We start from the raw sequence: 115,343 nt of genomic DNA, 5'->3' as shown, positions 1-115,343 counted from the left end.
TGGATTCTTCGAGAATGCAGCACTGAAAACAGGCAATGCCCTGGATGACTCAGGTAACTATGGTCTGCTCGATGCATTCCGTGCACTAGAGTGGGTACAGGATAATATCGAAGGATTTGGCGGAGATACAGGCAATGTTACATTAGCCGGACAATCTGCTGGTGCACGTGATGTTCTGGCAACTCTGATCTCGCCACTTAGCAAAGGATTGTATCAAAAAGCAGTTGCTTTCAGCGGAGGATTGACGACAGCATCACCGGAAGAAGGCGAGCAAAAATCCGAGGATGTACTTGTGAAGCTACTCGTGCAAGAGGGGAAAGCGGCTAATGCAGAAGAAGCAAAAGCATGGATTGGCAAGCAATCTCAGGCACAGCTGGAGAGTTACTTGCGTGCACTGCCTGCGGACAAGTTGGTCACAGCGTTTGGTGCAACGGCAATCCGGATGGACCCATTCCCGCATCTGTTCCGTGATGGCACAGTGATTCCAAAAGAAGGATTTGACGCCATCAATAATGGCAATTACACGAAAGTCCCTGTATTGCTCGGCAGCCTGGAAACGGAGTTCTCTGGTTTTGCCTTCGGTGATCCAAACTTCTCTCCATCCATCACGGATGAGACTCTGTTTACTGATAAAACCAAGGCGGAACAATATGCTGCTGCGTTGAAATACGGTAGCGAAGCTTATGCAGGCTTTAATGCAGAGCGTGTAGCGGAGCAATTGACCAGTGAAGCAGGTCAGCCACCGGTATATGCGTATCGTTTTGCATGGGGCACACAACCTGGGGTCATCTCTGAGCGTTTGCTCACGTTACTGGGCGCACCACATGGTGCGGATATGGACTTCTATACAGGACACGCAGACGGAATTGCTGCCTATTTCCCTGATGGGTACTTTAGCGATACAAACAAACCAGGACGTGATCAGTTGTCTGCCGCGATGGCAGCATATCTGAAGCAGTTCCTGTACACAGGCAATCCAGGCACGGGTGGATCACCTGATCTAGCGGCATGGACATCTTGGACGAAAGATGCTCAAGCCCCAATCATGCGTCTGGATGCTAGCAATACAACGGCAGAGATTGGCATGTCCACACAATATAATCAAGGCAAAGACGCCGTTATGGCAAAGATGAAAAAAGAATTGCCTGAAGAAACGTATAAACTGTTGACGGAAAAAGTGTTCGCAGGTCGTTTCTTCTGGGAATAAGGATCACCGGATAGGAAGGTATATATAGATAAATTGAAGCCAAGGGAGCATGCTCTCTTGGCTTTTTATACTGTTCGTTATGCTTAATTATGGTATTGTTGTAAATATAAATTAATAGAATGTCGGAAGGGGAAACGTAAAGTTATGATTAGCTCTATAGGTATTGCAGGTATTATAACGCTATTAATTTTCTTTATTATGATTGGTCTTGTATTATATCTGGTTTTCTATCTTGGGATGAAGAGGTCTGGCGTCAAAGAGGAAGTATCCGCATTAAGGATGGAAGTACGAGTGTTGCAAGAGGAAGTCGAGCGGAACAGGCGGGAATTGGAAAATATGAAGCGTCGATAACCTTTGCAGCATTACATGTGGGTACGTGGAATAGCGCGTACAATAGTATGAGAGGATAGGGGCTTTTCGCCCCTACCTACTCAATACAACGTGAAACCGCTCATTTCAGCCTTTACATACCAATAATACTCGGATCTATTTCTTGGCAAAAAAACTAAGCGTTCCGGTGCTTTCATCTGCACTCACAAACAGGCTACGTCCGTTAACACGATGAATTCCCTCTGGTGATTCTCCGGCTGTAGGAATCAGACCCAGGTAGTCCGGATTGACCGGATCAGCAAGATCAAAGAACAAAATGGCATCTGCCCTTTCGGAAGCTACGGCTGCATACGTAGTGCCGTCTACAGTAGCAACGGTCAGGTTCTCCACTTCACTTCCCTTGTTGGGACTGCGATCATCCGGATACAAGCCGACCATAGCGGTTGCCTCGTCAATGAGGTTCTGGCTATCGTACATCCGCTGTCCTTGCAGATTCCAGACAGCGATATTACGTCCGCCTGCTTTTACACCATCCTCAAATTCATTCTTGCCCAAATCCCCTTCATTGGCTGTCAGCAGGTATTTGCCATCTGCCGAGAAAGCAATCCCATCCGGTTCATAACGAGCGGTCAACGTCTCTTTAAACTGAACGATACCATCATCTTTCAGATCCGCTTGATGTGAAGTGGTACCCAGAGCGAAGATTGAGCTGATTTTTTTTGTCTCCAGATCTACGATGGCAACGACATTGTTTTCCTGTAGCGTGATGGCTGCTGTTTTACTATCTGGACTAATGGCAACATACTCTGGTTGTGGATCATGCGGATAGATGGCACCTTCTACATTTTCGAGAGATACCGGTAAGTTGGTGATTTCGCCCTCTAATACATTCCCATCAGCAAAAGATACAACCATAATGCTACCCGGACGTTTGGTGTTGGCATAGTCAATTTCATCCGCAGCTTTATTCAGCTCTTCATCCTCTATCGCGATCACTGCATGCAGACCGTCAGGTGACAGTGCAATCGAATCAGGACCAATGCCCAGTTCATACGTTTTGACGGTTTTGTAGGTTGTCAGATCCACAATGGCAAGTAACCCTTTGTTTGCTTCGCTGTCTGTATCCCCTGTACGAATAACAGCAAGACCGTATTTACCATCTTTGGACACGGTTACGCTTGTAACTTCAGCTTTGGCGGAGAGGTCATGGAAGCTTACCGTCTTTAATACGTTGATGTTTTTCAAGTCAGCAATGTCCAGCACGGAAATGCTGCCATTGTCTGCTTCGGTTACGAGCAGGCGCTGCCCATCTGGCGTAGATGCTGATATTTCTGCTTTTCCTCCAAGCATCTGAAACGATGCGGTCTGTTCAAAACCGGTTTTATTTTGTTTCAGGATCAGTTGATCCGTAATTAATTTTAGCGTTTGTGGAGATACATACGTTGTACCTTTGGTGATGTAGCTTTTACTGTCCAAAGGAGTTTTCACACCGTTGATGGTGGCTGATGACGTTCCTATAGGAAGTTGTACTTTAGTATCTGCGATCTGGATATCAACACTGCGACTGCTTCCGTTCCATGTGACCGTACCCTGCATATTTTGGATGGCTGTACGCAGTACGACATGATCGTTGGCGGGTTTAGTTGCGTCAGCGGCATGAATCATTGATGTGTAGCTGGTTGCTCCTGCGGTAAGAATGGCAGTCATCGACAGAACGGCGAGCCATTGATTTCTCTTTTTCAATGTTCCAGATCCCCTTTATCGTTTCGTGTGTAATGAGTTGTACAATTGTTTTAGTATAGGGAGCTTATGTTAAGGTGAGGTAAGAGAAGTCTGCGATTTGTGTAAAAGGTTAGATAAGAGATATTTCTCCAAATTGGATATGTAAGTTAGCGTATAAAATGATGTTGCCACATGAAGAAAAAAGCAGACCTGAACCTTCATATATATAGGACTGGTCGAACGGGAGAAAATACGCTAGAATCATAATTGAGAATCATTATCAATTAATTCGGACTTTCTTTACTGACAAGTCTGATCAAGATATAGGCGAGGTGAATACCCATGCGCACGGATGATGCATTAGGCGTAGTATATCAGCATTACCTGACCCAAGAACCTTACAGTCAGCAAGATGAACACACGTATCTGCTCTCTCCCAAGGCGGGTAGCGGTAAGGTCAAAAGAGTGACAACATACAGTGGCATTGAGATTTTATATTCCCAGGTTGAATATCATCAGCCTTATCCTACGTATTTTGCGTCAGAGACACCCATTGTGGAATTGCAATTTGCCTTATCAGGAGAGCGACATGTGGATATATCAGGTCAGGATTATTCATTATCGATAGGGCAAGGGGCCCTTATTTTTATGCATGATTTCGAAGCGTGGTTTCATCCTCCGGCAAGGGAGCTGTATACGTCCTTTTCGCTGGGGATTCCGGTTTCTCTATTCAATTATGCCGCGGCGCAACTGGGCAGTTTTAAGCCAATTGCGTTTAATCAGGTGTTAGGACGAAAAGTGTTCAAGCCAATTGTATTTCAATTGGATAACCGGATACGAACAATGATCGACAGTTTGATTGTGGAATTAAACAATAGTTATCGATCATCCTTAATGATGGAAGCGACAGCCTTGGAAATCTTGAATCGATTTATGATCCAATTGTTTGATCTGGCGCCAATTCCCGCGGGATTCTCCAGAGAGGACATCCGGAAGTTACATACGGCACGGGAGATTATGGAGGCCTGTATGGTAGATCCTCCATCTTTGCTAGCATTGTCCAGACAAGTAGGTCTTAACGATTTTAAATTAAAAAAAGGATTCAAGGCACTTTTCGGAAGCACGGTGTTCGAATATTTGCGTCAGGTTCGTCTCGACAACGCCATGAAGTTGCTGCGCAATCAGAATAACAACGTCACCGAGGCCGCCATTGCGGTCGGTTACAGCAATGTCAGTGCCTTTTCGCAGCAATTTTATCGCAAATTCGGCGTGAAGCCTTCCGAGATGAAAAAGATTTATTAATAAATCCGTCTTGCCGTGAATTGTTCCGTATAGAGGCAGTGGGAATTCTCTCAGCCTTGTATACTCCAGGTACAGTGGGTACTGTACTGAAATATAGAGGAGTGTACAAATATGAATAGAATCAGAGGAAGTATTTTTTTTAGCGTATTTGCAGCCATGTTGGGTCTGATGCTAATTGCACCCATTATGCCACCACTTATTCGCGAGTTGGGCATGAAAGAAAGTCATTCCGGTCTTATTATCTCGCTTGGGTCCATTATGATGGCTGTCATGGCTCCGGTATGGGGCAGATGGAGTGATCTGAAGGGTAGAAAACCCATCATATTGATTGGGTTCATAGGCATGTCTGTGAGCTGTGCATTATTTGCTCTGGCATTGTACGGGGGATTAAATGCATGGATCGGAGGAGGGCTCCTGTTAACCCTTCTGATTGTGACGCGCAGTCTGATTGGCATGTTTATTCCTGCCGTACTTTCTTCTGCCCAGGCCTATATGGGTGATGTGACAGAAGGGGAGGAGCGGGGAAGTGGGATGGCGATTATCAGCGCTGCGAATGGACTTGGCCTTGTATTTGGACCTGCGATTGCAGGAGCATTTACCCTCATCGGTCTGCTCTGGCCGCTTTATTTCGGCATTTTTATAGCGATAGCTGCGTTTATTATTGCCTTGCTGTTAATCCCGTCAGCCAAACCGGTCATTCAGGCAAAACCGCCTAAAGTAAACCCGTTCCAACGTGGTTTACGAATGTACCTTGCTGCCGGCTTGGTCACGATGATGGGTATCATGACATTGCAGGTTGTCGGGGGATTTTATTTTCAGGATCAACTGGCTCTATCCTCAGCGGCGACGGCCCGAATGGTTTCGTTTGGACTCATGTTCTCTGGAGCAGCGATGTTGATCATGCAGGTCATTCAGATGAAGTGGTTGAAATGGCAGCCCCGCCCGATGATTTTGCTCGGGTCCCTTTTCCTGATCGCAAGCATGATCCTGTTTTTAGTCTTCAATGTGTTATCCATGTATTATTTCTCGTTTTTCCTGTTTGGCATGGGTTCGGGTCTGATGATGCCGGGGTTCATGGCAGGTGCTTCGCTGGCAGTTAGCAAAGAACAGCAGGGAGGTGCAGCGGGATTGGTAGCAGCGATTCAGGGGATATCCGCCGTCATTACGCCTTTACTTACAACGACACTTTATCAGGTGGACAAACATGTTCCATTTATGCTCGTAGCTGTTCTGGTTGTCTTGCTGGCAATCATGATGCTGGGAATGAGGAAAAATGAATCCAATACTGTAACGGACCCCATTCATTCGTTATAGTCAGACAAAGTCAGAAGATCAAATAAGGTCAAAATAAAAGAAAAAAGGATCTATTTTAAAATAGTGAACCATGATGAAAGAAAATCGGTTTTTTTCGTCTTTTACGGACTTTGAGCCTTATTTGCAAGGGTATTATAATAATCAATGTAAGCAACACCAATAAACCAACCACACAAAAGGAGCTGATTTTCATGTTTGATCTGATTCCGTTTCGTAAACGAAATGAAGACCCGTTCGGACACATGTTGAAATCCTTCAATGACATGGTTGAGAACTCATTCCTCTCCCCTTTTGGAACTGGCTCCCAGCCTTTCCGGACCGACATTCGTGAGGAAGAAGACAAATATTCGGTAGAAGCCGAGCTTCCGGGCATTGCCAAAGAGGACATCGACATACAGGTTCAAGGTAATGAATTGATTATTCGTGCCAAACGCAATGATGTGGTGGAGCAGAAGGATGACTCCAATCGAATCATACGGCAGGAGCGCCGTTCCGGCGAATTTATCCGGCGATTCTATGTTGATCATATTGATGAGGAGCACATTAAGGCCAAATTGGAAGAAGGTGTGCTGAAGCTCGAGATTCCGAAACGACCTGGTGATGATCAATCTCGCAGACGCATTCAAATTGACTAAACCAGATGCAAAATATGTAGCTGAAGAAGTTGAGCTATCCCTTTGTGGTAATAAGCATGGAAGAACATCTGTAAAGATGTTCCTCCATGTTGTCCCATGAAGGGATTTTTTACATAACCGGGTTAATGGAATTGAATATGAATTGTGCTGCATAGGAATGTAGCGGAGAAGCCGGATACGGCATCCAAGTTAACACGAATCTGATCGGCTGCATAAGTGAAACTTAGCTGTAAACAAACGTTAGATGCCTCCACAGGGGAGAACATCTCTTGCTGAATATGTTCAAAATAAAAGTGCACCTGCTGTTCCCATTCCTGATCAGTATTATGCGATAGCACAAGAGAGAGGGATTGTATATTTTGGACTGTTTCCAGCTGCACATCCGTAATTTCGTCATAATGGAAAGGAGGGAAATAGCCCAGAGTTTCGATTACATGTTGCGCTCCGAGAATGGAAGCCAAGGGAGAAAATTCACGTTCCAACCTCCGAATATCCATTAACTGTGCCTCGTACTGAGGACTTGTATAGAGCAGGAGAGAGTCTGGTTCGCATTCCACGACTGTTCCGATAAAAGCAGCCCAGTTCGCGGTACCTTCCTCACCAACGGTAACAAGCAGTCGATCTTGAGCAAGCAAGTCGATTGCCCTATTGGTATGGAATTTCACTCGAAAACCTTGTCCCAGTATCTGCCAGGGAGTCTGGGGTGCATACCAGAAAGGTTCCCGTTCTACGGATCGGACGCTGACGTTTAATGTCCATGCTCTGTTCATTAGACTACCTCCAATTGCGACAAGCTGCGTGACATCATCTCCACCTGTCTGTATTATTTGTCTGCTGCTGCTTGCATCAGGGCATAGATCTTACGTGTGGTATTCACATTTCTAACCGTCATATAAGCATAGACTTTGGATCCCACAAGCTTGTTCATGCCACTTTTGGATGCATCTTCTCTGCTGACTGAGTATAAAATCGCTCCGGGAACATAGATCAGTGTACCGATTTCCGGTTTGATGGGCAGTTGGTCCAGCACGGAGGGATCATTGATCTCATCCCATAGGAACATCACATCACTTTTGGCTGTGTCATCATTAACCCATTCTTCTGGCAGCGCCTGAATAACGGATTGAATTTCATCCATATTCCGCACCATTACCCTGATCTGTAAGCCAAAATCGGCGGCGATGGCCTGTTCTAACATATGGGATATCTCCACATTCGCATTGGCACGTTCCTGATGATCGGCAAAAATAATATTGCCAGAGTTGATATAGGTAACGACATCCAGCATGCCTGCTTGTTCAAATGTTTCTTTCAGCTGCTTCATATTGATTTTATTATTTCCGCCTACATTAATGCCTCGTAGCAAAGCCACATAGATCATATGGGCGCCCCTCCAATTCCTTCAATTCACTGTTTTAACAAAAGGACAGATACTCGAAAAGATGAGAGGTATACTCTTCTCCCAACAGATCTTGCAATAAAGGTTCCATATGCTCCAGATACTCGGGCTTGGTTTCATAGGTTTCTTCATCTTTTACTTCTCCGGCATAGGTGCGCGCCGCCTCAATCAGGATGGCTAGTGCACTGAAAAAGTCTGACAGCGAATCAGCAACACGGTTTGGTTCTCCACCTGTAAAAGCGGCATATACGGGAGAGTTTGGTGCTTCCACATCTACAATTAACGGATCATCGTTAAAGTTTGCGATGACGACGTGATTTTTTGGCCAAGTGGAGGACTCCTCATAAGGTTCATTCATGCCAATCCAGCGGAACCCCAGTTGCTGACGAAGCAGATGTTCAGGTGCGACAAAGGAAATCAGTGCGGCATCACCGATTTCGATGGCGGCATTTTTCATTTTGAGTGTACCTTCCGCATCCGCATCCATCATTTCATAATGACTGTACAGATACTGAAGTTCTGGAGAAAGAGGTATTCGTGTATCCACTTCCGGCTGGTGATGTTGTTCGCGGGGACGCAGATCATGATTTTTGAAAAGTCCATAAGCTTCATTATATAAATCCTGCTGTTCCACCAAACGGCTCAAGGCCGCATCCAGTTGTTGCATGATGTCAGAGTCCTCCTAATAACATTGATATAATAACAGGCCGATTCGTTTGATTCTTGGCTATAAGCATTATACTATATCAAAGATAAATTCAAAAAAATATTTGAATACGTTTACATTCATGAGTGGACATGATATACTTTCACTCAAATAAGGATTGTTACTGCTTCGGGCAGGCAAAACCTGAACATCACTATGCGTGGACTTTGTTCCATTCATAATGTTGTTCGGGTTTTTTTGCATTCTACGGTCCATATTAAGGATAGAAAAACAGAGGACGTACTTATTCCAACCCAACAATAACATCATGCTACAGAAGAAAGGGGAGCATTATGAACAAGAGAAAATGGTTAAACGGTTTTGCCGCAGGTTGTCTCAGTATAATCCTGGTGATTAGTGGGTGTGCATCCAAAGCGCCACAAACCGCGAGTGACACACCGAATCAGGCGACAGAGCAGACAGAGAATGAAACCCAGGAACCTGCAAACAACCAAACTGCCAAAGGCAGAACAGTGATTACAACCGACGGTGAAGTGGATGATATGAACTCCGTCATTCGTTTCCTCTTATATTCGAATGAGATGGACCTTGCCGGAATTGTACTAACCAGCTCGGTGTATCATTATGCTGGAGACGAGGAAGCAGGGATCAAGCCGTTCCGCTGGACAGGCACACAGTGGGTGTACGATATGATCGATGCCTATGGCGAGATCTACCCGAACTTGTCCAAACATGCGGAAGGTTATCCGGAGCCGGAACAGCTTCGAGCGATGACGAAGATCGGTAATATATCCGATAAAGGGGAGATGGAGAAGGAAACCGAAGGTTCCGAATTCCTCGAAACTCTTTTCCTCGACGATGATTCCCGAGACCTGATTGTTCAGACATGGGGTGGCACCAATACCACGGCCAGAGCGCTAAAATCTATTGAGGAACAGTACAAAGACACAGCTGAGTGGGAGACGATCCGCAAAAAAGTCAGCGACAAACTGGTCCTGTATATCATTCTGGATCAGGATGACAGTTACAACGAATACATTGCGAAGAATTGGCCGGATATCCGCATTCTTAACGACCAATCGAACTTCTGGCATTTTGCCTATGCATGGAAGATGCATGCCGAAGAAGTGAACAGCAAGCTTCATGGCGACTGGATGGTCAAGAATATTCTGAACGGACATGGCAAGCTGATGGATATGTATGCATCGATGGGTGACGGTAAAATGATCGAAGGCGAACTGGCTGAAGAACAGCGGGGAAGTGCTGAATATCTCAAGAACAATCCGCAATATGACAAATACGATTTTATATCCGAGGGTGATTCTCCATCCTTCTTTTATCTGATTGATAATGGGCTGCGCAGTATGGAAGACCCTTCCTACGGCGGTTGGGGTGGACGCTTTGGAGTTGTGAACGACAAGCTGTTTAGAAACAATGTGCTTGATTACGATCCGTACACCAAACGCTATGAAGCCGAATACTCTCTGATGAGATGGTTTGACGATGTGCAGGATGATTTTGCAGCACGTTCAGACTGGGCAGTTGCAGACACTTACGAAGGTGCCAACCATAATCCGTCTTTAACGATTAAGGAAGGGCTGGATCTGAGTGTAAGTCCTGGGGAGGAAGTTACTCTTCACGCGGAGGGTAAAGACCCGGATGGAGATCAACTGACCTATACGTGGTGGAGATATTTCGAAGCGGACACTTATGAGGATTCCAAAGTAACACCGAACAAAGTTCAGCCTGAAATGGCGGGTGACCTGCAGCTTGGATTACATCGTGAACTTGCCAAGGATGAGCAGGTGGATACGATAAAATTGCAGGGCAGTGACACTGAAGCGGTGACATTTACCGTTCCTGACGATGCCAAATCGGGTGATACTCTTCATATCGTTGCCGAAGTACAGGATGATGGAGAGCATCAGTTGAAGCATTATCAACGTGTGATCCTAACTGTGAAATAGAGGAATAGAGGGGTTGTCCCAAAAGTCATCAACATGGCTGGCGGGACGCCCCTCTTATTTGTGTAGTCTGATCGTAATTGATCCGTTAACGCTGGATGCCTGACCAGAAGACATTCCAGGTGATCGCCAAAGCTTGTTCATAGGATTGCCGTGTCTCATACACGAGCTGTACATCCAATCCATCCATCACGGTGACAAAAGCTACGGTGGCTTCTTCCGGACTCAGGCGTATATCGGAATGTCTGGTAAATACGGCTGCCAGCTCTTCCTTCAGTGTCCCGAGGTACGTTCGATACTGGGCCAGCACAAAATCATGCACCTCCAGCGGTGTGATAAAGGACAATATATACATAAAAGCAACGTTTGGGTGAGTCAGAAAGCGATTTTTGTGTTCATGCAAAAAGGCATATAACTGCTGATCCAGAGTTTGGGTAACAGACTCACTGAAAAATTGGCGTACAAACTGCTGTTCCTCCTGCACAACTTCCTCATATAACTCCAGCAATAACGCTTTTTTGGATGAATAGTGATAAGCCAGGGATTGTTTGCGAATGCCTGCCTCTTCGGCAATCTGCGCCATCTTGGTCCCCTCGTAACCCAGACGATTAAAATGTTGAATGGCAATTTCTTTGATTCTTTTTTTACTCAATGTCTACCTCCAGTTGGCGAGCTGTATACCTCTGCTGTTTTTGGGAGTATACCAAATATAACAAGATATATACCACAAAAATGCCTATAGAGATAGCATACACCACCGTATAGGAAAGTGCAGAAGCCACCACGCCTAGAATCAACGAGCCACCACCAATCCCGAGGTCAAAAAAATTAAAGAAGGAAGCCATCGCACTTTCGTGCTCATGTTCTTCTACAAGATTCACACACCAGGTCTGAATCGCCGGGAATATGGCACCAAAACCAAAGCCGTATAAAGCACCGGCGATCAGGAATTGCACATCACTCTGGGCGATAATCAGAACCAGTAGCCCCGCGATTGCAAACACGGCAGAAGGTAACAACACGGAACCTGGTCCCCATCGATCAAACATTTTCCCCGAGAACAGTCGAACGGCGAAGCTTGCGATGGCGACTATGAAGAAAAACCAGGCTATATTCTCGAACCCTCTTTCGGCGGCGAATAAAGCCACAAAGGACATGATTGAACCCGCTGCAATACCAACGAGCATAATGAGAAGGGAAGGGAAGAGTACCTTCTTTTCAATCAGTTTCACCGAAGGGACATGAGTTTGCATAGACTCGCTACTACCTTCTGTTTTCGGCTTTCTGGATACAAACACTGTCATCAGGAGAGCTAACAGCAAAATGCACATACCTCCCATAAACAGGCTCTGGTAGTCGTACCTAAACAACAGGCTTGTTCCAATCAAAGGACCGATGGATATAGCGACCGTCTCCCCTACGCCGAAATACCCCATACCTTCTCCCCGGCGATCTCTTGGTATGTTTTCAGTGGCAATCGTTGCAAAATATGTCGTTGCCAAACCAAATCCGAATCCGTGGATCACTCGAAATACAAGAATCATCCAAATACCTGACGATAGGTAGTATGCGCCTGTCATTAATGCACAGATAGTGATGCCGATAATTAACAGATACTTCTTATCTATTCGAGCTGCTAAAACAGATGTGAAGGGTCGAATCAAGATGGCGGAAAACATAAATACGCCGGTAACAAGCCCAATTTGGGAGGCTTCGCCACCAAGACTTGAGACAAACAAAGGCAAGGTGGGAAGCAACATTTCAAAGGCCATAAACAATAATGCGTTGGCTAACATGATAAATAGGAATGATCTTCCCCAGAGTTGCTGAGGTGTAGAGCTATGTGTTGAAGTACTCATGGTTTTCCTCCGTAATGTTAATCTCTGTCGCGCGACATGTTGGACTGATTTTACCTGACGATGGTCAGATTGTAAAGCGCATATTCAGAGCAGGGGTTCATGATTTTTTGGTGGATGAGAGAAGTTATTAATAATTTTTAATTCATATCCCAACATTTTCCGGTATAATAATCAGATAAAATGATTCAAGTGAATACTACCTCGGAGAGGTGATATGCAATGACGGTTGATGTACTTGTAAGAAATAATGTTAAGGTACTTGGCTCGGGTAGCCAAACGATTGTATTTGCTCATGGTTTTGGATGTGATCAGGATATGTGGCGTTACATTGTTCCAGGTTTTATGGAGAACTACCGTGTGGTGTTGTTTGATTATGTTGGATCTGGCGAATCTCAAATTAACTATTATGATGCTATCAAATATAGCAATCTTCAAGGATACGCCCAGGATGTGCTGGAAGTTATGGAAGCGCTTGAGCTAAAGGACACCATATTTGTCGGGCATTCCGTCAGCAGTATGATTGGTATGCTGGCATCGATTCAGAACCCCAAATATTTCAAAAAAATTATAATGTTAGGGCCCTCCCCACGTTACGTGAATGATCTGCCGAATTATTATGGAGGTTTTGATCGGAATGATATCGATGAATTACTTGAGATGATGCAGATGAATTTTATTGGGTGGGCGAGTTATCTGGCACCCATTGTGATGAACAATCCGGAACGGAAAGAGCTGACGGAAGAGTTGGAGAAAAGCTTCTGCTCCAGAGATCCGCATATTGCGAGACAATTTGCTGAAGTGACGTTTTTATCTGACTGTCGTATTGATCTGGAGCAGGCAACTGTGCCAACATTGATTCTTCAGTGCTCGGATGACAGCATTGCTCCGGTTGAAGTAGGGGATTACTTGCACGCTCATCTGAAGAACAGCAGGTTGCAACAGATGACGGCCAAGGGACATTATCCGCATCTAAGTCAACCGGAAGAAACGATCCGCATGATTAAGGATTATTTAACGAGTGCATAAAACTCGGTAGAAAGGCGTTATTCCATGGATATACAATTAGATCTGGCTCCCTGTGGATACTTCTCTATCTCAGATTCAGGCATCGTACAATCGATTAATCAAACCTTGCTTACGATGCTTGGATATGAACGCGATGAGCTTGTGGGGCAACATATTGAGTCCACCATGTCGGTGAGCAACAAGGTGTTTTTCCATACGTATTTCTATCCCTACATCCAGTTATATGGACATGTGGACGAGATGTTCTTCACGTTTCGTACTCGTGATCAGCAGGCTGTTCCCGTGCTGCTTAACGGTGTTCGTCAGACCCGTAACGGGGAAAGTGTGGTAGATTGTGTCGTTGTAGTCATGCGTAAGCGAATCGAACATGAGAAGGATATTTTGCATACCAAAACCAAACTACAGGAGCTGTATCAAGCGACGCAAGAAGCGAACAAGGAGCTTGAACGACTGCATGAGGAATATAAAATTAAAGAGCAGGCGTTAATCAAAGTGAATGATCAGTTGGAGACACTGGCCTCCACCGACTTGTTGACAGGATTGAAGAACCGCAGGTTTTTCCAGGAAAAAATGCTTGAAAGTTTAATGATGTTCCAGGAGAAACAACGTTATTTCTCCCTTCTCGTTGTAGACATTGATCATTTCAAAAGCATTAATGATACGTACGGACATCCGATCGGAGATCTGGTGCTCGGCAATCTGGCAGGGCTGCTGCAAACGGTATCGAGAAGTACGGATGTGGTTGCACGTTACGGTGGAGAGGAATTTGTTGTCATTCTTCCAGATTGTGAAGAGGAGCAGGCGATCGGTATTGCAGAACGATATCGTTCACAGGTTGCTTCAGCCGACTGGGGTGAATATAACATTACTGTGAGTATCGGTGCGGCCACTGTAGTAGAGGAAGATACGGAAAAGTCCTTGTTCCAAAGAGCGGACAACGCCCTGTATGCCTCCAAAACCGGAGGACGAAACCGGGTGACACATGCAGCTCAGATGGTAAAGAGTTAAGAATTGGTTTGCATCAAAAGAAAGCAAAAAGGAGCCTGTGCATGATGAGGGAGATGATCCCACATGCACAGGCTCCTTTTATTTGCGTGACACAGATTGACTAAGTTGAGATGGGCAGACTCAGGGTTAATTTATCGCGGAGCAAGGTAACCATACGCCTTAGCCGGAGAATTCGCCTGAGGACGAAAATCTTCGCTCGGTTCATCCATAAATGCCGGGTTCACATATATGGAGTGTGCATCATTGCCAGATCCCTTGATGTAGGCAGCGACGCCGGAGTAGGCTTTACTTTTCCAAACCCACAGGGCATCTTCCTGCTCACCTGGTGTGTAATAGACATTATGGTCAAACACATTGCCGGTATTGCTAGTATATTCGTTGTATATCAGTACTTCCGAGCTGCCCGATACGAGAATGTTACGCATGAACGTATTGTTCTTTGTCCGTGACTGCATGAATAACTGTCCATTGCCTGCATTCAGGGTATCATTCCCCACAAGTGTATTGTACATAATCTTGCTATCCTCGGTAGCTCCTCGTTCCTCGTCGTAACCTCCCATGGCAATACCCGTCAATCTGTTGGAATAAATCAGGTTATCACGCACGGTAATGTTGCTGGTTGAACGTCCGGCATGCTCTGAGGCAATCTCAATTCCGATATCGCTCCGATATACCCGGTTCTGGTCGATGATATGATCCTTCCCGCCATCTACATAGATGCCGCCCGCCGAGTTGGTATCATTGGGCAGGTCTGTACCGTAGGAGGGATTATTATTGGACGTAATATCGTATACTTCGTTGCCTCGTACAATGCCGTTCCGAGCTTGATCGTATGTATCATCCTCGGACGTACCCTCGTACCCGATCAGATCAATACCAATATTATCGGAATCATGGATGATATTGTCCTGGATGGCAAAGGTATCAACATTACCGTTGACTGCGAGTGACTCGCTTGAACCAAGTGTAAGATCATACAATTCATTATCCTTGATGATGATATCGCGTAATGCTCGAGGGTGCTCTGTGCCATAAATGGCAATACCATGGGCATCCCTGCCCCGCAAATCGGGACCTTCAGGAGTTGCGTAACTAGCGATCGCGTGTATGGTGTTGCTCAACAGCTGAATATGCTCACCTGCTCCATGGACATAGATCCCGGTTGGAACTTGGCCCCCAAGTGTAGTTGTGAAATTACGAATTTCAAGATTTTGAATCGTGATATAACTGGCATTTTCAATTTCAATTAACCCTTCAATGCCCCGGACAGATAAACCTTTACCATCAATGATAACCTGCTCCTGAGGATAACTTGAAAATAGGGTTGGATTAGCGGAAGAATTACCGCTCCGGGTGATTTTGACTTTCTGATGATAAACACCTTCACGCAAATAAATCGTGCTTCCTGGCGAAGCATGGTCGGCTGCGTGCTGCAACGTTTTCCACGGAGATTGAATGGTTCCTTTATTCGAGTCGTTTCCTTGGGGTGATATGTAATGGATGACCTGGGGATCAGACTTTTGAACAGAAACGGGTTCCTTCATGGCAGATGTATGATTCTGACAACCGGATACGAGCACCATCAGAATCGGAATTATAAGTATAACTACGCGAATCAAATCGTTTCCCCCTTGAATTTAGCTTTGAAGATAGATTATAGCAGATTTGAACGGGTTAATAAGCCATGATATGCTCTTATAAAATCAGCGAGGAGACTGCTCATGAATACATTAACGATAGCTGAATTAGTAGATCGGGAGAATCACGCATGGGAAGAACTCAAGGAACTCCTGGATAGCGGGCAAAATACATATGTGTATGTTCCAGCAAAACAAGAGGCTGGAGAGGATACCCTCTATCGTCTGCAAATAAGCACCAAATCCTATTTGGGGGCTGTTGCTTATGAGACAGAAGGTATTGTACTGGACCATGGCTGGATCACGCTGCTTGGTGCTGGTGGTGACAGTACATCGGGGAGTCTCACCAGTTGGAATGGTGTGAGTGAGCAACCTTGGGTAGATGTACTGGAAGGCATGATGGTCGTTGCATACGATGCGGCAGGCGGTTTCTTCGGACTGGATACAGGCAAGTATGGCCGCACGGGTAACATTTATTATTTTGCACCGGATACACTCGAATGGGAATCGACAGAACTTGCATATTCAGGTTTCATCAACTGGCTGGCGAATGGCGATCTGGAGCAGTTCTATCAGACCTTTCGCTGGAAAGGCTGGCAAGAGGATATGTCTCAGCTACAGACAGGTCAAGTATTTGCGTATTACCCACCACTTTGGACGCAGGAAGGTGACGGCGAGAGCAGTAGTAAAGCCCCAATTAGCATAATGGAGGCCTGGAAGTTTGCACTGGACGGTAAATAGTTGGCATGCTGCTGTAGGACGAAATCAGGAAATTAACCGGTAAATTCAAGTTCATTGAGTGATCCACTTTTAAAAAAAACGGCATTTCTGTTCCAAACTAAAAAAGGCTCGCGCTTGGCGCGGGCCTTTTTGGTTCTGAACTTTAAACATCAATTATCAATTGTCCAATGTAACAGGTTTAATGCTTGAGCGTGAAGCTCTGCTATGCCAGATGGTCAGCCCGAGTGAAACAACACAGATGATCAACAGACAAGCATACACTACATGATAAGCTTCCTCGACCGAGACTCCCGGAATGCTGTGCAGCAGCAGCCCACACACGGCTACAGACACCGAACCACCGAAGAATTGGATCAATTGTAACATCCCCATGCCTGAACCAATCTGGGCTTTGGGAAGCACACGTGACGCTTCATTATTCAAGGAAGCCATAGATGCTGAGAGTGCCGGTGAGAAAAAGAGATAACCACTGGTAATGATCAAGGCGGACTGATCAAGTCCAAGCATGAATAGGGCAAGTACAGCGGCGAGCAGAATGTGTCCGATGATCATAAATCGCATATTGCCATAACGGTCGATCCACCGTCCAACGAAACGGGTGCAGAATGCTGCAACAATGGCTCCGGGAGCAATCAGCAAACCAATGGCGAGCGAAGAGCGCCCATATAGATCAGCAAGCACCAGTGGCATCAAAAACAGATTGCCCAGATTCACCACCAGCACGCAGAATCCGATAAGGATTAACCGGGTGTATCCTGGCGTTCGGAATACTTGTGGATTCACAAACGGCAGATTCGCTTTACGGATATACAAGAGGTGTGCAATAAGCGAGATAACGCCTATGGCGAACCATAACCAGGATTGCTGGGTGATCGCTACCAGAAGTGTAGTGGCATTAATGACGGTTAATATGGCACCAATAACATCGAACGGCTGATCTGTTTTGACGGATTCACGTGGGAGAAAATAGAGTAATACAGGCAGGGCGAGCAGGACAAGCACGGTTATGGCAAAAAGTCCGTTCCAGCCCCAGTACTCGCTAATGAGTCCGCCGACAATGGGGCCAAGTCCAAAAGCCATGGCGCTACCTGATGAGATGAGAGCGATGGCAGCTCCGCGTCGTTCCAGCGGGATGTAACGACTCGCAATGACGAGGCCCAGACCGGCCATCACCCCTGCACCCGCAGATTGCAGAATGCGTGTCAGCAACAAGATCGCGAAGTTATGCGCGAACAACCCCAGCAATGAAGATAACCCCAGGATCAGGAGCCCGACCGTTAGCAGTTTGCGTACCGGGATACGGTCTGACAATCGACTGTAAATCACCGTCGACAGAGCGTAACCAATCGAATAACTTGAGATGACCCAAGACCCCAGGTCCGAGGTAATCTGCAGATCATGAATAATGACTGGCAAAGAAACATTGAACATGGTGGTATTCATCACAACGATGAACAAACAGCACGTCCAGAGTGGCATGACAATTTTATCTTTCACGGTACCATTCCTGTCTTTGGTATGAATATGAATTCGGATTGAGCTTTGATGAAAATATGATGAAAAGCAATATATCATTTTACACTCAAATTTATCATATGGCAATAATGTCATACTGTATATTGCGCAGTATAAGTGAAATTTAAGAGACGTAGAATCGGAATTTATAGACTAGTTCCCTGAAATTGGGTAAAATGATGGTTGGAATACATCAGTTTGAATACATAACTGGATTTGATTATATTTTAAGGAGTTTACAGTATGAATTATTTATTATTAATGTCCCACAGCGTATTTCCGACTCTGGATATGAAGCGAACGGCGCAGTTTTATGAAGAAAAGATGGGCTTTCGGGTGGTCGAATATCTCGATGCCGCGGAACCTCATATCTGCCTGTATCGTGATCTTACCGAGATTATTTTAACCCAAAGCAATGGGCAGAAAGTTTACCCAACAGAGAATTATATGGCTATGGATATGATGCATACTTTATTACCAAGAACCAGGAAGAGCTTCAACAGGAATTGATCAACGCTGATGTGAAAATCGTACGTGTCCTTAATCACACAGACTATAATAACAAGGAGTTTGTGATCGAGGATGTTGATGGACGATGGATCGCTTTTGGCATTAAACAGGGATAATTAGATACAGTTAGAAAGCGGACTTATTAATTGCTAATGATGTTCAAATTAATAGCGTATTATGTGAGGGAGTTATCTACATGGTAGAAGGAATTTTGTTATTGTTTGCCCAGATCGGCTTAATTATTGGAGTGGCTCTGATAGCATCTGGATTAACAAATGGTTCAAAAGGAAAAGAAAAGTTCAACTGGTCGGCGACCATTCCCTCGGTATCCTGGGGATTATGTATCCTTATCTTGTCCATCTGTTGGTTGGTATATAGACACCAACTTAATGCTTAACCATTTTGCGAGGATGCCTTAGAAAACATCAGTATGCATGAGAAGTGTACTCTTTGTATGTGTGAAAAAATGTAAACAAACAGGCGCTCCGATAACGGGCGCCTGTTTGTGCATGTTATGACTGCAGATCTTACGCCGCAGTAACTTGTTTGCCGCGATTGCGAATCCACTTGATGACATCCATCAGAATGACGGCAGCAAGAGCAAGTCCGCCTGCAATCAGGAACTCATTCCAGCCGAAAGTATCCGGGATGGCGAAGACGCCGCGAACACCTGGAATCAGTGTAATTGCATAGAGACAGAGACATACCAGAATGGAGCCAAGCACGAATTTATTGGTCATAAAGCCCACCTGGAAGATGGTTTGTGTATTGGAACGTGCTGCAAAAGTTTGCAGACTGCGTGCCAGAATCAAGGTTGTGAAGGCCATAGCCACACTGATTTCCTCCGAAATACCAAGTCCAATATATTGGGATACGATAACAGCTGCACCAATCAGGACACCGCGTGTAATCACAGCTTGCAGGGTTCCGCCTGCGAAGATGCCTTCGTTGATATCGCGCGGTTTACGCCGCATGACATCTGGCTCGGGTTTCTCTGTACCCAAAGCAATGGCAGGCAGGGAGTCGTTCACCAGATTGATGAACAGCAGCTGAAGGGCCGTAAATGGATTAACCCAGCCGACGATCAAGGCAAACAAAATGGCGATAATGGCGCCGAGGTTACCGGCGAACAGGTATGCGATGGCTTTTTTGATGTTATCAAATACCATCCGTCCAACACTGACCGCATTCACAATGGAGACAAAGTTATCATCCGTCAGAATCATGGCAGCCGCATCCTTGGCGACATCTGTTCCGCTACCCATCGCTACACCGATGTCGGCTTGTTTCAGCGCAGGTGCGTCATTAACTCCATCTCCGGTCATGGCAGCCACTTTGCCTTTACGCTGCCAAGCACGAACAATCCGGATTTTGTTTTCAGGAGATACCCTTGCGTAAACCGAGATATGTTCGAGTTGTTGATCCAGCTCCTCATCGGACATTTTGTCCAGTTCAGCACCGGTAATGGCGAGATCATCCGGTTCGGCAAGGCCGATATCCACACCGATGGCCTGAGCCGTCGTTTTGTGATCTCCAGTGATCATGATGGTGCGAATGCCCGCTTTTTTGGACTCTTCAATAGAACCGTATACCGCTTCACGCGGTGGGTCAATCATCGCTGTCAGACCAACAAGTGTCAGATCATGCTCGTCATCAATGGTGACCTGGTTTTTATCATCGAATTTTTTGTACGCATAGGCCAGCACACGGAAGGCACGTTTGGAGAAGGCCTCATTTTTTTCTTCAAACTGTGTGCGAATCTCGGGTGTAAGGGGCTGAACCTCACCGTTGATAAATACATGACTACAGCGGCTGAACAGCACATCTGGTCCACCTTTGGTCAGCAAAGCCGTCTGTCCCTCGAAGGTATGCACCGTACTCATGAGCTTTCGATCCGAGTCAAAAGGAAGCTCAGCTTCACGCGGGAACTGGTCACGGATTTCATTGTAATCCTTGTTCACCCGGTTGCTGAAGGCAATGAGGGCCACTTCGGTTGGATCACCCAATTCCTTGCCTTCCTGGTTAATATTCGAATCATTGCAGAGCACTGCAATATGTAACAGACGTCGTTCCTCTTCCGACCACTGATCGGGATCATCGGGGAATTCGTCCTTGGTGCCATGGGGAATGTAATAATCCACGACAGTCATCTTGTTCTGAGTTAGTGTTCCTGTTTTATCGGTACAGATGATACTGGCAGAACCGAGAGCTTCCACGGCAGGCAGTCTGCGAATGATCGCATGTTGTTTGGCCATCTTATTTGTTCCGAGTGACAATACGATAGTCACAATGGAGGATAACGCCTCAGGAATGGCAGCAACCGCAACAGCTACGGCAAACATCAGTGCATTTACGATGGAAGGCCCGATATTCTCCGTACCTTCGGTCAACCATACACGACCGGCTTCAATGCCAAAGATGAGAATCGACAAGCCCAGGATGAAAAAGCCCAGTTTTTTGCTGAATGATTCCAACTTGCGCTGTAATGGGGTGTTCTTGGCTTCGGCATTTTCAATCAGTTCGGCAATTTTGCCGATTTCGGTTTTGAGGGCCGTACCTGTAATGACAAGCATGCCCCTTCCATATACGACCAATGAGCCACTGAAGGCCATATTGCGACGATCTCCAATAGGAGCTTCATCCGGGATGGTATCGGCGTGTTTCTCCGCAGCTTCGGATTCGCCGGTCAACATGCCTTCGTTGATTTTCAGACTTCCTGATTCCAAGATACGTCCGTCGGCCGGGACATAATCACCTGCATCCAGCATAACAATATCACCGGGAACGAGTTCCCTCGCTGGAATGGTTTTTTTCTGCCCGTCACGAATGACTTTGGCTTCAGGTGCAGACATTTGTTTCAGCGCGTCAAGCGAACTCTCGGCTTTTTTGGTCTGAACTACACTGATCACTGCGTTGAGCAAAATAACCAGGAATATGATCAACGATTCAATCAGGTGTCCAAGGACAACCTGTACCGCGGCTGCAATCAGCAGCACGATGACCATCGGATCTTTAAAATTTTCGAGGAACAGTTTCCAGACTGGTGTTGCATCTTTCCCTTTTAACTCGTTATATCCTTCCGTTTCAAGTCTCTTGGCAGCTTCGGATGTCGTGAGTCCCTTGGAGGAACTCTGTACATCCTGAAGGGTTTCCTCCGCACTGTGTCTGTAATGTTGCAATTGACCAGCTCCTTGAATATTAGATTTCTCTGTGTATTACCCTTACGGGCAAAATCTAGAATCGTTTCATTTCCGTATTTTTTTAAGATTATGGATTTATACGTTTTTAGCTGTACACAGTATTTTTCATAATGATCCGAGATATGCCTTTTTTCGAATGTTATTATTTCCAGTCAGTTTGGATGATAGTCTGGAGAACCATATATAGATATTGGATCAGAAACTGTGTGCACCATCACACTAGCTCATATCAGGGTCTGTTACGCTATTACATAACGAACCGCGTTTAATCTAAGTTTGGAGGGGAACCCATATGTTTTGTTATCAGTGCGAACAGACGCCGAGTGGCGGGTGCACCGTGGTAGGGGTATGCGGTAAAAACGAAACAATCGCAAGTTTGCAGGATACGATGATTTTTGCGTTAAAAGGCATCGCTGCTTATGCGACACATGCACGCCAGTTGGGATATCATGATCCTGAGGTGGATCGGATTACACATGAGGCATTATATATGACATTAACGAACTCGAATTTTAATGTACAGGAACATCTGGAGATGGCGATGAAGGTAGGTAATGCAGCAATCCGCATTATGGATGTGCTGGATCGTGCGCACACGGACCGTTTTGGTGTACCACAACCAATTACGGTTAGCCAGAATCAGATCGAAGGACAGTGCATCGTGGTGACGGGACATAATCTGTATGCATTGGAGGAGTTGCTTCGTCAAACTGAAGGGAAAGGAATCAACATCTATACCCACTCGGAAATGTTGCCTGCGCACGGGTATCCGGCGCTGAAGAAATATGCCCATCTCAAGGGCAATATTGGCAAAGCCTGGTATGATCAAAGAAGACTCTTCGAACAATTCCCGGGTGCTATTCTTGCAACGACCAACTGTGTCATGCCGATCAAAGGCACGTATGCAGACCGTTTTTTCTCGTACGAAGTGGCGGGTCTGGAGGGGGTTGCCAAGATTACAGAGGATGACTTCTCACCTCTGATTGAACGTGCATTGTCACTACCTGCGGCTAATGTACAATCGGAGCAAGTCTTAACGACAGGATACCATCATGAGACCGTGATTGGGCTTGCGCCCGAGATTATTCAAGCGGTGAAAGACGGCCATATCCGTCGTTTCTTCGTTATCGCAGGCTGTGATGCACCAGGCAAAGGCGGTAACTATTATCGTGAACTCGCGACATCCTTGCCTAATGATACTGTAATTCTGACAACCTCCTGTGGCAAGTTCCGCTTCAACGATGTGGATTATGGTACGGTTGGAGATACGGGCATACCGCGTTATATCGACCTGGGTCAATGCAACAATTCCGGTTCTACGGTGAAAATTGCCATGGCTTTGGCGGATGCTTTTAGCTGTACCGTGAACGAGTTACCTGTCAGCATTGTGCTGTCCTGGTTTGAGCAAAAAGCAGTTGCGATCCTGCTTGGCCTGTTCAGCCTTGGCATTCAGGACATTCGAATTGGACCAAAACCGCCTGAGTTCATATCGGAAGGTGTCTTGGATTTACTCGTGGATATGTTTGGTCTGAAGTTAATTACAACAGCAGAAGAAGATATGAACGCGATGTTGGCACTGTCATAGGATGTATATTTACGTGCAACGCAATCTGATGACTGTGAATGTCGGTTGTGAGTATGAAGAGTATGACTCATAAGTAAAGATGGATAAGAGCCTACATAAGAGTAGGCTTTTTTGCTACGTAAAGAATGTCATAGGTCCATATACCTTGTATAAATGAACATGCAATGTCAGGGAAATTAGTTTTTTTATCCTATTGAAGTTTTTTCATGGAAATGTGTATATAGATAGAGGCATATTAGATCATAACACATCACAAAACACGGGTTTACCGTAACATGAGGAGATTGTACATAATGCATGACACACAGGTTGAAGATTGGTTGAAACTCGCAGGTGGCAAGGAGAACATCAAGCTCGTAGAACACGATAAGGGTACAACGACGTTGGTACTGAAGGACAGTACCCAATTGAACATGTTGGTTCTTGCCTCCGCAGATGTTGTAGCAGATATTCGGGTAACAGGTGAGCAGTGCCATCTGGTAATAAGAGATGAATCTTCCCTGATCTACAATACGTTACTGGGCATGGACGCTTGGGAATCTACAGGGACAGCGTTGCAGGAAGAAGGACACACGAAGAAGAACAGATTCTCGATCTTACATTTTGTATCCGATGTGTTCAGGCCCTTGATGCCTGCAATTCTCGGAGCCGCTGTTATTAAAATTATAGTCGCCATTATTGCGTTAATGGATACGTACAGTTCTGCGGACTCTTCTGCGTTGATGGACAGCCAGACCTTTACGATCTTCAGGATCATTGGAGACAGTGTATTTTATGTACTGCCCGTATTGTAGCAATCAGCACTGCGTATCGGTTGAAGAGCAACATCTATGTTGCTGCATCGATTGGCGGACTCATGTTTTATCGAGAGATGACTATGCTGATGTCGGGGGAAAAAGAGGTGCACTTCCTGGGTTTGCCACTGGTGTCCCAGCCTGCTTTTTACTCTACGGCCATCTGGGTCATTCTAACGATCTGTGCAGCGGCCTACCTGGAAAGAGCTATTGAACGATGGAGTCCAAAATTATCCAAAGGGATGGTTGCTCCATTCCTGACGTTACTGATTCTTGTTCCGCTAGTATTGATGATACTTGGGCCAGTTGGCACCTGGGTTGATGAACATCTGCCGGAGGCATTGGATTCACTAGTAGCTAATGCTCCAGTGGTATCGGTCATGTTACTGGGAGCAGTCTTCTCGCTGATGTTAATTACGGGATTACACTACTGGATGATTGCCATCATCATTAATGATATGGTTATGAATGGTTCTTCCATCGTGATTCCTGCGATGTTAGTGGCGATTGTAGGACAAGCGGGGGCCGCGCTCGCAAACGCTTTGCGTTCGAAAGATTCAGCTTCCAGAAGAATTGCTTTCTGGGCAACGGGAACAGCACTCCTTGGAGTGGTAGAGCCTGCATTGTATGCGGTCAACATGAGAAAAAGATCCTCTTTCTATGCGGCATTGCTGGGTGGAGCAGCGGGTGGGCTGTATTTTGGATTGTTATCTGTCAAGGCATTTGCTATGGTGGGGAATCCGAACTTGATCAGCCTCCCGCTCTTCATCGAAGAGGGTAGCCTGAATCTGTTACACACATGCATTGGTGTGGTTATTGCTTTCGGCGTCTCTGGTGGACTGACGTATTGGATGGCAGGAAAAGGACAGAGACGGGGACAGGGGTCACCGAAAGCTAGCATTGAGTAATACGTAAACGTAGTATTGAAGAAATAACATTAAAGAAGAAAGAAAGAGCTTGTACCTAATGGTGCGGGCTCTTTTGTTGTGTTTTTCTGAATAATACAAGTATGAAATGCTCAGTAGCTGTCCTCCATTTTATTCAAGCCATAGCTTGTTGGTTATGGAGTTGTCATGTATTTTGATATAGTGAAACCTATAAATCTGGATTACTAATCCCTTTGAAAGGATAACCTATGTCTGACAACATGGAATGGATTGCTCAATGGAAGTCAACGAATACACTAAGCAACGCTTGGATAACAAAAGGCGAGCTGCATCACTTTTTCAGTCACACCTTGATATTTATCATTGATGGAAAAGCGATCTGGAATATAAATGGATACCGAGTTCACGTCTCCTATGGAGAATTAATTGCGCTTGAAGAGAATTCCGTAATGGAGGTCATTGAAGGTGGCAACCTGGATCTGGCAGGCTGGCATGTTCAGTTCGATACATATTCGGTGCTGCATGATCGACGGGAAGCTGAGAAGTTCGAATGGCATTTACCATCAGGAGAGGCGTATCAGAAAGTGCAACTGTCCGGTGGAGGTCTGGCAAGTATCATTCAGCATTGGAGTGAAGTGCATACACAGGATCAGAGTGCAGAAAGGGTTGGCAATCAGCATTTGTTATATGAGTTGTTAAGTAATCTATATCGGAAACAGCCGGATAACGAGTTGAAGCCAGAACACGCTATACTTCGCTCTATTGACTATATGCAGCAGCATTATGATCAGGTCATTACACGCACACAGCTAGCTCAGATCGCTGGTATTAGTCCATGGCATTATTCCCGCAAATTTAGCGAGCGATATGGTAAGCCACCTCTGGATTATCTGGCCCACTACCGGATCTATCGCGCACAGGAAGAACTGTTATTAACCGCTGCAACCTCTCAGGATATTGCCAAAAAGACTGGATTTGAAGATGCTCATTATTTTAGCCGACGATTCAAACAGTTGACTGGCGTATCCCCAAAGATATATAGGCAGACGATGACGCAGCGCAAGATCGTATCACTTTCTCCAATCTGTGCAGAAATTATGATTCATCTGGGTGTCATTCCCCATGCCGTAGTGGTAACTCCGATCCTGTTGTCTCCACATCACCGTGAACAATTTACAGCTCATGGAGTGAAGATGCTGGAGGTGACACAGTATGAGGTGGAGATAGAACTTGTTCGACAAGTTCAACCGGAGATGTTGATAGGAAACGTATTGACGGAAGAGGTCAAAAGGGAGCTGCGCACAATTGCACCGATTCTTACCGGACTTCATCAAGATGTAGAACCAATGCTCGATCAATTAGCAGCCTGGTTTCTTAAAGAAGATGAGGCTTATAGACTGCATCAGCAGATGAAACATGAAGTCAGCGTAGCTAAGCGACAGTTGCAACCCATCATCCAATCCGCGTCCACAGTCATGCTGCTGAGGGTAGAAGCGTTTGGTTATCGATATCTGGGTGGGCATTCACACGGGGTATCACACTTGTTATATGAACAGCTTGGATTAACACTGCCGCAAGCACTCGATTCAGGTACAGCCTGGTTTAATCCTTGTTCGCTTGACCTGCTGACGCAAGCCAATCCCGATTACCTCTTTGTTGAGAAGCGGATTATGCAGCACTTCAGCGCTGAAGAGAATATGAGGAAACTATGGGAGAGTCCGCAATGGAATGACCTCAAGGCTGTGAAAAATAATCGGGTATTTTACGTAGATACTCACCTGTGGGTAGACGGTCACGGAATTACGGGACACACTCTGATTCTCAATCAGATCGTTCGCAATCTTACGGAACCTTTTCATGAGAGAGCACAATAGTCCAACTGAATACGCACGATATGCTATGGAAGCAATACTTCTTATTTGATACTATTTGATAATAATTATCATTATCAATATACATAAGGGGCGAAGTATATCATGTCACGAAGATTTAAAGGGTTGGGCATCATGCTGTTGGTGATTAGTGTAATGCTGGCGGCATGTTCCGGTGGAACCAAGGAAGAGAATGCTACAGCTGGAACAGCAGGTGCTCCAACTGAAGGAGCAGCGAGTACTGCAAAAGAAACAGCGACTGAAAGTGGGACTAAGGTGGTGAAGGATCAGTTTGGAGAAGTAACGATTCCAACTCATCCTCAAAACCTGGTTGTGTTTGATTCGATCTATGCCGAGTATCTGATTGAAATGGGTGTTACACCCCAAATCGTTTTGTTAACTCCGGAGGTTGAAGCGGAATACCGCCCTGATTATTTGAAAGAACATGGAGTCCAGATCATTGAAGTCGAGCAATATCAATATAATTATGAGCAGTTGCTTGCGTTGTCACCGGATATGATCCTTGCAGCTGGCGAAGGTATGGAACAGGGTGTATATGATGAATTGTCCAAAATCGCTCCTACGGTGGCACTGGATGCTAACAGTGAAATGAAACGTGCTATGCCAAAGCTGGCTGCCATATTCGATAAGACCGAAGAATCTGCCAAAGTACTGGCTGAATTTGATGAGAAAGCCTCACAAGCGAAAGAGAAAATTGCGGCAGCCCTGGGAGACAAGACCGTATTGGTTCTCCGGGTAGAGCACAATCGTTACCGTTTCATGGGTCCCAAAGGAGGAAGCAGCAGTGTTTTCTTCTATGATATCCTGGGTCTGAATAGTCCTGAAGCTATCAAAGAGTCTACAGATTGGTTTAGCCAGTTCTCCCTGGAATTCTTGCCTGAGATGAATCCGGATTATATTTTCCTGGAAGACAGAACCCTCGTAGGTTATGACACGAAGAAATCCATGGAAGATCTGAAAGCAAGCCAGGTGTGGTCGAATCTGGAGGCTGTGAAAAATGATCATGTCTTCCCGTTGAAGACAAGCCAATTCGTATCGGGTGTGGGTCCGATTGGATCTGTAAAATTGATGGACTATGTTGTTGAAAAGTTGGTGCCTTAAATGACAACGGAGACACAATTGGATATCTACGATATTACCATCGTTGGTGGTGGACCTGCTGGCATGTACGCCTCCTTTTATAGTGGCATGAGAGCCATGCGTACCAAGATCATCGAAGCAAAGCAGGAACTGGGTGGATTCATGCGTACGTACCCGGAGAAGCTGATCTGGGATGTGGGCGGGATTGATCCGATTCGCTGTGAGAAGCTGATTGAATCGCTGGAGAGACAGGCGAGAACGTTCGATCCAACGATTGTGTTTGGGCAGGAAATTGCTGAGCTTGAACGACGTGAGGATGGTGTATTTATACTCATTTCCAAAACAGGGGAGCGTCATTACACACGTACCATCCTGTTATGTGCGGGCAGAGGCATGACTCAGGTGCAAAAGCTGGATATCGAAGGTGCCAATCGGTATGAGCTGACCAATCTGCACTATACGATAACCGATCTGTCCCGATTTGCCGGGAAGCGTGTTCTGATCTCGGGTGGCGGCGATTCCGCAGTCGACTGGGCGAATGAAATGGGCAAAATAGCAAGTGAAGTCACGGTAGCACACAGACGTCATGGATTTACCGGACACGAGTCGCCAGTTGCTCAGATGAAAGCTCAAGCGAGCGTCATGACGCCATTTAGCATCTCACGTTTATACGGTACCAGTGACAAAATAGATCGTGTCGAGCTAGCCCATGTAGAAACCGGTGAGATCACACATGTTGAAGTGGATGAAGTTGTAGTAAGCCATGGGTATGATCGTGATTTCGGTAACCTCGTGCAATGGGGACTGGCGCGTGAAGATTACGGTGTGTCCGTTGATCAGCGCATGCGAACCAACATTCCAGGCATCTTCGGAGCGGGTGATTTTATCACCTATGGAAGCAAAGTCAGGCTGATTGCAGGTGCTTTTAACGATGCGGTGCTCGCAGTCAACAGTGCCAAGACGTATCTGGAACCTGCTGCTTCCGATATGGCGGGTGTATCTTCTCACAATGCCCGGTTCTATGAGAAAAACAAAGCTCTCTCCAATACGTAGATAGGTTTGCACGGATGGAAGGCAATCTGAAGAAGCCCGAACAACGTCGAGATTTACTCGAAATTGCGTCGGGCTTCAAAAAAAGTTTACACAAACAGCGCCCACCAGAGCGATTCAGGTGGCGTTGTTTTATTTGGTTTGAATATGTCACTATTATCAATAAGGATACACCGAGCTGGATAAAGAGCCTTAAATCCCAGACTGCCGATCTTGGCGAATGGATAGATGATTTTCTAAGGAACTCAGGACATCTTAATGGGCCTTCGGAACCTCTTTTCAAATTCTAAGGAACACCAGACACGTTATCAATGAAAACTCCCTAGTAAAAATACTGAAAACTGCCTTTTAATCTGATATAGAGTGTCTCAGGTTCCTTAGATTTCTGTATGCGCTTCAAACCCTTGAATAAGACGCCTCAGATTCGTTAGTGCTTGCTCGCACTTGAAGGGCACGTTCTCACACATTCAGGATTCAGTGCGCTTGCCTGTTCCGGACACGTTCAGGTTCGGTTTCGGGTCTCACTAGATTTAAGACTTGTTCTAATTCAGCTCAGTCTGTCCACTTGCGAGTCGATCTGCGATCTCTTCGGCTTGTAGAATGGAGGTGTAGGGATCAGATGTGAAATATTTATGAATATCCAGTTTGTAGATATGGTCGTTCTGCACCGCAGGCAGATTGTCCCAGACGTTAGGCAACAGAGAGTGATCTTTCGAGCCTTCTGTAACCATCATCAGCAGGTAATCACCTACATACTCTCCAAAGACTTCCGTGCTAGCTTCCAGATTTTCTTTGCCTTGGTCCAGAAGATCTGATTTTACCTTGGGTGCCGGATTTAGTCCAAGCAATTCATAGGCTGCTCTTCCACCACGATTGGCGCTGTTGCCGATAATGGCTGGGTTCTTCAAAAAGTTAAAATCGGCAACGGTGAATGTGGCACCGTCCGGAATCACATCTTTGATTTTGGCCTGAGCTGCTGCGATCCGTTGTTTAAACGATTCGTTCCAAGTTATGGCTTCTGCTTTGCGGTTCAGAATCTCGCCCATGGCTGTCACTTCTGCTTCCATGGAATCATACTGATCGGGTACGAATACGACAGTCGGAGCGATTTTGGAATAGGTCTGAAATTTCTCCTGGCCCCATGTGATAATCAGGTCCGGTTCCAACTCTACCATTTTCTCAAGTGAAACCTCACTGTGGTTACCCAAATCCGCGCTATCCACAAGTTTGTCACGCAGGAATACTCCATAATCCAGCAGGCTACTCGGCACACCAACTGGTGTTACGCCGACAGCCAGAACATGTCCTATATTCCAATCAACGACAACCCGCTCCGGGTTGAGGGGGACTGTAACGTCTCCCATCATCGTGGAGAGTGTTCTTGTTTGCGGTGCGGTGTTTCCTGTTTCTGTCGCCCTAGGTTTCACGGTCTCTTTCTGGGTACAACCACTAATGAATACGGCCATGATCAGCAAAACAGGCAGGGTGATACGATACCAAGCTTTCTTAAACAACATGACGAACCCTCTTTCTAATTGATAATGATTTTCATTCAATATAACTCTAGAGACAATCTAACGATTGCACAATAACCAATTCGGAAGCGGAAGCATAACCATTTCAGAACAGATCGACAGGTTGAATTGAGAATAGTTATCATATATGATGAGGCGAAGCTTTGGATGTAGTAACGAGGAAACACAAAGAAAGGTCCATGACGATGAACATAGAAGAATACGGGGCATTATGGGAGCATATAACAATCCGATTACTGGATATTCGAATCATTACTGTTAACATCAGTGAAGATCCTAATACGTGGACGCTTCCCTCGAATGCTTTTTTATTAATAACGGATGGCAAGGGGCAGATCTGGCTTGGTCAGGCGATGCATCACATTAAAGGGACATATATTCTGCACGCCTCCAAAGGAACGCGCCTGGATTGTCTGGCTAAGAAGCCGATGGAAATACATATGTTGTCTTATTCGTCACCAGAGTCAGAGAAGCCAAATGCTGAAAGATCCCAAACATATACTGGGGTGGAGTCTCTGCAATTCAGTTTTGGTTTTGAACCAGCGTGTCCATTGCCATTAATTGAGATTATGCAGTTGATATACAGACAATGGAATGAACTACAGTCAGCAGGCCGGATTCAAACCAAGGCGTTGTTCTACCAATGGCTCGCCGAGATGCTGAAACAAATGCAGGAGCAGAGGTTTAACGATGCTAAGCTGGATCGGGTAGATCAGGCGGTGCATTATATGAAACGTCACTACGTGGAACCACTCAAGATAGAACAGGTAGCTGAAATGCTGAATTGTAGTCCAAGGTATCTGAACCAATTGTTTCAGCTTCAATTAAATACGAGTCCCAGCCGTGTGCTGTCACAGATTCGGATGGAACAGGCATTAAAACTACTGGTGAGCACGAATGGGACCTTACAAGAAATCGCGGAGAGAGTAGGCTATGAGAACGGCTACACGCTAAGTCGTTATTTCAAGAAACATTATGGTGTATCTCCTGAGTTTTACAGAAAGCGTCGAGAGTGCAGTGCTCCAGATGTAGCCCTGCAAACTTCCCAACCACATGCCGCTCTGGAAAGTCATTATTCGGGATGGAGCGAACGAACGGTACCTATAGTTGAAGCCGACAAAAACCAGCCAAAACAGAAGATTATAGATCTACAAGGAGTCCAAGTGAGGAAACCCCCAGCGCCCGCGGTACCAAGAGCCAGAACTCGAAAACTTGCCACAAGCATGGGCGAGATTACGATACCGATCAAGCCTAGCCGTGTTGTCGTGGACTGGAATTTGGGAGAAGTGCTGGCATTGGGAGTGACGCCTCTCGGAGCGCCGCATTCACTCATTGAAAGTAACCAAATGCTGGAGCCTTATATCAATGATCAAGTACAGGATATCGGCAATCATAATTTTATCTCACTCGAAAAAGTGCTTGAACTGGAGCCAGATCTGATTATCACCTGGAATCGTGCTGCTTACGCTTCCTATGCCAGAATTGCACCAACGGTGGTCTATGGAGGGACTGGTTACGGCTCTGTCGCGGAGGAAATTCGAGAGATGGGACGTATTCTGAATCGCCAGACGGAAGCCGAAACATGGATTAAGGAATACGGGCGGAGAGTACATACTTTGCAGCAAACGATCCCGGGCAAGGTCTCCGCAGAGAAGACATTTACCGTCATTGATCCGAACTGGGGAGAACATATTATCCTTGTGGGAAATACGGGAACTCGTGGAGGTAAGGCAGCCTACGGGTTACTGAACTTGAAGCCAGCAGGCAAGGTTCGCCAGGAACTATTGGAGCCGGGCCTGGAATACCTGGATATTGCGCGGAGTGCGGTAGGTGGGTACCTGGAGGACTACCTGTTGGTGTTGGATAATGGTCCAAGACACGGATTTGATCAAGCTTCAGGCAAACCATGGCAGAAGTCCATCGAGACAGATCACTGCCGTGTTATTAGCCTTGACTGGAATAGATATTTCCTCTCCGACCCGTTGTCTGCGGTGCTGCAAGCCGAGGAAATGGTAGACCGGATTATGGCATATTAATTATCGCTCACGCAATGAACTGTAAGACTTATCGACCAGATATCATATATGCATATCCCGAAATTAGCGAACCATATATGTGAATATCTGGTGAATTTCTCGATGTTTAAGTCCATCATAGTTTATTCTCTATTATACTTGATGAAAACGGACGAGGAGATGGACTTCAGATGAAAAAACAAATGTGGATCATTGCAAGTGTTGCAGTTGTAATTGTAATCGGAACCTATCTGTTTGCAAGCAATACGGGCAAGGAAGAGACGGGTACAGCCAATGCGCCCAACATCCGAAAATTGGTGGAAGATATCAGCACAGGAAAAGAGACACCGGAATCTGCCTCCATTAATGCCAAACAGTTAATCGTCACCGATCAAGATGAAAAAACCATTACATATGATTTGCCTGAAAATGAATTTTTCCTTTCCATTGCACCCTATGTGGACCAGACCCATCCCTGTGCAATTCATAGCTTGACCGGTTGTCAGGGGGAAATGAGCAATAAGGAATTCAGTGTTACCATTCACGATTCTCAAGGCAACACTTTTATGAAAGATGAAGTAATTAAGTCTGGTGCGAACGGATTTATGGATTTTTGGGTGCCTAGAGACAGAACCTATCTGATTCGTATTGTTGGAGATGGAAAGGTTGCAGAAACGCAATTGTCTACATATGAAAATGATAATACATGCATCACTACGATGCAGTTGAGTTAACAGCAATCAATAGAAGGGAAGGATGGCTTTTGAGCTATCTTTCCCTTTTTTTATTTGATAAAAGAATGGGAATAAGGTACTTTCCATTGACAAAAATCCATTCCTACGGCATAATCCAATAGTGATAATGATAATTGTTATCATATAAATACATATTAACAGGGGAGAAAAGAGATATGAAAAAAGGGTTGAATGGACTGTTGATTATGCTGGCCTTTGTGCTGGTTTTGGCGGGTTGTGGTAAAAGCACGACTACAACAGATACAAGTCAAGGTAGTGACTCGGGTAGTGCTCCGGCTGAAGAGACAGCAGGTCCTGTTACCGTGAAGCATAAACGTGGAGAGCTTAAGCTGGACAAGCCAGCAGAACGTGTCGTTACGCTTGAATGGACATATACGGAAGATGTCGTTGCCCTGGGTGTTCAACCAGTAGGTAACGCAGATAACGCTAACTATAAAGTGTGGGTAACATCCGAAGCAGCACTGGATGACAGTGTAACGGATATCGGAACACGCAGTGAACCAAATCTGGAAGCTATTGCTGCATTGAAGCCAGATCTCATCATTGCTAATGCAGATAATAACACGGCGGTCTACGATCAGCTTAACGCGATTGCGCCAACGATTGAATATGATCCGTATGATGGTGACGGCTATGATTATGACAAGATGACAGAGATCTTTAATAACATTGCAACTGCTCTCGGTAAAGAAGACAAAGCAAAAGAAGTTCTGAGTAATCTCGATCAGCACTATGTAGAAGCCAAAGAAAAACTGGCTGCTGCGGGGAAAGAAAACTTCAACTTTGCACTGACACAAGCGTTCACATATCAAAATGCAGTTAGCCTGCGTATGTTTACCGATAACTCCGTTGTGATTGGAACATTGGACAAAATCGGACTGGTTAACGATTGGCAGCCGGACAAAGTTGAAAACTATGGCTTCTCTACAGTAGGCATTGAGTCCTTAACCGATGTGAAGGACAGTAACTTCATTTACATTACACAACCAGACGATGACGTCTTTGGCACAGCCATGAAAGATAACTCGGTATGGAACGGACTGAACTTTGTGAAGGAAAAACGCACATATCAACTCGATAGCACAACATGGACATTTGGTGGACCGATCTCCTCCAAAGTATTGGTTGATGGGGTAGTCGAGGCGATTACCAAATGAGTTCGGTTCAAGGATCTAAGCCAGCTATGAATTGGCGCACAATAAGCATATATGGGGGCGGTCTAACCGCTCTCATCGTGCTTTTTTTTGTAAGTCTGTGTTATGGAGAAGCTTCCATTCCTTTGCATGTCGTTTGGGACGCTCTTACAGGCAGACAGGATTCATTAGAGCACAATATGGTTTGGGACTTGCGCATGCCGCGTACAGTGATCGGTATTCTTGCGGGTGGCGCACTGGCTGTTGCGGGCGCTTTGCTGCAAACGATTACTCGTAATCCATTGGCTGCTTCAGATACGCTGGGAATTAATGCAGGAGCGTACTTTGTGGTGGTGCTGGGAGCTATCGCTTTTCCAGGTCTATTAAGTCAGTCGCCTTTTATTTTCGCAGCACTAGGTGGTTTGCTGGCAGCATTTGCGGCTTATTTCATGGGCGGCGGACGAACATCAAGCCCGGTTCGACTTGCGTTGTCCGGTATGATTGTATCGATGGTGCTTGGTTCATTTACGAGTGCATTACATATTTTTTTCTCCATGGAGACACAAGGGTTGTTCCTTTGGGGTTCCGGAACACTTGTCCAGAATGACTGGAGTGGAGTGTTTTATGCTTTGCCTTGGGTGGTTGGTATTACCCTTCTCGCGTTAATCCTGTCCAGACAGTGGGATATGCTGGAGTTGGATGAATCAACGGCTTCTTCCTTGGGACAAAAGGTTACATTGGCTCGTGCAGTAGGGTTAATTCTTGCTGTATTGCTGGCCGCTGTGATTGTCAGTGTAATCGGACCGATTGGCTTCGTGGGACTGGTTGCACCTCATCTGGTTCGATTGAGTGGTGTACGTTCTAATCGATTACTTTTACCCGGTGTGTTCATATGGGGCGCAGCGCTCCTGGTTGGAGCAGATGTCCTCGCCAAGATGGTGCATAACTCCAGCATGGAACTGCCAACGGGTGCCGTTATGGCGATCATTGGTGCACCGTGGCTCATCTGGCTTGTTCTTACACGCATGAAGGCTGCAAACGGATCAGGCATGTCAACTTCAATGAGCACAGGAGGAGCTGCGCGTCGCTTTGCATTTGGCCCGATGGCTGTATTATTCTCAGTCATAACGGTCGTGCTTATCTTGCTCAGTACGATGTTTGGCGGTATGCGAATTCCGCTGGCCGATTGGTTACCAAGTCTGTTCCAATCGGATGGACTGTTCTCCGCGCTGATTCAGCTTCGGATTCCGCGTACACTTGTTGCCGCAGGTGCAGGAGCCGCACTGGCAATCAGTGGTGTGCTCATTCAGATGGCGGTACGTAACCCGCTGGCAGATGCTTCAATTGTTGGTGTTTCCTCAGGTGCAGGGCTTGGAGCGATGATGGTCATCATCTTATGGCCGGGTCTTCCGATATACTTGCTGCCAATTGCGGCAATCATCGGTGCAGCCATTGCTGCAGTGGTGGTGTTCTCCCTCGCCTGGAAGAAAGGACTGAACCCTTCGGCGGTTGTGTTGCTGGGGATTGCAATGTCTGCCATTGCTGGAGCAGGTATTCAGATTCTGATTGTCCGTGGTGCGGTATACGGTAGTAGCGGATATATCTGGCTGACAGGAAGCACCTATGCTCGTACCTGGGAACAGGTGAGGGTTATCGGATTATTTTTAGTTATTTTGGTACCGGTGGCTTGGTGGCTGGCACGCAGATTCGAACTGCTGGTATTTGACGACAACAGTGCATCCGGGCTTGGTCTAGGAGTACGTCGTACACGATTATTGGCCATGACAGTGGGTGTATTACTTGCAGCAGGTGCGGTTGCTTGTGTAGGAACCGTTGGTTTTATCGGCCTGATTGCACCACATATGGTACGGCTACTGACGGGGAATAAGTTAAGACGTTCGATGTTTTTATCCGCATTAGCGGGTGCAGTCATGCTGGTGCTCGCCGATACAATCGGCAGAACCGTCATGGCACCGACAGAGATTCCATCAGGCATACTCATTGCGATCATCGGAACACCGTACTTCCTGTATCTGATGTATCGTTCTAACTGGCGCAAGTCTGTATAAAAAGTTCAAACAAAAAGCCTGCTCTCCGAGCAGGCTTTTTGCTGTAACTTGGCACCATTCAGCCGCAATCTTAAATCACCCAATGAATGTCTACTCCCGCACCAAATGACAAAATCCCCTCACGTCTACAAGAAGTAGAGACCACATTATCAAACGTGAAACTCTTACTCTCTATGGACCTTGAGGGGATTTTTGCTTGAGCACATTCGAATCGTACTCCCGTTAGCTGGATTTCAGAATCCCGCTGTCATCAACTGATTGTACCGCTTGTTGCAATATTTCATTATCCTGAACAAGCGCGAATCGAACGTAACCTTCGCCTGAAGGACCAAAGGCACTGCCTGGGGTTGCGATGACTCCTGCATGTGTAACCAGATCCATGGCAAATTGCTCCGAGCTGTCGTAGTGCGCTGGAATCCGGCTCCAGACGAACATCGTTGCTTCAGGTTTGTCAATCGGCCAACCCAGACTGCTGAAGCCTTCACAGAGGATGTCTCTGCGCTGTTCATAGATTGCTCTGACCCGTTCAACCTCGGATTGATCACCGGTAATGGCGGCAATTGCTGCTTTTTGGATCGGAAGGAACATCCCGTAATCCATATTGGATTTTAGCTTTTTCAGCATGGAGACCATGGTTGTATTGCCCACACAGAAGCCGATTCGAGCTCCTGCCAGTCCGTACGTTTTTGACAGGGAATTGAATTCCACACCGACGTCCATGGCGCCAGGGAATGCGAGGAAGCTTCCACATGACTTTCCGTCAAATACGAGCTCGCTGTACGCGTTATCGTGGAGCACGATAATATCATACTTCTTCGCAAAGGCAATCAGGTCAAGATAGAACTGATCCGGTGCCATCGCAGTTGTCGGATTGTTGGGATAGGAGACCAGCATGAATTTTGCTCGATGAGCGATATCTTCCGGTATATCCCGAAGCTGAATAACATACCCGTTTTCTTCTTTTTGTGGCATATAATACAGTTCTGCACCTGCCAATAACGGTCCATCCGCGAAGACGGGATAGCAGGGGTCAGGGACCAGCACCAGATCACCTTCATCGACAATGGAGAGGGATATATGTGCCAGTCCTTCCTGTGAACCGAGCAAGGAACAGATCTGTGTTGCCGGGTCTAACTCGACCTGATAGCGCTGCTTGTACCAATCGCTTGTAGCTTGCAACAACTCACTCTGATCATTCACAGCATATATATAATTAGCCGGATCAGCAGCGGCCTCGCATAGTGCAGTTATAATATGCTGCGCAGGTGGGATATTCGGCGTACCCACACTGAGATCAATAACGGGCTGCCCGTTCTCCAGTCTGCGGCGTTTGATCTCCAGCAACCGGGTGAAAATTCCTTCGTTGAAATGATCCATTCGTTTGGCAAAGTTCATGATGATGATTCAGCCTCCAATCCTCTTCGTACGCATATTCATTAATAATAAATGGACAGCGACTAAAAGAGAAGAGCAGGGGAAAGCTTGTGGATCATGACACTACTTTAAACTGGCTTAGTTCGTCTTGCAGTTTGCCAGATAGCTGGTTCAACTGTTTCGACAGATCCGCTACCTGTTCGATACTATCCAGCTGATCCTGCGTGCTGGCGCTTACTTCTTCCGTCGATGCCGAGTTCTCCTCTGTGGTGGATGAGATAATCTCCAGTGCCTGGAATATCTCATCTTTGTGTTTGTGTACATTGGCGGTATTAGTGGTAATCTGCATCATACGTTGCTGTAGATCTTTCAGGTCTTTGTTAATACTGAAGAAAACATGTTTGGTATCTTCTACGGATTTGGCATTCTCCTCCGCAATCTTCATACCGCGTATGGTATGTTCAACAGACAGGGTTGTTTTCTCTTCAATAACATTCACCTTTTTGTTGATTTCCTCTGTTGCCTGAGCCGTCTGTTCTGCAAGTTTGCGGACCTCTTCGGCAACGACGGCAAATCCTCTTCCATGTTCGCCAGCTCGTGCAGCCTCAATAGAGGCATTCAGGGCGAGTAGGTTCGTTTGAGAGGCAATCTGTTTGACTGTATCCACAAAACTGGATATTTCATTCCGACTCAGGTCAATCTCCTGGATAATAGAGGACATTGCTTGGGTAGACTGGTGGTTTTCCTCGGACCATTTCGATAATTGTTCCACGACCGCAAGTCCTTGGCTGCTCTGATCAGCAGATGTCTGCACGACCGTTCCCATAGCCTGCGCATCGGTAGCAATTTCATCAATTTGGCTGGATAACGAGCCTGTTTTGCGTAAAATATTTTCCGTTTCGATGGACTGATAATTCGTTGCATTGGCAATCTCGTTGATGGCTGTTGATGTGTCATTCATGGTCACAGCCGTTCGTGAGGAGATGGCTTGCAGATCATTCGACGACTGGTTCAGGATTTGCGCTGAGCTGCCGACCATTTGCAGCATGCCCTGAATTTTCTGCACCATGGAATTCAAACCTGTGGCGATCTGTCCAATTTCATTATTAGATTTGATATCCAGTTTGACCGTCAGGTCACCTTGTTCAATCTGTTTAATTTTAGCCAGCAGCTGTGGTATGGAGCGTAACAGACGGCGAAGGGTAATGTAACAGATAATCACAAGCAGAAGGGTGGCTGCAGCAAAACCGCCAAGTGTAATCCACGTGAATGTTTTTAATTCCGCGAGAACTTCTTCTTCGGATATGGTCAGACCAACGGACCATCCCGTATCTTTGCTGGTAGCGTAGCCGATATATCGACGTTCCCCATTGTCATTCATAAGCTGTACGCCGTTTTCACCGGCAAGCATTTTCTTGCCGATGTCCCCCATGTCCCCCGTACTGTTCAGGATGTTCTCCTTCAATACCTTTTCTTGATCCGGATGGTACAGAATTTCCCCGCTCTTGGACAGCAACATGGAATAGCCCGTGCTTCCAAGGGAATAACTCTCCATAATCGCTGGAATATCCTTGAATGCAATATCCGCTGCGGCAAAGCCGATCGTGTTGTTGTTTTCGTCTTTGATCGGATAAAAGATACCCATGAGTACATCGCCTGCTGCAATATCAATGTACGGATCGGAGAAATAAAGTCCGTCTGCGTCGGTGACCGGCTTGTAGTATGGACGCGACTGGATATCAAAGTCCGGTGCAGATACCACACCATCATTTTGAATCCAAAAGCCTTTTCCATCCAGGCCCGCGACCCAGGCATCGGCGAAGGAAGGCTCTGCCTTAACGATAGCGGCCAGTGTCGCCTGTGTTTGCGCAGCGTAGCTAGAACTTGCCGCATCCGCAGCAGATGCTGTTGTTTCTATGTATTGCTGAAATAATGTATTAGTGGACATTTGCTTGACCAGCGCACCTTTTTCCTTGAATAGTGCATCAAATTCACTAACAATGGCTTGTGTTTTGGTCTGGAGCATGGATTCCTGCTGTTTCACCAGAATGTTTCGTGTACTTGCAAACATAAATGTTCCCAGCACGGCAAAGACAACTACGATAATGACCAGCAGCACAATGGACAACGTATTTGCCATACTGGATGTCCGTGCTCCCGTTTTCCCCCACTTGTTCAACATGTTCGACATATTCCATCTCCCCAGATGATTAATAAAAAGCTCAAAACGTCTAAGTTATTTGTCGGCATGATCTATAGTTTTATGTAGATTTCTGTCGAATAATCCTGAAAGCAACGGGAAGGAAAGACATGAGTATGAGAAGGATGAAAGGGGAGGGATGAAAAAGAAGAAAGGAATGAAAAACGGGGATCGGTAGTGGTTCATCCAGACGATCTTGTTTATAATGGAATGAATTGGAACTATGGATGGAAAAGGGGGATTATCTGTGAGTGAGTTATGGCATGCTTCAATACAGGGGGTTCCATGGAATGCCGAAAAGATGCACCAGGCGGTGCATCTGTTGCGCCGCAGAGCAACGGTTCATTTTCGCGTTGACGCGGATACATACGAGGACCTTGCCGAGCTCGATGCCAAAGTGTTCTTTGCCCGGCCGGATCTGATCCTACACATATCACATAAGGACCCTAAAGGGGTATATTCATCCGGATTTTTGGGGCGACTGGCACAGTTGAAACATGTGTCTGCCTTGCAGCTTGATCTTTCGCAGGCACAGGATTTGACGATTCTGGGTGCGATGGAGCAACTGCAGTTTCTAAGATTGAATTCACCTGCAAAGGCGACCGGGCTCGATTTTATTAAACACTACAAACGATTGACCTTTCTTGAACTGCGTGGCAAATTCAACGGATTTGCTTCCATTGCGGCATGTCTTCAACTGCATACGCTCATTCTGAACTGCACGGTCGAAAGTGTTGATGTGTTGGCTGAACTGCCCATGCTTCAGTATCTGTCCCTGGATCACTGTGAGTTAAAAGGGGGACTGGACGCATTGACACAGTCGACCATCTCAATGTTGAAGCTCAGCTCTGTTCGCAAACTGACGAGTATTCAGGGACTCGAACAGATGCGCGGGCTGGAATATCTGCATCTGTCCTTGCCCAAGCTGGAGCAGTTATGCGACTTTTCCCATATGACCTCTCTCAGACAGCTCGAACTGGACTATATGAAATCGTTACGGGATACCAAACATCTATGGATAGCCCGTGCTTTGGAGTCTATTGAACTGAAAGAGATGAATACGGCGCTCAAGGCGGATTCGTTTGCTGGACTGACCGGGATGGAGCACTTGCGTCAAATCGATTTTCGTTTTATTGATGTTAACAAAGGACGAATTGCAGCTATGCGTGATCACCTGGCCAAGGCTGGAAAATCCCATTTGTTATATGAAAATATCCCTGAGCATGAACGCCTGAATTCCATAGGTATTACACACTTGTCGCATGTATTAATGTAAACGAGCTTCTGTCCAGCGTGTGTATACAGAGCGCACTCCGGTGAACGGACCGATTGAGGCGTGTAGATGTCATTGCTATCTAGGTGTTCGTATCCGTTAAGGCGGGCATGTTGATCTCTTTCACGCAGGCCGCTTTGGACAAGCTGATAATACATCGAACGATGGAGACCATATCCTGCAGGGGAATGCGGGTCCCATCATACTCGGCCAGTGCACGTTCCATCCCGTCTTCATACGGAATTTCTGCCGCCAGTTCTCCCGGGTTGATGCATGTCACCGCGATGCGGTCATTCCTCGTATGTTCTCTTAGAGCTTCCGTAATACCCCGTATGGCAAATTTGGAGGCGACAAAAGAAACCTGGCTGCTGCCTGCATTGCTCAAACCGGCTGTTGAACCAATCAGGATAATCTTCCCTGCTTCAGACTGGCGGAGCTGAGGCAGTAAAGCCTGTATACATACAATTGTAGAAGTCACATTCACATGGATCAGCTGACTGATATCTGCGGGTTCATCCTTATCAAACGTGTAATGCTCTTCAAATCCTTCCTTTTCCCAGATCCCCACGTTATAAATAAGCACATCCAACGTCTCGCCTTGAAGTTGGCTGGCAACTTGCTCTGCGGCCCGAAGCTCGGAAAGATCAGCCTGAATCCATATTCGCTCGACGCCATCCTCCACGGACAGACTTTCCGGCTTGCTGCGGGAGACCACCCAGACCTTATCACCGGATTGTGGCACACCTCTGACAAATGCATCGCCCAATCCCTTGCTTGCACCAAAGACAATTATATTTTTCAAATAAAGCCCTCCTTATCGATTAGAAATTAATAATATTTACATTAATCTATATCTTACTATAGAGGTGATATATGGAACATGAAGTTTACATGAGGTATGCTTCATCCTTATCAAGATTCGGGATTTTTGAGGATAAAAGGTGACTCTCTTCATAAAAAATGTACTGAAAAAGACCTGGCTCCACACATGGTGAAGTCCAGGTCCTGATCAATAAGTGAAAAATTAATAACCGAATAAAACTACATTTATTCTACGCGGAAATAATCGAAATCTGCATATCCTCCGGTAGACTTCGTTGCATAATTGAATAGTGCAAACCGGTATCCCATAAAGTGTGGCAGGGTGTAAGACATTTGAAGTGTATTGCCAATGGTTGTCCAGTTGCTGCCATTCAGGCTATAAGCAAAGTAGGCTTTGTCGGTCTGGTTCGTAAAATCACAGATGACGCGGAGATAGATTCTGTTCTGGTTTAATGGCACAGTTGCTACTTCGGTCATGGTGCCGGAACTGGCATTAGTCATAATAATGGATTTGTTGCTGCCTGTCATTTTAACGCCGACAAAACCATATTTGGCCTGAAAAGCCGCGAGTCCAGCATAATCACCATCCTTCATGCCGGCTGTATCCAAAGCGGTCATCCCTGTGCTTTTTGGACCAAAGGTTCGTTGTGTCAGCGTGTTGCGGGCTTCTAACAGGTTTTTGCTGATTTTGCCTGCGGTTAACCGCATGAAACCGGGCCGCTGGAGCAGGGACCAGTTGGCAGCATCAGGGTTATGATTCCACTGCCAGAAAGTAGCGAGACTGGATGTACCGGAAGATGAATTGCTCGTCAGGGAGACGTCATCCACATAAAACGCCATCAAATCATTGGTCGGGTCCGGATTCGAGTTATACGGTGTTTCCACAAAAATAAAGCTTTGGGACAGGTCTGCATTCGACGGAACGGTATACGTACCTTGAATGGTACCCCACTGTCCGCGGGTTAACGTCGCACTGCCCATAATGGTAATTCCGGTATAACTTGCACCGTTCTGGATGCTAAGATTGAACGATTTGGTTGCAGGACCAGTAGTGTATTTGATCTTTGCCGTAAAAGAGTATGTTCCTCCCGGTACCAGCTTGCCTGTAACCATCTGTTTGGCTCCGCCTGCTGTCTGCTGTCTGCCGCTGACGAGCAGGCTTTTTGTACCGCTGAACGCTTCGGCATTCGTTAAGTTGATGGTTGCCGTATTGTTGCTGGTCCACGGCTGAATGTTACTTTCCTCAAAGCCGCCGTTCACTAACAGTTGCGTTACTGAGGGTGTGCCTGATGTGGTTGCGTTGAACTCATCAGACCCGTAGATTTTGGCAGCAGGCTGACCTTCAACAGGCATATTCATGTTAAGGGGAACCTTGCCGTTCACCCCAAACACAGGCCAGTTATCCGACCACGTCACAGGAACGAGATAGGGGATGCGTCCAATGGCCCCGCTATCACGAAACAGCAAGCCGTACCAAGCGCCGGATGCGGTATCCACGATGCCTCCTTGGGCGATTCCCGAGTCTCTGAGTACAACTTTACCTGTGTATGGACCTGTCAATGTGTTTGCACGATAGGCAAGCTGAATGCGACCATCACCCGAAGGCCAGGCAATCAGGAATACATAGTACATACCATTGATCTTCTGAATGTGTGCTCCTTCTGCCTTTACAATCATGTTGGAGCCGGCAACACTGCTTGCGTTTGGAATCAGGACCTGATTGAGACCGCCAGACTTGACGGACTTGGCATCAGGTGTTAGCTCAACAATACTGATGTTATCACTGCCATGAACAAGAAAGGTTCGATTCCCGTCAAACAAAAGGGAGGGGTCATGGTAATAACTATTCAATGTGTAAGGTGTCCATGGCCCTGTTTCAATATTGCTGGTTTGGTAAATATACGTCTTGCCCGTAGAAAGCGAGCCAAAGGCCACATAATATATACCGTTGTTGTACCGCAAGCTGCTCGCCCAGGAACCACGCCCATACTCGTTTTGTCCATTGTTCAGATTCTGTATATCCCCGTTTCCAAGCGTATCGTATACATAGTTTACGATGCTCCAGTTGACCAGATCATAAGACTTCATGACGGGTACTCCCGGATTCATATGCATCGTTGTGCTTGTCATATAAAATGCATTGCCCACCCGAATGACATCACTGTCAGGAACATCCGCGTAAATTACCGGATTGCTGAACGTTGCTGCGGAAGCAGATGGACTTGTCAGAGGGAGTGATGCTATAAGCAAAGGAAGAGCGAGCAGAAGAGTACTCATTTTTTTCCACATATTCTATCCTCCCGAACGATCATGTCTCTAGAATTATTGCGAATGTTCAAGGTAATCAATATAGGCATCCCATGTGCCATTATCCGTTGTTACGACTAGTTTAACTTCCTGATCGCCTGTAGCATGTGTAATGTTCGAGAGGGTCTGTACGGTCGGTTGTGTTCCGGTAAAGTAGAATGAACCTGCAGTTACACCCCCGATGACAAGATCGACACGTGCAGTATTATTGTTGTTGGAAGCACCGCGGACAGAAAAATTATGGGTCGGGAAAGCATAATATTGATTGTAGGCTGCATAATCATTGTTCCCGTAAAGAGCGACTCCATTAAAAGGGGAACTGACTACGCCAGCGTATTGACCGCCAAGCGTCATGTTTTCCGTTTCGATTCGAGTAACGGACGGGTTAGGATTGGGGTTACCGCCCGAACCGGATGTGAACTGCCAGTAGTCCAGTTTGAACAGATTTCCATTGCCCGAGCCTGTAAACACCAGATACAAACGATGTACCCCTGTAGCGTTGGTTACATTGGTCTCCATCTCGCGCCAAGTTTGCGAACCGCCAGTTGAACTTACGTTAAGTGTTCCAACTAGTGGGCCTGTCGGACTGTCCAGTCGAACCTCGATGTTGCCATTTCCGGTAGAAGCGACATTAGCCTTGAATTTGGAGGCTCCAGCTGAGCCAAAATCAACATTGCCGACCGCGATCCAATCCCCGTTATGAATATTAGTGACATTCTGATTGGCTACAGGTCCACCGCTCGCTTGACTCGGTTCAGTGTTAATTCCTGCTTGCCAGCCAATGGTTTCGGCTTCCACGCGGACATACGGGTTGAGGTTAGTGGTCTGAGGTACACCTGTCATATTCCCCTGAACTTCCTGGATTGTTCCATCCGCATTATGTGTCAGCTTGTTGATATGTGTGGAACGGTACCCTTTACCATCACCGAGGAATGCCTTACTCACCGTTTGTGCATGGTACGCCACATACCATGCGTTGTTGAACTGGAACACGGCATGGTGGTTATTGCCGCCTACACCGAAGAACGTACCAGGATTTTTCAGAAAGTGTCCTTTATACGTGAAAGGCCCCATCGGGCTGTCGCTGACCATGTATCCGATCTCACCTTTCGGATATGCAGTGGGGTGTGTTCCCGCGAAGTTGATGCAGTAGGAGTAATAATATTTGCCGTTATACTTGTGGATGCCAGAATCTTCGAACATATAAGGAGAATCAATAGTCACAGCACTGCCCACCACACTGGTCATGTCGGCACCGAGACGAATGACCCGAGCTGTTTTGGGATTGGCAATGGAAGCAGCGTTGGTATCGTTCGGAATGCCGCCGCCAGCATACAAATAGGCAGAGCCATCATCATCGACAAGTACAGCCGGATCAAAGAGCCAGGTTACACCGGACATACCTGGTGTTCCGTGTGTCAGGAGGGCACGTCCGATTGGGTCGGACCAAGGACCGATGGGAGAATCTGCTGTGAGTACCCCAATACCTCCGCCTGAGTTGGCAAAATAGAGGAAAAATTTTTCTTTGCCAGCAATGGTTTTCTTCGCCATGGCAGGAGCCCAGGACTGGGTAGCCCATTTGGCAATTCCTTGTCCATTATTGGCATTATTCGCACCCGCTACCGGGATGGAACCATGGTCTGTCCAGTTCACCATGTCAGCTGAAGAGATGACGTTAATTTTCCCGATCGTGCTGTACTGGTTCTCTCGGACAGAGCCGTCACTGTTGTACAGATATGCATCACCTGTCATGTAGACATAGACCCGATTGTTATGGACGAGCACATAAGGATCGGCTCCCAGTTTATGATCGATGAGGGGATTAGAGTTTCCAGGAAGTTTGGCAACGGCTGCATTGGCTGCATGGCTCGATTCAACGGGCAGGGTGACAAAGATTAGCAGACACGACAACAACAAAACTAGCGGTTTACGGATCATACGTTTCGCCTCCATGAAATTGGATTAGTGGTGAACCGAAAGTCAGAATAGCTGAGATGAAGAAATGCCGAAAAAATGAAGAGTTGTCCCTCATGTCACCCCCTTTTTGAAATAATGGTTAGGTTGGCTGTTAGGTTAAATCTTCATGTTGTTATATATGGTTTAAGCCAGACGGCCACCTGTGCACCGTGTAACTGGTCACGGCGACAAGGGAGTGGCTATAACCCGAAGTAAGACTGCATCTGTGTGTACGATTAGAAAAGCTATAATCTGTCAGGTTTCTTTTTGTAATCGCTTTCAATAAAATGGGTTAGAACACTGAAATTTGGCGAAGAAAGAGGTTTAGTCTCATTTAAATGTAATTATTTTTCATATTTTCATTTAAATGTTTATTAACTTGACGATATCATATCACAATTTTAAGATAATACAATCTTTTTCTATTTTTTTAGTAGAGGATGAAGAAGATCATTATTCTATGTGTTTAACATTGGGCTTGATGGTAAAATACGATCTCGTATTCTATAAGACTACATTTTCAAGCACAGCTTTATCCGCCCCATCAAATAGATAGCAAATAGAGAAGTCTTAAGCTGTGACCGTTTCCCTGGAATCTACCGGGGGAATGGTCATTTCGTTTTTTTTCTGGAATCGATCCGGGTTATATAACAAAATACTCGATTACTTGCTGACCAACTTTGGCTTTGCAAGTTTCTTCTCTTTGCTGTACATATCCCTGTTTTTGTGTAGCTAAAGAGCGCAGAAGGTTGTTGTGTATTGATAATGGTGGGGTGCCCCCTGTGTTTTGTCCACACCGTTGGTTGAGTGTTTGAATATTACTATCGAGTGAGCTTATGCCAAATACTGCTAGAGTCAGAGGTTCATAAAGGTGGGATGGGAAAATGGCTGTTTTGTCAACTGGACCGATTGAAAACAATCCGGTTTCCGGGGTTAGACCGACCCAACAGGTAACGATTAGATTGGCAAGTCGGGCTGAGGTGGATTCTGTAACAGTGTCCATTCAGGGTTATGTGCTAAGCACAACAAGAACGCTGTATGTGAGTGAAGTGATCAGTATTGCTCCTAATGAAGCAGTGACCAAAACTTATTTTGCAGATTTAGATGCTTTTGAGTTTGTTTTTGGAACAGACGTGGAAGGTGTGGAGGAAGTAGGGATTTCAGTGTGGGGCAAACAAGCCTCTGGGCAATTGGTAGATGCACACCGGGTGGTGGAGCACGAAAAAACAGTTAATGACATCTAGGAGATCAAAAATCCCCAAAAGAGGAGATGTAGCGATGAGCTTTTTATCAACAGGGCCAATAGAAAATAATGCTGTTAGCGGTGTAAGGCCGACTCAGACAGTTACAGTTAAAATTGATAACCGCAGTGATGTGACTACCTCAACCATACAAATACAAGGGTATTACATGAGTGGTGGAATGAGAGTTCTGTATGTCAGTGAGACTTTCGACCTTGCACCCAATCAAATAGTAACCAACAACTATTTTGCCAATTTAGATGCCTTCGAGTTTACTTTTACAACAACAGCGACGGTTAATGATCCTGTTCAAGTATCCGTATGGGGTAAGAGCAGCACAGGCGCTTTGGTAACAGCCCATCGTTTGGTTTCTTCCGAATTGCTGGGTGAAATCCCAGGCATCACGGGAGTCACGGGAGTCACAGGTGCAACCGGAGCAACGGGAGCAACAGGTACAGCAGGGACAACCGGAGTAACGGGAGCGACAGGTACAGCAGGGACAACCGGAGTAACGGGAGCAACAGGCACAGCGGGTACAACCGGAGTAACGGGAGCAACAGGCACAGCAGGGACAACGGGAGTAACGGGAGCAACAGGTACAGCAGGGACAACGGGAGTAACGGGAGCAACAGGTACAGCAGGGACAACGGGAGTAACGGGAGCAACAGGCGCAGCAGGGACAACCGGAGTAACGGGAGCAACAGGCGCAGCAGGGACAACCGGAGTAACGGGAGCGACAGGCACGCCAGGTACAACGGGAGTAACGGGAGCGACAGGCACGCCAGGTACAACGGGTGTAACCGGTGCGACAGGCGCAGCGGGAACAACTGGAGTAACAGGAGCGACAGGCACAGCAGGTACAACGGGAGTAACAGGAGCAACAGGCGCAGCAGGTACAACGGGAGTAACGGGAGCAACAGGCACAGCAGGTACAACCGGAGCAACAGGAGTGACAGGCGCAGCAGGTACAACCGGAGCAACGGGAGCAACAGGCGCAGCAGGTACAACCGGAGCAACAGGAGTGACAGGCACAGCAGGTACAACTGGAGTAACAGGAGCGACAGGTACAACTGGAGTAACAGGAGTGACTGGTACAACAGGTACAACCGGGGCCACGGGTGCGACAGGTTCTGGAACAATTATTCCTTATGCATCAGGACTTCCAGTTGTCTTGACTACAGTTTTGGGTGGACTTTTGAATACTTCCAGTTTAGTTGGTTTTGGCAACAGTGCTACCGGAGTAAGTGTTAACGGAGGAATTATTGATCTCACAGGCGCTGCAGGCACATTGCTTAACTTTGCTTTCTCCGCATCGCGTGCAGGAACGATTACTTCACTGGCCGCTTATTTCAGCACAACAGCCGGACTTAGTTTGGTTGGATCTACAGTAACCTTAACTGCACAATTATTCCGATCCACTACACCTAATAACTCCTTTACAGCTGTACCGGGTGCATTGGTAACCTTAGCTCCTCCACTGACCGGCATTTTGGCACTGGGCACAATATCCAGCGGAGTGACTACAGGACTGAGTATTCCGGTATCTGCCGGTGACCGCCTGCTTATGGTGTTCTCAGCATCAGTAACAGCCGGAATTGATGTGGCTACAACCGTAGCTGGATATGCAAGCGGCGGCCTTACCATCACTTAACGGAAACTGGGCTATATAACAAGTTTAAAGACAGGGACCCTCGCCAACATGGTGAGAGGTCCCTGTTTATGTGTGTGCTTTTGTTTTCAAACTCTCTTCAAATGAAAGATAAGGACTATACAAAAACATAAAAAGACGAGGATTGCTCCCCGCCTCGTACCTACCGTGATCTACTAAACTTCACTCTGTTTTGGTTAGGCTGTCTACGACAAATTTAAGTTGGGCTTCCAACGAAATTGGGTCACTAAACACGAAGCCACGGCTTTCCTCACGATAAACGTGATTGTTCTGGACAGCAGGGGGTTATCCCAGATAGGACCTTCAAAAACAGAATCCCCACTCTCATCACCTGTCCATCCACTTTTGAGTTTTTTTTGGATTTGTACTTCACCGTTTCCTTTACAGTCTTCCAAAGGCTACGATCAATGCCAGAACTATAAAAAAGATATTTACGCCGAGCTCCCGGTACTCTTTACGCCAAACATGAAACAGCATCCCGAACAGGGTGACAACAGCCAAAGCGATTGCGGCGATAGGTGTAAGCACCGGAGTGATGTTCAGCGCCCAAGGCAAAACAAGGCCCAGCGCTCCGAGTAGCTCCGCGATTCCGATCAAAATAACTAGACTTTTTGGCACATCATTGACCCAGGCCCAGGTCTTTTTTGACGACTCGATACGAATGGTTTTCATCCATCCTGAATATATGAAACCTAGGGCCAATATGATTTGCACGATCCATAACGTTACATTCATCTTTTCTTATCCCCTCACTTGCTCGATTTTAATATCTGCCTCTATACTAAAGTGAGAAGGCCCAATCTGGAAGTAGGCACTTAAACCTAACAAGGTAACCAAAAGTATACCCGGGTATGATCAGAAAGTGAGGAATAAGAATGACGGTATATTGCAAATTCGGAACGGCCTTGGATATCCTCACGGGTAAATGGAAATCTTTGATTCTTCTACGACTGCTGAGCAACGGTACAATGCGGTTCAGCGAATTACAAAAAGCCATTCCGGATATTTCAAAAAAAATGCTGACCCAGCAGTTAAAAGAACTGGAGTATCACGATATTGTGCATCGCGAAGTATATGCCCAAATTCCGCCTAAGGTCGAATACTCGATTACGGAGTACGGACAGCTCATGAAACCTGTGCTCCAGACAATGAGCGACTGGGGAGCCGGCCATATGCAGCATATGGAGAAGCTGTACAGCGAAGAAGACGAAAAAGGAGCAAACCCATCCGAACCTCGGAAAATCGATTCCTTGGGGTGATAGGGTGACAAGGGAGAGTTTTTTTTGAATAAACAAAAAATTGTGATCATTGGTGCAGGGATTGTTGGGGCGTGTATGGCCTATCATCTAGCCAAACGAAATCAAGATGTAACTGTTATTGAACGGCACTCAGCCGCGGCACGTGAAGTCACGGAAAAGTCATTTGCCTGGATACATACGACGCATAGAGTGGCTCCTGAATACTGGCATTTGTACGATGCAGCTGTGGAAGAATATCACACACTTCAGCAAGAGTTGTCCGAACTAAAAATTAATTGGCATGGCGCGCTAACTTGGGACACTCCGCCTCTAAGGGAGCAACACTTTCAAAAATTAAACCGGGAGCAGCTTGAGGCATTGGAGCCCAATCTGAAGGAATATCCGGATGAAGCCATGTTTGTCAGCGAAGAAGGTGCGGTGGACCCTGTAGCGGTAACGGAGCTGTTGTTGAGCAAAGCGCAAGAGTACGGAGCAAAGATTCAGTTCGACACCAACGTCATACAGCTGAAGCAAGAGGGTTCCCGTCTGGTTGGTGTTCATACATCCAAGGGTTTTGTGGAGTCGGATGTTGTGGTATTAGCCGCAGGAACAGGTACACCCGAACTTTGTAACCCGTTAGGTTGTCACGTGCCAATAACTTCGTCGCCTTCAATTCTGATTCGGATGAAAACTGCTAATAAACTGATACACACATTAATCTCCAATGCGCAATTTGAAGCGCGTCAACTGACAGATTATACGCTGCTGGCTGCGGAAGATTATATCGACGAGTCGGAGGAAAACGGACCACAGGCGGTCGGTAAGCGAGCTTACGACACATTGCGTCGCAGTCTCAAGCACGGTAATCAATTGGAACTGGAGAGCATAAAGGTTGGATGGAGACCCATGCCTGAAGACGGTTATCCGATTGTGGGCTTCCATGATCACATGAATGGACTTTATCTGACGCTAATGCATTCTGCAATTACGCTGGCGCCGCTGATTGCGAATCTGGCTGCAAGTGAAATTATTGATGGCAAATCAAGAAATGAATTAGACCCTTGTCGCCTCTCACGTTTCTAGGGTCACTCCACAACGAAAAGGACATCGCTCAAGTGGCGATGTCCTTTTCGTTGTGTATAATTGTTGGAGTCTTCTACACTTCCCCAGTGGCCACCATATTCTCCTCATAACTGTATTCGCAGCGGCTGGCGATTGGCAATTCCATGCTAGCTATTCATCTACCTGTGAATCTCGCTAGCGGATTTGGCACCTTGACTTTCAAGCCACGGGATCAGTTCGGATGAAAAATTACGTTTTGCTGTATCCAGTGGAGTCATTCCATCCCAGCTGGCTATCCAGTTCAGTTCGGCGCCTTGGTCAAGAAGGCATTCGGCTGTTTCTCTTTGACCTCCATGGCAAGCACACCAGAAGGCAACGGTTACTGCTTCGGGAGGAGAAGGGGAGGTGCTTGTTCCCCAAGGATAACGTTCCGGGAGTTTGGCTCCTTTAAAATGTTCTTGTATGGCGTGAATATTTCCAAGGGCGGCCGCATGCCAAAGGGCAAAGATCGCACCGCGCTCAACCAAGCGTCGTGCTGTATCCCATTGTGCGAAAGCAATAGCATCGTCCAGCGGCGTGCCACTGGCGATCACCGCGCCAGGCGTTTCAATGTCTGCGCCAGCATCAAGAAGGGCATCGAGCACTTGAACGTCATTGGAGCTTGCAGCCCAATGCAAAGGTGTCTCGATGTTTGGACCGACAAAAGGAGCGTTCACTTCCGCACCGAACTTGGTCAATACTCGCACGGCATCCGCTCCATTAGGGAAGTGCCCCGGCCAATCCGTCACCACGTGCAGCAGCGTTCGAGAGATACTGGAGTCTGCATCTACGTTGTCAGGCTTTCTTTCCAATATTCTTATGTTTGCCAATCCCGGATTCTCTGCCAGCAGTTGCTCTAACGTTGGAATATCTCCAGTGTGAATGGCTTCAATAACGCTAATTGCAAGTTTTTCATCTTCGTGAATAAACTCCATGCTCAAATCTCCTTCCAGGCTTATATCCATATTCATGTATACGGCTCTTATCACAGTTTGATTGAGAAGCATAATTAAACTTTTTAGGTAAGCATCTGAACTGCACATCTGGCATGATACTCTGCAAGACCCCTAGCGAATTGCTGATCGGGGAATTGTCTGTGAAGCAGTTTCAGTCCTCCTGATATCAAGGACAAATGATGGCAAAATTGATAAAATGTCATCCGCTCCGGGTCGAGATCATTATTTTTTAAGTAGTGATAAAAGTCTCCAAATCGAAACTCCAGAAAGCTATGCTCATATTCGAGATCGAAGAATCCTGCGCCCTCAATATCAATAAGGCATGGTTGCATAGCATGATCTATCCATATATGATCCGGACCTAACTCTCCATGAATGAAACTATAGAGATCTCTGGGTTGAATGGCTGCTTCCAATTCGCAAAGTTTCTCAAGCAACCTTTCGTCATTTTTCCTTATATCTGTCATGTGTTTGGATGCATAGGATAAGGCTGTTTCGGCATCCAACCGCTGAACTTGGTAGCAAGGCCCAGCCTTTTTACTGTTATCGTTGGCGTTTCCATAAGTATTTCTTTGGATTCCATGCATATTAGACAACATATCCCTGATCCGTTGAAACATCTCATCCCGATCTTTGTGATTTTTATGCTTGAAATAGGTTTCGGCTTTCTGTCCATCCACATACTCAACAAGAGCAAAATCATAAGAGTGCTGGTCTCTATCGTTATTTAGATCATATAAGGTCGGCGTTCGGATTCCATGTTGAGCGAGAAAGCGAGTATTCAAAGAGAAAAGTTCGCTGCCATAGGAACTGTGGAAAGTGGGTTCATTCAAGATCTCTTCCTGAAAATAGTTGCTGGAAATATCCCAAACGTACAGCATACAAGTGAAACCATTAGTGCAGTCAATTTTGTAAATGACTTTTTGTGCGCCTCCATGTATTCTTGCGCTCTGCGTTATGAGGTAACTGGCACCAAATACATTGTGCACATAATCCTGTAATTCTTCACGAGTAAGATGGTTGTTGGACATCATCGACTTAAGCTCCGTTTCAACTGTATTTTGCCGGCCAGCAACCTAAATATATAGAATATTTTCCCAAAAATATAGACTGTTTCTTTTCGATCTGTTAAAGTGTTGATTAAGGTCTGAATATTCATATGTATATCAAAGCAAGGGGTCGGGTACTCACGTTAGTGGGTGATCCGGCCCCTATTTTGCATGCAAGTTGACTCTCTGTTGACTATATATGACCAATGATTTTAAGGAGCTGGGAAGCCATCTTACATTTCAATGAACATCTTTTATTATGGAACAAGGCATCTATTAAAATAATGGATATTCGCCATATAACTATGCAAAGGAAGGAGGGACTTCACTCCTATCGATTCCCTGCGAGCTGTTTCTTATACACGGTGCGTGGCAATGCTGTTATACGGTTGGATGGAAAAGATCATCAGGTCTCACGATTCCATGTTTTGCATGGTGGGAAGGGCTGTTGCCTGAACATTTTGCCTGTTGAAGAGGACCTTGAATATTATATGATTTATTACAAAGCCATCATCCCGCTACCTGAGCGTCAGGATATTCTGGCCTTGATGGAGCACCGTAATCCCTTCAAGCTTCAATACGGCTTTGCACCTGATCAGCCTGTTTCCTTGTTAAGCAAAGTACAATACATGATGACAGCTTGGGAAGAGCAAGAGGCACTGGAACAGTTCCATGTAAAGTCATTATTTTATCAATTTGTATACGAGTTGTTATGGCAAATCCACAATGGGCGCGTGCCAACAATAAAGCCAGATCTGGTAGCGCAAATGAAATACTATATGCAGGAACACTACGCTGAACCCATTACAATGGACTTGTTAGCAGAGCTTATGGACAGCAGTCCACGTCATTTATCAAGGCTATTCAAACGCCAGACTGGTTGTAGTCCGATTGATTTTGTCATTCAAAATCGAATGAACAAAGCGAAGGAACTGCTGCTTACTACAGATGCTACTTTACAGGAAATTGCCAAGGCTGTTGGTTATCCGGATGGTTATTATCTTGCTAAAATATTTAAAAAATATATGGGGATTGCACCTATTCGTTATCGAAAGCAGCATGAAAGTCCTAATGTACCATCGACTGTGGCACGATTAGGCATTGTACAGGATCTAACTTCCTTATATATTGATAATGATTATCATAATCAGCATATATTTGAGGAGGAATTATTGATGTACAGAAGTAGAAAGACACCCTTGGCTATCACATTATTACTTTGTTTAACCCTATTGCTCAGCGCTTGTTCAACTGGTGGGGTAGGAAGTCCTGCAGCCAATGAAGGTTCTCAGAAGCCAACGAATCAGGTAGCGGCCAACAACGCTAACCATACAGATACACAATCTCAAATGAAGACTGTAACCACCTTAAAAGGGGATATTGAAGTACCGGTTAATCCACAACGAGTAGTTGTCCTGTATTTAATGGGTGATTTGCTTGCTTTAGGCGTTAATCCTGTGGGGATCTCTTCTGTAGAAGAAGGTGCGGCTTTTGCGAGCGAGCTGGAAGGTGCCACCTCATTAGGAGCATTTAATCCGGACCCGGAAGCAGTAACTGCGCTTAATCCCGATCTCATTATTGTTACCAATGAAGAAATATATGAAGGACTTAAAATGATTGCCCCTACAGTATATATTCCTTATGACCTGCCAGTAGAAGAACGTATGAATTTGCTTGGAGAAATTCTGGGTAAAGAGGGACAAGCTCAGGAAATGTTAGATAACCTTCACAAAAAGGTTGAGCAAAGCAAGGAAAAACTTGAACAAGCAGGTATCTTGGATAAAACCGTCACAATTATGGAAAGCAACAAAGGTTCCATGGCTGTAATGACAGGCTTGGGTTATGGCCGGGGGTCGCAGATTATTTATCAATATTTAGGGATGAAAGCACCTGAAGTCTTGCAACGTGAAATTGAAAACGCAAGAAACGATGCGACAAGCAAGGACGTTTCTTATGAAGTATTACCTGAATATGTGGGTGATTATATATTCCGTTCTTCCTTTGAAGGAATGGTTGATCTGTCAGACAATTCAATTTGGAATAACATCCCCGCAGTCAAAGAAGGACGTTTGATTGAGATGAGCTTTGGTTTATTTTTCTACAATGATATTTATTCGTTAGACAAACAGCTTGATTTTATTGTGGATAACTTGCTTAAAACCGTGGAGTAATTGGAGGGGCCGTTTAACCTGTATAATTGATTGAAAGGCACTTTATTTGGAAAGGAGACATCATTCTTTGAACTATTATTTTCTGGAATCTCAATATCCACGTAGAGGGTTTATTAGTGGCGGAACAACCTTCACTCCCCAATTAGATATGAATTATTTGGCGATAGAGAATCCGTTGCCCGAGGGGACAACAGCAGAGGTTGAGCTACTGTCTACGGTACGCAACCTGAACGTAGATTATTTTGAGACGATCACAGGAACGAGACACGTATCAGATCGTTTTAAAACGCTGTTGGAGGAAGCGAAAACAAACACACAGTTTATTCCGACAACGGTCTGTTACCACGACGGTCGTGCGGTTGAAAAAACCTATTGGACTACACATCAACTCGATCGTTTGGATGTTTTTGATTATGAACGTTCGGAATATGGGCGCAAAGCGGTCATTGCGGCATCTGTACAACAGCCTCCACGTAAGATCGTCAAAGTTGTATCTCAAATCTGCCTTCATGAAGAGCGAATTGGCGAGCATGAATTTTTTATGCTGGATTATATAAATATCTTCAAACCCATTGTTTCAAAAGATTTTTACGAAGTATGCCGAAAACATAGGCTGAATCTGAACGTGACAGAAGTCGAAAATGTAAGCATCTAAAATGCTACATGAATATAATGAAAACACAAAGAAGCCCACGTTTGACGTGGGCTTCTTTGTGTTTATTTTTCCCCAGTAGCCACCGGATTCTCCTCATAACTAATCCAGTCACTCCTGCTTCCGGAATACAACTTCACATTTGAGTATCCCACTTTTTCCAGTGCAATCACGTGCAGACAGGTGATTAAGCCTGAACCGGAGTGCAGTAGTATTCCTGGGGCGGGTTCATAAACATCAAAGACATACATAGTTTTCCTGTAACTTAATTTCGTTTGTTCAAATCTCTGAAGAAGGATCCTTAAGTTAACTAAATATATTTAAGTTTTACATGACTTAGTTGTGGCAAGTATATTTACAGTTTTTTTAAAAGTTATAAGTTTATTCTTGAAATGTAGCTCGTTAATGTTATGTTTGTTAACAAAAAATATTGTTGTAAATGTATTTATATGTTATTGTGTTAGAAAATATTACATATTATAGAGGGGGAGCGTAATGTTTATTAACCGAACGATTAGGAAATTTGGAGTTTCAGTAGGGATTATAAGTATGTTTACATTTGCTCTACCTTCAGTGGGCTTTAGTATGCCACTGCAACCAACAACCCTTGATAAGGTAGAAGGTGATTATTATGTAACGTCTGCGATTGAGAACATTCGCTGGGGATCACTGCCTAATCGAGACAGCTCTCCGCTTCTTACTGTGCCATCAGGAAGTGCTGTAACATTTGATACGGTATCGCATGAGGGACTGATAGAGGATCAAGGGAGAAATCCAGTGGAGTACTTCGGCAAATTCGGTATCTCACCCGATGGAGTGTTGGATGATGCGAAGGCAATTGCGGCTTCTGAGATTAAGCATGATTATGTAAAAGACGGACCTCATATTATCACTGGGCCAGTAGCGGTTGAGGGAGCAGAGCCAGGAGATGTTCTTAAAGTAGAAGTCCTTTCGTTGCAAACTCGCGTTCCATATGGTGTCATTTCTAACCGCCATGGTAAAGGTGCCCTTCCTAACGAATTTCCAGAAAATACGGGCCCACAAGAGGGAGCTAGCGCAACAAAACCGGAATTATATAATAATGTATCTATATTTACGCCTATTGAAGAAATCCACGGCATTTGGTATGGAGTATTACCAACAAAAGCTGGCAAAAATGTACGTTTCCCAATTAACCCGTTTCTAGGTGTTATGGGGGTTGCACCAAATACCAGTGAAGTTGTGAGTTCTATCCCACCTATTGAAACAGGAGGGAATATGGATATTAATGAGTTGGGTGTTGGTGCAACTATTTATTATCCGATTCAAGTTAAAGGCGGGCTATTCTATACTGGAGATCCACACTTTGCTCAAGGAGATGGGGAAGTAGCGTTAACTGCATTGGAAGCTTCCTTAAGGGGGACAGTTCGGTTAACGGTGTTAAAGAAAGGTGATCCATCACTACCACATAGTGGAGAATTCACGCAACCCTTTGCTGAAACAGAGGATTATTGGATTCCAATTGGACTGGACCCTGATTTGGATGAAGCAATGAAAGAATCAGTACGTGAATCGATTCAATTCTTATCTGATAAGCTTGATATGGATAGAAGTGTAGCTTATGCGTACCTATCGGCCGCAACGGATTATGAAGTATCTCAGGTCGTAGACCGAACAAAAGGGGTTCATGGACTCATTCGAAAGACCGATTTCCTTGAATATGTTGATGTTGCAATGAACGTAGGTGGTACGTTAATCAAACCGGTTGTTCATAACAATGAATTCTACGTACCGATTCGAACAATTTCCGAGCTATTTGGCGGTACAGTAATGTGGGATAATAAGACGCGTACAACGCAAATAAAATTAGGTACGAAAAATATAAGTGCTCAAATTGGTTCAGATGTGTATTCAATTAACGATAAACTAGTGTTCAATAGTAACGTACCAAAGCTTTTAAATGGCGAAACCGTAGTTCCGGTTTCTGTTATTAATGAAATACTAGGCGCTTATGTCAACTGGACGACGATCGACAAGACGTTAACAGCAAATGTATCGTTAAGTAAAAAGTAATAATAGATTTCATTATTCAACCGTGGTGGACAGATGTCCATCACGGTTTTTTTTGTTATCATGAATCAAAAAAACTGCCACTTTATCTCTACTTCTGTATGCTTGTAAATACTTACTGGGTTGTGTTGTTGAATTGATGTTGACTCCGAACATAGAAAAATACATCGCTGGGGCAGATAAGCCGCCTGGCGATGTATTCAACATCGATACACTGCTATACGTCTTTGTGCACATCCGCATCGCCTATAGCCACCGGATTCTCATCATAACTAATCCAGTCGCTCCAGCTCCCTGAATACAACTTCACATTTGTATATCCCGCTTCTTCCAGTGCAATCACGTTAGGGCAGGCCGAGACGCCAGAACCGCAATACACGATAATCGCGCCATCCTTGTCCAGCTTACTGAAACGCTCTTCTAACACTCCGGTATCTGTCCAACGTCCATCCCAATCCAACACATCTTTCCAAAAATAATTCACCGCACCCGGAATATGTCCGGCCTTGGCATCAATCGGTTCCTCCAGACCCGCATAACGGCGAGCATCACGGGAGTCAATTAGCATGGCACTGCCACTTGCCGAAGCCTGCTGAATATCCTCAACACTTGCTAGCATCGCGGGCTGTACGTTCACCTCAAAGGAAGATGGGATCTGAACGGGCACATCCACGGTCACCGGGAACTTGGCATTTTGCCAAGCGGAGAAACCTTCGTCCATGACATACACTTGCTCATGCCCCATGTAGCGAAGCAGCCACCATAGCCGAGATGCATTCATCCCGCCTTGATCGTCATAAGCAACAATCCGACTATTGGAGCTGATGCCAGCTTTGGAGAGACGACTTGCGAGCACAGCCGGATCAGGAAGCGGGTGACGTCCTCCGTGCGCAGACACAGGAGCGGAGAGATCTTTTTCCAAATCGAGATAGACAGCCCCTGGAATATGTCCAGCTTCATAGGATTGTCTTCCAGCCTCCGGCTGACCGAGCAAGAATCGGCAATCTGCAATAACTACATCCGGTTCATACATTCTGGCGAGCAGCCAGCGCATGGATACAATATTTTTCATCAAAATACACCGCCTTATGAGAGTGGTAGAGTCGTTTATAACTATGCATTACGAAAAAATACGTTATACCGTTGTAGGTTCAATAGGCCCTTTTCCCGCAACAGAGGCTTCTGCTGAAGCAATCTGAGGTTTGGTTTTTCCATATCGAATGAAGATCCATACCCCGAATATGATGACGACCCCGGCAGACATTTGTAATGCACTGAGGGATTCGCCGAGCAGCATCCAGGCCAGTAATGAAGAGAATACGGGTTCCCCAAGTACGCCCATGGATACCGTTGTGGCATTCATATATTGAAGCAGCCAGTTGAAGAGATAATGTCCAAAGATCGTTGGCACAATGGCGAGCAGCAGGAAGATTCCCCACTCTGACGCAGCGTAACCTCCGAACGGGTGGCCCATGATCAGATTATATACCGCCAGCGTGCAAGCAGCCACGAAGAACACCCAGAAGTTATACGAAAATGCACTAAGTCCCGCTCGCAAAAATTGACCAAGCAGCATATGAACGGCGACTGCGATTGTGCCAAGCAAAGACAGGACATCACCTTGCAGGGCAGTACCTGCCAACTGGAAATCTCCTGCGCCAATGACGATTGATCCAAGCAGGGCGATGCCCATGCCGATGATCATCATGCGATTAATTTTGGCTTTGAACAGCCATACCGAACCGGCAAGAATCAGTATAGGCTCCAGCGCGAGAATAACTGTGGAACTGGCAACACTGGTGAGCCGCAGCGAACCCATCCAGAGCAGAAAATGAAGGGCCAGCATCACACCGGATGCAAGCAGCAAGCCCCACTGCCGTAAGCTCAGTCGCATCATCTCATGTCTGTATTTCCAGACAAACGGGAGCATTAGCAGGTTGGTGAGAAAAAGACGGTACATGGCAATGACCGCAACATCTGCGGTAGACCAGCGTACAAAGATCGAAGAAAAAGAAATGGCGATAATGCCGACAAAGAATAACAGATAGATGGATCTGCCGGCACGGTTCAAGCTTGTCATGGGTGTAGCTCCTTCTTGAAGTCTGATAGCGTAAATCACTTCATTATACAGGAGAAGGTAACCGCAGGAAAGATAAAGAGAACGAAGAGATAAGTAGATTGTAACCGGGCTTGTAACTATTCTGTCATTCTCCCGATCCATTTTTCTATTAATCTTCTATATAGAGACATGAAACGAGATAATATACCAATAATCGGGAAAAAATGAAAGTAAGGAAGTGGCATGACAGTGAGAGTTCAACAAGAGAGAGCGGGAGAGCGTGGCAGTATTCCGCCTAGCACAAGTCGCACGAAAACACATAAACGAAGAAAAATCCGGTATGGAAGGGTAGTCATAGCTCTAATGCTCCTGGTACTGTTCGTTACCGGTATTACATATGTATTCTTTGGCATGACGCATTGGATCAAAAGCGTTGTGGCGCCGCCTCCGATTACTGTAATAGAACAGCCGGCCAAGCTTGGCATGATACAAGTTACTCCGGATGCGAAGGAGGAGCCGGCACGGTTCCAGGGCCAGGTTCGCAAATTGGCATACATAACGTTTGATGATGGGCCAACTGAATATACAGAACAACTGCTGGATATTTTGAAGCAGCATGAGGCGAAAGCTACCTTTTTTATGATCGGACGTCAGTTGAATCAGCATCCAGAAGCAGTGAAACGGCTGTTGAAGGAAGGCAGTTATCCTGGACTTCACAGCATGACGCATAACTATAAAAAGCTGTATAAGAGCGGCAACTCGGCAAACTTTGTGAAAGAGTTCAAGAAAGAGCAGAAGATGGTGCAGGACCTGATTGGTTTTACACCTCATCTGATTCGTGCACCTTATGGCAGCAGTCCACAGATCGGTGAAAAGTTCAGAGGGGACATTGCGGCGGCCGGATTCAAAATGTGGGACTGGACGACAGATTCACTCGATTGGAATCTTCCCGGTCAGCCGGACAAGATTGTGGCCCGGGTGAGCAAAAGTGTACATCGGGATAAGGAAGTGATTCTGATGCATGAGCGGGAGCAGACGGTGCAGGCTTTACCACGCATTCTGAAGTTACTCGAAGATCGGGGTTACGAGTTCGAAGTATACGATCCGGATGCACACTGGGTAGCCAATTTTAGCGGAGATACCCGCTTGTAATATAACAACAAGATGATGCAAGAGAGGAAGGACTTTGGTGCTAACGAGTAAAAAAGTGGCGCTTGCGGCAGTTAGTGTATTGCTAATTCTGCTGGTGAGTGGTTGTGGAGATCCGCAGGAGCCTGCGGCAAATCAGATAAACCAATTGGTGCTCAGCGGTCAGGAGATTGATCAGAGTTTGAAGACGCTGACCAGTCATGAGCAGGAAGATATGAAGTTATACAAGTCTATTTTAGACAAAGGCAAGAACAAAAACAGTGATCTCGAAGCACTGCTGGATCAGGCAGCAGATCATATTCATGAACGAAGAACGTTGTTGAAACAGGCGGAAGAGGCCATGAAACAGACCAACGAGAAGACGGTGGCCCTGCGCGGTTCATTGAAAGAACTATCATTTGAAAAAGAAGAAACGTTGGCACAGGCTGAAAAGGTGCTGGATCAATATGAAGCAAGAGCACGTGCATTGGAAAATTTTGTTGCTTCGTATCAGTTGAGTCTGAGTGCCGATGAACAGTTGTATGATCTGATGAGAGAAAGTGCAGAACCTAATCTGGTTAAGATTAAGCGAGCCATTCGGGTACGGAATAGCGAATATGCGAAGCTTGCTGAATTCCGAAAGCAACTTAACCTCCAGACCAAAGCATTTAACGGAGCCAATGCCAAACTGGTACAGATGGATCAGGCCAGCTGAGCAGAGGATCTGAGCAACCATTCAGACATTTTGCATGATTGAGCTGCCTGTCTCCCGTGTAAGTACTAGTATACAGCCAAGCCAATGGATGAGAAGCAACATGGACAAGCATCATTGCGTATAAGCTAACGGAGGTGTTCATATGCGAAAAGGAAATACAATGAAAGTCAGTGCATCACTCCTGGTTTTACTTATGGGATTCTCGCTTGTGGCCTGTGGGAACAGTAATCCTGCTGCACAGCCAACAGTGAATAATACGGAAGAACAGTCACCAGCACCGGAGCAACAACCAAATGAAAGTGCTGCAATAGAAGCAGAAGGTATTCTGACTGGATGGGCTGATCCGCATACCGTTGAGATTCGAGTGAATGAGAAGCCGATGTCATTTCAGGTGAGCGAAGATCTGCAGAAGTCTCTGGATGATATTGATGACGAAGATTCCGTTCGTTTCAAATATGTAGAGAAAACGATTGATGCAACAACGAAACAGTTGGTACTTACAGAGATTGCAAAGATTGAATCGAGTGATGATAATAACGGTTCCAATGCAGGCGGTACAGTAACGTCCGATCGTCCGAAGACATCAGAGCTGGAAGTGACGGTAGAAGGAATGACCGAGAAACGCCCAGTCACACTGGCACAAGCGAAAGGTTATTCACTTTATGTGTTTGAACCGATGGCTTTTGACGCGGAAGACCATGAATTAACAATGAAGATTGATCCGGATTATGAGGTAGAGATTGAGAAGCTGCCGGCGAATTACAATCTGGATGCGCTGAAGATGGATGCCAAGGAAGAGTTGTCCGAGACCGGAGAAGTGAAGCAGTTAACGGCTGAACAACTCAGCAACGGTCCGATGAAGGATGCAAGATTGTATATGATGTCCCAGAATGATAAGAAAACAGAGTACTTTATTGTCAAAGAACTGGATGGCAATGGTTTCATTTTCCACATCCAAGCACCTATTGGTGAACCTTCGGAAGGTTTCCTGCCCATGGCATATGCATCCCTCAATTCCATTATGAATGAGTAGAAAAGGGATGAGCCACTCGGTTAAACCAAATGATGTATTAAATTAAAAAGATTCCCCAAACAGCGTGTTTCCTTGAGAGAGGAGATACGCTGTTTTATTAACGTTACTACAATATAGATAGATGTACCGTGCCGTGCCACGCCGTGCATAGACAAATAGCCGGAAGGAGCGATGCTGCTGCATAGGTTCCTCCCGGCTTCTTGGCCGTGCTTCTATTCAGTTTGCAGGATCGAACCCATGCCCTGATCCGTTACTCAGGTTAGTATAGTCGATTCCTTGCGCCCTCTGAGTTCTTGATAACGGGTGATTACATTCTGATGAACGGGATGTTCGTCGGGAATTCCCATGCGTTCACGGATGAAGGAGGAGACGCCATCTTCGCTAATCATGTGTTGTAGCTTCATGGCTTCCTCGTCGCGTTTGTCATTATACAGCATTGCGGCCGCCATAGCAGAAGTTAAATGAGGAATTTCAATTCCGAATTCACTGGCCTGCAGCGCTGGGCGAACAAGCCGATCATGAGGCGAAAGCTTGCGAAGGGGGGAACGTCCGACCCGGTTGACCTGATCCGTCAGGTTGGGATTGGCGAAGCGTTCCAGTATGGTATCGATATATTTGTTATGCTTCTGAGCGTTGAATCCGTGCTTCTGGATAAGCATCTGACCGGTCTCTTCCATAACATGGCGCACTTTGGCCCGCAGGGTGGAATTACTCATCACCTGTCGGATCGTCTTGAATCCTTCGAGATAGCCGAAGTATGCGGCGACACAATGGCCTGTATTGACCGTAAACATTTTACGCTCGATATAAGGTTCAAGCGAATCCACATAGTGGACGCCGTCTATTTTCTTAAATCCATCCAGAAGTGCTGGACGATGAACGACCCATTCGTAAAAAGGTTCAACAGTGACCTGCAGCGGGTCTTTGTGGTTTTGAGCCGGAACAATCCGGTCCACAGCTGCATTGGGGAAAGAAACATAACGTTCGGCTTTTTTGCGAGTTTGTTCATCCAAAAATGGATAGATGCGTTTCTTCAGCCTGGTGCTACCACCGATGGCATTCTCGCAAGCAATAATATGCAGTGGAGCCTGATTATTGTTTTTCATGCGAAGTTGAATGCCTTTGGCGATCGGTTCGGCGATATCTCCGAGTGCAGATACCCCCACCGCGGTTGTGATCACATCGGCTGAAGCGATCTCTTCAGCAACGAGATTCTGCTCACTCACATTGATAGCCGTCACGTTGTTGACAATCGTAGTGTCCTGATCTCTATTGGCAAGTGTAATCGGATATTCCTGCCTCTCTTGAAGCATGGAGATTTTCTTCGGGTTACGTGCGACAAAGCAGACTTCGTAGTCGGAAGCGGACAACATATGACCGATAAAACCGCGGCCTATATTGCCCGCACCAAAATGTACAGCTTTCATGTGTGAACTCCCCCTTTAAGGATTAAATCGCGAAATTCGTGCAGACCTTAGACGGTAGTGACGAGTGGCTTCGAAATCAAATCATTAAATGTAAGGTCGGTCAAGCAAGACAGCCGTTGGTGAGGCATATCGAATTCCAGTGTTCCTGTGATGGTATTCGAGATGACTACGCAGTGCATACCAGCCGCAGCAGCTGCACGCGCGCCGTTAGGTGAATCCTCAATCGCTACGGCTTCGTCTGCAGTTACTCCAAGGGCTTCAAGCGCTTGATTGTAGAGTTCTGGGTCAGGCTTCACATTTGCAACATCATCTGCCGTACGAATGACTTCAAAATAATCTTTCAGTTTCAGTTGTTCCAGATGTTGTTCAACCCACTCCCGTTTGGAGCTGGATGCTACAGCCAGTTTCAGTCCGGCTTCACGTGCTTGTTCAAGATATTCCTGAATACCAGGACGCACCTTTTCTATGTTCATCAATGCAGCGTGCTGCAACTGAACGGATTCCCTGAACGCTTCCCGATCGATCGGAAGATTCAAATCTGTGATGAGGTACTCATACGGATTAAATGTTTTCAGACTGGTACCGATGCATTGTGAATACATCTCCAGGGTTAAATCTACGCCGTGTTCCTTGTAGGCATCACGAAAAGCAATATACCATGCTGTCTCTGTATCAATAATCGTTCCGTCGAAATCAAACACCAGTGCCTTAATCATAAATTTGTTCCTCCTGTTTCAGAATTAGTTTGGGGATAAAATGAAAATGAAAATTTTCTGCAAATTCATTCCCTGTATTCATTAACCTGCGGCATATTAGTTGACGCAATAAACCGAAAATGAATATTAATTTGGGAAAAAATATGCGTTTGAAGCTAATAAAACCGTAACATAGGACAAACCGAAGGGTCAAGCGCGTCATGATTGTTTACATTGAAAATTTTCACATATATGATTTGTTTTCAGAAAATGATGAACGTTGCAAACCGTTAACCCTTTTGCATGTAAGCGGTGTACTGAATAAACTGTATTTTCAGCTCAAAAAAATAAAACTTTTTTTATGAAAATTTGCTATTCTGGCCGTTCTACAGCTTTCGACACTTTTATAATAGAAGAAATGGAGCTGAATTTATTGGATTTTATTAGCTTTACGCCAGATCAGGCCCTGTGGGAAAATGGAAGAAAGATTCTGAAAGTATATGGAGTAAGGGAGGAAGACAAGTATGCTGCAAAAGGACCGTTTCAATGGCTGCTTCATCGGGCTTGCAGCGGGTGATGCGTTGGGAACCACCGTGGAATTCAGTAGCCCGGGCACATTTGAACCGGTAACGGATATCGTGGGTGGCGGCGTATTCGGGCTGGAGGCAGGGCAGTGGACAGATGATACATCCATGGCTCTGTGTCTGGCAGAAAGTCTGGTACGCAATGAGAACTTTGATCCTGCGGATCAGATGCGCAGATACACCAATTGGTACAAGGTCGGGTATATGAGCAGCACAGGCGATTGCTTTGATATCGGCGGGGCCACAAGAAGTGCCTTGGAGAGGTTTGAGATAACTGGAGAAGCCTACAGCGGATCAATTGACCCGATGACGGCGGGCAATGGCTCTATCATGAGGCTTGCACCTGTCGTGATGGCTTATGCTAATCAACCAAACGAGGCGGTCCGTTATGCCGGGCTGAGCTCCCGGACAACACATGCTGCAATGGAAAGTGTGGAAGCATGTGAAGTGCTAGCCGGCATAATTGTTGCCGGTCTGCGCGGAGCGGACAAAAACGTCATGCTGATGCCGGAGACATACCGACAGTGGAGGGAAGAGGTTTCTTTTTCACCCGCTATTGAAGAGGTTGTTAGGGGTTCCTATCAGAGGAAAGAACCGCCTGAAATTAAGGGCAGTGGTTATGTGGTTCGTTCACTCGAGGCAGCACTATGGGCGTTCCATAAGTCATCAAGCTTTGAAGAAGGCGCGTTGTTAGCTGTTAATCTGGGTGATGATGCGGACACTACGGGCGCGGTGTACGGACAGATCGCAGGTGCTTATTATGGACTGAGTGGTATTCCGGCACACTGGCGGGACAAGCTGGCCATGCGTGAAACGTTCGAACAACTAACAGATGCCTTGTGGTTGAAGGCGACAGAAAATCGTTGATTAAGAGACAGGAGAAGAGAACATCTATGAGCACGACTGGACACACAATACAACCACAGGTTTCACCGTCAGGTAAACGAGGGGCGTTTCCATTATCCCTGTTATGCCTGACGATAGGAGCTTTTGCGATTGGTATGACCGAGTTTATTATTATGGGCTTACTGCCCAATGTGGCAACAGACCTGAATGTAAGCATTCCACAGGCTGGACAACTCATTACGGGATATGCGCTTGGTGTAGCGGTAGGTGCGCCGATTTTGACCGTATTTACACACAAGATTCCACAGAAAAAACTGCTGGTGCTGCTGATGTGCATTTTCATTATCGGTAACGCATTGTCTGTCATTGCTCCCACCAATGGGTTGTTAATCTCGGCACGGATATTAACGGCATTTGCCCATGGTACCTTCCTCGGTGTAGGTTCAATCATGGCGACGCGGCTTGTTGCGCCCGAGAGAAGGGCAGGAGCGGTATCGGTTGTTCTCGCGGGGCTAACGATTGCGAACATCATTGGCGTTCCATTTGGTACATTTATCGGGCAACAGCTTGGGTGGAGATCATCCTTCGGAGCCATTACAATTCTGGGCATTATCTCATTAATGGGGATTATTCGTTTTATTCCGGTTATTGCGCAAGGACCGCCTGCAAACCTCGGTCAGCAATTCCGAAATCTGGTACGTCCACAAGTGTTGCTGGTTCTGCTTATTGGGGCGTTGGGGTGCGGAAGTTTGTTTACAGTCTTCACCTATATTACGCCGATGCTTGTAGATATTAGCGGCTTTGCGGAGCAAAGTGTGACCTGGATTCTGGTGTTGTTTGGCTTCGGTGTAACCTTGGGAAATTTGGTTGGCGGCCGTCTGGCAGACTGGAAGCTTATGCCTTCGTTAATCGTCAACTTTGGTATCCTTGCTGTTCTTCTGGCAGTGCTCACGCTGACGCTGGAGAATCCGTATCTGGCAGTGCTCACGATATTTTTCTGGGGGGTTGCCGCTTTTGGTATTATGCCGGGACTTCAGATTCGGATTATGAATATGACTCGTGAAGCACCGCTGCTTGCGACAACCTCAAGTCATTCGGCATTTAACCTGGGAAATGCCGCTGGTGCCTATATGGGTGGGTATGCAATTACGCATACGGGACTTATCTCAGTGCCTTTGTATGCCGCAGTAATTGCTGCACTGGGTTTGCTGGGCTTGTTCATCAGTCTGTTCATGGGGCGTAAACATCATGGGCCAGAGGTTGCCCAGGTTGCAGAGGCAGCGTCGGCAAGTTGAAAATGAAATCGTTTGCCTCAATTCTTCCATTGAAACGGAGAATTGAGGCTTTTTTATATCATGATGAGATCCGGAGCAGGGGAGCGAATAGACGGTCTGGTGGTGTGAAGAAGTATACTTTTCAAACTATAAGATATAGTTATTTAAGTTTTTTGATGATGTACAGGTCTTGTAAGGTGATATAATAAAGATGTAATTGGAATTGATTGTAAATTATGGATCGCGGATGTTTACTTCCGTATTGGGAAAGGTGAAGGATAGCGGTCCGTATTCATGCGTGGAAAGGAGGAACTTCGTTTTGAAATGTAAGGGCTTTCAATTGGGGTTTATGTGTATCTGAAAGACCTGTTATGAGGTTCGTACACGGTTTAAAATCATATTCCAAAGGAGATTGATATTAATGAAAAAACGTCTGTCCAAAATTCTGAGTCTCTCCATCACAGCAGCACTCCTTGTACCAACGATGGCGTCTGCAGCCGATATGCAGGAAACTGCGGCTCCAACCCCCATTCAGGCGGTTGTAGATCAGGGAGCGACCGGCACCATGGATAATACCGGGCAAAATGCTCTTGCTAATACTCCGGTAGTGCCGGCACCACCGGGTTTTGATGGCTATCGAAACAATATTCCGCACGGAAATACCAATCTGATATCCTATTACTCCACAACGGTAGGCAATACACGGAAAGCGACGGTGTATACACCGCCAGGATATTCTCCGAATAAAAAGTATAACGTCCTGTATCTCCTGCACGGCATCGGCGGAGATGAGTATGAGTGGGTTAATGCAATGAAACCAAAGAACATTCTGGACAACCTGTATTCTGAAGGTAAGCTGTCCCAGATGATCGTTGTTATGCCAAATGGCCGTGCCATGAAGGACGATCGTCCAGTCGGTGACATTTTTGCTCCGGACAAAGTAGCTGCGTTTGAACGGTTTGAGCAAGACCTGATCAAGGATCTGATTCCTCATATCGAGGCCAATTATCCGGTGTACAAAGACAAGAATAGTCGTGCGCTAGCCGGACTGTCCATGGGTGGTGGGCAGTCGCTTAACTTCGGATTGAAAAATCTGAATACCTTCGCTTGGGTAGGGGCCTTCTCGGCTGCACCGAATACGCAATCTGTATCGCAGCTGGTTTCCAACCCGGGACAAGTCGCTAGCCAACTCAAATTGCTCTGGATCTCCTGTGGATCGAGTGATGGTCTGTTATGGGTCAGCCAGAATTTCAAAAACGGCTTGAGCAGCATGAACATTCCGCATACCTTTTATCTGGATGTAGGTGGACACGAACCATCTGTCTGGAACAGCGGCCTGTATCAGTTCTCACAACGAATCTTCAAGTGATTAACCGGTATTCCTAGGGATTCTCAGATATTTAATGGGATTCATATTGGATATGCCGCAGCCTCAGTTCTGTTTCGTACAGAGCTGGGGTTTTTGTTGTGAATCAAGTCATCGGAAAGGAGCATATGGGTATTTTTAATTTTGGGGATGGGGTTAATGAGAGTATAAGTAATGGTTTAATTTATTACATAGGTAGTTTTATGAAGGAGAGGAATATGATGTTTTATTACAAAGGTGCGTTCCGTGAAACGGACAATGTGATCTATTTTAAAAGCGATGTTTCGTTAGCCCAGAATGATGTTGTCCTATTTGGTGAAAAGAAGTATTTTATCGAAAGTGTGGAAAAAGAATTTCTCCTGCTTCAGCGGGTGGGCTCCATTGTTTCCGTGAGTCTGTGAAATCTTCGCAAGATCTTATGAAAATTTATTTAGTGTGAGATGGCCCTAGGGTGTCGTTTTTTTAAGTTTTCTTGAAAATAGACATTTAGATTGAAGAAGGATAGAGATGAAAAATAAATTTATTCGCGAAAACAACAAGTCTTATTTATGTAACCAAAAGAGTAGATAAAAGTATACTCCCAAAAGAAGTATAATCAGATGTGACTTAAGGAATCTAACACCACTTATAATGGTGTACTGGGATCTATCCACTTGACAATAGCACTGATGAAATAAAAAAAAGCCCAGTGAGGGCTTAGTTCATTAAAAACATCGTAAGTATTGTACCTATTATTAATAGAAGCATAAGAACCAATGGGATTGCGCTTATAGTAATTGCCGCAATAGCCAACCCTCTTCCCGATGTTGAGCGTCTAGCACTCATGCCAAGAAAAAAACTAGTTGCGTTAATTAATAAAACCAATGCCATTGTGATCATTATTCCGGTTCCATTTGTATTGTAGCTCGCATTATTGGCTTCCATTGCCATATGGAATAAAGCTAGGGAGGCTAATCCAATAAAACTAAATATAAAGGATACTACTGCTCTGCCAAGTCTGTCTACTTTCTTGATTTCCTTTTTCGCTTTCTGTTGTGATACGGTTCCCATGGCAACCTCCTGAGTCTTATGTACTGATTCGTAGTTAAAAAGTAGCGCTTCATTATGTTAGCACGTTTACATCTTTAATGGAATAAATTCCTTTTATCACATCTTAATAAATTTGATAATTCATTAAGAAAGGAGAATGGCAATATTAAAAGGTTGGATATGCGCTGATGTAGAGGATAGAGATGAACTTGGGCAATTTGGAATTAAGTTGGTACAGTACAACTACGAAGATGGTGACTTTACAGAATGTATGGTGAGCGAAGAGGCGTTTTCTTTACTTGAACCTCAGTGGGGAAAGTACATATGGGGACTCCATTAGATAAGTACAGAAAGAAGCTGATCGGTTGAACAAAATTGTAGTCCGATAGTATTACTATAGCTGCTCAGATGGTTGTTGTGGTGAATGGGGAACAGAGTTAATTGTTAAGGAAAAGTTGGTTGGTACATATACAGATGTTGCATGGATGTTGTAAGGAATTTATTAGAGGCATTAGGTTTGGAATTTGAACTCGAATACATATATGACCAGGATTAGATGAAATCGATCTTTCTTTGAAAAAAGGAGAGTGAACCGAAAACAAGAAGAGTGTGAAGAATGCAAAGAAACACTAAAACACTACGCAAGAGAATAGCGCAGTGCCCTAGTGATATTATGTGATGACAATTATGGGATCAGAAATTTATTCAAATGCTGCTTTTAACGAGGATAACATAATATGTATATACTCCATTACTGTATACTCTAAGTTTGGCTTGTCCCGGCTTGATTCCTCTAATAGTCGTTGGGTATGTCACAGCTATCACATTCTGTATATTATCAACCATGGAGATTGTGCCGCTAAAATTATAGATTTCACCGACGCGCAAGACTAAACTTTCGTCAGCAAATGGAGATACAGAGTTTGTATCAACAGGTGCAGCACTAGCACTCACACTTCCAAGTAACATAGATACCCCTAACAGAGCACATATTGTCAAAGATTTGAATTTCATAATTTAATTCCTCCTTAAATTTGGTATAATTTAAAATTAACATATTATGGAATGTTCCTCTTGAGGATTAGGGCTCATTTTAAAATTGAATTTCTTGCATAATCTAAGGGATTATGTCGTTTTGTATCTTTAGAGGGGAAGGAGAGGGATAGTATTTAATATAGATATTAGTTTAAAAAATGGAAGCATTCTGCGTAATTGCTCAATTTTCGAGGAAGTAGTAGAAGAGCTCAGAGTAAAAATGGTTCATATCGCAGACAAAGAGAAGATTGAGCAATAGTTTTCAAAAATGCCTCAAGGGCAATGAGCACCGATTTTATATATTTTCAGAATGAAGACATGAACGGAAAAGTAAATGTGATGAATGTAGAAGGGTATAGCTAAAATAATGAAAGAGGCAGATATTATGAATGGTGCATTTGCAATATTATGTAATGAAGGCTGAATTGAGAAAAAAGAGAGCAGAAGTGAAGCAACTAGAGGATACCGAAGACAGTTCAGTTGCTAGAACTATCACAAAGGTAAAGCATCAGATTTATGACTTGAATTATGTAATCGAAATTTTAGAGGAATATAAAGATCAAGACTGGTAAATTTAACTTTCTTGGGAAAGGTGATTTAGATATTGAATGACAAATGCATTAAATGTGATGGAGGAATTTATGAGTCAGAAATTTTAAGTAGATGTTCGAGATGCAGAAAAGTAACAACGAAAGAGATTTCTGGAGAAGAATATTTTAAGGATAAGCAAGGGAGAGATGTAAACTGACTTACACAGCAGAGAAAGAGAAACAGTATTTACTTCAAATGATGAAACTAAACTTTGGGACGTATTCATCTTTCAACAAACTGTAATTACAAAACTACGCAAAGCAGGAGCAGAACCATACAAGGTTGATTCCGATAGGATTGAGAGGGAATTGAAAACAATGGAGTGGATATGCTACACACTCCATTTACATAAAATAATATTTTTTAAAGCTTTATAGCCCGTACCTATTTCCCCGTACATGCACTTCTGGGCCTCTGCCTACATACAATAGATCGACCCTGTTCCCACATGTGCTCAGGCCAGATCGTTGTAAAACTGCAGGAGGTGTCATCTGTGCCCGGATTGTTTACCGCAATTGCTCTATTCATTAAAGAGTTAACGTTACTCGTCTCGTATGTCAAAAATAATGCGTTCCCCCAGCCACTGGCTGAGGGTGATGAAGCCAAACATTTGCGCCTTATGGCTGAAGGCAATGCCCACTCTCGCAATCTGCTCATTGAACACAATCTGCGCCTCGTCGCGCATATCGTCAAGAAGTTCGACAATACGGGTGAAGATCAGGAAGACCTGATTTCCATCGGAACCATTGGTTTGATCAAAGCGATCGAAAGTTTTCAACAAGGCAAAGGCACGAAGCTTGCCACATTTGCGGCGAGATGTATTGAAAACGAGATACTTATGCATCTGCGTTCCCTGAAGAAAACACGCAAAGACGTATCCCTGCACGACCCTATCGGTACGGACAAAGAAGGCAATGAAATTACATTAATCGACATCCTTGGCACAGAAGCTGATGATGTTGTAGATCGGGTACAGCTCAAGATTGAAAAAAGCAAAATTTATCGCAATCTAGATATCCTGGATGACCGGGAGAAGGAAGTTGTAATCGGTCGATTTGGCCTGGAAGCAGGCGGGGAGGAACGAACTCAACGCGAAATTGCGAAGGAACTGGGCATCTCACGTTCTTATGTATCACGGATTGAGAAGCGAGCGTTAATGAAGCTGTACCACGAGTTTTATAAGCAAAAGTAGTTGTTGGATAGATAGCGCTTTTCGTTAAAAAGATGGTGCTTTCTGAACCTTCCGCATTTGTAGGGAGATGCATTAAGATCGAAAATTTGATACACTGCGCTCTCTGAAAATGGCACGGACAAAGAGGGCAATGAAATTACACTAATTGATATCCTCAAAACAGATTGGAAAAGAAAAAGGAATAGATTAACAGACCAGAGGGCGCCTTTATCGGGAGCCCTTTTTACTGTGAAGATACTTAAATTGGATCTAAATAGTATTGATTATTTGGAATTATAACCTAAATAAAGGAATTTTAATCCCTGTTGAAGAATATCTTGTACACAGACTAATTTAATATTTAAGGAGTAAATCATAATGAAGCAGCTTTTTCGGAAAACTCCACTGTGGTTTTTGTTAATCTGGATCGTAGGATTTATGATGATCGTTTTCAACTCGTTTCAATCGTATTCGAGTGTTATTAACTTTATTGCGTTATTGATGATTAGTGTTGCTAATGCTATTCGAATTTGGCGAACCGAACGTTCATTAGCGATTACCTTTTTAGTCGTTGCCGCTCTATGCTTGGCTTATATTTTAATATACTTCTATAGATATGTATAATCAGCATGACATGGCATGAGGATAACAAAGGAATGTACATAGGCTGATGATAGTATGGATCTAATGCAACTCAAGATTATAAAAGCCAAGGGCATGAAATACGAGCGTATCAATAGGTCACCTCTTACAAAGGTGGCCTCTTTGCTGTGCAAAAAAATATATAAGGTAGGGATATGTATTCTGGGCAGATTATTATATGATGAGTAATAATATTTTGCATCGTAGAGAGCATTTGCAGAAAGAGAGTGGTGGTTGATCATGCAGCAAGAAACGTTAACAAGGGGATTAAAGAACAGGCATGTGCAGTTGATGGCGATCGGAGGTGCGATCGGTACAGGTCTGTTTCTTGGAGCAGGCAAAACGATCCAACTGACAGGGCCGTCCATCTTGCTGGCCTACATTATTACGGGTGTTGTGTTGTTCCTGATCATGCGTGCATTGGGGGAGCTGCTGTTAAGCAACTTGCAGTATCATTCCTTTGTCGATTTTGTGCGTGATTACCTGGGCAATATGGCGGCATTTATTACAGGCTGGACCTATTGGTTCTGCTGGATCTCCATTGCCATGGCTGATATTACGGCCGTTGGATTGTATACACAGTTTTGGTTTCCAAATGTACCTCAATGGATGCCAGGGTTAATTGCGTTAGTCCTTTTGCTAATCATGAACTTGGCAACGGTCAAGTTGTTTGGGGAAATGGAATTCTGGTTTGCACTGATTAAAGTCGTGGCTATTCTGGCACTCATTATTGTTGGTTTATATATGATATTCAAAGGTTTTACTACGGATCAGGGTCCAGCAAGCTTCACCAATCTGTGGAGTCATGGGGGATGGTTCCCGAATGGACTGCATGGATTCATCATATCGTTCCAGATGGTGGTGTTCGCCTTTGTAGGCATGGAACTGGTGGGACTCACAGCAGGGGAAACGGAGAACCCGGAGAAGGTTATTCCAAGAGCAATTAACCAGATTCCGATCCGGATACTGCTCTTCTATGTTGGCGCACTGCTGATTATTATGAGTATTTACCCGTGGAACGCCATTGTGCCTACTGAAAGTCCGTTTGTACAAGTGTTTGCCGCTGTGGGTATTGCGGCTGCTGCAGGCATTGTGAACTTCGTGGTACTGACGTCCGCAGCGTCAGCGTGTAACAGTGCCATTTTCAGTACAAGCCGTATGGTGTTCTCCATGGCAAAGGATCACAACGCACCCGAGTCGTTTGCACGACTGAATAACAGGAAGGTTCCTTCCAACGCGCTGTTTTTCTCCACGATTGTTATTCTGATCGCGATTGTGCTGAACTATATCATGCCAGAGGGCGTATTTACGCTGATCACGAGCGTGTCGACCGTGTGTTTCATCTTTGTATGGGGCATCATGGTGATCTGTCATTTGAAATACCGCCGTACTCAGCCGGAACTGGCGAGTCGCAGCCGCTTCAAACTTCCACTATATCCGTTTTCGAACTATTTAATTTTGGCTTTTCTGGCATTTGTGCTGGTGGTATTGGCATTGGCCGAAGATACGCGTGTGGCACTGTTTGTCACGCCAGTGTGGTTTATTCTTGTTGCGGGGATCTACCTTCTCAAAAAGAAAAATTTGAGTAATAACAGACAGTAGTCTTACCATCGTTGCCAAATAAAGCCGCCCAATGATCTTGGGCGGTTATTCGTATTTATATCCTTGCAGCCTCTTTGCCTTCACGAATGCCTGCGTAGATTGCACCACAGATATCGGTGGTATACTGGCCCGACATCCCTTCAAGTGCCGTGTTGGTGAATGCTGCAACACTAAGTTCTTCTTTTGGATCAACAAACCAGGAATGACCGTAAGTTCCACCCATCCGCCACGTACCCGGGGATTCCGGTGTACCGGCTGCGACAGGATCTTTAAGTACGGTAAAACCAAGGCCAAACCCTCTGCCTGGCCAGTATGGCATCACGAGATCACCGATTTGATTGGTAGACATCTCAGCCGCAACGGCTTCTGTAAGGAGAGGCTGTCCTCCTTGTCGCAAGGCTTCAAGTAAAGTAAGAAAATCTCCGGTACTTCCAACCATACCCGCTCCGCCCGATAAGTAAGCAGAAGTACGATTCGCACGATTGGGTGACAGTCGGAAGCCAGCAGTACCCTCAATAAAAGGAATCTGCTCCAACTCCTGATGAAGGAGACGCGGTTCTTCAGAACCGTTAGCGTATGCGGCTGTTAATCGATCCAAATCCACCGCAACAAAGTCAGTGTCGGTCATGTGGAGTGGATGAGTAACCAGCGTTTGAACAGCTTCTCGTAGTGACATCCCAGTTACCTTTTTGATAACGGCACCAAGTACATCTGTCGCAATGGAATATCTCCACATGTTGCCTGGCTCATACAAAAGAGTAGCAGAGGCCAGTCTCTGCAGATTCTCCTCCAGACTAATTTCAGACCAATCCATTCCGTCCGATACTCCTGCAAGCTCATAGGTTCCCTGATCTTCTTGGAAGAAACGGTATGTTAAGCCTGCGGTGTGCGTCATCAACTGATGTACTGATATTAAAGCGTCCTGACCATTGGCAAGTTTGGGCCGGAATGCAGGAAGCCAGCGTGTCACCGGATCATGCAGACTCAGCTTTCCTTGTGAGATTAATGCCAGAGCTGCTGTCGAGACAATAGGTTTGGTTACGGAAGCAAGTCGAAACAGAGCGTTTTCCGACATGGTACGTTTTTGCTCCCTGTCTGCGAAACCAGCAGCCCGGCTATATACCAGTTCCCCTCCTAATGCAACCTGTATAACTGTTCCTACGATTCTTTTTTCGCTTAGAGCGCGGTCAATGGCTTCATCCACATAATTATGCAATGCCGTCATGTCTTCTTTTCTCATGCTTATCTTCCTCTCACCAACTGATGTATTTGATTTCTCGTGATAACTGTGTTTATTATATAAATGATTGATCTTGTATTACATGGTTTGTTAAAGGCATTATAACGAATTAGCGAATATACTTAAGGTAATTTCTGAATATATCTTATGTATTTAAAGGGGTGGATTACATGGACGAAATAGATCAGCATATTCTGTATCACTTGGAGAATCAGGCGAGATTATCCATGACCGAACTAGGCAAACTGGTGGGGTTATCTCAGCCCGCCGTTACTGAACGTGTCAAACGAATGGAAGAAAAGGGAATCATCGAGGAATATCGAACCGTTATCTCCCCTTCCAAATTGGGCAAGCAGAGCACGGCCTATGTTCTTTTTCGTACGCGGGATTGTTATCCTTTCCTGGATTTCTGTCGTGCGTCACCTGAAGTTGTGGAATGTTATCGGATAAGCGGGGAGTACAATTACTTGCTGAAAATTCTCACAGACACCATTCAGAGACTCGAAGAGTTTGAGAACAAGTGTGATCCGTACGGTACTTACATGACTTTAATCACCATGTCTTCTCCAATTGCGCATAAGAATCTCGTAGAAGGACCAAATCTGTTGGCGCAGGCAGAATAAGATTACAGTCTATAAAACTTTGAAATGTAATGCAAAAGAGGAGTCCACATCAAGTGAACTCCTCTTTTGTCTTACGTTTAACTCATGCAAAATGCCTTCCTGTTATTTTACTTACTTGGGAAATCCATATTTATAAGCACGCATAGCTACAAGCAACGCAGGAATGAGCAAGATAAACAGCACCCCAGAAAGGTATCCTGCTCCAAATACTTCAAGAAGGATGCCCCCGATGATGCCTCCTCCGCCAATCGCCAGATTCCATGCTGTAACCAGCATCGATTGGGCGACATCTGTGCTTTTGCCTCCGGCTTGAGCGATGGCAGTCTGTAACAGTGTCGCAGCCCCGCCAAACGTAAGTCCCCAGATCATGACGCCAAGGATAATAATCACAGGTTGATGAGTAGCGATTCCCATCACGACAGAGGCCAGAGCGAATGAAGCCAAGCTAATGATAACCAATCTCCTCAAAAATCGGTCAATGAGCATTCCGGTTAACCATATTCCAACAATGGAAGTAATACCGAAAATGAGCAAAATCAAGTCGACTCTGTTAGCAAATACGGTCTGGGCAAGGTAGGGAGAAATATAGGTATATAGGATGTTATGGGCAAGCATCCAGGCCAGAACAACAAACAGAATAGGCCTAACTCCCGGAATTAAAAACACCTTATGCAGCGGAAGACGTTCACCAGCTGGCTCTCCGGCAAAATCCGGCATTTTCCAGAGTACCCATACGATTAAAGCTACGGTCAGAAGAGATACCATCCCGAAGATGAGGCGCCAGCCGACATAAGAACTGAGAAAACTACCGATTGGAACACCCAGGGCTAATGCTACCGGTGTGCCGACCATAGCCACGGCCATGGCTTTACCTTTTAACGAATCCGGGACCATTCGACGAGCATAACCAGCTGTCATGCCCCATAACACACCCGCAGAGACTCCAGCCATGAAACGAGCAGCAAGTGTCAGGATATAATCCGAAGATAAGGCGGTAACGGTGTTAAAGACAAGAAAACCACTAATGCATACTAACAGTAGAGGTCGGCGTCTCCATCCGCGTGTAGCAGCAGTCAAGGGAATGGCAGCAACAAGTGATCCAATGGCATAAAGAGTCACCAACTGTCCTGTGAGGGCTTCTGTGATCCCCAAGTCTTTTGCAATTTGTGGCAGCAGTCCCGCAGGCAAGCTTTCAGTGAGGATGCAAATAAATCCCGCCATGGCTAATGCAAGAAGCCCAGCCCACGGAAGGCGTTTTGAAGATATGGAAGGCAGCTCCCTTTGTTTTGGGAGGGGTGTTTTAATGGCCATGAATAAAAAACCTCTTTTCTTATCGTTTAATCTTATCCAGAACTATGCATATAAGCTTATCTGAAAAAATCAAACTTTTGCATACAGGATTAAAGGTAAGAAGGAGGTTTTAACATGATATTTAATTTAATTTGTAAGTTTATCCGTTAATTTAATATGTTCTAAAGTGAACTGAAAAATGAGCAGTGAGAATGTCTTCTCCTGCTCATTGGCTCAAGTCATTACTTGATTGGATTAGCTTTCATTTCCTGTCCCATTTTCTCAACACCATCCAGAATTTGATATCCATAACCCCAGAACTGGCTAAAATCTGTGACATAGATCTGTTTGTTTTTGATTGCGTTCATACTTTGCAGGGCAGGATTGGCATATAGATTCTGAATAAGCTTGTCGATATCCGGTGAACCGGCATACGCGGACAAGAGCAGGTAGTCCGGGTTCGCTGTGATCAGTTGCTCAACACTTACCTCACCTTGCACACCATCAAACGTATTTTTCAGCTTCAACAGGCCAAGTGCATCAAGCTGATACGTATCGTTCTGCATGCTGCTTACTGTAATGGTGTCTTCTGTAGCGGGTACGATATAAGCAAAAGTATGATCAGGCTGATCGGCTACACTTGCCTTAATGGCTGCAACACGAGTCTTCAGACTTTCCGTGAAAGTTGCGGCATTTTCTTGAACATCGAAGATCTGCCCAAGTTGTGAAATATCGCTATACAGGCTATCAAGTGAGCCTTTGTGATTTGTCGTTTGCAGGAACGTACGGATATTCATGTCATTCAATCCATCGACGGTACCCACGCCCCAGTCTGCATCAGCGAACAGGTCGCCCCGTCCGAGTACCAGATCCGGGCTTGCACCCACAACCAGCTCTTTACCTACATAATCCTTGGACAATACCGGAATTTGGGCGAAATCATCAGCCACATCCGGTGTAACGGAACCGTATAGAGCAGCAACACCGACCATTTTATCGGTCAGACCTAATTTGATGAGCATCTCAGCCGCAGACTGGGTATTCGCAACAACACGTTCAGGTGCTTTATCGAATACTTGCACTTTGGGTTTCCACTCGCCGCCCTCACCCGAGATCGTGAAATTCTCAATGGTGAGTGGGTACGTCGTTTTATTTGTATTCTCAGCAGGAGCTGAAGTTTCTGTCGTGTTAGTAGTTGAAGTTGTTTCTTCGGCAGGGGAAGAAGTTGAAGCGTTCGAACAGGCTGCAAGCAGCAGTAACAGGAGACTTAGAGCAGCGATGCCAATGGTTCTGGATGTGAATTTCATTAAATGATGAACCCCTTTTCTATGTGTTTTAAATTGACAAAGATAATCATTCTCAATTATAATCCGAGAAAACACATTGTAAATAGCTAAATTTAATCTGTTCTACATTTTACGCGAATTGATGGGGGAAGAGATGGCACAGACGGTTCAGGTTCAGACACAGCGTATGGGGAAAAGAGAGTCTCTGATTCATAGTAAATCCGGGTTTGCTTTACTGATTGCAGCTTTAATCATGATTACGCTTATATCCGTAGGTATTGCAGTTTCCATTGGACAGGTTCGTATTCCACTGGCGGAGTCATATCGTATTCTTTTATACAAATTAACGGGATTTCAGTGGGGGACAACACCCATTGAGGCAGGTTCCTTTACCGATATCATTTGGCAGATTCGTTTCCCGCGTGTGCTGATGGCGATGTATATCGGTGCAGGCTTGGCCTTGTGCGGTGCTGTTATGCAGGCTGCTGTGCAGAATCCGCTGGCTGATCCTTACATACTAGGTATATCCTCAGGCGCTTCACTTGGAGCAACCTTTGCAATTCTTATTGGATTCGGTGCGATTGGGTGGCTTGGTCAGACGGGGGTGGCTTTCTGGGCCTTTGCCGGTGCGATTGGTGCGTCCTTACTGGTCCTGACTTTGGCAGGGATTCGGGGGAAAATGACGTCGGTCAAGCTGGTGCTTGCCGGAATGGTGATTAACGCGTTATGCAGCGCTTTTTCGAACTTTATTATTTATTTTGCCAACAATGCTGAAGGCATCAAAACAGTGACGTTCTGGACCATGGGCAGCCTGGCGGCTTCCGGATGGAACAAGCTTCCACTCGTGGGTATCGTCGTGCTGGTGGCGATTCTATTTTTCCTTTTACAGTCCAGAGTTCTTAATACGATGTTATTGGGGGATGAAGCAGCGGTTACGCTGGGCATTAATCTGAGTGTGTATCGCAGACTGTACATGCTGTTAACCGCTTTGGTGACAGGCGTTATGGTGGCGAGCTGTGGCATGATTGGTTTTGTCGGACTCATTATTCCGCATATTGTCAGAGGACTCGTGGGTTCCGACCATCGTAAAGTGATGCCTGTATCCGTGCTGTTTGGAGCCATTTTCCTCATCTGGACGGATGTTATTGCACGATCCCTCATATCCAGCGTGGAGTTGCCAATCGGGATAATTACAGCCATGATTGGTGCGCCGATGTTTATGTATATGCTGGTCAAAAAAGGCTACGGTTTTGGAGGAAATTAAACATGAAGCTGAACGTAGAAAATGTATCCATCTCTGTGCTGAACATGGACATCATCAAGGATATTTCATTACAGGTGAACGGAAAACAGTTCGTAGGACTGATCGGACCCAATGGTTGTGGCAAGTCAACGCTGCTCAAGAGCATCTATAAAGTGATAAAACCGCAGCAAGGTAAGGTTTTTCTGGACAATACCGATATTCTCAAATCCAGTCCAAAGCTTGTATCCAGACACATGGGCGTTGTTGGCCAGTTTAATGAATTGAGTTTTGATTTTACAGTACGCGAGATGGTCATGATGGGCCGTACCCCACACAAAAAAATGCTGGAGACGGATAATGAACGGGATCACGAAATCGTCGAGCAGGCTCTGGAAAAAGTACATCTGACTGGACATGCAGACCGCAATTACGTGTCTCTGTCCGGTGGAGAGAAACAGCGTGTGGTCTTGGCACGTGTGCTGGCACAGCAGCCTGAATTCCTGATCCTGGACGAGCCGACGAACCATCTGGACATCAAATACCAGCTACAAATTCTAAATATTGTCCGTGGACTCGGCATTGGTATATTGGCAGCACTCCATGACCTCGAACTCGCCGCAGAATATTGCGATTATCTCTATGTGGTGAAAAAGGGCCAGATTGTGGTTCATGGCAAACCGGCAGATATTCTGACTCGCGAGATGATTGGTGAGGTATTTGATGTCGATTGTGAAATCTATACAAATCCGGTTACGGGCGGCCTGGGTATTGCTTACCTGAGTACACGTTGATTAGGACTATATTTTCATTTGGATGACGTGGAGAAATCTTTCGAAATAATCAATTGAAGTGAACATAGACCGTACCTGTTGAAGCGATGTTGTTGAGTGCTCACAGGGCCGGTCTTTTTTTTGGTGGTGGGGGTAGGGAATATCTATTGAAGCTTAGGATCAACGGGATGAGCATGAGCACCTTTGCTGACTTCTTGGAAAATATCTGTGGAGTTATCGTTAGGCGTTGAAGACTTGCTGCTGTTGTGTTGTTGCGGCTGATCTCCTGTTGTTGGACTACTACCTGTAATCGTATAGTTTTGTAGTATCTCTTCCAGATCTCCAATCGTCACGGGACGAGCATGTCGTTTCAGTACGTAACCTAGTTGACCATTGGGCTCCACCGTTGCTGTCTCCAGATCGTCTACACTTGTAATTCCGTTCTGCCGCATATGCATCTCCAGCTGATCGATCGTATAACGCATACTTTTCAGATTCGGGATAATGACCTTTCCGTCCTCTACCACAATTTTGGAACTGCCACTCATTAGCCGTTCAAAAACATTAAATTTCAATTGCAGCTGTTCCACCACAAGCAATGTCGCGATGAATACCGATGCCGATCCAATCGCTTTGCCAAGCTCATGATTCGCGATGGGCTGCACAATCGTTGTTCCGATGGAGATCATGATGACGGTTGTGGCGACACTCATCTGTGAGATCGACTTGCGTCCTGCAATGCGCAGCAGAATCATGCCGATAAGTACAAGTAAAACAGATTTCCATATCCAGTCCATACGTATATTCCTTTCTATTCCAGTATGCGCTTTGTTTCTTAGGCTGTTCTTGAGTTGGAGGAATTATGCAGATGGCTAAATCCATAGCTTTCATTCCGCCCACCGGATCGTATACAATAGGGTATTAATGAAGTGAACAAAGGAGCGGGTTACAGTGGCAAAACAGAAATACTATGTTGTCTGGGAAGGCAAGAAGCCGGGTGTGTATAACACATGGGCAGATTGCAAAGCGCAGACGGATCATTATACTGGAGCAAAATATAAATCCTATGAGTCCAAAACAGCCGCCGAAGAAGCGTATCGTGCTGGATGGAAAGGGAACTGGGGTTCAAGTGCAGGCGGAGCGTCAAAGACCAAGTCGGCTGGTAGCGGAAGAAGTGCTGGCATGGAAACGTCAGAGGAAGTGGATTACGACAGCATCTCTGTTGATGTGGGCACACGTGGTAACCCCGGACCTGTAGAATACAAAGGGGTAGACACCCGCACTGGTGAGGTTATTTTCTCCGTCGGACCGATCTCCAAAGGCACGAACAATCTGGGCGAATTTTTAGCCATTGTACATGCCCTCGCACATCTGAAGAAAGAAGGCAGTACCAAAACGGTGTATACCGACTCGGTCAATGCCATGAAATGGCTAAAGCAGAAAAAAGTAGCCACGACCTTACCAAGAGACAACTCCACGGAAGAGATCTGGTTGATGATTGATCGTGCGGAGCAGTGGCTCCAGACGAATACGTACAGCAATAAAGTGCTAAAATGGCAGACCAAGCAGTGGGGCGAAATCAAGGCCGATTACGGCCGAAAGTAAGTATTTATCCGTATTAATTTCATAATACCTTTCGCTGCTTCAATCAAGGCTAGATATAGATTAAAGCGGTTTAATTTGTCTATATCTAGTTACAAAAATCCATTTTTAGTGAGTTATGAAATTGATTTTTCCAAAGGATGCCTCCTTTATTTCTGGTCTATTAGAATCGTTATTTACAATTTCCAGTTTCCGCTCTATAATCATCTGAATATGATTAGTTAAACATATGGAGGAGCCTGTCATCTGCAGGCCCTCTTTATCTTTTTGGTCCACTGATTAGCAAGTCCATTCAATAGAATGAGGTATTTGAGTATATATTGCAGGAGGCAGACATGAGTTCCATTTATAGAAGTGAAGAAGGCAAGAGCAGCATACTTGAAGAGTATGAGATTTATTTGAACGAGTTGGGTGAGGATTTTACGCGTGAGTATGTAGAGACGCGTTTTGGCAAGACGCATGTTTTACTGACGGGTCCTCTGGATGGCAAGCCGTTATTTATTCTCCAGGGCGGGAATTGTGTGAATCCGATGACGTTGTCATGGTTCTCTTCTTTATTTAAAGAATACCGGATTATTGCTCCTGATACGATTGGTCATCCTGGTTATAGTGAGGAAGCGAGTATCTCCACACGGTTTGATAGCTTGGCTTTATGGGTGTCGGATCTGCTGGATCACTATGATATCGAAAAGAGTGCGTTTATCGGTCCATCGTTTGGAGGAGGCATTATCCTCAGACTGGCTACCTATATTCCGGAACGCATCTCGTGTGCCGTATTGGTTGCTCCTGCGGGTCTTGCGGTCAATTCCAAAATTAAAACAGCTCAGGATATCACGCTGCCACTCGTCAAGTATCGTATGACGTCTTCACCATCTTCTTTGCAAAAAATTACGGACAACATGTCGTGCAACTGCATGAAAGAAATGGATAAAAACATTATCGGCAAACTTTTTAAATACGTCAGCATAGATCAGGATCTGCCCAAGCTTACGGAGCGGGAAGAACTGGTGAATTATACGTCACCAACCTTGTTATTGGTAGGGGAGAAGGATGTCTTTTTCCCAGCGGATAAGTGTATTGAGCGAGCTCAAAAGATTATTACGAATGTAAAAGCCATCAAGTATGATACAGGACATTTCCCTTCACAGGACGTATTGGTTCAGATGAACGAGGAAATAGGACGGTTTTTACAGAATAATTATTAATAAAAGCTGCAAATGAAGGATGAGAAATGTTTCTCTCCAGTTTAATTAAGTAATTACATCCATCTGTCGATACTCTATATAAGAGAATGCTTTTCTTCTATAGAGTAGTGTGGATAGGGATTAGCAGTATATCGCAGAAGGCTTGGTATCATTAATATTTAAATATTTCGCGTTAAGGTGTTTCAAATTGCATCATTTGGTTTATATGTATAGTTGGCGATGAATTGCTGACTGGTTGAACCAAGTGATGCATTCACGCGGAAAGTCTTCCGATCGACAAGGTTGAAAAGAGGTCTGTTATGAGAAAAGACAATTGTAAAATGGCATTGCAGCGCAATGTGATTATAAATGATACATATCAGGTAAGACAGGTATTAGCCAGCAGTGAGTTGGCTATTGTATATGCAGGGCGAGATCGTAATACAGGTGCCAAAGTAGCCATTAAGGAATTTTACCCACAGAGAATGGCTGAACGGCAGGCAGACAAGCGAGGGGTGTTCTGCTCTTCACGAGGATACGGTGGGCAATATCAGGAGTTACTGGCTGCATTTCTGCTCGAAGGTGAACTGTTATCGAAACTGGATCATCCTCATATTGTATCGTATTTGGATCATTTTGAAGCGAATGGTACGGGGTATCTGGTTATGGAATACTGCACGGGAATCACATTGACCGAGTATTTGAATGAACATAATCATGCTCTTGATGCTGCCTTCATAACGGAGACGCTGCTTCCACTGGTGGATACATTGGATTATATACATAAGCAAGGCATTCTTCACCGGGATGTGAAACCTTCCAACATTATGGTTATGGAGGATGGTACACCCAAACTTCTGGACTTTGGCTCAGCTACCCGTTGGCCTATGCAATCCGGAGAGAAACAGGTGATATTTACATCGGCAGGTTATTCTCCACTGGAGTTTTATTCGGAGAAATCCAGTCAGGGACCGATGTCGGACATCTATAGTTTGGCAGCTCTGCTCCATTATTGGACATGCGGGAAACCCCCTATGGACGTGAAACAGCGGTTGTTCCAGGATGAATTGCCATCTGTTCGCTCACATAATGAGTATGTGAATCCTTGGCTCGCTCGTGTTATTCATTGGGGGTTGACGGTTCGTTCTGAGAAACGCTGTGCTTCCTTAGCTTGGGTCAGAAGCTCGCTACGAGTTCAAGCCTGGGTATGGAAAGTGCGCAAGCCAGGTACAGTGGAATGGTCTTTAGCCGAGAATCAACATACGCAGGTCTATGAAGTGGAGTCGAAAAAGCAACATGAGACGGCGTAAGCAGTCATGACCTAAATTAGATACGCTTAAATGAAAGCAAAACTGTTAAATAGGTTTAAAACATAAACAAGCCAGTTCTTACCCTTACATATAAGGCGAACTGGCTTGTTTCTTTATAGTTTATAGAATACATCATGGTTTACCAATGTCATCTATTCGAGATATACGTTAAAAAAGCTCACATGCCTCGTTCTGTTTAGAACAATTGTGTGAGCTTTTTTGCGTTTTTTATAAAGATTTTAAATTGAATCCAATCAAAAAATAACAAAAAAAGTAATTTATTTTTGAAAAAACTCTTCATTTTCGAAAGTGATTTTAGGTCTAAAGAAACTTGTTTATCAAATTCAGTTGTGAATAAAAGAATAGAATCCTGAATTCGTTAAATAAAGCCACTAAATTAGATAATTCGGTCTATTTATATGTAAATTTTTCCGAAGGGTAACAGAGTGATTCATCTATTAACATACTCAATTACCCCAATTTACATCCCCTACGCTGCGGAATACGATAAGCCTAATCTGATCGTAAATCGCAGGAGGTATAAAATGAAACGAAAATCAACCCGATGGTTATCCGGTTTAGTAGCAGCGGGAGTCATGTTGTCTTCCATGTTCTCCTTACCTGCTTACGCAGGACCTTCTTATGGTCCTCTACAGCAGAGTGAGAGCGCTAAGTCCATTCTTCAATCACTGACGCCAGAGGAAAGACAAGCTTTGAATCAGCTTCAAGTCATGGATGGTGAAGTGATCGACTCCAAGGTGAATACCAAAAGTAACGATTTGGTCAAAGTGATCATCCAATTCAATAGCGAACCCGCTGCCGTTGCCTTGAAACGGGCTGGACTAAAAAATGAGAAGTTGTCAGAGCTTACGGCCGCAAGCAGAGTAAAACAAAATCATCAGCAATTCAAGCAGCACATTAAGTCTTTGCAGCAGAAGAGAGGGCTATCTTATGATGCAGCCTCGATCCAAATCACTCAGGAGTACGAAACCGCACTAAATGGTGTTGCGTTAACAGTCCCTGGCGTAGCCGTAGAAGATCTGATGAAATCTGGAGTTGTGAAAAAAGTATGGGCTGACCAGGAAGTGGTACTTGATCTGCCAGAGACAGCCACATCAAGTGAATTTGCATCTGCATCCGGAATGCAACCTCGCATGGCTGATAGTTGTGCCATATCTTGGAATCGACAAACTTCATGAAGAGGGCATCACTGGTAAGGGAATCAAAGTGGGTGTACTGGACACCGGAATTGATTATAATCATCCGGATTTAACAGGGGCGTATAAAGGGTATCGCGCTCATGCGGGTGAGGATCCAAAGCAAGTAGATCCAACGACAGTTAAAGGATGGGATTTTGTTGATAACGATGCAGACCCGATGGAGACGACCTATAAAGATTGGGAAAATTCGGGCTATAAGGAGCAAGGTGTATTAGCAGAAGCTTATTATACTTCCCATGGAACACACGTATCGGGAACCATCGCTGGGCAGGCCAAAAATGACGTGGGGTATGCGGTAAAAGGTGTTGCTCCAGACGTAGACTTATATGTGTACCGTGTACTTGGCCCTGGTGGAAGTGGTGAGATGAGTGGCATTATTGCCGGAATTGACAAGGCCATTGAAGATGAACTTGATGTTATCAATCTATCCTTAGGGGCCGCCACGAATGATCCGCTGGATCCTTCTTCAATTGCACTGAATAATGCGATGCTGCAAGGCGTGGTGAGTATGGTTGCGGCAGGTAATGATGGACCCAATGAAGGTACGTTAGGTACACCAGGCGCGAGCGCGCTGGCCATTACGATTGGTGCTTCCGATGTCCCGTTAACTATTCCTACGGCTACAGTGACTCTGGATGTGTATAACAATCCAGGTGCGGGAGAGACAGAGGAAACACCTGTAATTGAAGAAGAACCTATTCGGGGTGAGGAAACACCTGCAGTAGAAGAAGAGGCATCGGCAGAGGAAAAAGAAACACCTATAGTGGATGAAGAAACTCCACCAACAGTAGAAGAACCATCTGCAGCAGATGTAGAAGCATCGGCAACAGAAGAAGAGACACCAGCAGCAGATGTAGAAACTTCACTATCAGTAGAAGATGCACCTGATGCAGAAGTAGAAGCACCACCAGCAGCAGGAGAAGAAGCGCCAACAAAAGAAGCACCTGCTTCAACGTTTACTGAGGTGTTACCACTGTTTGGTAAAGATTTTGCTGACGATCTGACCACACTTGAAGGCAAAACCTACGAACTTGTGTATGCAGGGCTTGGTAATGCTTTTGATTTTGAAGGTATTGATGTACAAGATAAGGTGGCCCTAATCGCTCGGGGAGATATTGCACTCGATGCCAAGATTGTCAACGCAAGAAAAGCAGGGGCGGCAGCAGCAATTATATATAAAAAGTTGAAGGAACAATCCCTAATTATTTGGGTGAAATGAACGGGTATATTCCTACATTCCAAATGATGAGAGAGCTTGGAGAAAAACTAAAAGAGTTGAACGGTGTGACAGTCACCTTTGGCGCAGCAGGCCAAACCGTTACGGAAGGGAATAAACTGGCCGATTTCAGTTCCCGAGGCCCAGCCGCCGTGAATGATGATATTAAACCCGATATCGTTGCACCGGGCGTAGCTGTTTTTTCAACCTATCCTGTATTTGTGAATGATCATACGGGTGAGAATTATAATATTGCCTATGCACGAATTTCGGGTACTTCCATGGCAACCCCGCATATGGCAGGTATTGCTGCACTTATGCTTCAGGCACATGAAGAATATACACCTTTTGATGTGAAGACGGCTCTTATGAATACAGCTGTTGATCTGAACGGGAATTATTCCGTATATGAAGTAGGTGCAGGCCGAGTAGATCCGTACCGGGCAGTCCACACATCTGTATTTGCCAAAGTTCAGGATAAAACGATTCACTTCTCGAATGACGAATCCATCCTGATTGATGAAATTACAGGTTCCATCGTATTTGATAGTGCATATTTGGAAGAAAACGACCAGGGAATCGTATCTGACAGCCGAACAGTTAAGATCGAGAATAAAGGGGACGGTGCCAAAACGTATAACACTTCCATGAAGCTGTTAAACGATATGAACTTAAATGTTCATCTTCCAGAATCCATTACTGTAAGTGGCGGAAGTACGGAAGAGATGACTGTTTCAGTGGATATACCACAGGACACGCCAAGTGGTCGATATGAAGGATATGTATATCTGGATACGGAAAATCCGGTGGATCATATTCAGATCCCATTCTCCATCCGTATTAGCGAAAAGGGTATTAATTCCGTGGAATTGATTCCACCATCCATCACAAACGATACTCCATTTCACCAGTTCCTGAATCGTATTACACTGAGTGCTATTCAATTGGGAAGTCCCATTGATTCTGTGGATGTATTACTAAAGGATCACGAAACAAACGAGGAAATCGGGTTTGTAGGTACCTTGAATTCGCAGTCCATGCTTCCGGGAGTGGAATATCTGATGCTGAATGTGTTTAGAGGTTATGCATTTCCGATTGAAAACGGGGAGATCTCCAACGTTGCGCGATTTGTCCCTGAGGGCAGCTACACACTTGAATTCATCGGGACAGATTCGGACGCCAAGCAGTATTCATCCGAAAGATTGGTAGTTGTGGACAATACAGCCCCCGAGATTGATTTGGGTATTGAGCCTGGTGTACACGAACTCAATGATAGTATGCTGACGGAAAGGGAAGGTGGACAGGGCGTCTGGTATGATGGCACAGCTATCGATTCAACCATCCAAACCTTTGTTGATAATGGGATCACGGCTTATGATCAATCTTCCAATCGTGTCATTTTCTACGAGAATGGCAGTCCCTTTTATTCCGGTGATTTGCCTGTTTCCAAAGAAGGAAATATATCTTTTGGTATTACCAAAGAAGAATATGATAATGGTTACGAACTTCGACTCTTTGGATTGGATGTGGGTACAGCGGCCAATCCCGTCAAGGACCACCGCTATGGCTTTATTTCCGAAGGTAAACCTTATGTGACCAGCAAATATGACAAAGAACAAGTGCGTAAAGGAGATACAATTACCCAAACTATTCAATTGAACAATGTCGAGAAGTTAAACGGTATTTCGTTTACCCTGGAATCGATGTATGACTATAAACAATTTAACCGGATTGAGCCAACGCCTGAGCTGCAGGCATTACTGGATGCCACAGGTGCTCAAGTGAAAATCAGTGAGCCTGTAGTGGACCAAAGAGAACTCAGCTTTGAGGCATCCATCTCAGGTGGGTCCTTTGAAGGAATTACAGGTGATCTTGATTTGTTCCATGTTGTCTTTGATGTACCGAAGGATGAATTCTATTTTAAGAAAAGCGACGTACCATTTCTTGAAGTGAAATACACGACGGTTGGCATGAAAGAGAACGAAGAGAAATTGGCATTAACCGCGTTTAACACAGACAGTTATGAAGTGATCTCCAAATCCTCAAGAACATATGGTTTTGTACGTCCGGAAGCTTTTATGGTCGATGGAGAGTATCTGGATTTTGAAAATGACTATTCGGCAATGGGCATTGAAGTTTATGCCGAGACGGCTTCCGGTGAGAAATATGAGGGGACTGTGCAAAATTATGGTGAGTTCCTGATCGATGGGATTCCGGCAACAGGAGGAATGACGACCATCTACACACGAGTTCCGGGTCATTTACCTTCCAAGCTTGCAGTGGTTCTGAGCAAGACGATTGATGGCGAATATTATGGCATCAATCAACTGAATTCGTCCGACTTTACGTATGCAGGAGATATTAATGGGGATGGAGTCATCGATATCTATGACATGGAGCTTGTAACGAAACATTATCATACTTCGGATGAGATCGCCGATATTGACCAGGATGGCTCTGTAGGAGACGCCGAAGTGAATTATATTACGAATAACTTTGGAATGACGGCTAACTATTCTACCAAGAAGCCTGTTTTGCAAATTGGGGACAAAGACTTAGGGTACTTCCTCAATAAAATTCAGGAAATGAATAATGGTGGTTCTGGTAACAATGGGGGCGGTTCGGGAAATAGCGGTGGCGGCGGATCTTCTACGACCCCTGCACCTTTCCCAACACCTGCACCAACCACAGACCCAGATCCAAGCCAAAATCAGGTCATTACAGAAAAAGAATTGAAAGCTGTGACAAACGGTACCGCAGATGTGGATATTACAGTTGGTAAGAAGATTGAGTTGCCTGTTAATGCGGGGGACTTGTTGGGTGCGAATTCACTCACAATTTCTCAGCAAGGTGTATTATCGCTCACCATTCCATCTAGCGTATTGAAAGAACTGCAGACCAAAGGAGGTTCTGGTGCTGCTGGGGGCAAGATCATTTTGGATATATTGAAACAAGATGTGAAAGCACCAGAAACGAAACAAGGTCTTACGTGGACAACCGCAGGTGCTGCTTATGAAGTTGAACTGTATCTCCAGGTTTCCAGTGAGAAATTATCTCTGTCCTCGCTTCCTGAAGATTTTTCACTGACACTCCATTACGACAGAATGTTAAACAGCGATCTGATTGGAATGTATCATGAACATTCATCTGCGGATCAATGGGATTACGCAGGTGGGATCGTAGATGAAGAGAAGGGTACCGTTACTTCCCAATTGTCTGATATGGGCATGTATGCACCGTTCGTTTACGATAAATCCTTCGAAGACGTGGTACCAACGCATTGGGCAAGTAAAGCAATCAAGTCTCTTTCGGCGAAACATGTGCTGACAGGCAAAACAGAGACCGCGTTTGATCCACAAGGTCAAACGACTCGTGCCGAATTCGCTGCTTTAATCGTGAGAACTCTTGGTTTAGAGGTGAAAGGTAACGAATTGCCATTTGGTGATGTGAGTAAGGATGCCTGGTATGCAGACAGCGTTGCAGCTGCATATCAAGCAGGTTTGGTTCAGGGAATAGCGAATGATAAGTTTGCTCCGACCCAAACCATTTCACGTGAAGAAATGGCAGTGCTCATGATGAGAGCATACGAATATCAATCCCAATCAAACGATACCCAGTCGGCTGTTGCCGGTTATACGGATGAAGCAGACATTGCATCTTGGGCAAAAGAAGCTGTGGCGAAAGCTTCCGAGCTTGGTGTAATGAACGGTTCTACTGGTGGGCAATTCAGACCGAAAAATAGTGCTACACGTGCCGAAACGGCCCAAACGGTACACAATTTACTTTTATTGCTGAAATAAGAAGTACAAGGATAAGAGGTTCTTCCAGTATTAGGAGGCCCTCTTATTTTTTTTGTTGTTTTACCTAGGTGAGCTTCTAAAATTCTCTTCCCAAGTACATCAGACTCCAATATATAACTGGCAGAGTCCATATTCGAACCCTATAATTAGGAATAAATGATGGATTAAAACGAGGTGTAGTGATGATTGAAGGGAAGATTATTAAATTTTACCGGGAGAAGAATAAACGAACTCAAGGCGAACTGGTGAAAGGAATCTGTTCAGTCACACATCTGAGCAAAATTGAACGGGGAATGACAGAGTATTCCCAAGAAATTATGGACATGCTCTGTGATCGACTATGTATTGATATGGCAAGGGAAGTAGCGAGATATCATCAAATGAACGATCTGCTGGATTCATGGCAAGAGGCCATTATTATGCAGAGAACAGCTGAAGCTATTCGTCTCAAAGACAAGTTGGAAGAAGAACCGTTAAAAGGCATACCTGATTTGCGTTTATCCTATGACTTGCTGCGGATCCGATTTTACTTGTTTATGAATAATATCAATGAAGCCGAGAGACTTATAGCCGAAGTGGAGATTCCGGATGAATCGGAGCATTCATATGAACATTATTTTTATCACCATGTGATGGGGATTTATTATTTCCTTACAGGACATTATCGCAAATCCATCCAGACGTTAACTTCAATCAATCAGTCCAAATATACGAATCATGAGTACTTCTATCATTTGTCTCTGGCATATCACTCGATATATTCGAATATTACGTCGTACTATTACGCCGAGAAAGCTATCCAGCATTTTCGGAAAACGCTCAATATGGTGCGAATCATTGACACCGAAACCATTATGCTGGTTCAGCTCAATTCCCGCGAGTATCATGATTTTCCTGAGACGAAACGCAGATATGAAAATCTGATTCGGATTAGTGATGATTGTGGGCTCCCTGACCGAAAAGCCAAGCTGTTGAACAATCTGGGTTATGAATATAACCGGCGGAAGCAATATGATGATGCTGCTCACTGGTACAGGCAAGCGCTTGATATCATTCCGGAGAAACAACCGTTATACCTGATGGTACTCAATAATTACATAGAATCGAATAGATTGGGTAACCTCATTCCTGCAAACAAGCTGTTGGACATGTCTCTGGAAACCTTGCACAATTCTAAACTTGTTTCAGACGCAAGTTATATGGAATTGGAACTTCAGTCTGTCATTTTACAAGGGCAGGAGCAAGCGTATTATGAAATGATAGAAGAGCGAATTCTTCCTTATTATCGTGAACTTGGTTCCCAGTATCTCGCTGAACGTTATGAAGGGATATTGTTTCAATACTATATGGATCATGGTAAAAAGGACAAGGCGCTCAGGCTCGCAAAAAATCGTTTCGAATCACAATTGACTTCACTTATATAAGATTTGAAACGAACACCCCAACTCCGATACAATGTTCTCATAGAGTCTGAGAGAATGGATCAAATACGGTGCAGAAATGGAGAAAACCAATATGACTGATTTTATCAACGCTGACGATATTAATGACGTAATTCTGGCTGCGGCAGCAAACGAGCTGGAGCAGATGGTGGACATAATGTGTGAGCTGATTGGCACGCCTTTGGAACAGACGACAGAACTGGAGCGTCAGGTCATGGCTGCTTTTGGTTTTGGCGCGGTGTATGGCATCACTCATCGGGATCAGCTGGCGGAGCCGCAGGCCCATGCCTTGAGCATTCGGATGCTGATTAAACCATTTAATTACAGTGAACAGCAGGCGGTTGATTTTGCCGATGATCTGATTCGGGTGGCTTCCGATCGTGAGGTTCATCCGGTGATGAATACGATTATCCAACGTGGGATTGATGGACACTTCCAATTCAATCAGGAAGACGATGAGGGATTGGAACGTAACATTCAGGAGATTTTAACAGCGGTTCAATCGCAAAATTAGACGGTTTTATTAGATGTAGGAGATGATTGCATTGGATCTGATGAAATTAAGCAAAGAACTCTCATACGCTCTGCGACATGCACCATGGGAGTATGAGTTGGAACTGGATGAAGAGGGTTGGGTGGAAATCTCGCAATTGCTGGTGGCTTTACATGAAAGTCCGCAGTGGAAGGAAGTCACGCAAGCCGATCTGGAGCAGATGATTCAAGCCTCGGAGAAAAAGAGACATGAGATCAATTCCGGCCGCATCCGGGCATTGTATGGACATTCGACACCCCATAAGATATCAAAGATATCTGCTGAGCCACCGGAAACCCTGTACCATGGGACCCCGGCACGCGCAGTGCATTCTATTATGGAACATGGCTTACAGCCGCGGCAAAGGCAATATGTACATCTGTCCGCAGATATCGATACGGCCAATCAGGTGGGACGAAGACGAGATGATCAGCCTGTCATTTTGAGAATCAATGCTGCTCAAGCGGCGACAGATGGAATCCTCTTTTATCATGGAAACGAAAATATCTGGCTGGCCGATCACATTCCTGCACGTTATATTCTTGAGCAGTGAGCAGTGACTGGTGAGCAATGAGTGATGAACTGTTGTGGACAGCATAAATACCAATCTCAATCGCAGCAGTCCCAATTAATGGGTGAGTTTACGGTCATCCGTTCAACGGGTATATCGTTGTATTGATCGTTAGCTACACCAAACCAAAAAAGGGACACATCCAACATTTGTTGGTGTGTCCCTTTCTCATATCCAAAACTTACTTGCCTACAATTGCTTTAATTCCTTCGCTAAGTGGCTGAGCCGGACGGCCAAGCAATTTCTCTAAAGTATCACTCTCTACAGCCAATGCGCCTTCACGGATGGCACCTTGCATATCAACAAGCATCGATACGACAAAGTCCGGTAGACCTGCGCCTTTCATGATGTCAGCGTAAGCGGCATCGTCCACGTTTTGCACGTTGATTTCCTGCCCAAGCACTTCACCAACAATGGCAGCCAGTTCAGCTTGCGTGCGTAGTTTGCCGGACAATTCATATACGGTATTCTCGTGTCCTTCGCTTGCGAGTACAGCTGCTGCAGCATGGGCATAGTCACTGCGGGTAGCCCAGCCTACTTGGCTGTCATTGGTGGCATGAACCCAAGGTGCGCCTTGCGTAGCTGCTTGCACACTGCCTGCTTCATTTTCCAGGTACCAGTTGTTGCGCAGGAAGGAATACGGAATGCCGGATTCACGAATAGCTTTTTCTGTAGCGCGGTGAACTTCCGCCAGGGAAAGGGTATTTTTCTCTGCATTCACAACGCTTGTATAAGCGATGAAACCCACGCCTGCGTTCTTGGCAGCGTCAATGGCAGCCTGATGTTGGCGAATACGCGTTTCATTGTCACCATCAGTCGAGATGAGCAACAGACGGTCTACACCGGCAAAAGCTTTCTCCAACGTCTCCGGTTGATCGAAATCACCGTGACGCACGTCAACCCCTTGAGTGCGGAGTGCTTCCGCTTTCTCTGGATTACGTACACTTACTGCCACATCCTTGGCAGAATTGTTTTTTAACAATGCCTCTACAACCAGTGAACCCAATTGACCTGTTGCGCCAGTAACCAAAATTTTCATTTTCTTTTCCTCCTAGGATATGTGTTTTGTTTGCATATGGTTGTAATCAAAAATGTTATAACAGTTGTGATTACAACGAAAGGGTTAAAAAAAGCTCATAATGAGCTTTTTTATTCAGAGACATGAATCTGATCCATCATCTGCTGTATGGTTACACGGTTCAAGCGCTGTTCCATGGCTGTCTGAGCCTCAATAAGTTCGGCACGCAAGGTGTGTTCAATCATGTTGCCGACCGGACATTTCGGATTCGGATGTTTGTGAAAGTTAAACAATTCCCCATCCTCCACGACCTCAAGCGCTCGATATACATCAAGAAGGGTAATGTCGGCTGGATCTTTCAACAAGGAAGCACCACCCACACCGGGTCTGACATCAATCAGACCAGCCTGTTTCAGCTTGGACATAATCCGCCGAATAATCACGGGATTTGTATTCACACTCTGAGCGATAATATCTCCGGTGCATTCATTGGGCATAACAGCGATCAGGGACAGGGTATGAACCGCAATGGAAAAGCGACTGCTGATTTGTCTCATGGGATAATCACCACCGTTGTAACTATAATAGTTACAAAGAGATCGGATGTCAATTCCTTTATATTATATTTTAATGGATAGTTGCTGTTGTTCTGGAATCGTAGATAATCAAACAGATGATAATTGAACTATCACCTATGTCAAATAAATGAGTTGTGGTTCTTTTGAAGCGTTAAAAAAGAAGTAGGTTTCAAACCTTTTAATGTAATAATAGGGCTAAATTCCTATTATTTTCAAGTTAAATGGAACTATATGGTTTTCTTGTTTGCGTACAGAAGAAGAAAAATGACAAAAGCTTCGACAAAATAGAAAATTATGTATGAATTGACAAATGTAAAAGCGATTATATAATGTGTTTAACTACAAGATTGTACATTTAGTTACAAATGATTCCAAATAACAAACGGCGGGAGTGGGACAGGCATGTGGTTTTTGGTTCTATGGTTGTTAGGTCTAATTTCAGGGGGAGTACACCTATATGTGTTAGGTTTTCCCGGGGAAATGAGCGAGATTAGCAGAGTGTTACTGCTTCATCAGTTTGTGGTTACGTTTGGATTGGTTGGAGTGATTGGTTATGTTGTCAACATTGCCAGAGCGGATCAGACAGCCAAAATGTTAGGATGGCCTGGTGGACCATTTCAGGTTAAATACGGTTTTTCCCAGGTAGGGCTTGGAGTTATGGGGATTATGGCCATCTGGTTCCAAGGGAACTTTTGGGTTGGTGTATTGGTAACGATGTACATATACGGATTAAGTGGTCTTTGGTCACATACTTATGTCATGATTAAAAATCGCAAGGCAGATGGAGACAGTATCGGGAATCTCATTATGGATGTGGTGTATCAAACGTTTATCACGGTTCTCTCCGTATTGGCTGGTGGAATCTGGGTAATGCACTAAGCTGTAACTGATTTTTTGCCTTACACAGCTTGAATCTCAATTAAACGATGAGGTGTGGTCGTGATGGTACAAAAAACCGTTGAACTTTCCGAAACACAAAAGGGAATCTATTTTGATTGTCAGGTGAATGATCCCACTTCGTATAACATCTCAGCTTCAATACAATTTAATCATCTTCAAATGGAGATATTTCGCCAGGCCATCGAATTGCTTATGTATGAGCAAGTGGTGCTGCGTACTCGGATTGAGATTCAAAATGATGTACCCGTGTTATCCGTTCATGAAGATATGGATTACTCACTTGCCTTGTGGGACCTAAGTAGCGAGAATCAGGAGAATCCAAAGGAACAGCAGTTAGAAGCGCTGGTGGATGAATGCATCGGGACACCTTTTGAGCTGGAGAAGGGTCCTCTGTTCCGTATAATGATTGTTCAGATGGATAAAAGCCGATATATTCTGACCTTATGTATTCATCATTTAATATGTGATGGCATGTCGCTTGAACTGATGAAAAACAAACTTATCCAGTCTTATACGTGTCTTCTTGAAGATCAGCCTGTGGAGATCAAGATGGATGAAGGATTCATCTCTTATGTTGAGGCAGAGAACAAGAAACTGCACGAAAACAAGTACTCCAAAGAGCGGGAATACTGGTTGAACAAAATGAAGGGAGCGGAACCTCTTTCTCTAAAACATGACTTTCCAGCAGGTTCTGTACAAGAAGGAATTGGTCATGAACTGCGATTTGATATTTCGGAATCGTTAATGGCTGATATTACACAGATGTCCAAAGATAATGAAGTAACCGTTTTTATGTTCTTTATGGGTGCCTTTGGCATTCTTATGAGTAAATATGTCGGTACAGACGATATCACCTTTGCCTCCCCATATTCTCATCGTCCCGGTATGGACTTGGAAGAAACGATTGGATGTTTTGTCCATATGCTGCCTATGCGATTCCATATTGACCTCGAATCAACTCTAAAACCTCTGCTGCAACAAGTAGCCACAACCTGGATGGATACGTACAGGAACATCGGATATCCCAATAACCTCATTGTCAGAGACAGTATGTTACAGGCTCAACCCGGATCACCATCGTTGTTTGATATCTCCTTTGTTTATGATTCCTATGAGGAAGATATGCTAGGAACTCGTATTCTGGATCAGGATAAGGTTACGTTTCCAGGAGATCTGATGGTGGTATTGAGTCGTTTACCGCAAGGTGCTCAGTTGAAGCTGCAATATAAACCGAGCTTGTTCCGTGAAGATTCAATGGAGCGAATGGGCCAACGATTTCTATACTTGCTGAATCAACTAGTAACCAATTCTGATCAAAAAATCAGTGAGTTCAGCCTCCTGATGCAGGATGAGAAAGAAAACCTACTGTATCAATTCAATCAAACTTCTTATTTTCCCTACACTCCACAACATATTATGGATATATTTCACGATAAAGCAGCACGTTTCCCGGAGCGGGTAGCTCTAATGGAAGGCAAGCAGCATCAGACCTATGCGCAGGTCAACGCAAAAGCGAATCAATTGGCTAGGCAGATCGTTGCGAGTAAAAAAAGTGATAACGCAGCAGTTGGCGTGCAGATGCCACGTTCCTCGGATATGGTCATTGCCCTATTGGCTGTATTAAAAGCCGGATGTGCTTTTGTGCCTGTAGACCCTTCCTATCCTTTGTCCAGAAAGGCCTATATTATATCGGATGCAGACATATCCATAGTGCTGGCTATGCAACCCGAAAAAGATGACGAGACTCTGGATGTCCAGTACATCTACGTTGAGGGAGATCAGGCCTATACGGGGGATGTCTCAAACCTCGAAGAGGCGCTGAATCCGCATAGCCTTGCCTATATCATGTACACGTCCGGATCAACAGGCAAGCCAAAAGGAGTCATGGTTGAAAATCATAGCGTAGTCAATACACTGCTTGATCTGGAGCGTCGTTTTCCAATGCAGGCGCAGGATGTTTACTTGCTGAAAACGGCATATACCTTTGATGTTTCGGCCACGGAACTTTTCGGCTGGTTCATGGGTGAAGGCGCACTAAGTATTCTTGAGCCTGGAGCAGAAAAAGACCCTGCTCGTATTGTGTCTACGGTGGCATCACATAAGGTGACGCACATCAACTTTGTTCCAACGTTATTCCGTCTTTTTCTGGAAACGATGGAGCTTCGCTCCGATCTGTCAGCATTGGAAACGCTGAAATGGATGTTTGTTGGCGGAGAGGCAGTTACGCCAGACATCATTGAGAAATTTAACAGGTTAGGCATTAGAGCAAGTCTTGAAAATGTATATGGTCCAACCGAATGCACCATATGGGTTTCTCATTATCCATTAAGCCATTACGAAGGCTTGGGAAATGTACCGATTGGCTACCCGCTCAATGAGTCCAGATGGTATGTCGTCGGAAATCATGATGAGCTTCAGCCTTTAGGTATTCCAGGGGAGCTTTGTCTTAGCGGTGTTGGGCTTGCACGTGGATATCTGAATCTGGAACAGATGACCCGAGAGAAGTTTGTCCCTAATCCTTTCTATCAAGAAGGACAGGACGCAGAGCATTTCAGGTACATGTACCGCACAGGTGATCTGGTACGTTCACTCCCAAGCGGTACGATCGAATATCTGGGACGCATTGATTTTCAGGTTAAAATTCAAGGAGCCAGACTGGAGACAGGCGAAATTGAGAATACCCTGTCATCCTATCCGGGTGTCATCCAGACCGTGGTAGTCATGAAATCATTTGAAGGTAGGTCCGGCTTACTGTATGCCTACTATCTTTCAGAGCAGGAGCTGTCTTCTGTCGAATTGAGAGAGCACCTGTCTCGTTTGTTACCGGCATATATGATACCATCCGTTTTTGTACATAAATCCGAATTTCCATTGAATAGCAGTGGGAAGATTGACCGGAAGGCACTCATGGCAGATATCACGCATACTCACGCTTCCAGTACGTTCTATACCGCCCCGTCTTCTGAGCTTGAGAAGGTTATAGCCGAAGTGTGGGCCGAAGTGCTCGGTGTTGAGAGAGTAGGGCGCGATGACCATTTCTTTGAATTGGGCGGAAATTCATTTTCTGTCATTCAGGCTCACAATAAACTTAAGCATTATACCGATGTGGAGTTCCCTGTTCCTCGTTTTTTCGAATGCCCGACATTGCGTCAATTTGCCGCGCTGGGACCAAAAGATGAGGGAGTTCGGATACCGACTGAAAGGGAACAATTGTTTCAACGAAAAGACGGCATTATGCGTGAGGACATTGCAATTGTGGGCATGGCGGTGAATGTGCCGGGCGCTGAGGATATAAGGGAGTTCTGGAGTAACCTTGTTGAACGGCGGGAAAGCATTCACTTTTATAGTGATGATGAATTGAGGGAGCTTGGTGTGGAGGAAGCACTGCTGCGTTCACCTCGTTATGTCAAGGCAAAAGGACGTGCCAACGGCATCGATGAGTTTGACGCAGGGTTCTTTGACTATACTCCCGGTGAAGCCAAAATGATGTCTCCCCAATTCAGACTTTTGTATCAGGGAATATGGGAAGCGCTGGAGGATGCAGGCTGCAGACCGGATGAAGCGGGTAAGGTGGGTGTGTTCCTTGGCGGGTCCGATGACTTCGAATGGTACCGTCAAGTGCTTTTTAACGATGCTAACTATAGCAGTAAATACGAAGCATTTACCCTCAGCACCAATCATTTTCTCGCTACCCGAATGGCTTATAAGCTGAACTTAAAAGGGCCGGCCTATACCGCTCTTACGGGATGTTCTACTTCATTGGTTACACCTCATCTGGCATGTCAATCTTTGATCGTTGGAGAATGTGATGTGGCTGTGGCTGGTGGGATCACCGTGGAGTTGCCCAATGAAGGGGGTTACATATTTGAGGATGGCATGATGTTCTCCACAGATGGACACTGTCGTCCATTTGATGCGGCAGCCAGTGGAACCGTCTTCTCCAATGGTATGGGAATTGTGGTGCTGAAGCGGGTAACCGATGCACTGCGGGACGGAGATCATATCTACGGGGTCATCAAAGGCTCAGCAATTAACAATGACGGACAAGAGAAACTCAGTTTTCTTGCTCCTAGCGTAAGCGGACAGGCTGAAGTCATTCAGGATGCTTATAAGGTAGCTGGAGTAGACCCGGAAACGGTGAGTTATATCGAAGCACATGGTACGGGAACGTTGCTTGGTGATCCAATTGAAGTAAACTCGTTAACTCGGGCCTTTGCTTCCGACCAAAAGCAATTTTGCTATTTGGGTTCGGTCAAAGGCAATGTGGGACATATGGATACAGCCGCAGGTGTGGTTGGTTTAATCAAGGTAGCGCTCAGTCTTGGACAAGGCTATATCCCTGGAACAGCGAATTATGAGCAGCCTAATCCCAAAATTGATTTTTTGAATACGCCTTTTAAAGTTAATGCACAAGGGGTGAACTGGAAACAGGGCAATGTTGGAGTCATGCGCGCAGGAATCAATTCATTTGGTGTGGGGGGCACGAATGCTCACATGGTATTGGAGGAGGCTCCCGAGATGGAGAAGTGTAGTCCAGATGATGACGTAAATATATTGCTTTTTTCCGCCAAAACAGAGTACTCGCTGAACCGCACCGCTGAACGGATTATGGAACATCTGACTCAGCAGCCGGATCAATCTGTATCCAACGCAGCGTGGACCTTGCAATCAGGTAGATCTGTTTTTGCGTATCGTAAGGCACTCATTCTGGATAAGACATGGAAGGATAATCCGGACAAGCTGATACAGCAGCTGGGGAAAGCACGCGTATACCATTCGGCTCAAGGCACTCGTCCCGTATACTTTATGTTCCCCGGACAGGGCAGTCAGTATCAGGGAATGGGTGCAGAACTATACAGATCTACAGAGCAAGCAGGCCTAGCTCCAATCTTCAGAAGTTATATTCAGGAAATATTGGACCTTCTGCCTGCGGAAGAACGAGAAGATATGTTGTCCGTTGTATACGGGGATCAGCAGCCTGAGCGAATAAACCAGACAGAGTACAGCCAATTCGCACTGTTCATGACAAGTTATGCGCTGGCCAAGTCGCTGCTGGATCTGGGCATCAAGCCAGATGGCATGATCGGGCACAGCATTGGTGAATTGGCTGCTGCAGCGGTAGCGGGTGTATTCGAACTCGGAGATGCTGTCAAGTTAGTTCGACTTCGCGGACGTCTGATGCAGCAACAACAACCCGGGGTTATGCTTGCCATTATGGCGGATGCACAGCAGGTGAAGTCACAACTGGATGAAGACGTGTGGCTTGCTCTGGTGAATACTACAGGTTCCAGTGTAATTGGTGGGACAGCTGAAGCCATTTCACGGATGGAAGCCAAGGCTGAGGGACTGGGCTGGAAGTGCATTCGTGTGAAGACTTCCCATGCATTCCATACGCCAATGATGAATCAGGCCGCCGAGGAATTTAGACGTTATTTAGCAGAGCATTCACTTCATAACCCACAGATCCCATTACTGTCCAACACCAGTGGAACATGGGCGCTTGGCGATGAAATCACACAACCTGACTATTGGTCCCGCCATATTTTACAGCCGGTGTTGTTTGAATCAAACCTGGCTGAAGTGTTAAAGGATGAACGGGCTGTATTAATTGAAGTAGGTGCAGGACGAACGCTAAGCTCCTTTGCCAGACAGCACAGTCTATCAAGAGATTCCCAGACGGTACTGAATATGCTACGTCACGTAAGGGAGACGGAGCAGGACAGTATCTATGTGAACCGCAGACTTGCGGAGTTATGGTGCGAAGGCATTGAACCGGACTGGAAGGTGCTCAAAGGGCAGACGGTACGACGGAAATGCTCTCTGCCTACTTATGTTTTCAACAAACAATCCTATCCTGTCGGTGTTTCTCTTTCTGGCTCATCAGCAGTGAAAGGAATGGGTACCGGGGATGATAGGCAGCATGCAGATCTGGGTAAGGGAAGTGGCTCTACTCTAGTAAAAGGGACAGTTTATACTGGTGGTTCAGACCAACTGAAACAGATTGTCCTGGACGCATATCGAACGATTTTTGGCATCGATGATCTAGATGAAGAGGTTAATTTCTTTGCGGTTGGAGGAGATTCTCTCAAAGCAGTCAGCTTGTCTGCATGGATCCGATCTCATTTAGGAATTCAGCCTGAGGTAGCAGATATTTTCAATCATTCAACGCCTATTCAACTGGCGGAGCATCTCTATGTCATGGCGAAACCAAAAGTGGACCAACAGACCATTCAATCTGCACCCACTATGGATGCGTATCCAATCTCTTCTGCACAGATGCGTATGTTCACACAAGCGATGCTTGATCCAGGCAATACGGCCTACAACCTACCGTCTGCAACCATTATTGAAGGTGAATTGGACCGTATAAGAGTTGAGGCTGCTTTGCAGAAGTTGATGCAGCATCATGAGGCGCTCAGAACATCGTTTGAGATACGGGGTGGTCAGATCGTTCAGATCATCCAACCTTCGGTTCGCTTAAGTATGGGTTATGCAGAGCAACATGTGGCAGATGACCAAGAGTTGCCTGCGATGATCGAGACATTGATTCGTCCTTTTGATCTGGGGAGTGCTCCGCTTATGCGGGTTGAACTGATTAAGATAGGCGAGCGCAAGCACCTGCTATTCTTTGATATTCACCATATTATCGCGGATGGTACATCTGTCGAAATCATCACTCGTGACTTCAATGATTTATATTTTGGCAAAGAGCAAGCAGTCCGATTGCAGTACAAAGATTACGCGGTATGGCAGCAGCAGCGTCTCGCTTCACAGGAATACATTTCACATCAAACGTACTGGCTGGACCATCTTGGCCCTTCTTTACCTGTGCTGGAACTTCCACTTGACCAGGAGCGTCCATCACAGCGATCCATGCAAGGGGGACGTCTTCATTTCACGTTGAATCGTTCGTTAACACAAGACTTGCACGAGCTGGCTTCCTCATCGGAAGCATCCATGTATATGGTAATGCTAAGTGTGTGGAATCTTCTTCTTGCACACCGCTCAGGTCAGCAGGACATTGTGGTAGGAACGCCTGTTGCAGGAAGGATGCAAGAAGAGTGGAAAGAGACGGTTGGCATGTTTGTCAATATGATTGCGATGAGGAATTTTCCAACGTTTGATCGTACGTACACTGATTTTTTACGCGAACTTAAACAACATACACTGGATGCTTTTGCGTATCAGGAATATCCGTTTAATGAGCTTGTGGGACAACTGGGCGTGACACGTGAGTTGAACCGAAATCCGGTATTTGATGTTTGTTTTGATTATCAGAACATGGATTTGCATGGACTTGAACTTCATGGTTTGCAATTCAGTTCTTTTCCGGTGGAGACGGGTACGTCTACTTATGATCTGTTAATGACCTGTCAAGAAAACAGGGAGAAGCAGGTGATTGAAGGATATATCGAATACTCGCTGGATCTGTTCCGCCGGGACACAGTTGAAGGTATGATGCAGGAGTTTATCGGACTCTGCCAAGAGGTTGTAAAACAGCCTGACCTGTCTGTGAGCGAACTGTTTGAGAGAAACATTTCTCATGAGCACCCAGTCCATCGTCTTGCTGGTCCACGTCTGGATTACACTCCTGCGGTGGGTCTGCATCGGCTGTTCGAGCTGCAGGCAGAACACACACCAGACAAGAAAGCTCTCCTTGTATCATCCGGAGCCTCTTTTACCTACAGGGAGCTTAATGAAAAAGCTAATACGCTGGCTTGGAAGCTGATTGATCAAGGTGTGCGCCGGGATGAACCTGTGGGCATATTATCCAGACGAGATGAATCATTGATCATTATGCTATTGGCAGTGCTGAAAGCTGGGGCGGCTTATGTGCCTCTGGACCCTGCTTTTCCGTCGCAGCGCATCGTGAATATGATCGAAGACAGCCGGATGAACGTACTGCTGTGTACGCCTGATGAAGAAGAAACAGTGACTTTTAGCGGAGAGCGATTTGTGTATGATCCAACTGCCCAGGATGTGCGTTCATCCGTTAACCCGGACATAAGCTTCCTGTCTTCGGACCTGTCCTGTGTGATTTTTACCTCAGGATCAACGGGGCGTCCCAAAGGGGTCATGATTACTCATGAGGCGATGGTCAATTTTGTTGAGGACATCAGGCACCGACATATTTTTGCACATGAGACAGATCGCATCATCAGTGTAACGACCATATCTTTTGATATTTTCGGATTTGAAGTGTGGACACCATTATGCACCGGATATTCGCTGTATCTGGCCAATGAGCAGGAGCAGCTTGACCCGGCTCTTGCTTCACGTCGAATACGTGAACATGGTATTACGCACATTCTTAGCACGGTCTCACGCATTAAGGCATTTGTAGAAAACCCGGAATTCGCTCAGGCGCTGGGCAATCTGCGGTGTGTTCTTACCGGAGGGGAAAATGTCCCTGTGGGACTCCTCACCGATCTGAAGCGGCTTACGCCTGCTCGAATCTTTAACATGTATGGACCAACGGAAACTACGATCTGGTCAACGACCAAAGAATTGAATGACACAACTGCGATTACCATTGGCAAGCCCATTACCAATACAGAGATTTATATTCTGAATGATGAAGGTGAAATACTGCCACCTGGCAGCTATGGAGAGCTGTGCATTGCAGGAAAAGGATTATCCCGCGGTTATCTGCACAATGCAGCTGAGACCGATGCCCGATTCATTGCAAACCCCAATGTTTTGGGAGGCCGTTTATACCGAACTGGCGATCTGGCCCGTATACTGCCGGATGGGGATGTTGAGTTAATGGGACGGTTGGATCAGCAGGTGAAGATTCGAGGCTACCGGATTGAACTGAACGAGATTGAGCAGGCGGCGATGAGCCATGAACGTGTAAAGGAGGCTGTCGTTAAGGTAGAAGGGGCCGAGCCACATTCATTGCAATTAATCCTTTTCTACAGTCTGAAGCCTGGGTTTGGGCCTTCCGTTATGGAAGATGAAGACGTACAGCTTCGGACTTGGTTAAAGCAGCGGCTTCCACACTACATGATGCCTTCTCGCTTGATTCGTCTGGAAAATCTGCCTGTGCTGCCTAATGGCAAACTGAATCGCAATGCCCTTCGTCTGGCTGATTTTGAAACGGGAGAGAAAGCTAATCCGGCTCTGGTTTATGGCTCATCCATTCAAGGAATCGAGCGGGCAAAGGTTGATCTGGAGCAGATGCTCATTGCAGCGTGGAAGGAAATGTTGAATCTGGATACGGTTAATATCCATGATCACTTTTTTGACATCGGAGGCAACTCGCTGGGGCTTATTCTGATCAATAATCGCCTGAATGCCTATCTGGATAAAAGCGTTCCGCTGGTGCAATTGTTTGAGCATTCCTCTATTGCATCACTGGTCAATCATCTGGTGGCTGAGCAGATGCTGCCGACAGTTACACAACAGGTACAAGAGGAGAGCGGACATATCGCTTCGGCTGGATATCCTGTTACGAACCCTGACCCGACAACAGCTCCAAAAGAGTATGTAATGAGCACAGTTGAACACAGCAAAGTGGAGCAGAGCAGACCGGAACAGAGTATCCCGTTTGCTTCAGAACACAGTAGCAGAATTCCTTCTTCGTCGGATATCGCAGTCATTGGCATGGCAGGGCATTTTCCCGGCTCAAGAAATATTGATGAGTTCTGGAATAACCTAATGGCAGGTAAGGATGGTATCACCCGTCTGAATGAGGAGGATCTAACCGCTGCGGGTGTACGACCGGAAGACTTCAAACATCCTGATTATGTACGGGCCAAAGGTGTACTGCAAGATACTGAGTATTTTGACTCCGGATTTTTCGAATATCCGCATCAGGAATCCAACATGATGGATCCGCAAATACGGCTGCTGCATCAGTGCTCATGGGAGGCGCTTGAGCATGCCGGGTGTGATCCTTACAGTTATGAGGGATCTATAGGATTGTTTGCGGGAAGTGGACTAAGCTTACCATGGATGGTGCAATTTCTCGGTCGTTCCGGTAATTTGCTACAGGCTTTTGAAGCCATGACTTTAAATGAAAAGGACTATATTACAACTCGGGTATCTCACAAATTAAATCTGAGAGGGCCGAGTATGGCCGTACAGACCGCATGTTCGACTTCTTTGGTCGCTATCCATCAAGCTGCTGAATCGCTGATTCGGGGGGAGTGTGATGTGGCACTTGCGGGAGGTGTTTCTATCTCCTATCCGCTCAAAGAAGGTTATCACTGGCATGAAGGCATGATTTATTCAAAAGATGGTCATTGCAGACCGTTTGATGAGCAGGCATCTGGTACGGTGTCTGGTAATGGATGCGGAATGGTTGTGCTCAAGTCACTCCGCGATGCTCAGAGAGATGGAGATCATATCTATGCAGTCATTAAAGGTTCAGCGATTAATAATGATGGCATGGACAAAATTGGATATACGGCACCGAGTGTGGCCGGGCAGGTCAAGGTTATTCAATCAGCCCTGCATCGTTCGGGAGTGTCTCCAAAAGAGATCTCCTATCTGGAGGCGCATGGAACAGGAACCAAACTGGGGGACCCGATTGAAATTGAAGCGCTCAGGCAGTCATGGGGAACAGATCGTAGAAATTATTGTGCTCTAGGTTCTGTGAAAGCCAATATTGGGCATCTTGATGCGGCAGCAGGTGTCGCCGGTTTTATTAAAACCGTACTGACGCTTTATCACCGGGTGGTTCCGCCACAGATTCACATGAATCGGACGAATCCGATGTTGGAGCTGGAGCATAGTCCCTTCTATATCAACAGGGAGCCACAGCCATTAGAAGACGCGAAGCGCATCCTGCGAGCAGGTGTCAGTTCGTTTGGGATCGGGGGGACCAATGCTCACGTCATTCTGGAGCAGCCTCCTGTTCAAGAGAGCCAAGCCAATTATGAGTTATTGCTTCTGCTGCCCTTCTCGGCCAAAAGTGAATCTGCGCTGGAACGCACGTACGATTCGGTTCTACAGGCGATGCATGCATTGCCGGAGCAGTTGCCCAATGCTGCGTGGACGCTACAGAAGGGAAGAAGCAGATTCATTCATCGTAAAGCACTAATCGTTGTAGACGGTTATATTCCGCCAAGCGAGCAGTCTGTAGAGTTCGAGACACAGGCAAGTGTGATGAATGGGAAGCCTAAGGTCATGTTTTACCTCAGCGGAAATGCAAGTTGGGAAGCGCGCAAGATTCGGGAACTATATGCTTCTGTGTATCGCAGCCAGGTCTCAGAGATATTCAAACAGCACTTTGAAGAGATACTGAACCTCTTTGAGTCCAAGGAACAGTATGCCATTCGCCAAGGCATAGGGCGATCGTTAACTGATTCAAGGCTTGAGCGCATGCAATGCTTTGTTGTGCAATATGCTCTTTATAAAACCGTGATGCAGCTTGGTATCAAGCCGGATGCTGTCTGTGGACAAGGCGTTGGCGAACTGGTGGGGTTGGTTATTAGTGATGCACTTGATCCAGTACATGCCGTGGGGCTTTTATACAATCTGGAGCATTGGTCACTAGAAGAAGGAGCATTGTCAGATGCTTTGACAGGAAGGATGACAGATGCAACTGTAACAGACCATGCGTCGAGTATTGCACCACTGTTATCTCCAAATTTCCTGTTTACACTGTTAAATCGCAAGACGCTTTCTGAATCTGCTGGGCATGCGCTGTGGATCGTTTCGAATCAGCAGCAGGATACAGAACAAATAGCCCCGGATTCATTTTCAGAGCCAAACATCATAGCTCTTACTGGAGATCGTCAGAGCTTGCTTGAGGCAGACGTGTATTTAATGAAAGTACTTGCTTTTTGCTGGTGCTCTGGCATGGAGTTGGATTGGGAACAGTTAAACGGAACGGGGCGTAGGCAGAAAATCTCGCTGCCGACGTATTCCTTTGACCCCATTGTTCATCAACATGATGTTGCGTTGTATCAGCTTGCAGGTATGTCGCAGGTTGCAGCGGGTTCTATCGCAGCATTAGACCAATCTCCATCCGGGAAAGTCAGGGTTCAACGGACTGATGATGAGATAAGGCATGTATTATCGCAATTGTGGCAGGAGTTGCTTGGTAATGGAGCAGTCGGCCTTGAAGATGATTTCTTTGAGCTTGGAGGTCATTCTTTAAAAGCGATTTCCTTGGCGTCGAGGATTAAAGAAATGTTTGGACTGAATTTGGGGCTGGAAGAGGTTTTTGATCATTCTGTATTTGAACACATGGTTCAATGGATTGCTGAACATCAGGCTACAAGTGACTCTGATTCAGTGGACCCAATCTTGCCTGTAACTAAGAAAGAGAAATACAAGACCACTTCTGCACAGCGAAGAATGTATGTGGTGCATGAGTGGATGAAAGGTGAGAGTACGGCGTACAATCTCGCCACCTCTTATATGGTAAGGGGAAAACTTGACCCTACCCAATTCAGAGTAATAATGGATGCACTGGTAGAGAGACATGAAGCATTCCGTACCAGGTTTGAAATGATTGACGGTGAGCTTTTCCAGGTTGTCGAGGATCAGGTTCCAAGCGTGGTGGAGTTGCTGGAATTAGAAACGGCAGGGTTAGAGCAGGTCATGGAATGGATCAAGCCTTTTGATCTGACCAGCGCACCATTGGTTCGTGTTAAGCTCATTCGCCTTTCTCAAGAGGAACACATCTTATTCATCGATATGCATCATATCATTTCGGATCAGAGTTCCATTGCGATCCTGATGCAGGATTTTGCACGCATGTACAGAGGAGAAACATTGCAATCTCTTGACATCCAGTATAAGGATTATGCGGAATGGCGTGATGAAGTTGCGTCACATGGACAATCTGTTGAAGACGCCGAGTTTTGGATACGGGAATTCGAGGACATGCCTGCCCCGGTTGAATTGCTAACAGACTTCCCGAGACATGGCGCGTCATCCTACAGCGGAGACAGACGTTCCATTGAACTGGGTGAGTCGTTAAGCACACAGGTCAATGACTTCTGTACTCAACAAGGGCTTACACCCTATATGTTGTTCATGGCAACTTTGAATCTATTAATCTGGAAGTATACGGGTCAAGACGACTTGGTCGTAGGTACAGCGGTTGCGGGGCGCGAGAAGCCAGAACTCAATAACGTTATGGGTATGTTCGTGAACATGCTTGCCATTCGCACCAGCATGGACAGAGAATGGTCCACAGAGACGTATTTGAATGAGATGCGTGGCAAGCTGTTATCCTGTTATGAGCATCAGCATTATCCTTATGAAGCACTGGTGGAACAACTTGGTCTATTCGGTGATTTAAGCCGCAACCCCCTATTTGATGTGGTGCTAAATTACATTAATATGGGAACCGATGATCCTGAAGCCGGGGAACTGATGCTTGAACCATGGGTCGAAGGTAAGGTGGATGCCAAATTTGATCTGACTTGGACACTGGTCGAGCATAAACAATGTTACACGGTTGAACTTGACTATCGCTCAGATTTGTTTAAAGCGGAGTCCATGGAACGGATGCTGGATAAATTCCGGTATATCCTGTCTCAGATCATAACAGGGGATAATGAACGAATTGGTCAGATTAAGCTCACTACACCGGAGGAAGAGGAATGGCTGCTGTATGGAGTCAACGATAATGCCGCCCAGTATCCGCGAGATGCGACCATTTCCCAATTGTTCGAGGAACAAGTTCATGTGGATGCACAGAAGACAGCATTGGTCTGGGAAGACGGTGAATGGAGCTATGCGGATCTGTATGAACGTGTTCAGTGGCTGGCGTTCAGATTGCTTGGACAAGGGGTGAAATCAGGCTCCAGTATTGCTCTCATTCTGGACCGTGGACCGAACCAGATGATCAGTATTCTTGCTACACTCCAAGTGGGTTGCAGTTATGTCCCGATCGACCCGGCTTCGCCGCCATCGAGAATTGAATTTATTTTGCAAGATTGCGATGCGGCTGTGTTATTGACTGAAACGGCGTATGCCTCGACATGGCAATCTGTAGTTCCTTGTATCGTGCCGGCAGATGAACTGGCAGCATTTGATTCAGGAGACATGCAGGAGCCCGTTGAACATATGAACAAGACTGCTCTTGACCCGGCTTATATCATTTATACATCAGGGTCAACAGGAACCCCAAAAGGGACTGTGATGAGTCATCGCAATGTGACCAAAGTCATGAAAAATAGTAATTTTGTCACCGTCGTGCCAGAGGATCGTATCCTGCAAATTTCTAACTATGCGTTTGACGGTTCTATTTTCGATATTTTTGCTTCATTAATAAATGGCGCTACTCTTGTATTAATCTCAAAAGAGACCATTTTGGATATGGCTCGTTTGGCGGATGTCATCCGACAGCAACGGATTTCAGTATTTTATATTCCGACATCCTTGTTTAATATGCTGGTGGATTGGGATGCTGATTGCTTGAAGAATGTGCGTATAGTGATGTTTGGTGGTGAAGCTGCATCGGTGAGTCATGCCAACAAAGCGCTTGCATGCGTGGGGCCGGGCAGGCTGTTAAATGGATATGGGCCAACGGAAGCAACCTTTTTTGCCTCCTACCACTTATTACAGCAAACAGAGCCTTATACTGGCTCACTGCCCATAGGTTCCCCCCTGTCTAACACAGCTTTGTATGTTCTGGATGATGAGCTGAAGCCTGTGCCACCCAACGTTCCAGGGGAACTGTATATCAGTGGGGATGCGGTGGGTATTGGATATCTTAACCGTGAGGATCTTACCCGAAAACACTTTCTTGATGATCCCTTCCGCAAGGGAGAACGAATGTATCGGACAGGTGACATCGTCAAACGTCTGGCTGACGGCAGTCTGATTTTTATTGAACGTTCGGATTTCCAGGTCAAAATTAGAGGTTTCCGCATTGAGTTATCGGAGATAGGCAACTGCGTGGAGCGTCTTTCGGGAGTTCGTGATGCCTTTGTCATGACAGCTACAGAACCATCAGGAAGTCTATACATTGCCGCTTTTTATACAACCGATACTGGAGCAGATGCTGAGTATATTCGAAGAGAACTTCACCAGCAGCTGCCAGAGTACATGGTGCCTGCACGAATTATTCGAATGGATCATCTTCCGATTAATGCCAATGGCAAAGTGGACCGAAGGGCATTGTCCGAGCATTTGGTTGAAGAGCAGCAGAGGTCTCTGGAGATGAGTTCACCTCGGACAAAAACAGAGCGTGTCATTCTTGCCGCCATGCGACAGATCCTGGGTAATCCAGGCATTGGTGTGGAAGATCACTTCTTTCAAAATGGGGGGCATTCGCTCAAAGCGATTGCATTCACTCAAATTTTGGCAAAAGAAGGAATTGCCATCAATGTGAACGAATTATTCCAATATCCGACAGTTAGAGGACTTGCCAAATTGGTAGATATTAATCCTCCGGCGTCAGTTTGGTCCGAAGATAGCCTGCATATTCAGTCCCCGATAGTCATACCACAGGACATAACACTTCATGAGAAACAACTGGACAGCCTGGTCCTGCATGTCTTAAACAGCTGCAATCAGGTTTCATCTTTTATGGCGGGCATGCCCCCTATGGGTCAATTCCCACTATCTCCAATTCAACAAGCACATGCTTCTACGACTTCACGAGCAAGCGGATTTACAACAACGCTGGAAGGCGAATTGAATGAACAAGCTGTAAAACACCTGATTCTTGGGGTTATATCCCGGCATCAGTTGCTGCACAGCATGATATATGAGGAAGAACAATTGTATTGGCATCCATGTGATATATCGTTAGCGGCGGACATGCTGCAACAGCTTATCCCGTATCTTGATATTCGTCATTATGCTTCGACTACGATTGAGCAGTTGGAGTACAAACTGGTTCAGTCTCTGTTACACAAAACGTATACGTTGAAGGAACTACCTTGGCGTCTGTGTATTTTGCGTACAGGAGCCACGGAGCATAAGCTGATTTGGAGTTTTGATCACCTTGCGTTTGATGGTATGAGTGCCCAGATCATCAAGCAGCAACTTGAGTCGAAGGCATTATATAGACCGCAAGGTATAGAGATCGAGAGTGATCTTCTGTACCAAGTACGAAATTATGAGGATTATGTAAATTTTCTGTCTCATGGCCCTTTAGGGGTATCAGAAGATGAAATGAAGAAACAATTTTCGCTTCAGGCATGGAATAGATGTAACGCCATCGTCATGAACAAGTTGAAGGAAACAGAAACATTGTTGCCTTCAGCGATGACTGTCGAGTTGTCCCTTGCAGGGAAGGAGCCTGCAGATGTTTGGTGGACATGCTTTGAAACTTTTGCCAACATCATTGCGGCTTATCTGAACATAAGCCAATTGCCAATAGCCCTGGTGCATTACGGAAGGGAGTATGGTGAAGAATCCTACTATGATTATGTGGGAGAATTCCTAGATCTGATTCCAGTGCTGGTAGACAGTGAATTCACACAGGAAGATCTGTTGGAACGTCTGGAATTTACGAAGCAACACAGCATTAACTTTATGGCACTTACACATGATTCTTCCCTCTCGGCACAATATGATGGCATACAGGAACAATTGGGAACTGCCTACAGGCAAGCAGAACAGGAGCCGCGTCAGATAATTCTGTTTAATTATCAAGGCTTCAGCTCCAGCAGCGAAGCGATCCCAATGTCGTCTCAGTCGTCGGATGACCAAGATTCGAATTCGGGACTCGCCCAATTCGAATGGATTATTCGCTACGACGAAGAGTGTCTGTACGTACATCTGACCTGTCAGACTGGTCTGGACATCAAACGTATGAAACAGCTGATTGATGACAAGCTTGGTAGCGATGTGAAAGTGGTAGTTCACAATGAGGCAATGGAGGTGCAACATGTCCAGTAAATCCATACAGCGAGGACCCGAGCTGATTGTGCCAGAACATTATTCAACAGTGGCTGAGATGCTAATCTACATTGCAGATATTCATCCAGAAAAGGGAATGACCTATATCAGTTCTTCAGGTGATGAGCAGTTTGAATCATATCCTGAATTACTGATGCAGGCGCGCAAGTACCTGCAGTCTCTTCAGGAGCAAGGCATTCAACAAGGACAGGTCGTTATTTTGGAAATTGACCAATCACAGGAATTTTACCGTACCTTTTGGGCTTGTATGCTGGGGGGCATTATTGTCGCCCCGGTTAGTCCTCCGGCTGCCTGGGAACCAGGCTCGGCCGGTCTGGAGAAATTCACGAAAGTGTGGGAGGTACTCGGCCGTCCGGTCGTTATCGTCGAGGAAGCCTACATGCCCAAGTATAAGCAGCTTGCGGAAAGTCCGGTATTCAAAGGTCTTATGTTGATTAGCGTGAACCAGCTTCAAGCAGGCCAGCAGATGGCTGATCTATGCCCAACCTCTCCTGATGACATTGTGTTCCTGCAATTCTCATCAGGAAGCACGGGAATTCCCAAAGGTGTGCAGTTAACAAATCACAATATTATCGCCAACAGTATTGCATGCA

83 protein-coding genes and 2 pseudogenes (2 of these 85 running past the window's edge) are annotated in these 115,343 nt (G+C 45.5%); 55 read left to right on the top strand and 30 right to left on the bottom strand.

Translation table 11 applies throughout. The features are described 5' to 3' along the window. Both BS614_RS25690 and BS614_RS25685 read left to right on the top strand, forming a co-directional pair. Nucleotides 1-1,207: the 3' portion of a carboxylesterase/lipase family protein gene (locus BS614_RS25690; protein WP_074096025.1), read on the top strand. The gene continues 1,037 nt to the left of window position 1, outside the view; the window shows 1,207 of its 2,244 coding nt (coding positions 1,038-2,244); its start codon lies off the left edge, out of view; the stop codon is at nucleotides 1,205-1,207. Between the two features lie 144 nt (nucleotides 1,208-1,351). Continuing rightward, nucleotides 1,352-1,558: a hypothetical protein gene (locus BS614_RS25685; RefSeq protein ID WP_074096024.1), complete on the top strand. Its 207-nt coding sequence runs from the start codon at nucleotides 1,352-1,354 to the stop codon at nucleotides 1,556-1,558. Between the two features lie 135 nt (nucleotides 1,559-1,693). Here the strand turns inward: BS614_RS25685 and BS614_RS25680 are convergent, their stop codons facing one another. Continuing rightward, nucleotides 1,694-3,280 (bottom strand): choice-of-anchor I domain-containing protein, encoded by a 1,587-nt coding sequence (locus BS614_RS25680; protein WP_074096023.1) that lies wholly within the window; start codon nucleotides 3,278-3,280, stop codon nucleotides 1,694-1,696. 321 nt (nucleotides 3,281-3,601) lie between these two features. Between BS614_RS25680 and BS614_RS25675 the strand changes: the two genes are divergently transcribed. The 3 genes from BS614_RS25675 to BS614_RS25665 all read left to right on the top strand — a co-directional run bounded on the left by BS614_RS25675 (nucleotide 3,602) and on the right by BS614_RS25665 (nucleotide 6,510). Beyond that, nucleotides 3,602-4,561, top strand: a complete 960-nt coding sequence (locus BS614_RS25675) for a helix-turn-helix transcriptional regulator (RefSeq protein ID WP_074096022.1) — start codon at nucleotides 3,602-3,604, stop codon at nucleotides 4,559-4,561. Nucleotides 4,562-4,672: 111 nt separating this feature from the next. Continuing rightward, nucleotides 4,673-5,875: an MFS transporter gene (locus tag BS614_RS25670; protein WP_074096021.1), complete on the top strand. Its 1,203-nt coding sequence runs from the start codon at nucleotides 4,673-4,675 to the stop codon at nucleotides 5,873-5,875. Between the two features lie 191 nt (nucleotides 5,876-6,066). After that, nucleotides 6,067-6,510, top strand: coding sequence for an Hsp20/alpha crystallin family protein (locus BS614_RS25665; RefSeq protein ID WP_074096020.1), 444 nt, complete (start codon nucleotides 6,067-6,069; stop codon nucleotides 6,508-6,510). A gap of 122 nt (nucleotides 6,511-6,632) precedes the next feature. Here the strand turns inward: BS614_RS25665 and BS614_RS25660 are convergent, their stop codons facing one another. From BS614_RS25660 to BS614_RS25650, 3 genes are read right to left on the bottom strand one after another with little or no spacing between them, the layout of a single operon-like run. Further along, nucleotides 6,633-7,280, bottom strand: a complete 648-nt coding sequence (locus BS614_RS25660) for an Imm50 family immunity protein (RefSeq protein WP_074096019.1) — start codon at nucleotides 7,278-7,280, stop codon at nucleotides 6,633-6,635. Between the two features lie 53 nt (nucleotides 7,281-7,333). After that, nucleotides 7,334-7,891 carry a DUF1697 domain-containing protein gene (locus BS614_RS25655; RefSeq protein WP_074096018.1) on the bottom strand — a complete coding sequence of 186 codons (558 nt, stop codon included), beginning with the start codon at nucleotides 7,889-7,891 and terminating at the stop codon, nucleotides 7,334-7,336. A gap of 34 nt (nucleotides 7,892-7,925) precedes the next feature. Then, nucleotides 7,926-8,576: a hypothetical protein gene (locus tag BS614_RS25650; RefSeq protein ID WP_074096017.1), complete on the bottom strand. Its 651-nt coding sequence runs from the start codon at nucleotides 8,574-8,576 to the stop codon at nucleotides 7,926-7,928. A 332-nt stretch (nucleotides 8,577-8,908) separates the two neighbouring features. Here BS614_RS25650 and BS614_RS25645 point away from each other — a divergent pair, with 332 nt between their 5' ends. After that, the gene (locus tag BS614_RS25645) at nucleotides 8,909-10,543 is read left to right on the top strand and encodes a DUF1593 domain-containing protein (protein ID WP_074096016.1); all 1,635 of its coding nucleotides are present in this window, start codon (nucleotides 8,909-8,911) and stop codon (nucleotides 10,541-10,543) included. A gap of 85 nt (nucleotides 10,544-10,628) precedes the next feature. Here the strand turns inward: BS614_RS25645 and BS614_RS25640 are convergent, their stop codons facing one another. Together BS614_RS25640 and BS614_RS25635 are read right to left on the bottom strand one after the other, a co-directional pair. Continuing rightward, nucleotides 10,629-11,192, bottom strand: a complete 564-nt coding sequence (locus BS614_RS25640; protein ID WP_047843882.1) for a TetR/AcrR family transcriptional regulator — start codon at nucleotides 11,190-11,192, stop codon at nucleotides 10,629-10,631. Beyond that, nucleotides 11,185-12,399, bottom strand: a complete 1,215-nt coding sequence (locus BS614_RS25635; RefSeq protein ID WP_074096015.1) for an MFS transporter — start codon at nucleotides 12,397-12,399, stop codon at nucleotides 11,185-11,187. The genes BS614_RS25640 and BS614_RS25635 overlap by 8 nt, the downstream gene beginning before the upstream one ends. 219 nt (nucleotides 12,400-12,618) lie before the next feature. Between BS614_RS25635 and BS614_RS25630 the strand changes: the two genes are divergently transcribed. Beyond that, nucleotides 12,619-13,425, top strand: coding sequence for an alpha/beta fold hydrolase (locus BS614_RS25630; protein WP_074096014.1), 807 nt, complete (start codon nucleotides 12,619-12,621; stop codon nucleotides 13,423-13,425). Between the two features lie 24 nt (nucleotides 13,426-13,449). Continuing rightward, nucleotides 13,450-14,433 carry a sensor domain-containing diguanylate cyclase gene (locus BS614_RS25625; RefSeq protein WP_074096013.1) on the top strand — a complete coding sequence of 328 codons (984 nt, stop codon included), beginning with the start codon at nucleotides 13,450-13,452 and terminating at the stop codon, nucleotides 14,431-14,433. Nucleotides 14,434-14,564: 131 nt separating this feature from the next. Here BS614_RS25625 and BS614_RS25620 read toward each other — a convergent pair whose 3' ends face one another. Then, nucleotides 14,565-16,052: a right-handed parallel beta-helix repeat-containing protein gene (locus BS614_RS25620; protein ID WP_074096012.1), complete on the bottom strand. Its 1,488-nt coding sequence runs from the start codon at nucleotides 16,050-16,052 to the stop codon at nucleotides 14,565-14,567. Nucleotides 16,053-16,154: 102 nt separating this feature from the next. Here BS614_RS25620 and BS614_RS25615 point away from each other — a divergent pair, with 102 nt between their 5' ends. Beyond that, entirely contained in the window at nucleotides 16,155-16,811 is a 657-nt protein-coding gene (locus BS614_RS25615) for a DUF2625 family protein (RefSeq protein ID WP_074096011.1), read from the top strand. A gap of 156 nt (nucleotides 16,812-16,967) precedes the next feature. Here BS614_RS25615 and BS614_RS25610 read toward each other — a convergent pair whose 3' ends face one another. Next, a complete protein-coding gene (locus BS614_RS25610) occupies nucleotides 16,968-18,308 on the bottom strand; it encodes an MFS transporter (protein WP_074096010.1) in 1,341 nt (446 codons plus the stop codon). 261 nt (nucleotides 18,309-18,569) lie between these two features. Here BS614_RS25610 and BS614_RS25605 point away from each other — a divergent pair. After that, nucleotides 18,570-18,952, top strand: a pseudogene (locus tag BS614_RS25605) (VOC family protein). Between the two features lie 80 nt (nucleotides 18,953-19,032). Further along, nucleotides 19,033-19,233, top strand: a complete 201-nt coding sequence (locus tag BS614_RS25600; RefSeq protein ID WP_074096009.1) for a hypothetical protein — start codon at nucleotides 19,033-19,035, stop codon at nucleotides 19,231-19,233. 130 nt (nucleotides 19,234-19,363) lie between these two features. On the opposite strand, the gene BS614_RS25595 is transcribed toward BS614_RS25600, so the two are convergent. Further along, nucleotides 19,364-22,015, bottom strand: coding sequence for a cation-translocating P-type ATPase (locus BS614_RS25595; RefSeq protein ID WP_074096008.1), 2,652 nt, complete (start codon nucleotides 22,013-22,015; stop codon nucleotides 19,364-19,366). A gap of 313 nt (nucleotides 22,016-22,328) precedes the next feature. On the opposite strand from BS614_RS25595, the gene hcp reads away from it, so the two are divergent. The 6 genes from hcp to BS614_RS25565 all read left to right on the top strand — a co-directional run bounded on the left by hcp (nucleotide 22,329) and on the right by BS614_RS25565 (nucleotide 29,327). Further along, nucleotides 22,329-23,621, top strand: coding sequence for a hydroxylamine reductase (gene hcp, locus BS614_RS25590; RefSeq protein WP_074096007.1), 1,293 nt, complete (start codon nucleotides 22,329-22,331; stop codon nucleotides 23,619-23,621). A gap of 293 nt (nucleotides 23,622-23,914) precedes the next feature. Beyond that, nucleotides 23,915-24,415, top strand: a complete 501-nt coding sequence (locus BS614_RS25585; RefSeq protein ID WP_074096006.1) for a PTS sugar transporter subunit IIBC family protein — start codon at nucleotides 23,915-23,917, stop codon at nucleotides 24,413-24,415. A 20-nt stretch (nucleotides 24,416-24,435) separates the two neighbouring features. After that, complete coding sequence (locus tag BS614_RS25580; RefSeq protein WP_074096005.1) at nucleotides 24,436-25,323, top strand: PTS sugar transporter subunit IIC; 888 nt, start codon at nucleotides 24,436-24,438, stop codon at nucleotides 25,321-25,323. A 227-nt stretch (nucleotides 25,324-25,550) separates the two neighbouring features. After that, nucleotides 25,551-27,176, top strand: a complete 1,626-nt coding sequence (locus tag BS614_RS25575) for a helix-turn-helix domain-containing protein (RefSeq protein ID WP_074096004.1) — start codon at nucleotides 25,551-25,553, stop codon at nucleotides 27,174-27,176. Between the two features lie 102 nt (nucleotides 27,177-27,278). Beyond that, nucleotides 27,279-28,295 carry an ABC transporter substrate-binding protein gene (locus BS614_RS25570; protein WP_074096003.1) on the top strand — a complete coding sequence of 339 codons (1,017 nt, stop codon included), beginning with the start codon at nucleotides 27,279-27,281 and terminating at the stop codon, nucleotides 28,293-28,295. Next, nucleotides 28,296-29,327 carry an NAD(P)/FAD-dependent oxidoreductase gene (locus BS614_RS25565; protein ID WP_074096002.1) on the top strand — a complete coding sequence of 344 codons (1,032 nt, stop codon included), beginning with the start codon at nucleotides 28,296-28,298 and terminating at the stop codon, nucleotides 29,325-29,327. Nucleotides 29,328-29,866: 539 nt separating this feature from the next. Here the strand turns inward: BS614_RS25565 and BS614_RS25555 are convergent. Next, complete coding sequence (locus BS614_RS25555) at nucleotides 29,867-30,841, bottom strand: ABC transporter substrate-binding protein (protein WP_074096000.1); 975 nt, start codon at nucleotides 30,839-30,841, stop codon at nucleotides 29,867-29,869. Between the two features lie 203 nt (nucleotides 30,842-31,044). Here BS614_RS25555 and BS614_RS25550 point away from each other — a divergent pair, with 203 nt between their 5' ends. From BS614_RS25550 to BS614_RS25535, 4 genes are all read left to right on the top strand, one after another. Next, a complete protein-coding gene (locus tag BS614_RS25550; RefSeq protein WP_167544419.1) occupies nucleotides 31,045-32,895 on the top strand; it encodes an AraC family transcriptional regulator in 1,851 nt (616 codons plus the stop codon). A 170-nt stretch (nucleotides 32,896-33,065) separates the two neighbouring features. Next, nucleotides 33,066-33,608 carry a CueP family metal-binding protein gene (locus BS614_RS25545; RefSeq protein ID WP_074095998.1) on the top strand — a complete coding sequence of 181 codons (543 nt, stop codon included), beginning with the start codon at nucleotides 33,066-33,068 and terminating at the stop codon, nucleotides 33,606-33,608. A 176-nt stretch (nucleotides 33,609-33,784) separates the two neighbouring features. Next, nucleotides 33,785-34,786 (top strand): ABC transporter substrate-binding protein, encoded by a 1,002-nt coding sequence (locus BS614_RS25540; RefSeq protein WP_074095997.1) that lies wholly within the window; start codon nucleotides 33,785-33,787, stop codon nucleotides 34,784-34,786. Then, a complete protein-coding gene (locus tag BS614_RS25535; protein WP_074095996.1) occupies nucleotides 34,783-36,831 on the top strand; it encodes an iron ABC transporter permease in 2,049 nt (682 codons plus the stop codon). Before BS614_RS25540 ends, BS614_RS25535 begins: the two co-directional genes overlap by 4 nt. A gap of 222 nt (nucleotides 36,832-37,053) precedes the next feature. Here BS614_RS25535 and BS614_RS25530 read toward each other — a convergent pair whose 3' ends face one another. Next, entirely contained in the window at nucleotides 37,054-38,226 is a 1,173-nt protein-coding gene (locus BS614_RS25530; RefSeq protein WP_074095995.1) for an aminotransferase class I/II-fold pyridoxal phosphate-dependent enzyme, read from the bottom strand. A 94-nt stretch (nucleotides 38,227-38,320) separates the two neighbouring features. Then, entirely contained in the window at nucleotides 38,321-40,396 is a 2,076-nt protein-coding gene (locus BS614_RS25525; protein ID WP_210436949.1) for a methyl-accepting chemotaxis protein, read from the bottom strand. A gap of 256 nt (nucleotides 40,397-40,652) precedes the next feature. Here BS614_RS25525 and BS614_RS25520 point away from each other — a divergent pair, with 256 nt between their 5' ends. Continuing rightward, a complete protein-coding gene (locus BS614_RS25520) occupies nucleotides 40,653-41,681 on the top strand; it encodes a leucine-rich repeat domain-containing protein (RefSeq protein WP_074095994.1) in 1,029 nt (342 codons plus the stop codon). 79 nt (nucleotides 41,682-41,760) lie between these two features. On the opposite strand, the gene BS614_RS25515 is transcribed toward BS614_RS25520, so the two are convergent. The 3 genes from BS614_RS25515 to BS614_RS25505 all read right to left on the bottom strand — a co-directional run bounded on the left by BS614_RS25515 (nucleotide 41,761) and on the right by BS614_RS25505 (nucleotide 46,745). Next, nucleotides 41,761-42,480 (bottom strand): SDR family oxidoreductase, encoded by a 720-nt coding sequence (locus tag BS614_RS25515; protein ID WP_074095993.1) that lies wholly within the window; start codon nucleotides 42,478-42,480, stop codon nucleotides 41,761-41,763. 245 nt (nucleotides 42,481-42,725) lie between these two features. After that, nucleotides 42,726-44,789, bottom strand: coding sequence for a beta-xylosidase family glycoside hydrolase (locus BS614_RS25510; RefSeq protein WP_074095992.1), 2,064 nt, complete (start codon nucleotides 44,787-44,789; stop codon nucleotides 42,726-42,728). Between the two features lie 33 nt (nucleotides 44,790-44,822). Then, nucleotides 44,823-46,745: a carbohydrate-binding protein gene (locus BS614_RS25505; protein ID WP_074095991.1), complete on the bottom strand. Its 1,923-nt coding sequence runs from the start codon at nucleotides 46,743-46,745 to the stop codon at nucleotides 44,823-44,825. 902 nt (nucleotides 46,746-47,647) lie between these two features. On the opposite strand from BS614_RS25505, the gene BS614_RS25500 reads away from it, so the two are divergent. Then, complete coding sequence (locus tag BS614_RS25500; protein WP_074095990.1) at nucleotides 47,648-48,007, top strand: hypothetical protein; 360 nt, start codon at nucleotides 47,648-47,650, stop codon at nucleotides 48,005-48,007. A gap of 34 nt (nucleotides 48,008-48,041) precedes the next feature. After that, entirely contained in the window at nucleotides 48,042-49,655 is a 1,614-nt protein-coding gene (locus BS614_RS25495) for an exosporium glycoprotein BclB-related protein (RefSeq protein WP_074095989.1), read from the top strand. Between the two features lie 399 nt (nucleotides 49,656-50,054). On the opposite strand, the gene BS614_RS25490 is transcribed toward BS614_RS25495, so the two are convergent. After that, nucleotides 50,055-50,408 (bottom strand): DoxX family protein, encoded by a 354-nt coding sequence (locus tag BS614_RS25490; RefSeq protein ID WP_074095988.1) that lies wholly within the window; start codon nucleotides 50,406-50,408, stop codon nucleotides 50,055-50,057. 140 nt (nucleotides 50,409-50,548) lie between these two features. Between BS614_RS25490 and BS614_RS25485 the strand changes: the two genes are divergently transcribed. Both BS614_RS25485 and BS614_RS25480 read left to right on the top strand, forming a co-directional pair. Beyond that, nucleotides 50,549-50,932: a winged helix-turn-helix transcriptional regulator gene (locus tag BS614_RS25485; protein ID WP_074095987.1), complete on the top strand. Its 384-nt coding sequence runs from the start codon at nucleotides 50,549-50,551 to the stop codon at nucleotides 50,930-50,932. A gap of 24 nt (nucleotides 50,933-50,956) precedes the next feature. Further along, nucleotides 50,957-51,994 (top strand): NAD(P)/FAD-dependent oxidoreductase, encoded by a 1,038-nt coding sequence (locus BS614_RS25480; RefSeq protein WP_074095986.1) that lies wholly within the window; start codon nucleotides 50,957-50,959, stop codon nucleotides 51,992-51,994. 158 nt (nucleotides 51,995-52,152) lie between these two features. Here BS614_RS25480 and BS614_RS25475 read toward each other — a convergent pair whose 3' ends face one another. Then, on the bottom strand, nucleotides 52,153-52,983 hold the full coding sequence (locus tag BS614_RS25475) for an ankyrin repeat domain-containing protein (protein ID WP_244898196.1): 831 nt from the start codon (nucleotides 52,981-52,983) through the stop codon (nucleotides 52,153-52,155). A 47-nt stretch (nucleotides 52,984-53,030) separates the two neighbouring features. Beyond that, nucleotides 53,031-53,801 (bottom strand): phosphotransferase, encoded by a 771-nt coding sequence (locus tag BS614_RS25470; RefSeq protein ID WP_342351876.1) that lies wholly within the window; start codon nucleotides 53,799-53,801, stop codon nucleotides 53,031-53,033. Between the two features lie 605 nt (nucleotides 53,802-54,406). Between BS614_RS25470 and BS614_RS25465 the strand changes: the two genes are divergently transcribed. The 3 genes from BS614_RS25465 to BS614_RS25455 all read left to right on the top strand — a co-directional run bounded on the left by BS614_RS25465 (nucleotide 54,407) and on the right by BS614_RS25455 (nucleotide 58,892). Continuing rightward, nucleotides 54,407-56,188 (top strand): AraC family transcriptional regulator, encoded by a 1,782-nt coding sequence (locus BS614_RS25465; protein WP_244898195.1) that lies wholly within the window; start codon nucleotides 54,407-54,409, stop codon nucleotides 56,186-56,188. A gap of 67 nt (nucleotides 56,189-56,255) precedes the next feature. Continuing rightward, on the top strand, nucleotides 56,256-56,843 hold the full coding sequence (locus BS614_RS25460) for an imm11 family protein (RefSeq protein ID WP_074095982.1): 588 nt from the start codon (nucleotides 56,256-56,258) through the stop codon (nucleotides 56,841-56,843). Nucleotides 56,844-57,335: 492 nt separating this feature from the next. Then, the gene (locus tag BS614_RS25455) at nucleotides 57,336-58,892 is read left to right on the top strand and encodes an acetamidase/formamidase family protein (RefSeq protein ID WP_084174730.1); all 1,557 of its coding nucleotides are present in this window, start codon (nucleotides 57,336-57,338) and stop codon (nucleotides 58,890-58,892) included. A 214-nt stretch (nucleotides 58,893-59,106) separates the two neighbouring features. Here the strand turns inward: BS614_RS25455 and BS614_RS25450 are convergent, their stop codons facing one another. Further along, nucleotides 59,107-59,961, bottom strand: a complete 855-nt coding sequence (locus BS614_RS25450) for a sulfurtransferase (RefSeq protein ID WP_074095981.1) — start codon at nucleotides 59,959-59,961, stop codon at nucleotides 59,107-59,109. A gap of 63 nt (nucleotides 59,962-60,024) precedes the next feature. Beyond that, complete coding sequence (locus tag BS614_RS25445; RefSeq protein WP_036668496.1) at nucleotides 60,025-60,969, bottom strand: DMT family transporter; 945 nt, start codon at nucleotides 60,967-60,969, stop codon at nucleotides 60,025-60,027. A gap of 228 nt (nucleotides 60,970-61,197) precedes the next feature. On the opposite strand from BS614_RS25445, the gene BS614_RS25440 reads away from it, so the two are divergent. The 3 genes from BS614_RS25440 to BS614_RS25430 all read left to right on the top strand — a co-directional run bounded on the left by BS614_RS25440 (nucleotide 61,198) and on the right by BS614_RS25430 (nucleotide 63,824). Then, nucleotides 61,198-62,100 carry a polysaccharide deacetylase family protein gene (locus BS614_RS25440; protein WP_244898194.1) on the top strand — a complete coding sequence of 301 codons (903 nt, stop codon included), beginning with the start codon at nucleotides 61,198-61,200 and terminating at the stop codon, nucleotides 62,098-62,100. A 37-nt stretch (nucleotides 62,101-62,137) separates the two neighbouring features. Next, entirely contained in the window at nucleotides 62,138-62,791 is a 654-nt protein-coding gene (locus BS614_RS25435) for a YkyA family protein (RefSeq protein WP_074095980.1), read from the top strand. 142 nt (nucleotides 62,792-62,933) lie between these two features. Beyond that, nucleotides 62,934-63,824: a hypothetical protein gene (locus BS614_RS25430; protein ID WP_074095979.1), complete on the top strand. Its 891-nt coding sequence runs from the start codon at nucleotides 62,934-62,936 to the stop codon at nucleotides 63,822-63,824. A 254-nt stretch (nucleotides 63,825-64,078) separates the two neighbouring features. Here the strand turns inward: BS614_RS25430 and BS614_RS25425 are convergent, their stop codons facing one another. Both BS614_RS25425 and BS614_RS25420 read right to left on the bottom strand, forming a co-directional pair. Then, on the bottom strand, nucleotides 64,079-65,251 hold the full coding sequence (locus BS614_RS25425; protein WP_074095978.1) for a mannitol-1-phosphate 5-dehydrogenase: 1,173 nt from the start codon (nucleotides 65,249-65,251) through the stop codon (nucleotides 64,079-64,081). A 47-nt stretch (nucleotides 65,252-65,298) separates the two neighbouring features. Continuing rightward, a complete protein-coding gene (locus BS614_RS25420; protein WP_074095977.1) occupies nucleotides 65,299-65,967 on the bottom strand; it encodes an HAD family hydrolase in 669 nt (222 codons plus the stop codon). Nucleotides 65,968-66,470: 503 nt separating this feature from the next. On the opposite strand from BS614_RS25420, the gene BS614_RS25415 reads away from it, so the two are divergent. From BS614_RS25415 to BS614_RS32260, 4 genes are all read left to right on the top strand, one after another. Then, nucleotides 66,471-67,397 carry an ADP-ribosylglycohydrolase family protein gene (locus tag BS614_RS25415; RefSeq protein WP_074095976.1) on the top strand — a complete coding sequence of 309 codons (927 nt, stop codon included), beginning with the start codon at nucleotides 66,471-66,473 and terminating at the stop codon, nucleotides 67,395-67,397. A gap of 26 nt (nucleotides 67,398-67,423) precedes the next feature. Next, nucleotides 67,424-68,671, top strand: coding sequence for an MFS transporter (locus BS614_RS25410; RefSeq protein WP_074095975.1), 1,248 nt, complete (start codon nucleotides 67,424-67,426; stop codon nucleotides 68,669-68,671). A gap of 400 nt (nucleotides 68,672-69,071) precedes the next feature. Beyond that, nucleotides 69,072-70,019, top strand: coding sequence for an alpha/beta hydrolase (locus BS614_RS25405; protein ID WP_074095974.1), 948 nt, complete (start codon nucleotides 69,072-69,074; stop codon nucleotides 70,017-70,019). A gap of 98 nt (nucleotides 70,020-70,117) precedes the next feature. Next, nucleotides 70,118-70,417, top strand: coding sequence for a hypothetical protein (locus BS614_RS32260; protein WP_244898193.1), 300 nt, complete (start codon nucleotides 70,118-70,120; stop codon nucleotides 70,415-70,417). 295 nt (nucleotides 70,418-70,712) lie between these two features. Here the strand turns inward: BS614_RS32260 and BS614_RS25395 are convergent, their stop codons facing one another. Both BS614_RS25395 and BS614_RS25385 read right to left on the bottom strand, forming a co-directional pair. Further along, nucleotides 70,713-71,066 (bottom strand): hypothetical protein, encoded by a 354-nt coding sequence (locus tag BS614_RS25395; RefSeq protein ID WP_074095973.1) that lies wholly within the window; start codon nucleotides 71,064-71,066, stop codon nucleotides 70,713-70,715. 684 nt (nucleotides 71,067-71,750) lie between these two features. Next, the gene (locus tag BS614_RS25385; RefSeq protein ID WP_074095971.1) at nucleotides 71,751-72,059 is read right to left on the bottom strand and encodes a hypothetical protein; all 309 of its coding nucleotides are present in this window, start codon (nucleotides 72,057-72,059) and stop codon (nucleotides 71,751-71,753) included. A 410-nt stretch (nucleotides 72,060-72,469) separates the two neighbouring features. Between BS614_RS25385 and BS614_RS25380 the strand changes: the two genes are divergently transcribed. The 3 genes from BS614_RS25380 to BS614_RS25365 all read left to right on the top strand — a co-directional run bounded on the left by BS614_RS25380 (nucleotide 72,470) and on the right by BS614_RS25365 (nucleotide 76,086). Continuing rightward, a complete protein-coding gene (locus BS614_RS25380; protein WP_074095970.1) occupies nucleotides 72,470-72,652 on the top strand; it encodes a hypothetical protein in 183 nt (60 codons plus the stop codon). Between the two features lie 512 nt (nucleotides 72,653-73,164). After that, nucleotides 73,165-73,863 (top strand): RNA polymerase sporulation sigma factor SigK, encoded by a 699-nt coding sequence (gene sigK, locus BS614_RS25375; RefSeq protein ID WP_017687130.1) that lies wholly within the window; start codon nucleotides 73,165-73,167, stop codon nucleotides 73,861-73,863. 861 nt (nucleotides 73,864-74,724) lie between these two features. Then, complete coding sequence (locus BS614_RS25365) at nucleotides 74,725-76,086, top strand: amino acid permease (protein WP_074095968.1); 1,362 nt, start codon at nucleotides 74,725-74,727, stop codon at nucleotides 76,084-76,086. A 55-nt stretch (nucleotides 76,087-76,141) separates the two neighbouring features. Here the strand turns inward: BS614_RS25365 and BS614_RS25360 are convergent, their stop codons facing one another. After that, a complete protein-coding gene (locus tag BS614_RS25360) occupies nucleotides 76,142-77,326 on the bottom strand; it encodes a serine hydrolase domain-containing protein (protein WP_074095967.1) in 1,185 nt (394 codons plus the stop codon). A 170-nt stretch (nucleotides 77,327-77,496) separates the two neighbouring features. Here BS614_RS25360 and BS614_RS25355 point away from each other — a divergent pair, with 170 nt between their 5' ends. Continuing rightward, nucleotides 77,497-77,949: an Lrp/AsnC family transcriptional regulator gene (locus tag BS614_RS25355; protein ID WP_074095966.1), complete on the top strand. Its 453-nt coding sequence runs from the start codon at nucleotides 77,497-77,499 to the stop codon at nucleotides 77,947-77,949. A 111-nt stretch (nucleotides 77,950-78,060) separates the two neighbouring features. Here the strand turns inward: BS614_RS25355 and BS614_RS25350 are convergent, their stop codons facing one another. Both BS614_RS25350 and BS614_RS25345 read right to left on the bottom strand, forming a co-directional pair. Then, the gene (locus tag BS614_RS25350) at nucleotides 78,061-79,260 is read right to left on the bottom strand and encodes an MFS transporter (RefSeq protein ID WP_074095965.1); all 1,200 of its coding nucleotides are present in this window, start codon (nucleotides 79,258-79,260) and stop codon (nucleotides 78,061-78,063) included. Between the two features lie 221 nt (nucleotides 79,261-79,481). After that, entirely contained in the window at nucleotides 79,482-80,546 is a 1,065-nt protein-coding gene (locus BS614_RS25345) for an ABC transporter substrate-binding protein (protein ID WP_074095964.1), read from the bottom strand. 166 nt (nucleotides 80,547-80,712) lie between these two features. On the opposite strand from BS614_RS25345, the gene BS614_RS25340 reads away from it, so the two are divergent. Next, a complete protein-coding gene (locus tag BS614_RS25340) occupies nucleotides 80,713-81,789 on the top strand; it encodes a FecCD family ABC transporter permease (protein WP_210437005.1) in 1,077 nt (358 codons plus the stop codon). Between the two features lie 2 nt (nucleotides 81,790-81,791). After that, nucleotides 81,792-82,559, top strand: a complete 768-nt coding sequence (locus tag BS614_RS25335) for an ABC transporter ATP-binding protein (protein ID WP_074095962.1) — start codon at nucleotides 81,792-81,794, stop codon at nucleotides 82,557-82,559. A 143-nt stretch (nucleotides 82,560-82,702) separates the two neighbouring features. Here BS614_RS25335 and BS614_RS25330 read toward each other — a convergent pair whose 3' ends face one another. Then, nucleotides 82,703-83,335, bottom strand: a complete 633-nt coding sequence (locus BS614_RS25330) for a DUF421 domain-containing protein (RefSeq protein WP_074095961.1) — start codon at nucleotides 83,333-83,335, stop codon at nucleotides 82,703-82,705. A 154-nt stretch (nucleotides 83,336-83,489) separates the two neighbouring features. Here BS614_RS25330 and rnhA point away from each other — a divergent pair, with 154 nt between their 5' ends. The 10 genes and pseudogenes from rnhA (at nucleotide 83,490) to BS614_RS25285 (ending at nucleotide 95,397) form a co-directional block, all read left to right on the top strand. Then, entirely contained in the window at nucleotides 83,490-84,143 is a 654-nt protein-coding gene (rnhA, locus tag BS614_RS25325; protein ID WP_074095960.1) for a ribonuclease H, read from the top strand. A 332-nt stretch (nucleotides 84,144-84,475) separates the two neighbouring features. Beyond that, nucleotides 84,476-85,345: an alpha/beta fold hydrolase gene (locus BS614_RS25320; protein WP_074095959.1), complete on the top strand. Its 870-nt coding sequence runs from the start codon at nucleotides 84,476-84,478 to the stop codon at nucleotides 85,343-85,345. Between the two features lie 299 nt (nucleotides 85,346-85,644). After that, nucleotides 85,645-86,634, top strand: coding sequence for a serine/threonine protein kinase (locus tag BS614_RS25315; protein ID WP_074095958.1), 990 nt, complete (start codon nucleotides 85,645-85,647; stop codon nucleotides 86,632-86,634). Nucleotides 86,635-87,179: 545 nt separating this feature from the next. Beyond that, nucleotides 87,180-87,833, top strand: coding sequence for a protease inhibitor I9 family protein (locus tag BS614_RS32255; protein WP_074095957.1), 654 nt, complete (start codon nucleotides 87,180-87,182; stop codon nucleotides 87,831-87,833). Then, nucleotides 87,802-88,470 (top strand): annotated as a pseudogene (locus tag BS614_RS32740) (S8 family peptidase); the annotation flags it as partial. The gene BS614_RS32255 and the pseudogene BS614_RS32740, both read left to right, overlap by 32 nt. Nucleotides 88,471-88,479: 9 nt before the next feature. Beyond that, entirely contained in the window at nucleotides 88,480-89,073 is a 594-nt protein-coding gene (locus BS614_RS32735) for a PA domain-containing protein (RefSeq protein WP_483406826.1), read from the top strand. After that, nucleotides 89,070-92,870, top strand: a complete 3,801-nt coding sequence (locus BS614_RS25300) for an S-layer homology domain-containing protein (protein WP_074095955.1) — start codon at nucleotides 89,070-89,072, stop codon at nucleotides 92,868-92,870. Before BS614_RS32735 ends, BS614_RS25300 begins: the two co-directional genes overlap by 4 nt. A gap of 182 nt (nucleotides 92,871-93,052) precedes the next feature. Beyond that, entirely contained in the window at nucleotides 93,053-94,294 is a 1,242-nt protein-coding gene (locus BS614_RS25295) for a hypothetical protein (RefSeq protein ID WP_074095954.1), read from the top strand. A gap of 91 nt (nucleotides 94,295-94,385) precedes the next feature. After that, the gene (imm48, locus tag BS614_RS25290; protein WP_074095953.1) at nucleotides 94,386-94,826 is read left to right on the top strand and encodes an Imm48 family immunity protein; all 441 of its coding nucleotides are present in this window, start codon (nucleotides 94,386-94,388) and stop codon (nucleotides 94,824-94,826) included. Between the two features lie 31 nt (nucleotides 94,827-94,857). Beyond that, nucleotides 94,858-95,397, top strand: a complete 540-nt coding sequence (locus BS614_RS25285; protein WP_074095952.1) for an RNA 2'-phosphotransferase — start codon at nucleotides 94,858-94,860, stop codon at nucleotides 95,395-95,397. A 199-nt stretch (nucleotides 95,398-95,596) separates the two neighbouring features. Here BS614_RS25285 and BS614_RS25280 read toward each other — a convergent pair whose 3' ends face one another. Further along, entirely contained in the window at nucleotides 95,597-96,454 is an 858-nt protein-coding gene (locus BS614_RS25280; protein WP_074095951.1) for an SDR family oxidoreductase, read from the bottom strand. A gap of 110 nt (nucleotides 96,455-96,564) precedes the next feature. Then, on the bottom strand, nucleotides 96,565-96,990 hold the full coding sequence (locus tag BS614_RS25275; protein WP_074095950.1) for an Rrf2 family transcriptional regulator: 426 nt from the start codon (nucleotides 96,988-96,990) through the stop codon (nucleotides 96,565-96,567). A 480-nt stretch (nucleotides 96,991-97,470) separates the two neighbouring features. Between BS614_RS25275 and BS614_RS25270 the strand changes: the two genes are divergently transcribed. From BS614_RS25270 to BS614_RS25260, 3 genes are all read left to right on the top strand, one after another. Next, nucleotides 97,471-97,890: a DUF6790 family protein gene (locus BS614_RS25270; protein WP_017687147.1), complete on the top strand. Its 420-nt coding sequence runs from the start codon at nucleotides 97,471-97,473 to the stop codon at nucleotides 97,888-97,890. A 63-nt stretch (nucleotides 97,891-97,953) separates the two neighbouring features. Then, nucleotides 97,954-114,729, top strand: a complete 16,776-nt coding sequence (locus BS614_RS25265; protein ID WP_074095949.1) for a hybrid non-ribosomal peptide synthetase/type I polyketide synthase — start codon at nucleotides 97,954-97,956, stop codon at nucleotides 114,727-114,729. Further along, nucleotides 114,719-115,343, top strand: the start of a protein-coding gene (locus BS614_RS25260) for a beta-ketoacyl synthase N-terminal-like domain-containing protein (protein ID WP_074095948.1). The gene runs 3,575 nt beyond the window's last position; only the first 625 of its 4,200 coding nucleotides appear in the window; its start codon is at nucleotides 114,719-114,721; its stop codon lies beyond the right edge, outside the window. Before BS614_RS25265 ends, BS614_RS25260 begins: the two co-directional genes overlap by 11 nt.

Origin of the sequence: Paenibacillus xylanexedens (assembly GCF_001908275.1) — a bacterium.
In the GTDB taxonomy this organism is placed as follows: Bacteria; Bacillota; Bacilli; order Paenibacillales; family Paenibacillaceae; genus Paenibacillus; species Paenibacillus xylanexedens_A.
This window is presented reverse-complemented; position numbering and strand designations above follow the sequence as displayed.

Coding starts and splice junctions, on each gene's coding strand:
- BS614_RS25685 (WP_074096024.1), top strand. CDS start 1,352: ATGATTAGCTCTATAGGTATTGCAGGTATTATAACGCTATTAATTTTC.
- BS614_RS25675 (WP_074096022.1), top strand. CDS start 3,602: ATGCGCACGGATGATGCATTAGGCGTAGTATATCAGCATTACCTGACC.
- BS614_RS25670 (WP_074096021.1), top strand. CDS start 4,673: ATGAATAGAATCAGAGGAAGTATTTTTTTTAGCGTATTTGCAGCCATG.
- BS614_RS25665 (WP_074096020.1), top strand. CDS start 6,067: ATGTTTGATCTGATTCCGTTTCGTAAACGAAATGAAGACCCGTTCGGA.
- BS614_RS25660 (WP_074096019.1), bottom strand. CDS start 7,280: ATGAACAGAGCATGGACATTAAACGTCAGCGTCCGATCCGTAGAACGG.
- BS614_RS25655 (WP_074096018.1), bottom strand. CDS start 7,891: ATGATCTATGTGGCTTTGCTACGAGGCATTAATGTAGGCGGAAATAAT.
- BS614_RS25650 (WP_074096017.1), bottom strand. CDS start 8,576: ATGCAACAACTGGATGCGGCCTTGAGCCGTTTGGTGGAACAGCAGGAT.
- BS614_RS25645 (WP_074096016.1), top strand. CDS start 8,909: ATGAACAAGAGAAAATGGTTAAACGGTTTTGCCGCAGGTTGTCTCAGT.
- BS614_RS25635 (WP_074096015.1), bottom strand. CDS start 12,399: ATGAGTACTTCAACACATAGCTCTACACCTCAGCAACTCTGGGGAAGA.
- BS614_RS25630 (WP_074096014.1), top strand. CDS start 12,619: ATGACGGTTGATGTACTTGTAAGAAATAATGTTAAGGTACTTGGCTCG.
- BS614_RS25625 (WP_074096013.1), top strand. CDS start 13,450: ATGGATATACAATTAGATCTGGCTCCCTGTGGATACTTCTCTATCTCA.
- BS614_RS25615 (WP_074096011.1), top strand. CDS start 16,155: ATGAATACATTAACGATAGCTGAATTAGTAGATCGGGAGAATCACGCA.
- BS614_RS25600 (WP_074096009.1), top strand. CDS start 19,033: ATGGTAGAAGGAATTTTGTTATTGTTTGCCCAGATCGGCTTAATTATT.
- hcp (WP_074096007.1), top strand. CDS start 22,329: ATGTTTTGTTATCAGTGCGAACAGACGCCGAGTGGCGGGTGCACCGTG.
- BS614_RS25585 (WP_074096006.1), top strand. CDS start 23,915: ATGCATGACACACAGGTTGAAGATTGGTTGAAACTCGCAGGTGGCAAG.
- BS614_RS25575 (WP_074096004.1), top strand. CDS start 25,551: ATGTCTGACAACATGGAATGGATTGCTCAATGGAAGTCAACGAATACA.
- BS614_RS25570 (WP_074096003.1), top strand. CDS start 27,279: ATGTCACGAAGATTTAAAGGGTTGGGCATCATGCTGTTGGTGATTAGT.
- BS614_RS25565 (WP_074096002.1), top strand. CDS start 28,296: ATGACAACGGAGACACAATTGGATATCTACGATATTACCATCGTTGGT.
- BS614_RS25555 (WP_074096000.1), bottom strand. CDS start 30,841: ATGTTGTTTAAGAAAGCTTGGTATCGTATCACCCTGCCTGTTTTGCTG.
- BS614_RS25550 (WP_167544419.1), top strand. CDS start 31,045: ATGAACATAGAAGAATACGGGGCATTATGGGAGCATATAACAATCCGA.
- BS614_RS25545 (WP_074095998.1), top strand. CDS start 33,066: ATGAAAAAACAAATGTGGATCATTGCAAGTGTTGCAGTTGTAATTGTA.
- BS614_RS25540 (WP_074095997.1), top strand. CDS start 33,785: ATGAAAAAAGGGTTGAATGGACTGTTGATTATGCTGGCCTTTGTGCTG.
- BS614_RS25535 (WP_074095996.1), top strand. CDS start 34,783: ATGAGTTCGGTTCAAGGATCTAAGCCAGCTATGAATTGGCGCACAATA.
- BS614_RS25530 (WP_074095995.1), bottom strand. CDS start 38,226: ATGAACTTTGCCAAACGAATGGATCATTTCAACGAAGGAATTTTCACC.
- BS614_RS25525 (WP_210436949.1), bottom strand. CDS start 40,396: ATGTCGAACATGTTGAACAAGTGGGGGAAAACGGGAGCACGGACATCC.
- BS614_RS25510 (WP_074095992.1), bottom strand. CDS start 44,789: ATGTGGAAAAAAATGAGTACTCTTCTGCTCGCTCTTCCTTTGCTTATA.
- BS614_RS25505 (WP_074095991.1), bottom strand. CDS start 46,745: ATGATCCGTAAACCGCTAGTTTTGTTGTTGTCGTGTCTGCTAATCTTT.
- BS614_RS25500 (WP_074095990.1), top strand. CDS start 47,648: ATGGCTGTTTTGTCAACTGGACCGATTGAAAACAATCCGGTTTCCGGG.
- BS614_RS25495 (WP_074095989.1), top strand. CDS start 48,042: ATGAGCTTTTTATCAACAGGGCCAATAGAAAATAATGCTGTTAGCGGT.
- BS614_RS25490 (WP_074095988.1), bottom strand. CDS start 50,408: ATGAATGTAACGTTATGGATCGTGCAAATCATATTGGCCCTAGGTTTC.
- BS614_RS25485 (WP_074095987.1), top strand. CDS start 50,549: ATGACGGTATATTGCAAATTCGGAACGGCCTTGGATATCCTCACGGGT.
- BS614_RS25475 (WP_244898196.1), bottom strand. CDS start 52,983: ATGAATATGGATATAAGCCTGGAAGGAGATTTGAGCATGGAGTTTATT.
- BS614_RS25455 (WP_084174730.1), top strand. CDS start 57,336: ATGTTTATTAACCGAACGATTAGGAAATTTGGAGTTTCAGTAGGGATT.
- BS614_RS25450 (WP_074095981.1), bottom strand. CDS start 59,961: ATGAAAAATATTGTATCCATGCGCTGGCTGCTCGCCAGAATGTATGAA.
- BS614_RS25445 (WP_036668496.1), bottom strand. CDS start 60,969: ATGACAAGCTTGAACCGTGCCGGCAGATCCATCTATCTGTTATTCTTT.
- BS614_RS25430 (WP_074095979.1), top strand. CDS start 62,934: ATGCGAAAAGGAAATACAATGAAAGTCAGTGCATCACTCCTGGTTTTA.
- BS614_RS25425 (WP_074095978.1), bottom strand. CDS start 65,251: ATGAAAGCTGTACATTTTGGTGCGGGCAATATAGGCCGCGGTTTTATC.
- BS614_RS25420 (WP_074095977.1), bottom strand. CDS start 65,967: ATGATTAAGGCACTGGTGTTTGATTTCGACGGAACGATTATTGATACA.
- BS614_RS25415 (WP_074095976.1), top strand. CDS start 66,471: ATGCTGCAAAAGGACCGTTTCAATGGCTGCTTCATCGGGCTTGCAGCG.
- BS614_RS25410 (WP_074095975.1), top strand. CDS start 67,424: ATGAGCACGACTGGACACACAATACAACCACAGGTTTCACCGTCAGGT.
- BS614_RS25405 (WP_074095974.1), top strand. CDS start 69,072: ATGAAAAAACGTCTGTCCAAAATTCTGAGTCTCTCCATCACAGCAGCA.
- BS614_RS25395 (WP_074095973.1), bottom strand. CDS start 71,066: ATGGGAACCGTATCACAACAGAAAGCGAAAAAGGAAATCAAGAAAGTA.
- BS614_RS25385 (WP_074095971.1), bottom strand. CDS start 72,059: ATGAAATTCAAATCTTTGACAATATGTGCTCTGTTAGGGGTATCTATG.
- BS614_RS25380 (WP_074095970.1), top strand. CDS start 72,470: ATGGTGCATTTGCAATATTATGTAATGAAGGCTGAATTGAGAAAAAAG.
- BS614_RS25365 (WP_074095968.1), top strand. CDS start 74,725: ATGCAGCAAGAAACGTTAACAAGGGGATTAAAGAACAGGCATGTGCAG.
- BS614_RS25360 (WP_074095967.1), bottom strand. CDS start 77,326: ATGAGAAAAGAAGACATGACGGCATTGCATAATTATGTGGATGAAGCC.
- BS614_RS25355 (WP_074095966.1), top strand. CDS start 77,497: ATGGACGAAATAGATCAGCATATTCTGTATCACTTGGAGAATCAGGCG.
- BS614_RS25350 (WP_074095965.1), bottom strand. CDS start 79,260: ATGGCCATTAAAACACCCCTCCCAAAACAAAGGGAGCTGCCTTCCATA.
- BS614_RS25345 (WP_074095964.1), bottom strand. CDS start 80,546: ATGAAATTCACATCCAGAACCATTGGCATCGCTGCTCTAAGTCTCCTG.
- BS614_RS25340 (WP_210437005.1), top strand. CDS start 80,713: ATGGGGAAAAGAGAGTCTCTGATTCATAGTAAATCCGGGTTTGCTTTA.
- BS614_RS25335 (WP_074095962.1), top strand. CDS start 81,792: ATGAAGCTGAACGTAGAAAATGTATCCATCTCTGTGCTGAACATGGAC.
- BS614_RS25330 (WP_074095961.1), bottom strand. CDS start 83,335: ATGGACTGGATATGGAAATCTGTTTTACTTGTACTTATCGGCATGATT.
- BS614_RS25320 (WP_074095959.1), top strand. CDS start 84,476: ATGAGTTCCATTTATAGAAGTGAAGAAGGCAAGAGCAGCATACTTGAA.
- BS614_RS25315 (WP_074095958.1), top strand. CDS start 85,645: ATGAGAAAAGACAATTGTAAAATGGCATTGCAGCGCAATGTGATTATA.
- BS614_RS32255 (WP_074095957.1), top strand. CDS start 87,180: ATGAAACGAAAATCAACCCGATGGTTATCCGGTTTAGTAGCAGCGGGA.
- BS614_RS25300 (WP_074095955.1), top strand. CDS start 89,070: ATGAACGGGTATATTCCTACATTCCAAATGATGAGAGAGCTTGGAGAA.
- BS614_RS25295 (WP_074095954.1), top strand. CDS start 93,053: ATGATTGAAGGGAAGATTATTAAATTTTACCGGGAGAAGAATAAACGA.
- imm48 (WP_074095953.1), top strand. CDS start 94,386: ATGACTGATTTTATCAACGCTGACGATATTAATGACGTAATTCTGGCT.
- BS614_RS25280 (WP_074095951.1), bottom strand. CDS start 96,454: ATGAAAATTTTGGTTACTGGCGCAACAGGTCAATTGGGTTCACTGGTT.
- BS614_RS25275 (WP_074095950.1), bottom strand. CDS start 96,990: ATGAGACAAATCAGCAGTCGCTTTTCCATTGCGGTTCATACCCTGTCC.
- BS614_RS25265 (WP_074095949.1), top strand. CDS start 97,954: ATGGTACAAAAAACCGTTGAACTTTCCGAAACACAAAAGGGAATCTAT.